Below are 113,543 nucleotides of genomic sequence, written 5' to 3'. Positions count from 1 at the left end.
TCCCGACGTGTCTGGCGTTGTAGTCAGACCCTAGTGGTCGCGCCGCTGTTCCAGCAGCGCCAGCGCGACCCTGTGGAGGGCCCACACGCCAACCCCCGTCAGGCCGACGACGGGCATCCCGAGCACCGCCAGTGCGATCCCGGTGCCGACGAACAGCACAGCCTCGAGTGCCAGCCTGCCCCAGGCGGGAAGCACGACCTTGGCCTTGGGCGAGAGCAGCAGGCCCCACAGCGTCGCGACGGCGACCACCGAGACGGCGGCGGCGACCCAGCCCCAGGCGCCGGGTAGCAGCCTCGTCACGACCGTGGCGACGCCCGCCAGCATCGCGAGTTCCAGGACGAAGCGCACCGTGAGGACCACGCCGCGAAGCACCGTGCGGGCGTCCAGGCCATCAGGTTTGCCGTCGGGTCGCGCGCTCATGGTCGCATTCTGGCCGACGGTGCGCTCACCCCTCCCGGGACAGGTAGAGAGGCAGCAGGACGTCGTCGACGATCTCGCCGACCAGTTCGGGCGGCAGCGGCCCGCCATCGAACAGGAACCGGTGCCGCAGCAGGGCCACCCCGACCTCGAGCCGCAACGGCGCCAGGGCCTCAGGTGGTGCCTCCCCGCGCGAGACGGCCCGGCCGACCACCTCCCGCATCAGCGCCGCGTGCCGGCCGCTGGTGGTGGCGCGCAGTTGGCGCAACCGGTCGACGTCGGGGAGCGCCTCGGCCAGCAGCCCGCGCATGGCCTCCCCAGCGACGCCGTCGAGCGCCCGTGCGACCAGGGTGAGCGCGGAAACCAGGTCGCCCCGCAGTTCGCCGGTGTCTGGCAGATCGGCGGGCGCGGGCGCGATGTGGCGCACGCAGTCGATCACGAGGTCGGCCCGACTCGGCCACCTGCGGTACAGCGACGCTTTGCTCGCGCCCGCCCGGCGGGCGACGGCCTCCATGGTCAGGGCCGCGTAGCCGTGCTCGCCCAACTCGTCGAGCGTCGCGGCGCGGATCGCCGCGAGCAGGGCCTCGCCGCGCCTCCGCTGCGGGGCCGCGTCAAGCATGGCCGCCCACGCTCGTGACGACGCCCTGCGACCCGTCGACGGTGACGAGTTGCCCGTCACGGATGGTCGCGGTGCCGTTGCCGGTGCCCATGATCGCGGGCACCCCGTACTCGCGGGCGACGATCGCCGCGTGCGAGGCCATCGATCCGGTGTCGACGACGACCGCGGCGGCCCGCGCGAAAAGCGGGGTCCACGTCGGGTTCGTGTAGGGGCACACCAGGACCTCGCCCTCGCGTAGCCGGTCGAACTCGTCGGAACCCGTCACGATCCGGGCGACCGCGGTCACGGTGCCAGCTCCCGCCGGGGTGCCGCTGGCGATGGCGCCCTGAACCGCTGCGCGGAAGACGCGGCGGGTGTCGATCATCGGCACGCCCCTCAACTCCGCGCGACGGGCCGCCCGGCGCGCGACCGCGTCACGCAGTCCCTGCACCTCATCCGGGCCAAGACTCTCCGGGTCGCGGATCGCCGTGACCTCCTCCCACACCAAATGGAAGACCTCCGACGGATCGTCCAGCACCCCGACCGCCCGCAGTCGAGCGCCGATCTCCAGCAGCGACCGGCGAAGCGGCGGCAGCACGGCCGTGAAGTAGAAGTGGGTGTCCTCCCGGAACGCGACGGCCTCGCGTGCCGCGTCGATCCACCGGCCCACCGCCTCGGCGGCGGCGGTCAGCCGCAGCAGCGGGTGCCTGAGCAGCGCCGCGCGAGCAGCCTCCGACCTGGTCGGTGTGGCTGGCTCCGGTTCGTCCGCGAGGGAGAGCACCAGGCCAAGAACGGTGTCGCGGGACTCCCCCAGCGTCGGCTGGCTGATCAGCAAAGGCGAGACCGTCTCGCGGCGCCCGTACTCGCGCAGGTAGGCCTCGAAGCGTCCCCTCAGCCTTGCGAGGTCGTCGTCGCCGTCCAGGGCGGCCGCGAGGTCCGCCGGGTCGCAGATCCCCGCGAGTCGCGGTTCCTCGCGCACCTCCCTGGCCAGCGCGCGCAGGGCGTCGTTGGCGTCCTCGGTGCGCGTCTGGACGCCTCCCAGCAGGTCCGCAAGCCTGCGACGCTGCCCGAGCAACGTGACGACCACCCCCGCGCGGAGCAGCGAGACCCCCGCGCGAGGCAAATAGTCGATCCGAAGGTCCCGGCAGAAGTCCTGCGCGTGGAGGGCACGATTGGGCACCTCCAACAGTTCGACCCATGGCAGCGCCGCGAGGTCGAGCGCCTCCATCCGGTCGATCTCGGCCAGGAACGCCGCCTGACGCGGATCGTCGCGCCACCGTTGCGGCCGGAAGCGGCGCGCGTTGCGCAGCGCGCGGAAGGCGCCGGGCAGCACGCGAGGGGTCGGGCGCGGCATCGACGGGACGATGGCGACCGCCACGCCGTCCTCGTCGCGCACCACGTCGCGGAAGATCCCCTCGATGCCGTAGCGATGCCCGATCTCCGACATCATGCGCGCGGCCCCGCGGGCGACGCTGGTGGTCACGTCCATCGGATAGGGCCGGATCGGCAGATACTCGGTGAGGGTCGCCGCCTGGACGCGTTGGATCGGGTTCAGCGCGACCGACGGCGGAGGCAACGCCGTCATGGGGCGCGCCTGCAGGATCCAGGGGCGATCACCCTCGAGTGCCCACTCGATGTCCTGCGGACGGCCGAAGAGATCGGCGATCAGCCTGCCGTGCAGGGCAAGGTTGGCGAGGTTGGCCTCGCCGAGCAGCGCCTCACCCGTCGGGCCATCGACGGGCCTTCCGGAGACGTCGAGGATGTGGTGCTCCGGGTCCACCTCACCGGAAACGAGGGCCTCTCCGAGGCCTGCCACGGCGTCGATGACCGTAGTGCCCCGATCTCCGGTGACGGGGTCCGCGGTGAACATCACCCCCGCAACATCCGCCTCGACCATCGACTGCACCACGACGGCCATCCGCACATCGGCCGCGGAGATGCGCCTCTCGCGCCGGTACGCGACCGCGCGGTCGGTGAACAGCGAGGCCCAGCACCGCACGACCGCGTCAAGCACGGCGTCCTCGCCCTCGACGCCGAGGAACGTGTCCTGCTGCCCAGCGAAGGCGGCGCCAGGCAGGTCCTCGGCCGTCGCGCTGGAACGCACCGCGACCCGCCCCGAGCCGAGCCCTCGGTACGCGTCGACGATCGCGGCGCCCACCTCCGATGGCATCCCGGCCGTCAGGACGGCCTCCCGCAGCGTCGCCGGGCTGGCGTCGTCGCGGCTCAGCAGCACGGGGAGTCCGGCCCGCTCGGTGGCCCGCTGGAAGGCGTCGGTGGTGATCGCAAACCCGGGCGGAACTGGCAGTCCGGCGGCGAGCAGTTCGCCGAGGTTGGCCGCCTTGCCGCCGACGCTCGTCAGGTCGGCTGCGGTGAGGTCCCCGAGGGGCGAGACGAGGCGCATGTGATTCCTCCCGGCCGGGCGGCCACGGCGCCACCCTTACGAAACGCAGCGTATCTTAATTCGCACCGGTCGCTTCACACCGAAGCGGCAAACTTGAGTGCCCAACGGCGTGTGGCAAGCTTGGCTCGGTCGCCGAAATCGCAGGAGGTGGGTCCATGGCCGACAACGTCGGGCGCCGAGGCACACCCTCCGATGACGGCGACACGAACGCCGAGTTGCCGCCCTTCGCCGGTCGACGGGGATCCACCGGCCGCGGCTACGTCGCCGACAATCAGCCCGACGCGCCGCCGTCGCGACGCGCCGGACGCTTCGCCGACGATGAGCCCGAACCCGCCTCCTCATCTGCCGGTCGCTTTGCCCGACCCGCCGGCCGCTTCGCCGAGCGCCAGGACAACGGTCCCGACGACGAGCAGGACGAGGCCCCGACGCGCGGTGGCCGGTTCGCCGTCCCGGATGAGCCGACCGGACGCTTCGCCCGGTTCGATGAAGACGACGCTGAGGACGAACCGACCGGGCGCTTCGCGCTCAGCGACCCGGACGACGAGCCCACCGGCCGCTTCGCGCTCAGCGATCCGGACGACGAGCCCACCGGCCGCTTCGCCCGGTTCGACCCGGAGGATGACCCCGAGGACGAGCCGACCCGTCGAAGGGTCCGACACCACCACTCGACGCTCGGACGTCTCGACAAGCTCGACCAACCACCGATCCCCGAGCCCGTCCAGGGGTCCGAAACCACCACCACTCGGCACCCGGACGTCTCGACAGGCTCGACGAACGACGAACCGATCCCCGAGCCCGTCCAGGGGTCCGACACCACCACCACTCGGCGCACGGACGTCTCGACAACCTCGACGAACGACGAACCGATCCCCGAACCCGTCCAGGGATCCCAAACCACCACCCGGCGCACGGACGTCTCGACAAGCTCGACGAACGACGAACCGATCCCCGAGCCCGTCGAGGGGTCCGAAACCACCGGACGCTTCGCCTGGGACCCGGCTGACACCCCCGACACCGAACGCACCCTGGACGCCGAACGCACCAACGACGTCCACGACGTTGCCGACGAACCCACGGGTCGCTTCGCACCGCCGTTCCGACGTGAGAAGGAGCCCGGCGACCAGGAGCCCGGCGACGAGGCCAAGTCTCGCGACGAGGGCGTGGCCGGCGACGAGCCCACCGGGCGCTTCGCCCGCCTCGACGACTCCCCCGAGCCGCCGTCACCCGGACGCGGCGCCCGCTTCAGCGTCGACGACCTCCCCACGGCGCCAGAGCCGAAGGCCGAACCGCCCGCGGCCCGCCCGATGCCCTCGACGGTTACCCCACCTCCGCCGCCTGCCCACGAACCCGCGCTCCCCGTGTCGACGCGGCCCGACCCCCGGGTGCAGGCGCCGCTGAGCGGCCTGACGCCCCCCGAGGTGACCTTCACTCCGGAGCAGCCCGCGCCAGAGCCGACGCCATCCGAGTCGGTCGCGGCCGACGCGCAGGCCAGCCCCACCCTGTTCGACTGGGAGGACCTGCGCCCCCGCACGACCACCTCGACGGCGATGGCGAGCCCGGAGACGCCCAAGGGCCCGCCCGCCAGCCCTACGGACGCCACGGACGCCGCCGAGCCCGTCGAGGTGCCCTGGACGCCTGCACGGCAGGCCGTCGAACCGCCCGCAGCGGAGCCCACGCCACCTGGGAGCGGAGCCAGGCACAGCTCCCCGCTGCCTCCTGCCGACGACGATGACCCCCGTCGACGGTGGTACGCGCTGGGTGCGCTGGCGGTCGTGCTCGCCCTGATCGTCGGCGTGCTGTTCTTCGTGTTGCGCCCCGGCGCCGAGCAGGCCAACCCCGGCCCCACCTCCACCGCAGGCACAGGCGGCACCACCGCGTCTGAGGGCCCCTCTCCCGCCACCTCGACGACGCCGAGCGCCTCGACGCAGCCGTCGGCGACCCCCTCTCCCACGGTGACGCCCACGCCGACACCGACGGCCCCGACCCCGCTGATCCTCGATCTGGGGGACGCGAAGGTGACGGTCCTGCCGACTTGGCAGCTCTACGCGGACGAGAAGGTCCAGGACGACCGGCGCCTGGTCAGGCTCAAGCACCTCGAGACCGACACCCGCATCCAGATCGTGACGCTGACCTCCATCGACGGCGACCTGGACACCGCATGCACCGACCTGATGGCCGAGCAGCGCCAGACCTACAGCGACGTCGTGCTGTCGGAGACCGTCGCGGTCGCCGTCGGCGAGGGTGCCTCCGGCGTCGCGTGCGGGTTCACGGGGACGCGCACCAGCGATGACGTCGCCATGAGGGTGGACTTCACGATCGTGCGCCGAGACTCGGACCAGAAGTCGATCGTCTTCCGCGACACCGTGCCGCAGTCGGTTCCGGCCGACGCGCCGGCGCGCGCCGAACTGGCCACCATGGAGTGCGGTGCCGCCGACACGTTCGGCGTCGCCATCAAGCAGTGTGCCGGCTAGCGGCTACTCCTGGCCGGGGCGTCTGCTGAGCTGCTCGAACACGGGACGTAGCCGCATCCACCACTGCTGGCGGGGCCGCTGGTTGTCCCAGTCCATCGAGCCGGTCGCCTGCCGGAACGGGGCCATCAGGCCGGGCGAGCCGCTGGAGGCCGCCACGTAGTCGCTCGCTCCGCCGCGCAACTGCTCGTCGAGGTTGCAGATCGCCATGTAGGCCAGGCGCGTCGCGTTGATCCGGTCGAACGGCGACGGGCTGCCGCCCTGCTGGATGTGGCCGACGACGGCGTCGCGCACGGAGTACATGCCGTGGCCCTCCGCCTCGAACATCTTCGAGATGACGTCGCCCGTGTAGTACTGGCTTGCCTCCTCGCCCATCACCGTGAGGTAGAACGAGCGGCCCGTCTCGAACGCGTCAACCAGCGCGATCACGTCGGTGGTGAGTTGCTCGAGCGTGATGCCCGTCTCCGGCAGATAGGCCTTCTCGGCGCCGCCTGCGATGGCGCCGAGCAGCGGAAGGAAGCCGCAGGTGCGGCCCATCGTCTCGACGACGAAGGCCCGCTTGCTCGCCGACGCGGACATCCGCACCATGTCGATGGAACTGACGATGGTGTTGAGCGCGGTGTCGGAGCCGACGGCCATCGGCCAGTCGGGCAGGTTGTTGTCGATGCTGGCGGGCAGCACTGCGATGGGGATGTTGAACGCGGGGTACCTGCGCCTCTCGGTCTCCATCAGGTCGACCGTCGCGTAGGCGTGGAAGCCGCCCATCACGAGCAGCGCGTCGATGCCGTTGTCCTCGAGGGTGCGCGCCATCTTGTACAGGTCGGCGTCGACGGGGACGTAGCGGCGGGTGCCGAAGTTGGCGCCTCCGGTGTTGGCCATGCCCTCGACGTCGGACCACGCGACCTCTCGGAGGTCGCCCTCGATCAGGCCGGGCACGCCGCCCTGGACGGCGAACAGGTCGTAGCCGCGGTCGAGACCGGCGCGCACGGCGACGCGAGCCAACTGGTTCATGCCAGGGGCCAGCGCGCCCGCGTGCATCACGGCGATCCGCTTGGCGTCTGCGGACGGTGCGACCGTTGGCGTCGCCTCGGAGAGCATCCGGTAGATCTCGACCATCGTGGTGAAGCCGACGCCGCGAGCCTCGATCGCCGCGGTGTAGTCGCCCTCCGCGACGTAGTCGGCGATCCGGTGGGTGGCCGCGACGGCCTCGATGAGCGGCGTGGCGTACACCTCGTCGCGGCGCACCCCCACCAGCATCGGTTCGGACAGGTCACCCGCCTGCAGGACCTGTCTGACGGCCTCAACGCCGCAGACGGTGGCCATCCAGCGGTCGTAGGCCGACGGTGTGCCGCCGCGCTGCACGTGCCCAAGGATGGTGATGCGGGCGTCCTCCCCCGCCAGGTCCTTCAGCGCCCCTGGATCCGTTCGGCGGTGATCGCCGTGCCGTCACGGTCGGCGGCGCCCTCGGCCACGAGGATGATCGAGTCGCGTCGGCCGGCGGCGCGCCCGCGGGCGAGCACCTCGACCATCCGCTCCTCCCAGCCCGGCCGAGGCGGCGACTCGGGGAGGAAGGTGTAGTCGGCACCGCCCGCGATCGCCGTCATCAGCGCGAGGTAGCCGCAGTGCCTGCCCATCACCTCGACGATGAAGGTGCGGCGGTGCGACTCCGCGGTCGAACTGATCGCGTCGATGGCCTCGGTGATCCGGTGCATCGCGGAGTCGGTGCCGATCGTCATGTCGGTGCCGACCATGTCGTTGTCGATGGAGCCGACCAGGCCGGCGATGTTCAGGTGCGGGTGGGCCGCGGCCTGCTCGGCGGTGATCCGGCCCTCCGCAGCCAACTCGGCCACGTACTCAGGCCACGCCAGGCACAGTGCCCTGCTGCCCGTCAGCGAGCCGTCCCCGCCGATTACGATCAGGCGGTCGATTCCGTGCTTGACCAGGTTCTCCACGGCCCGCAGTTGGCCCTCACGGGTGCGGAACTCGGTGGAACGGGCGGTACCGATCACGGTGCCGCCCTTGTTCAGGATGCCGGAGACGTCGCTCCAGCCGAGATGGGTGATGTGGTGGCCGCCCTCGATGGCGCCCTGCCATCCCTCGTAGATGGCAAACACCTCGGCGCCTTGATGGATGCCGGAGCGCACGATGGCACGCACCGCGGCATTCATGCCTTGCGCGTCCCCGCCCGACGTCATGACGCCGATGCGGGCCGTCATCGACGAGAGCCCTTGGGGCGAAGCACCTTGGTGGCCTGCCAGTCCGGCGCCACGCTCGCGGTCTTCGTCAGGGTGAGTCCTGCGACGGTGACGCCCTCGGCCAGGTTCGCCGCGGTGATGAATCCTGGGCGGCCCACCTTCGGGGTCAGCAACCAGATGCAGCCCGCGTCGGCGAGGTCGGTCATCGCGTCGACCAGACCGTCGGCGACGTCGCCGTCCTCGTCGCGCCACCACAACACCACCGCGTCGACCGCCTCTAGCGGGTCATCGATCATCTCCGAGTCGATGCAGTCCATGATCTCGTCACGGAGCTCCGCATCCACGTCGTCATCCCACCCGAGTTCCTGAACGACGAGCCCAGGGGTGAGGCCCAGCAGGTCTGCGCCCGCGAGATTCTCCTTGGTCGACTTGCTATCTGCCATGTCCACGGGGTCAAGCCTGCCAGATGCCGGGGGTTATTTCACGGCCACCCCGACAAGCGAGAAGCGGGGCCGCTCCACAATGGAGCGACCCCGCCTCTTTTGCGTCGCGATCAGGCGTCGCCACCAGCGTTGCCGGAGGCACCAGCGGTGACGTCGTCGAGCTTGTACTTCGCGGCAGCCTCGGCCGCCCACTCGGCGGGAACCTCACCGTTGGCGGCCAGGCGCTGCAGCACAGCGACGGCCACCGAGGGGCCGTCAATGTTGAAGTAGCGACGGGCCGCGGCGCGCGTGTCGGAGAACCCGAAGCCGTCGGCGCCGAGCGTCGTGTAGTCGCCGGGCACCCACTGACGGATCTGGTCGGGCACGGCGCGCATGTAGTCCGACACGGCCACGATCGGGCCGGGCGCGTCCTTCAGCTTCTGCTCGACCCACGTCGCCTCGAAGTCGCCGTTTGGATCGTGGAACAGCTTCGAGTCCAGCTCGAGGCCCTCGCGGCGCAGCTCGCCCCACGAGGTGACGGACCACACGTCGGCGACCACGCCGTAGTCGTCCTTGAGCAGTTCCTGCGCCTCGATCGCCCACGGGAGTCCGACGCCGGAGGCGAGGATCTGCGCGCGTCGCGCATCCTCCCCGACGCCCTCCATGGAGCCCGGCTTGACCAGGTACATGCCGCGCAGGATGCCCTCGACCTCGATGCCCTCGGGCTCGGCGGGCTGCACGATCGGCTCGTTGTAGACGGTCAGGTAGTAGATGACGTTCTCGGGATCCTCGCCGTACATCCGGCGCAGGCCGTCGCGCATGATGTGGGCGATCTCGTAGCCGTAGGCCGGGTCGTAGCTGACGACCGCGGTGTTGGTCGACGCCAGGATCGGCGAGTGGCCGTCCATGTGCTGCAGGCCCTCACCGGTCAGGGTGGTGCGACCCGCGGTCGCACCGATCAGGAAGCCGCGGGCCAACTGGTCGGCGGCGGCCCAGATCGCGTCAGCGGTGCGCTGGAAGCCGAACATCGAGTAGAACACGTAGATCGGCACCATGGGCTCGCCGTGCGTCGCGTACGAGCTACCAGCGGCGGTGAACGAGGCGACCGAGCCTGCCTCGTTGATGCCGGTGTGGATGATCTGGCCCGACTTCGACTCGCGGTAGCTGAGGAACAGTTCGTTGTCGACGGGGGTGTAGTTCTGCCCGTGCGGGTTGTAGATCTTGATCGTCGGGAAGAACGCGTCCATGCCGAACGTGCGGGCCTCGTCCGGGATGATCGGGACGACGCGCGGCGCGAAGCTCTTGTCGCGCATCAGGTCCTTCAACAGGCGCACGAACGCCATGGTCGTGGCGACCTGCTGGTTGCCCGAGCCCTTCTTCGACGACTCGTACGCCTTGTCACCCGGCAGCGAGATGAACTTGCGGTCGGCCCGACGCTCCGGCAGGTAGCCGCCGAGCTCGCGGCGACGCTCCTGCAGGTACTGGATGCGCGGGTCGTCCTGGCCGGGGTGGATGTAGGGCGGCTGGTACGGGTTCTCCTCCAGCTGCGCGTCGGTGACGGGTACGTCGACGCGGTCGCGGAAGCCCTTGAGGTCGTCGAGGGCCAGCTTCTTCATCTGGTGGGTCGCGTTGCGGCCCGCGAAGTGCTTGCCCAGGAAGTAGCCCTTGATGGTGTGGGCGAGGATGACCGTGGGCGCACCGGTGAACTCGGTGGCCGCCTTGTAGGCCGAGTAGACCTTCGCGAAGTCGTGGCCGCCGCGGGTGAGGCGCCAGATCTCGTCGTCGCTCCAGTCCTTGACCATCGCGGCGGTGCGCGGGTCGCGCTCGAAGAAGAACTTGCGCACGTATGCGCCGTCGTTGGCCTTGAAGGTCTGGAAGTCGCCGTCCGTGGTGGAGTTCATCAGGTTGACGAGCGCACCGTCGGTGTCGTTTGCCAACAGTGGATCCCAGCCGCGGCCCCAGACCAGCTTGATGACGTTCCAGCCCGCGCCGCGGAAGAACGCCTCGAGTTCCTGGACGATCTTGCCGTTGCCGCGGACCGGGCCGTCGAGGCGCTGCAGGTTGCAGTTGACGACGAAGGTCAGGTTGTCGAGTTCCTCGTTGGCGGCCAACTGGAGCGCGCCACGCGACTCGACCTCGTCCATCTCGCCGTCGCCGAGGAAGGCCCAGACGTGCTGCTGCGAGGTGTCCTTGATGCCGCGGTTGTGCAGGTAGCGGTTGAACTGCGCCTGCCAGATCGCGTTGATGGGGCCGAGGCCCATCGAAACGGTCGGGAACTCCCAGAAGTTGGGCATCTGGTGGGGGTGCGGGTAGCTGGGCAGCGCCCGAAGCTTTCCGTCGACGTAGTGCGAGTGCTCCTGGCGGAAGCCGTCCATGTCGTCCTCGTCGAGGCGACCCTCGAGGAAGGCGCGGGCGTACATGCCGGGCGAAGCGTGGCCCTGGAAGTAGATCTGGTCGCCGCCGCCGGGGTGGTCCTTGCCGCGGAAGAAGTGGTTCATGCCCACCTCGTACAGCGTCGCCGACGACGCGTAGGAGGCGATGTGGCCGCCGACGCCGACGCCGGGGCGCTGCGCGCGGTGCACCATGATGGCCGCGTTCCAGCGAAGCAGTCGGCGGATGCCACGCTCCAGGGTCTCGTCGCCGGGGAACGCCGGCTCCTTCGCCGCGGGGATCGTGTTGACGTAATCGGTGCCTGTCAGCGACGGCACACCGATGTGACGTTCACGGGCACGTTCGAGGAGCTTCAGCATCACGTAGCGGGCACGGTTGCGCCCGCCTGCGTCGATCACTCCATCGAGCGATTCAAGCCATTCCGCGGTCTCCGAAGGATCGATGTCCGGAAGATTGGTGGGCAGACCGTTGAGAATCGGTCCAACCTCGTTCTGACTCACGAAGGTTCCTCTCGATGTCGGGCTTTATGGCCTCGGCGCAAGCCGGTACCAGAGTTCCACCCTACCGCGCTTCCGGGGTGTGGCCGGTACGTCCGAACAGCCACCCTCATCCCCGGTTCGGCTACCCGAAACGGTGAGGTGCGACCCCCGCCAGTGCCTGGGCCTCAGCGGCGCCGTTTCGCGTGTTCCAGCAGGCGCCCCAGCGGCCACGTCGTGATGATGCGCTCCGGGTCGATGCCCGCCTCGACGGCCCGTGCGGCGCCGTAGGTGAGGAAGTCGAGTTGGCCGGGGGCATGCGCATCGGAATCGATGCTGAACAGACAGCCGGCTTCCTTTGCGACAAGCAACAGGTCGAGCGGCGGATCCTTGCGTTCAGGGCGGGAGTTGATCTCGACGGCGACCCCGAACATCGCGCAGGCCGCGAACACGAGTTCTGCGTCGAAGGAGGACTGGGCGCGCCAGGAGCCGTCAGGGCGCAATTTGCGGCCGGTCGGGTGCCCGAGGACGGTGGTGTGGGGGTTCGAGACGGCGCCGACCATACGCCTCGTCATGGTGGCGGCGTCCGCGTTGAGGTCGGAGTGCACCGAGGCGGTGACGATGTCGAGACGATCCAGCAGGTCGTCGGCCTGGTCGAGGGCCCCCTCGGCGAGGATGTCGACCTCGATGCCCTTGAGGATCCGCATCCCGCGGCCCTGCTGCACCTGGTCGATCTCCTCCCATTGCGCGACCAGGCGCTCGCGGCTGAGCCCCCGGGCGACCTTCAGGCGCGGCGAATGATCGGTGATGGCGAGGTACTCGTGCCCAAGCGCCTCTGCGACGTCGGCCATCTCGGCGAGCGGCGATCCGCCGTCGGACCAGATGGTGTGGGAGTGCAGGTCGCCACGCAACAACGCGCGCAGGTCGTCGCCAGCCGGGTCGAGCGAGACCGCACCCTCGGCCCTGCGCTTGGCAAGCGACTCGTGCAGGCGCCCTTCTGCGGCCGCGGCGGCGATGGCGGCGGTCTTGGGGCCGAAGCCCTTCAGCGCCTTCCATTCCGCCTCGTTCTTCGGCGTCTCGGTCAGCGCGTCGGCGACGGCCGCGGCCTCCCGGAAGGCGCGGACCCGGTAGGTGTCGGCCAGTTGGCGTTCGAGCCAGAACGCGTACTCGCGCAGCGCAGCCGACGGGGTGAGCCCGCTCATCGCAGACCGAGCCCTGCGACGGCACCGATGACGCACACCGCGGGCGGCTCGATCCCGGCGGCGGCCGCCTCCTCGGCGATGCCCGCGGTGGTGCCGACGATCGTGCGCATGGTGGGCAGCGCCGCGTCGGCGATCACGGCGGCGGGCGTCGACGGGGCGAGGCCCGCGTCGATCAGTTCCGCCGTGATCGCGGGGAGGTTCTTCACGCCCATCAGGATCACGATGGTGGTCCCAGCGGTCGCCAGCCCGCGCCAGTCGATGTCGTTGCGCTCGTCGTCGGGCGCGACGTGCCCGGAGACGACCGTGAATCCGGTTGCCACGCCCCGGTGCGTGACGGGGATGCCCGCGAGTTCGGCCGCGGCGATCGAGGAGGAGATGCCAGGGATGGTCGACACCTCGATGCCCGCCTCCCGGCAGGCGATCCACTCCTCTCCCCCGCGCCCGAACACGAACGGGTCGCCGCCCTTGAACCGGACGACGTCGAGCCCCTCGGACGCCTTCTCGACGAGGATCTGGTTGATGCGTTCCTGCGGCGTGAACGCTCCGCGCGGCACCTTGCCGACCTCGATCAGTTCGGCACCGGGGCGCGCCTCGTCCAGCAGCGGCAGCGGCACGAGGCGGTCGTAGACGATGACGTCGGCGTTGCGCAGCGCCCGAAGACCCGCGACGGTGATCAGATCGGGGTCGCCCGGACCGCCGCCGAGCAGCGTGACGCGCCCCTTGCCTGGCTGGTCGCCGGTCACCGGGCCGAGTCGCGCCGCTTGGCGACGCCCGCGTCGAAGCGGTCCCGAAGGATCACTGCCCTCTTGTGCGAGCCCTGACCGATCGGCCCCGCCTCGTCCTCAAGGCTGACGCGGAAGGACAGCACCTTGCCGTCGACCTCGAGCAGTTCGGCGTGCGCGGTGACCGTCATGCCGACGGCGGTCGCGGCCGTGTGGGAGATGTTGACGTCGATGCCGACGGACGACTCGCCCTCGTCGAGGTGCTCTGCGATGACTGCCATCGCCGCGCATTCTGCGAACGCGACCATGTAGCCGGTGGCGAACACCCGCGGCATGTCGGCGAAGCCCGGGTAGGCGTCGCTGACGGCCGGAACGGTCAACGAGTCGTCAACCGTGACACTGACCTGGGCCGTCAGGCCGGGCACGAGGCTGCTTTTCATGGGGTAGAGACTATGCCGTCCGCGCCTCAGGACGGCTGGTCGGCCATGAACTCGTCCACCTCCGCGCTGTTGGCCCGCAACTTCGGATCGTGCTTGAGGTAGTGGGCCGTCTCCCGGGCGATCAGGCCGGAGAGCACCAGCAGGCCGATCAGGTTCGGCAGCGCCATCAGGCCGTTCATGATGTCGGCGAAGGACCACACGATGCCGAGCGGGATGGTCGCACCGATGTAGACAACCAGGGTGAACACGATGCGGTACCAGATGGTCGCACGGGCGCCGAAGAGTCGCTCGATGCAGCGGTCGCCGTAGTAGGACCAGCCGAGGATCGTCGAGAAGGCGAACAGCACGACGCCGATGGAGACGATGTAGCCGCCCCATGCGCCTGGCAGGCCGTGGCTGAACGCCATCGACGTCAGGACCGCCGGGCTCTCCCCCGAGTCCCACACCCCGGTCGTGACGAGCACGAGGCCGGTGCATGACACCACGATGATGGTGTCGATGAAGGTCTGCGTCATCGACACGAGGCCTTGGCGGACGGGGTGGGTGGTCTGCGCGGCTGCGGCGGCGATGGCGGCAGATCCCATGCCCGACTCGTTGGAGAAGATGCCTCGCGCCACACCCATCTGCAGCGCGATCAGGAAGCCGCCGATCGCACCGCCGACGGCGGCCTTGCCGGTGAACGCCTGCCCGAAGATCAGGCCGAGCGCGCCGGGCACGTCTGCGATGTTGACGATCAGGATGTAGAGCGCGCCCGCCACGTAGAACACGATCATGATCGGGACGAGCGCCGAGGTGACGGTGCCGATCGACTTGATGCCGCCGAGGATGACCAGGCCGACGAAGACGACCATCACGATGGCCGAGATGGTCTGCGGAACGCCGAACGCGTCGTGCACGTTCTCGGCGACGGCGTTGGCCTGCGTCATGTTGCCGATCCCGAAGCTGGCGAGCACAGCGAAGACCGCGAAGACCAGGCTGAGCGCCACGCCCCACTTCCCCGGCAGCGCCTTCTTCAGGTAGTACTGCGGGCCGCCTGAGGACTGCCCCTTTGCGTCGACGGTGCGGAACCGGACGGCGAGGAAGGCCTCGGAGTACTTCGACGCCATGCCGACGAGGCCGGTGACCCACATCCAGAACAGCGCGCCGGGCCCGCCGACCGAGATGGCGGTGGCGACACCAACGATGTTGCCGACGCCGACGGTCGCGGCGAGGGCGGTGGTCAGCGCCTGGAACTGCGAGATGTCGCCCTCCTTGGCGTCCTCGTCCTTGCGCTCCCACAGGGCGAGCCGCAGGGCGGAGCCGAGGGTTCGGAACTGGATGCCACGCAGCCGGATCGTCAGCCACAGGCCGGTGAGAAGCAGGAGGGGGATGAGCAGCCACGGGCCCCACACGAAGGATGAGATGGCGTCGAGGGTCTTCTGGAGGGTTTCCATGAGTTCAGCAGTCCCGTCGTTGGTTGCAGATTCGCGTCAACCTAGCAACCGACACGGGTACCGGGGGCCGATCCCACTCGATCGGGTGCATCCTGGTGGGTGTCAGGGGGCGGGGCGCAGCAGGTAGATGTCCTGGATCCAGCCGTGATGATCGATCAGCTTTGCTCGCAGCCGTTCGAGTTCGGGGACCACGGTGCGCAGCGGGCCGTTCGCGAGGACCTGGTCGGCGGTGCCGAGGTAGGCGCCCCAGTACAACTCGGTGTCGGGGAACTCGTCGACGAGCGCCCGGCAGGTGAAGTCGGCGTCGTTGAGGACGACGACGTCGCCGAGGTCGGGGCGGTACTCGCCGAGCAGTCGTCGGCCGGTGGTCAGGTGGACGCTCTGCCCGGCCCGGTTCAGGGCGATCTCGTGCGCGGCGGCCAGCACCTGCGGAGCGGAGACTCCTGGGATGACGGTGACGTCGAGGGTCATCGTGGCGCGCAGCGCGTCGACGACGCGCAGGATCGAGTCGTAGAGGGCGGGGTCGCCCCAGGCGAGGAACCCGACGCTCGCCTCCTCCGGCAGCCCGCTCATGATCTGCGAGTAGGTGGCAAGCCGCGCCGCGTCGAGGTCGCCGTCCTCCGGGTGGATGTGGGCGGGGTCGAGGACGGTGATGATGCGGTGCGCGCGCTGCACGTTGCGTCGGATCAGTTCGCTGCGTCGCCAGACAAGGTCGGGTTGGTCGTCGGCAGCGTCGGCGACCAGAAACGCGTCGACGCTGTTCATCGCGTCGACGGCGTCGAGGGTGAGTTGCCCGAACCCGCCGGGCCCCATTCCGATCACAAAAACCTTGCGTGCCATCGCAGGTAAGCCTAGCGGCGACGCCGTGCGCGATCGGGTCGGCCAGCCGGGTCCGCGCAACGGCGTTGGGCGATTGGGGTCGGCCCGTTGGTTGAGCCAGCCGCGGCGACGCGCTGGTTGAGCCAGCCGCGGCGACGCAGTCGCCCGCCGCTGCGTCGAAACCCAATGAAGCGCGATCACAAAGCCCACCCAGGATCCCTGCCCGAAGTCACGAGATTTCGACCGATGAAGCCCGCTTCGCGTCCTTCATGGCTCAATCAGCGCCGCTGGTTGAGCCAGCCGCGGCGACGAAGTCGCCCGCCGCTGCGTCGAAACCCACTGAAGCGCGATCACAAGAGCCCACCCAGGGTCCCTGCCCGAGGTCACGAGAGATTTCGACCGATGAAGCCCGCTTCGCGTCCTTCATGGCTCAATCAGCGCCGCTGGTTGAGCCAGCCGCGGCGACGCAGTCGCCCGCCGCTGCGTCGAGACCCACCGAAGCGCGATCACAAGAGCCCACCCAGGGTCCCTGCCCGAGGCCACGAGGTTTCGACCGACGCGTCCGATGGGCGGACATCGAATCGGACGTCTCGACAAGCTCGACGAACGGCGCGCTGGTTGAGCCAGCCGCGGCGACGAAGTCGCCCGCCGCTGCGTCGAAACCCACCGAAGCGCGATCAAAGGAGCCCACCCAGGGTCCCTGCCCGAAGTCACTAGATTTCGACCGATGAAGCCCGCTTCGCGTCCTTCATGGCTCAATCAGCGCCGCTGGTTGAGCCAGCCGCGGCGACGAAGTCGCCCGCCGCTGCGTCGAAACCCACCGAAGCGCGATCACAAGAGCCCACCCAGGGTCCCTGCCCGAGCTCGCGAGGTTTCGACCGACGCGTCCGATGGCGGCCATGGAATCGGACGTCTCGACAAGCTCGACGAACGACGCGCTGGTTGAGCCAGCCGCGGCGACGAAGTCGCCCGCCGCTGCGTCGAAACCCACCGAAGCGCGATCACAAGAGCCCACCCAGGGTCCCTGCCCGAGCTCGCGAGGTTTCGACCGAGGCGTCCGATGGCGGCCATGGAATCGGACGTCTCGACAAGCTCGACGAACGGCGCCGGTCGATCAAGCAACGTCCGACAGCGGAAGCCCACCCAGAGCCCCACCCTGCCGGAGGGTCGGGCGAACGTGGGCGGTGCTCCCACGCGCCGACGGCTAGGCTGGCGGGATGGAACCACGCCCAGGTACGGCCCCAGCGCTGATCTCCTCGACCAGGGCGAGGGCGGCCCTCGTGAAGCGGCTGACGGCGGCCTCGTCGGAGATGAACACCGCGACCCTCACGGCCCTCACCGCCAGGCACGCGTGGTTCGGGCAACTCGACGCCGAGTCGCGGTCCTGGATCGGCGTGCTCGCTCGCTCCGGCATCGACGGCTTCGTCACCTGGTTCTCCGGCGAGGACTTCGAACCCGAGTCGATCTTTGACGCTGCGCCCCGGGCGATGGCCCGGCGGATCACGCTGCAGCAGACGGTCGACCTGGTGCGCACCACCACCGACGTCGTCGAGGAGCAGATCCAGCACCTTCTCCCCCGCGGCGACCGGCAGCCGCTCCAACTGGGCATCGTGCACTACTCGCGCGAGGTCGCCTTCGCGGCCGCCGCCATCTACGCAAGAGCGGCCGAGGCCCGCGGCGCCTGGGACTCCCGCATCGAGGCGACCGTCGTGGACGCCGTGGTGCGCGCAGAGACCGACGAGTCCGTCATCTCCCGAGCCTCGACGCTGGGCTGGAACACCGAGTCCCAGGTCGTCGTCGCCATCGGAGGGGCGCCCGACACCACCAACAGCGATGGCGTCCGCCAACTCGACGGGCTGCGCAGGGCGGCGGCCAAGCTCAAGCTCGACGTCCTCGCCGCACCCCAGGGCGACCGGTTGATCTGCATCGTCGGCGGCGCCGGCGTCGGGGAACCGGTCGACACCTGCGAACGCGTCGCGAAGCTGCAGGAGTTCTTCGCGCCGGGTCCCGTCGTGATCGGCCCCACCGTCGACGGCCTCTCCGGCGCACCACGCTCGGCGCGGGCCGCCGCGTCCGGCTACCGGGCGGCGAAGGCCTGGCCCGAAGGCCCGCCGACCATGCTCGCGATCGACCTGCTCCCTGAGCGGGCGCTCGCGGGCGACGGGCACGCCAGGCGGACGCTCGCGGGTGACATCTACCCAGCTCTCGCCGCCAACAAGGAACTGCTCGACACCTGCGTCGGATTCCTCGACGCAGGCTCCTCCATGGAGGCGACCGCGCGTGCCCTCTTCGTGCACCCGAACACCGTGCGCTACCGCTTGAAGCGGATCCAGGACGTGACGGGCTACAACCCCGCCGACGCCCGGGAGGCCTACGTGCTGAGGATGGCCATCACCCTGGGCCGACTACAGGACTGATCCGAATCACACGGCTGTAATTCACCGCACCTGACAAAGCCTCACTCCAGTCAGCGGCGATTTGTCCGTCGCCCCATTGTTGGATTCCCACAACGGGCCGCCCGGCAATTTCGTGCGATTCGCTTCGCCCCGTGGGGCACCGACCGGGCAAGGTTGGATCGTGCTTGCAATCGTCGCGCCCGGACAGGGCGCTCAGACTCCCGGCTTCCTCGCCCCGTGGCTGGAGGACAGCGCCCTCGCCGAGCAGTTGGCCGCGCTCTCGGCCGTCAGCGAGCTTGACCTGGCCCACTACGGCACGGCCGCCGATGCCGACACCATCCGCGACACCGCCATCGCTCAGCCGCTGCTGGTGGCCTCGGCCCTGCTGACGGCGCGCGCGCTGCTCGGCGACGACACCTCCCCCGTCGGTGTCACGGCGGGCCACTCGGTCGGCGAACTCGCCGCGATGGCGATCGCCGGGGCGATCTCCGACGACGACGCCCTCATCCTCGTGCGTGAGCGCGGCCGGGCGATGGCGGAGGCCTCCGCGGCCCGTCCGACGTCGATGACGGCGATCGTCGCGGGCGACCGTGACGAGGTCCTCGCCGCGATCGAGGCGGCAGGCCTCACCCCCGCCAACAACAACGGCACCGGCCAGATCGTGGCAGCGGGCACCGTCGAGCAACTCGCCGCCCTGGCCGAGAACCCGCCGCGCCGCGCCCGCCTGGTGCCGCTCAGCGTCGCGGGGGCCTTCCATACGATCCACATGCAGCCCGCCGTCGCCCACCTGGAGCGCGTCGCGGCCGGGGTCGCCACCGCCGACCCGAGGATCCCGCTGCTCACCAACGCCGACGGCAGCGTCGTCACCTCCGGCGAAGAAGCGCTGGCCCGGATGATCAACCAGGTCGCCAACCCCGTCCGCTGGGACCTTTGCATGGAGACGATGGCCGCGATGGGCGTCACCGGGCTGCTGGAACTGGCTCCCGCGGGCACGTTGACCAAGATCGCTCAGCGCAACCTCAAACCCGTGGCATTGTTCAACCTGAACACCCCCGACCAGCTCGACGAGGCCCGCGCCTTCGTCGCAGAGCACGCATCCACCGCTGCGCAGCAGCCCGAGAACGAGTGAGTTCCACTGTGGCCTTGAAGTCCTCCACCGGCGCCGAGTACGCCCGCATCCTGTCCGTCGCCGGTGCCCGCGGCAGCCGCGTCGTCACCAACGACGAGATGTGCACCATGATCGACTCCACCCCTGAGTGGATCCAGCAGCGCACGGGGATCACCGAGCGGCACTGGGTCGCCGAGGGAGAAGACGCGGAGACGCTCGGCGTCGACGCCGCCACCAAGGCCATCGAGCGCGCCGGGCTGCAGGCCTCCGACATCGACGCGATCCTCGTCTCGACGGTGTCGCACTACCAGCAGACCCCCTCGCTGGCCTGCATCATGGCGGAGAAGCTCGGCCTCAACGCCCCGGCCGCGTTCGACATCTCCGCGGCCTGCGCCGGGTTCTGCTACGGCGTCGGCATCGCCGAGTCGATGGTGCGCGCAGGATCGGCCACGAACGTGTTGGTGCTGGGCGTCGAGACGCTCTCGAACTACACCGACCTCACCGACCGCTCCACCGCCTTCCTGTTCTCCGACGGCGCGGGCGCCGTGGTGATCGGTGCCTCCGACGCGCCCGCGATCGGCCCGACGGTGTGGGGCTCAAAGCCCGAGGCGTCGCGCGTCATCGAGATCGACGACTGGCGCACGGTCAACCCGAGCGTCGAGGGCCCTCACATCCACATGGAGGGCCGCGAGGTGTTCAAGTGGGCAACCACCGCCATCGTCGAGAAGGCCGTCGAGACCCTCGCCGCGTCGGGGCTGACGCCCGAGGAACTCGACTGCTTCATCCCCCACCAGGCCAACAACCGGATCACCGATTCGATGTTGCGCCACCTCAAGCTGCCCGAGGACGTCGTGGTCGGCCGCGACATCATCCAGATGGGCAATTCGTCGGCGGCTTCGATCCCGCTGGCGATGGAGGCTCTGCTCGAATCCGGGCAGGCCAAGAGCGGTGACAGTGCACTGATCATCGGATTTGGTGCGGGCCTCGTGTTCGCGGGCCAGACCGTGATCCTGCCCTGATCGCAAACCACCTCACAAGAAGGAGCCAACCATGGCAAGCACTGAAGAGATCCGCGCAGACCTCGCCGAGATCGTCAACGACATCGCCGGTGTCGCCGCCGAGGACGTCCAGCTCGACAAGTCCTTCGTGGACGACCTGGGTGTCGACTCGCTGTCGATGGTCGAGATCATCTACGCCTGCGAGGACAAGTTCGGCGTCTCGATCCCCGACGAGGATGCCAAGAACCTCAAGACCGTCGGCGACGCCGTCGCCTACATCGAGCGCGCCCAGAACTGACGCGTCGGGCGGCCACGCCCGCCGTGGCCGCCCACCACACCCCCTCATCTCCCCGTCGCCTAGGAGCCCACGCATGACCCGCACCGTCGTCATCACCGGATTTGGCGCGTTCACCCCGCTCGGAAACGACGCCCCCAGCACCTGGGAGGCAATGCTCGCAGGGCGCTCCGGCGTCCACACGCTGCAGCAGTCCTGGGCGGCCGACCTGCCCGTCACCTTCGCGGCCGAGACGGCCGATCCGGTCGAGCGTCTCGACCGCGTCGCCGCGCGCCGCCTCGACCGCTCCTCGCAACTCGCGATGGTCGCAGGCCTCGAGGCGTGGGCCGACGCGGGCTACGGCCTCGGCGAGGACAACCCCGTCGACCCCGATCGCCTGCTCGTCTCCGTCGGCACCGGCATCGGTGGCCTCCACTCCCTTCTCGGCAACTGGGACACCCAGAAGGAGAAGGGCCTGCGTCGCGTCTCCCCGCTGACGATCCCGATGCTGATGGCCAACGCCCCGGCCGCCAACCTCGGCCTCACGGTCGGCGCTGCCGCCGCCGTGCACGCCCCGGTCAGCGCGTGCGCGTCCTCCAACGAGGCCATCTCGCTCGCCTACGACCAGATCCAGCTCGACAGGTGCGACATTGCGGTGGTCGGCGGCACCGAGGGCGTCGTGCATCCGCTCCCCCTCAACGCCTTCGCCCAGATGCAGGCCCTCAGCCGCCGCAACGACGACCCGGAGCACGCATCCCGCCCGTGGGACGTCGACCGTGACGGCTTCGTGCTCGGTGAGGGCGCCGCGATCATGGTCCTTGAGACCCTGGAGAGCGCCCTGGCGCGCGGCGCGAAGATCTACGGCACCCTCGTCGGCGCAGGGATCAGCAACGACAACCACGACATCGTGCAGCCCGAGCCGAGCGGCCGCGGCCAGTCGCAGGCCATGATCAAGGCGATGCGCGCAGCGGGCCTCGAGGCCCGCGACATCGTCCACGTCAACGCGCACGGCACCTCGACCCCTCAGGGCGACGTGACCGAGGCCAACTCGATCGCCGCGGCTCTCGGGTCCGCTGTCGATGGGGTCGTGGTGACCTCCACGAAGTCGATGACCGGGCACCTCCTGGGCGGCGCGGGTGCGCTCGAGACGTTCGCAACCGTGATGGCGCTGAAGGACCGGGTCGTGCCGCCGACGATCAACATCGAGAACCTCGAGCCGGGGCTCCCGATCGACATCGCCGCCAACCAGACCCGCGCGCTGCCCGACGGTCAGCTCGCGGCCATCAACAACTCGTTCGGCTTCGGCGGCTCCAACGTCGCGGTCGCGGTCACCAACCAGAACGTGACCGCCTGAGCCAGACAAGCAAACTCACCGCCACCCGGATCAAAGGTGGCGGTGAGTTGTTGTTTCGGCGCCAGGGAGGAGCGCCTGTCTAGGGGGCCGGGTCAGCCGACCTGGTGCAGCCAGCGCACCGGGGCGTCCTCGGAGGCATAGCGGAACACGTCGAGTTCGTCGTCCCAGGGCACGCCGAGAAGCCGCTCGAGCGCCTTGAAGATCGGCTCGCCGCCCAGCGCGTCGGTGGCGACGGCATGCTTGAGCCGGTCCTCCGCCACCAGGATGTCGCCGTGCACGCCCACGATCGCCGAGAACGAGCCGAGCGTCGGGGTGTAGCAGTAGCGCTGACCGTCGGAGGCGGGCGTCGGCTCCTCGGTCACCTCGAAGCGCACCTGGCTGATCCGCGCGAGCGCCGTCGACAGCGCCGCTCCCTGGCCAGGGGTGCCCGTCCAGGAGTATTCGGCGCGCTGGGTGCCCGGCTGGGCCGGCTGGTTTGTCCATTCGAGGTCGACGCGGGACCCGAGTGCGGTCCCGATGGCCCACTCAACATGAGGGCACAGCGCCGCCGACGCCGAGTGGATGAAGATCATGCCTCGCGTCGGGTGACTCGTCTCGAAACGAGTAGTCATCGCTTGTACCTCCTGGTTGGGCCCAATTGCCTTCCCCTGCGATTTGGCTGCGCCAGGTGGTGTTGCCCATTGTGCATGAGCCTGACTGAGTTGGCAACGGGCGTTGTCCACGGGCTTGATCAACCGGGCGCCGATCGGATATACAGCCAGACATGCGTGAACCCATGCCGATCGACTCCGTGCTGCACTACCCCGACGCCGTCTCACAGGTCCAGGCCAGTGACGAGGCCATCTACTGGCTGGCGACCATCGCCGCGGAGGACGGCCGCACGACGGTGCGACGCCTGATGGGCGGAGAGGTCACCGACCTGACCCCTGACGCGAACGTCCGCTCTCGAGCCATGGAGTACGGCGGCGGCGCCTACACCGTCGACGCGCTGAGCATCGCGTACTGCGACGACCGCACCGGGCAGGTGTGGCTGCTCGACCGCGACGGCGCCCGGCCTCTCACCCGAGCCGGCACCTCCTACGTCTACGGCGGCCTGCGGCTGAGCCTCCCCGACGGGATCGTGGTGGCCGTCCGCGAGGACCACTCCGCCGAACCGGAGGCCCGAACCGAGATTGTCGCCCTCGCCGTCGACGGCGACAACGCCGACGGCGGCCGGGTGCTGGTGACGGGGGCGGACTTCTACGCCTCTGTCGCGGTGCGCGACGGTCGCCTGGCCTGGCAGCAGTGGGACCACCCGAACATGAGTTGGGACACCTGCTCCGTGTGGGTCGCCTCCCTCGCCGACCCGTCCGACGCCTCCCCCGTCAGCGCCGCCGACGGGGTCGCCGCGGGCTACCCGCTGTGGCTGCCCTCCGGCCGCCTCGCCTACGTCGACGACCGCTCCGGGTTCTGGAACTGGCGGATCGACGGCGGCGCCGAGTGGGCCGTCGAGCGCGACTGCTCCCGCCCGCTGTGGGTGCTGAACCCCGCCACCGCCGCCGCCTTCGGCGATGACCGGATCGCGACCCTGAGCTACGCCAACGGGATCGGCTCGCTCGCCGTCTGGCCCTCCAAGGGCGGTGACGTGGCGTGGCCGCTTCCCGGCTCCACGGACATCGAATCCGTGGCTGTGGCAGGCGACGTGATCTGCGTGGTCGCCGAATGGGCCAACCGGGCCTCGTCCCTGGTCGCGATCCACCCCGACGGCTCCGTCGAGACGCTCGCGGGCGCGTCCAAGAAGGAACCCGACGTCGCGGCCGCCGAGTCCATCTGGGCCGACGGTGAGGCTGGCCCGGTGCAGGCCTGGCTGTACCGCCCCGAGGTCGACCGGCCGCCGCTTCTCGTGATGACCCACGGCGGCCCCACCAGCATGGCGACCTCCGGCTACGACGCCACCATCCAGTTCTGGGTCTCGCGCGGCTTCGCGGTCCTCGACGTCAACTACTCGGGCTCGACGGGCTTCGGTCGCGCCTACCGCGACCGCCTCCGCGGGAACTGGGGCCTGCTCGACGTGAGCGACACCGTCGCCGCGGTCCGCGCCGTCACGGACGCAGGCCTTGCCGATCCGGAGCGGGTCGCGATCACCGGCGGCAGCGCGGGCGGGTACACCACGCTCAACGCGCTCGTCTCGACCGACGTGTTCGCCGCCGGGATCAGCCGCTACGGCATCGGGGACCTCACCACGCTTGTCACCGACACCCACAAGGCGGAGTCGCGCTACCCCGAGGGCCTGGTCGCGCCGTGGCCCTCCGGTCGCGACGTGTACGAGGAGCGCTCCCCGATCAACCACCTCGACCGACTGTCGACGCCGATGCTGATCCTGCAGGGCACCGAGGACAAGGTGGTGCCGCCGAATCAGGCGGTGCAGATGGCCGACGCGGTCCGAGCGGCAGGGCAACCCGTCGCGCTGCTGATGCTGGAGGGCGAGGGTCACGGCTTCCGCGCCATGGCAACAAGGCGCCTCGCGCTGGAGGCGCAGGTGTCGTTCCTGGAGCAGGTCTTCGGCATGGCGGCGAGCCCCGACGTGCCCGTCCTGGAGATCGAGAACCTGTAGCGCGGAGAACTCGACGCAACCAAACGCCCCCTGGCCTGCGTAGTTACAAGTGAGGTACCCCGAAGGGTGCCCACCGACTGCGAAAGGGAAGACCATGTTGCGCACGACCCTCTTGTCCACCGTCATCCTCGGCGGACTCATCTCGCTTGGCACCATCACTGCGGCCCACGCCGACATCACCCCCGACCTGTCCCGCGACAGCGCGAAGGTGGGCGACACGATCACCCTCACCGGCACCGACTGCGACCCCGCCAACACCGTTCACGTGTTCTTGGGCGACTCCCGGGTCAAGGTCCGGCCTGCCGCCGACGGGACGTGGAAGGCCTCCATGTACGTCCCCAAGATGAAGCCTGGCGTCGCCGACGTCCTCGCGGTGTGCGCAACGGGAACCTCCGAGAGCCACTACCCGACGGTGCAGTTGAAGGTCGAGGCCGGCGAGGAGCCTGACGGCGGCGATCCGTGGATCAAGGTCGGCGGCACGAGCAAGGCATCGACGCCAGGGTCGAAGCACTCGGTCGAGGGCGGAATGTTCCCGGCCGGGAAGCGGATCGAGATCTACCTCGCCATCGCCAACTCCGACGACCCTGGCACCCGGGTCGCGACGACCAAGGCCGACAGCGACGGCGACTTCTCGGTGTCGTTCACGATCCCGAAGCACTTCGACCGCGGCACCTACGTGGTGTGGGCTCAGGGCCCCGACGACAAGCGCCACGGCATGATCGAACTGAAGGTCAAGGACGCCCCGACGCAGAAGCCGGACCGCCCGAAGCCCCCGAAGACCGGGAACTGAGTGGATGCCGCGGCTGGTTCGGCCAGCCGCGGCAGTCGTTGGTTGAGCCAGCCGCGGCAGTCGTTGGTTGAGCCAGCCGCGGCGACGAAGTCGCCCGCCGCTGCGTCGAAACCCTCTGCCACCCTGTGCAGGGACTAGGTGGGCTCGCCGCCACACGAGGTTTCGACCGATGAAGTCCGCTTCGCGTCCTTCATGGCTCAACCAGCGGCCCCGCTGGTTGAGCCAGCCGCGGCGACGAAGTCGCCCGCCGCTGCGTCGAAACCCTCTGCCACCCTGTGCAGGGACTGGGTGGGCTCGCCGCCAGAGGAGGTTTCGACCGATGAAGTCCGCTTCGCGTCCTTCATGGCTCAACCAGCGGCCCCGCTGGTTGAGCCAGCCGCGGCGACGAAGTCGCCCGCCGCTGCGTCGAAACCCTCTGGCGCCCGGTGCTGGAGCTTGCATTGCCCCTCGGCCGCGGGAAGGTTTCGACCGATGAGGTCCGCTCCGCGCACCTCATGGCTCAACCAGCGGCGCTTCGCGTCCTTCACGGCTCAACCAGCGATTCTCAGGCGGCCGGGCGGGGGCCGAAGATCGCGGTGCCGATCCGCACGCACGTCGAGCCCTCGCGGATGGCGACCCGGAAGTCGCCCGACATCCCCATGCTCAACTCGTCCCAACCGCCACCGACGGCGTCGCGGATCCGGGCCTGAGCGTCGACCAAGAGGCGGAAGCACGCGGCGACCTCGCCCTCGTCGGGGCTGTTGACCGCCATCGTCATCAGCCCCCTGGCGTCTAGCCGGTCGAACGACGACAGCGCCCGGGCGACCTCGACCGCCTCGTCCGGCCTGATGCCCGACTTGGCCGACTCCCCCGACGTGTTCACCTGGACCAACACCGGCAGCCTCCGGTCGGCTGCTTCAAGGCGCCGCTGCAGAGCCTCCGCCAACCGCAGCGAGTCCAGCGACTGGACCTCCGTCGCCACCCTCGCCACGTCGCGGGCCTTGTTGGTCTGGACGTGCCCGATGACGGCGAAACCGATGCCCTCGGGGCCCAGTTCGTCGGCCTTGGCGACCAGTTCCTGCACCTTGTTCTCGCCGAACAGCACGTACCCGGCCGCGTGGGCCTCACGGATCGCCGCGGCGTCGTGGTACTTGCTGACGGGCAGCAGCCTGACCTCGCCCGGGTCGCGGCCCGCGCTCAGGCACGCGTCGTCGATGTCGGCCCTGACGCGGGCCAGGTTCTGGGTGACGGTCACGGCCAGCGCGCCCCGAGCGAGATGACGCCCAGCGCTGAGAGGACCGCGAAGATGATGGCGAGGCCGGCGTAGCGGTCGGTGATCTCCGCGGGGACCTTCTCGGTGCCGACCGACTCGCGGATCGCGTCGTAGACCTCGGTCAACTGCCCGCTCGACTCGGCCGAGTACTTCTTGCCGCCACTGATTCGGGCGATCTCGCTCATCTCGTAGTGGTCGACCGAGACCCGCTGCCGCTGCCCGTCCTGCACCACGTAGCCGTCGTCGGTGCCGTAGGCGATCGTGTAGATCGGCACGCCGTCGTCCTTGGCCTTCTGCGCCGCGCCTGCCGAACTGCGGCCGATGTTGGTGGCGCCGTCGGAGAGCAGCACGATCGCGGCCGGTGCGACGGCCTCAGGGTCGTTCGGATCCGGGGGCACCAGTTTCAGGGAGTCGATGCTCTTGTAGATGCCCTCGCCGACGGCCGTCGACGGTGCCAACTCCAGCGCGCCGATCGCCCGATCGACCGCTCCCCTGTCGACGGTGGGAGGCACGGCGATGTCCGCCGTTCCCGCGAAGGTCACCAGCGCCACGTTGAAGCGTTCGGGCAGCGAGTTCACGAACTCCTTGGCGGAGGCCTGCGCGGCCTTGAGCCTGCTGGGGTTGACGTCCTCGGCCTCCATCGACCAGGACACGTCGATGGCGACCACGACCGTCGCGCGGTCGCGAGGCTTGTCCGTGTAGTCCTTCGGGATCGCCCAGGCGACGATCAGCGCCCCCAGGCTGAGCAGCGCGAGCAGCACGGCTCCGTGCCGCTTCCAGGCGGCGTCCTTAGGGACGACCAGTTGCAGTCGCGAACTCATGGGGCGCTTCTTGGTGCCGCCCTTGCCCGCGAGGAACACGTACAGCAGCGCGATCACGGGGATGATCGCCAACGCCCACAACCGCTGCGGGGCGATGAACTCCATGGCGAGCAGCGTCATCGTGGCCACCTCGCCGCCATGAACACCGCGCCGAGCGCCGCGACGATCGCGAAGCCGAGCGCGACCGCCGCGTAGGTGGCGGTGATGGGCTTCTTGACGTCCTCGTAGCCGATGACCGACCCGATCTGCTTGTAGGCGTCCTTGAGCGCCGCCGAATTGTCGGCGCCGACCGACTTCCCGCCGCTCGCGTCGGCGATCGCCTTGAGCGTCGCGGTGTCGGGGGCCACGTTCTCGCGACGCCCGTCGACGTCGACGAAGCCGTTCTCGGTGCCGTAGGCGATGGTGAAGATTGGGATCTCGCGGCCCTTCGCCTCCCGTGCGGCGTCCGCAGGGGCTGGGCCCTCGGTGTTGGTGCCGTCGGAGAGCATCACGATCATGGCGGGCGCCGCCTTGTCGTCGTCGCCCTTTGGCGCCTGGTCGACCGCCTTCAACGCCGAGGTGATCGAGTCGCCGATGGCGGTGCCGTCGGCCAGTTCGAGCGCGTTGATGGCGCGCTCCGTGGCGCCGCGGTCGGTGGTCGGTGGGATCGCGATGGACGGGCTGCCGGACATCGACACGACGGCGACGTTGTAGGTGTCTGGGAGGTCGTGCATGAACTGCGTCGCGGCCTTCTTGGCGGCGTCGAGGCGGTTGGGGCTGACGTCCTCCGCCGACATCGACAGGGACGTGTCGACGACCATCACGACGGTCGCACGCTCACGGGGTTGCTTCTCGACGCCGAGCGGGTTGGCGTAGGCGAGGCCGAGGACGACGAGAGAGGCGAGCGACATGGCCACGAACAGGTGTCGTGTCCAGCGCTTCTGTGAGCCGACGACCCGGCCGAGGACCCCTGTGTTGGTGAAGCGAAGCGCGACCCGGCCCCTGAGCCGCAGCACGATCAGGTAGGCGATGATCAGGACCGGAAGCAGCGCGAGGGTCCAGAGGCGTTCGGGGTTGGCGAAGTCGGGAACCCAGCTCACTTGCTCACCCCCTGCGGCGGCTGATGCAGCACGCTGGCCGTCTTGCGGTAGTTCAGGACGAAGCGAGCGATGTCGGCGACCCAGTCGCGGTCGGTGCGCAACTGGATGTGCCCGACGCCGGCCCGGCGCAGCGAGACCTTGATACGTTCGCGCTGGGCGCTGGTGGCGGCGTCCATGCGTCGCCTCGCCGCGTCGTCTGAGGTGTTGATGTAGCGGGAGAAGTCGGTCTCGGGGTCGCGGATCAGCATCTCGCCGACGTCGGGGAACTCGACCTCGTGACGGTCGATGATCTCGACGGCGAGCACCTGGTTCCGCACGGCCAGGCGGCGCAGCGCGCGCTCCCACGACGGGGGCTCGTTCACGTCGAGTTCAGAGTCGCCCGGGGTGAGGAAGTCGGAGACGACCACACGCATGCCTCGGCGGCGCTCCGCGCGGGTCAACTGCTCGATGCCGTCGGCAAGTTGCAGGTCGCCGGTGGCGTGGTCTGGCACGATCGGCTCGGTCAGCATCTTGCGCAGCAGGCCGTAGAGGGCCGTGCGACCGGAACGGGCCTGGAAGCGCTTGACCTTGTCGGGCAGCATCACCATGCCGCCGAACCGGTCGCCCATCTTCTGGCTGAGGAAGCCGATGGTGGCGATCGCGGCGATCCCGAGGTCGCGCTTGGTTATGCCGTCGGTGCCCCAGTTCATCGACGGGGTGGCGTCGAGCAGCGCCCACACCTCGAGTTCGCGGTCGGCCATGGTGTCGCGCACGTGCGGGACGGTGGTGCGGGCGGTGACCGCCCAGTCCATCTTGCGGACGTCGTCCTGGCCCGGCTGGTAGACGCGGGCGTCGTTGGTGTCGGAGCCAGGGCCCGGCAGCAGGCCGAGGTGGTCGCCGTGCAGGAACCCCTCGAGGCGCCGGACGATGGTCAACTCGAGGCGGCGAAGAGCGGCCTCAGGCGCCAGTTTGCTGAGCGGGATGGTCGGGCCGGTGGGCGGACGCAGCACCGACATCGCGGCGCCGCGCCGATCGTCGGGCGCGAGCATGGGCGGCCCCTGCGGAGGGGGGCCGTTGAAGGTGAACTCCGGCTGGGCCACAGCTTCCTAGGCGCGACCGGGCTGGTGCGCGTGCTGCTCGTGGCTGGCCTGACGCTGCTCCTGGTTCCAGACCGGCGTGGGCGCCGGCACCATGGCGAGGATCCGGTCGACCACGTCAAGGGTGCTGACATCGTCTGCGATCGCGTCGAAGCCGAGCACGATGCGGTGCGCCATCACGTCCCTCGCGACGGCCTGCACATCGGTCGGCAGGACGTAGTCGCGGCCGTTGATCAGCGCGAGGGCACGCGCAGCGGCGACAAGACCGAGGGTGGCGCGCGGAGAGCAGCCGATCTGGATCACGTTCTCCAGGTCGGGCATGTTGAAGTCCTTCGGCGCACGGCTGGCGAGGACGAGCCGCACGATGTACTCGGCGACCAGGTTGTGCACGAAGACGTTGGAGGCCATGTCCTGCAGGTGCAGCACCAACTGGGTGTCGAGGACCTGCTCTGCCTCCGGCGGTCGCACCGACATGCGGCGCAGGATCTCGAGTTCCTCGTTGCCGCGGGGGTAGGGAACGTCGACCTTCATCAGGAAGCGGTCGCGCTGCGCCTCGGGCAGCGGGTAGACGCCCTCGGACTCGACGGGGTTCTGCGTCGCGATCACGATGAACGGCTTCGGCGCCGGGTAGGTCTTGCCGCCGATGGAGACCTGCTTCTCCGCCATCAACTCGAGCATCGCCGACTGGACCTTCGCTGGCGCACGGTTGATCTCGTCGGCAAGGACGAAGTTGACGAACACGGGGCCGAGTTCGATCTGGAACGACTCGGAGTTGGCCGAGTAGATGCGCGTTCCGACGATGTCCGATGGCACCAGGTCGGGGGTGAACTGAATACGGGCGAAGTCGCCGCCGACGACGGTCGCGAACGAGCGAACGGCAAGCGTCTTCGCGACGCCAGGGACGCCCTCGAGCAGGCAGTGGCCCTTCGCGAGCAGAGCCACCATGAGCTGTTGCACCATGTGCTCCTGCCCGACGATGACTCGCTGAACCTGACTGATGGCCTGTCCGAGGACCTTGGCCGCGTCGGCGACGTTGCTCGGCAACTGCGCTTGTTCGGTCGGCGGTGTGCTCACGCGGGGCTCCTTCTGGATAGTGATCCGCGTCTACGATAGCGCCCCCGTCAGACCATCCAACCTGTTCGACGGCGCGCGGGATGTTGCGCACCTGCTTGGGGTGATGTGGTTCGATGGTTCACGATGAGCACCGAGGATCGGCCCGGGACGGGCCCCGACCAGCCTGACGACGCGGCCGCGGGCGCCGCGTCTGCCGGGGAGTTTGACGACACCCCGACCGTCACGCGCGCCGACCTCCCCACCTCGAGCACCGCACCTGTCCCCCCTGTCGACATGGCAGAGCAGTTTCCCCTCACCGACGAGGACCCCGTCAAGGTCGGCGACTTCTGGCTCGACGCGCGGCTCACCGCGACCCCCGCTGGCATGGCGTTCGTCGGTCACGAGGACGGCGGAGACTCCGCCATGCTGCTGCTCCTGTCGGAGGGCGCCGCGCAGGACGCCGCGGCGCGCGCCAGGTTCTCCGGCGAGATCAACGCCATGCACATCGACACCGTGGTCGCCCGGGGCGGGCAGGACCAGGAGGACGGCCGGATGGGCGGCCGCTTCCGTAGCGAGGACGACGACCCGCAACTCGACTCGAAGGCCCCGTTGGCGCCTTGGGTCGCGCTCGCGTTCGACGGTTCCAGGCGGGCGGTCACGGAGGCGCGACGGATCCTGCTCGCGATCGACCTGACGGCGACTCCCCCGCTCAGCAAGCCTGCCGGACCCGACTACCGGCTGCACTGGATCGACAAGACGGGCCACGGCACCACCCGCGTGTGGCCGCTCCCCTGGCCGGGCAAGAAGGACCGCGCGGGCTGGGTCACGATGCTGGTCAGCTTCCTGCTGATGGCGCTGATCGCCGCCCTCGCCCTGCTGCTGGCGATCCTGCTTTTCCAGAACCAGCCCCTCGTCGACGCGCCCCAGCCGATCCCCTCCCCCGCGTCCGGGTCGGGCGGGTCCGGCTCGCCCGACCCGAGTCAGAGCGGCAGCGGCGGCACCCCTTCGTCCCCATCGTCGGGCGACAACGGCGGCAAATACTCCGAGACCCCGTCGATGCTGCAGCCGAGCGGGGACCAGTCCGGCCCCGGCGATCCGTCGCCGAATCCGAAGCTGTAAGCCCGATCCGGGAAGCCGGTCCGCGCCGCTATGCTCGTGGCGTGGTTGGGGGCGTTAGCTCAGCCGGTTAGAGCAGCGGACTCATAATCCGCCCGTCGCGGGTTCGAGCCCCGCACGCCCCACCGCTGCGGCCAAGGCCCGATCCGCGCTCCTGTTCAGTTGCCGCCAACCTGCCGCTCGCGCCACCGGAGTTGCTTGTTCCGGTTTCCGCAGATCTCCATCGAGCACCACTGCCCGGTGCGGGAGCGGGAGTGGTCGTAGAAGGCCCAGTGGCAGGCGTCGTCGCGACAGGCCTTGAGCCTCGACCAGGTGCCGTCGCCAAGGGCGGCGGCGACCGCTGCGGCCACGGCGCCCGCCAGCCACCTCGGCCCGCCTCCGACCGGCTCGAGCGCAAGGCCCGCCTCCGTGACTGTTGTGCGTGCACCCGACCAGTCGATCGCGTCGGCGACCGCCACCCTGGCCTCTTCCGGCAGCGGGGCGCGGTCGTGGTTGGCGAGCAGAGCGACCCGGAGCGTCTCGCGCAACTCCCGGAGCCGAGCGAGGTCGGCGTCCGTGGCCGCGCCCTGACAGCCGACCTCCGTGGACCAGCGCCCCCAGCCGTCGGCGTCGAGTAGCGAATCGACGCCGTCCTCGATGTCGAGGCTGTTCACGAAGGCTCGCACCAACTCGAGCGCGCCGGGGGCCCGCGGTGCAACGACCGTATCTGCCATCCACCCAGTGTAACCATCAATTTTGCGTTGATGGTTGCCATGCCCCACCCGTCGGCGTAACCTGCGAATGCATGAAGACGGTTAGCGCCTGGTCGAGCCCCGACTACCGCAAGGTGTGGGGGGCCGGGGCGGTCGCCGGCCTGGGCGCCGAGATCGGGGACCTCGCCCTCCCCGTCCTGGCCCTGGTGACACTGGGGGCGAGCGCCCAGGAGATGTCCTGGGTCAGGGCCGCGATGTATCTGCCCTATCTCCTCCTGACGCTGTGGCTGGGCGTGGTCGTCGACCGGTACCGCAGGCGGCGCATGATGATCGGCGCCGAACTGGTCAGCGCACTTCTCGTGATCTCGATGGCCGTGCTGGCCATGGCCGGACTGCTCGGCATCCCGACGCTCGTGGCGTTCACGTTCCTGCTCGGTTCGCTCGCCGTGCTTCACTCACTCGCCGACTTCTCCTTCCTGCCGCACGTCGTGACGGCCGAGCAGTTGCCGGATGCCAACGCGCGGGTGACGGCGACCGAGTCGGCCATCGACATCGGAGGCAGCGGCTTGGGCGGCGCGCTGGTTCAGGCTGTGACGGCTCCCATTGCGCTGCTGATCAACGGGGTCGCCAGCGTCACGTCCGCACTCCTGCTCTGGCGGGTGCGGACTGCCGAACCCGCCCCGGAGCACCCCGAGGCAAACGCCGTCACGCAGGCGGGTCAGGGGTTGGCCGCGCTGTGGCGAAACCGTTCGGTGCGCGGCCTCGCCGTCGAGGCGACGACATGGAACCTGGGCAACGAGGTGTTCATGCTCGCGCTCACGGTGGCGATCCTCACCTCACGGCCCGACGGGCCAATCGCGCTCGGCCTGGTGCTGATGGCGGGCGGCGTCGGTGCCTTCATCGGGGCCGCGTTCAGTGCGCGCCTCACCGCCAGGTTCGGCTACGGACCGTCGCTGATCGGGGCCCTGATCGTCGGGAACACCGCGCCACTGCTCGGCATGTTGGCCGCCCGCGACACGACCCTCGCCTCGCTGGTCATCCTGGCGGTCGCCTTCCTCGCCTCCGGGCTGGGCGTCGGGGTCGCCAACTCACAGGCCGTGACCGTCCGCCAACTGGCGGTCGACGAGGCCATCCGAGGGAGGGTCAACGCCGCCTACCGACTGCTCTCCTGGGGAGCGCTGTCGGTGGGTGCTCTGGTGGCTGGACTCACCGTCGACCTCGCGGGCCTGTGGCTTGCCGGGGTCATCGGCGCGTCGGTGATGGCCCTGTCATCGCTCGCGGTGATCCTCTCCCCCGTGAGGCGGATGCGCGACCTGGTTGACTCCCGAACCGCCTGAACCCCGAAAGACAGGCGTTGACTGCAGTCGGGCTCACCTCATCCGGGTAGGAGCGGTTTGCGGCCTCCACGGCGCCCGACCCCCTCCACTCGCTGCGTGCACGCCAAGATTCGGTGACAAGGTAACGGGGCAACACCGGGTGTTCGGGTCCGATCGGGTCACGGGACCCGGGCGCGGAGTGGACGATGCGTTGTGTGAGGATCGTGGGATGACTGCATACGGGTATGTACGCACCGCCTGCACCGATTCCCCGACCCAACGCGAGCTCCACACCTTGTCACAGGAGTTGAGCGAGTCCAATCTCCAGGTCTACGTCGACAGCGAGGTGTGCGGGCACACAGATGCTCTGACCCGCAGGGGCTTCTCCAACCTCCTGGAGACCCTCGATCCGGGCGACCAGGTCATCGTCTGGGACGTCAACCGGTTCGCCCGGGAACTGGACGGCATCCTGGCCGCCGTCAACGCGATCCAGGAGCGCGACGCGACGATCCGACTCGTCTCGAACGACCTGGTGCTGGAGTAAGCCCCCAGCCCTGTGCCTGCAGCCCCCTCAGGGGTGATGGTCCGTGCGGATGTGGGCGCGGTGCAACGTGGCGGCGGTATCGTCGGCGACGTAGGACCACCCGTCGAGGCTGCCGGGAGCGCGTCAGCGCGACCCGCCCGGCGCCACGGCCAACTCGAAGGAGCGCACATGTCCTCTCCCACCCAGCAACTCTCCGCCGCGGGCGTCAGCATCTGGCTCGACGACCTCTCCCGCTCCCGCATCACCTCCGGCAACCTGCAGGAACTGATCGACACCCGCAACGTGGTGGGCGTCACGACCAACCCGACGATCTTCCAGGGTGCGATCTCGCACGGCGAGGGATATGCCGAGTCGATCGCGGAGCAGGCGGCGGCGGGGGCATCGGTCGACGAGGCCATCTTCACCCTGACCACCAGCGACGTGCGCGACGCGTGCGACATCTTCCGCCCGATCTACGACGCCACCACTGGCCGGGACGGCCGCGTCTCCATCGAGGTTTCCCCCGACCTCGCGCACGACACCGACGCGACAATCGCGCAGGCGCGCTCCCTGTACGACGCCGTCGACCGGCCCAACGTGCTCATCAAGATCCCGGCCACGAAGGCCGGGCTGCCCGCGATCACCGAGACGATCGGGTCGGGTATCTCCGTGAACGTGACGCTGATCTTCAGCCTCGAGCGCTACTCCGAGGTGATCGACGCGTTCCTCGCCGGCCTCGAGAAGGCCAGGGACGCCGGCCTCGACCTTTCCCAGATCCACTCCGTCGCGTCGTTCTTCGTCTCCCGGGTCGACACCGAGGTCGACAAGCGACTCGCGGCGATCGGCGGCGAGGCGGCGGCAGCCCTGAAGTCCAAGGCGGGCGTCGCCAACGCGCGCCTCGCCTACGAGTTGCTCGAACGGCGCTTCGCCGAGGACGGGGCCACGGCGCTCGTCGCGGCGGGAGCCACCGTCCAGCGGCCGCTCTGGGCGTCGACCGGGGTGAAGGACCCGTCCCTCCCCGACACGCTCTACGTCACCGAACTGGTCGCAGCACACACCGTCAACACGATGCCCGAGAAGACACTCCAGGCGACCTTCGACCATGGCGTCGTCACGGGTGACACCATCACCGACCACTACGCGGAGGCGCACGAGGTGATGGACGCGCTCGCCGAGGTCGGGGTCGACTTCGCGGACGTCACGCAGCGGTTGGAGGACGAGGGCGTCGAGAAGTTCATCGCCTCCTGGCACGACCTCCAGGCGACGGTGAAGCAGGCCCTCGCGGACGGCTGACCGGGGCTCAGCGTTCGGGGACCACCACGAGCAGTTCGCCCACAGTGCAGCCGAGCACATCGCAGATCGCGGTGAGCGTCCCGAACCGGATCGCCCGGGCACGGTCGTTCTTCAGCACCGAAAGGTTCACGAGGCTGACGCCGACTCTGCGCGACAACTCGGTCAGCGTCATGCCGCGCTCCTCCAGGAGTTCATCGAGGCGGCAGTGCACGCGCCCCTCGTCGGTGGGCACTCAGACCATCCCCTCAGAGTCGGCCTGCAGCAGCGCGCCGTAGCGGAAGACGGCGGCGAGCAGCAGGAGCACGACGGCGGCCCCCACCGGCCAGAACGGAAGCGTCACCTGGAGACCCGCCGGTTCGGGCCAGCCGAGGGCCGTCAGTGAGTCGACAGGCGGCCCGGTGGTGGTCGATCCCCAGGCCTTCACCTCGAACAGTTCCCGGGACGCGAGGAAGTTGCCGATGTCGGAGGCGATGGATGCCGCGGTGCCGCCGATCAGGACGATGAGCGCGGTGGTGCGAAGCGCCCGGGAACCGAGCCGGAAGGGATCGCTGTCGCCCATCGAGCCTGCGAGCCGCCAGGTCGTCCAGGCGACGCCGATCAACGTCGCTCCTCCGAGGAGGACCGCAAGCGCGAGTACCGCCCGGGTCGCGAAGGACAGCCCGCTCGCCTGCACGGTGGCCTGGTCGAGGACCCCGTTGACGAATGTCGCCGAGGGGCCGTCCTGGAACGTCACACCGTCGGCCAGGTGGATGGGCAGGTGGACCGGAACGGTGACGTCGAGTTGACCGCCCGCCAGCGCCGCGATGGCACCCAGCAGGGCGCTGAGACCTGTCAGCCCCATGGCGATCAGGCTGGCGACCTTTGCCACGGTGGCGATGTTGGCTCGGCCCGCGCTGCCGAGGACTGCGGCCAGCACCCCGAACATCAGCAGGGCGAGAACCAGGAAGACAAGAGCGAAGGCTGCCATGGTCGGCTCCTCACGAAAGTTATCGAATAGCGATAAGCATAACGATATTCGATAACCTCTGGCAAGAGGGGCGGTCGGTCAGGTTCAGGGCAGTTGCGCCTCGATCTCCCGCATCAACCGGGTGCCGACCTTCCACAGCCCGCGCCGGTTGCGCACCGAGACGGGGTGGCGCAGCGCGACCGGGTCAGAAAGCACGAGGTGCTGGTGCGAGCGCAGCGACCAGGGCGAGCACATCTCGATGGCGCGTCCGTACTGATCCTCGCCGCACCACGACGCGTCGTGGCAGTCGACTAGTTGCGCGAGGCCGATGATCGCGCCAAGCTCAAACTGACGGGGGGCGTCGACCCAGGCGGGGGCGACTCGGGGAAGCCGTTGGAGGGCCGTGACATCCGGGGAGAAGGGCGCGAAGATCGCCACCTGTCCGCGGTAGGTCGTCGGGAGGATCCGGTTCTCGACATCCTTGTCTTCGTGGACGATCTGCCACGCCCATGGTTGCCTGACGCTCAACACGCGAAGCTCGGAGCACAACTGCCTCGATACGCTCGGCGTGGTCGCGGGACTTGTCACTTCTGCTGCCTTTCTTGCATGGGTCGGACCGTCGTCAGGACGTGCGGCGGCCATGCCCGGGGTGGTTGGTGAGTCGACCGACTCAGGTGCGCGACGGGACCGATCCAGCGGAGCGGTCCGGCCTCCGGACGAGTTCGTCCTGCACATGGAACAAGTGTAGAAAAGACCTCGTTGGGCGCCTTGGGCGGGGTCGCCGTGTCGCATCGCCGGTGGCAAACCACCCGTCACGGGTAGTTCGGGCTCAGACGAGGGGCCGGTCGCCGGCCGTTCCCTGGGCCTGTCGAAGGGGTCCGCAACCACCACGACAGCGGCCAGGGACTGCGCACCGGGTGCCAGAGGTTCGGCGCGCGCTGCGGCGCTTCGCGCCCGTGCTCGGCTCAACCAACGGGCCGTTCCCTGAGCCTGTCGAAGGGTCCGCAACCACCACCACAGCGGCGAGGGACTGCGTACCGGGTGCCAGAGGTTTCGACGCGCGCTGCGGCGCTTCGCTCCTTGCACGGCTCAACCAACGGGGTTTCGACGCGCGCTGCGGCGCTTCGCTCCTTTGCACGGCTCAACCAACGGGGTTTCGACGCGCGCTGCGGCGCTTCGCGCCTCTGCCCGGCTCAACCAGCCGCGGCTACGACGTGGCGTCGGCAAGCGCCTCCAGCCAGTCGGCGATGCCGTCGGTCCCCTCGGCCAGGATGTCTGCGTAGGCGCCCAGCCCGCTCTGCTCCAGCGAGGCGCTCACCACGCGGCAGGTCGTGAGGCCCGCGGCGCGCAGGTCGACCAGGGCGTCGAAGGCAGGCAGGTCACCCAGGTCGTCGCCACACATCGCCACGACCGTCGCACCGGTCTCCTCGATCAGCGCTCGGATCGCGTCCCCCTTCGTCACCGTCGAGGCGCGCAGTTCGATGACACTTCGGCCCGGCTCGATCGTGAGGCCATGCGCCGAGGCGATGCCCTCCAGCCGCGGCAGCAGCGACCCGTAGGCGCGATCCGGGTCGTCGCTGCGTCGGGTATGGACGCCAAGCGCGATCCCCTTGTCCTCGACCGCCACCCCGTCGACGCCGCATGCCTCGATCGCCTCGCGGATCGCCTCGAGCGCCTCCCCGATGCCGGCGGGGCGCGCGCCTGCGTCGTCGACCGCCTCGCCGACCACCCAACGTTGCGCGCCGTAGCCGCCCGCCACGATCAGGCCGTTGACGCCGCGCTCCTCCAACCGGGCCAGCTTGCTCACCGTCTGGGTGCCCCTGCCGGTGATGATCGCCAGCGCGCCGAGGCGTCCCCTCAGGCGTGCGAGGGCTTCGGCGGCACGGGGGTCAAGCCGCGAGTCGTCGGGGTCGGGCACGATGGGCGCGAGCGTCCCGTCGAAGTCGAGCGCGAGCAGCACCCGTTCCGGATGCGCGCCAGCCGCCCGCATGAAGTCGTCTCCGGCCTGGTCCTGCACTGTCCACCTGGTCATGGCACCCACCTTGCCAGGTTCATCCGACGCGGACCTCGGTAGGGTGGGACCGACGCAAGGAGGAAACCCCATGTCTGAGCGCGCGCACTTCGTCGTCGTCGCCAACCGGTTGCCCGTCGACCGGGTGGTGGCCGACGACGGAACGGTCGACTGGAACACCTCGCCGGGCGGTCTCGTGACCGCCCTCGAGCCCGTGATGCGCAGGGAGGGCGGAGCCTGGGTCGGCTGGCACGGCGCACCGGATGAGGAGGTGCAGCCCTTCACCCACGACGGATACGCGATCGTGCCGGTGCCGCTGAGCTCCTCCGAGTTCGAGGAGTACTACGAGGGGTTCTCCAACGCCACCCTCTGGCCCCTGTTCCACGACACCGTGGCCTTCCCGGAGTTCCACCGCGAGTGGTGGGACGCCTACCTGATCGTGAACCGGCGCTTCGCCGAGGCCGCCGCCGAGGTGGCGGCCGAGGGCGCGACGGTGTGGGTGCAGGACTATCAGCTTCAGCTCGTGCCGCGACTGCTGCGCGAACTGCGCCCCGACCTCAAGATCGGTTTCTTCCTGCACATTCCCTTCCCGCCGGTGGAACTGTTCCTGCAACTGCCGTGGCGGCGCCAGATCCTGGAGGGCCTGCTTGGTGCCGACCTCGTGGGCTTCCAGGTCGCGGGGGCGGCGTCGAACTTCCTCCGGCTGGTGCGGCTCAGGACCGAGCACAAGGTGGAGCGGCACCACGTTCAGGTCGGCGATCACGTCTGCCGCGCGAAGTCCTACCCGATCTCGATCGACACCGAGGGATTCCGGGAGTTGGCGGAGTCGCCCGCGGCGATCGCGGAGGCCGAGGCGCTGCTCAGCGATCTGGGTCACCCGAAGGTGGTACTGCTCGGGGTCGACCGGCTCGACTACACCAAGGGCCTGCGGCAGCGGATCCGCGCGGTGGGCGAACTGTTTGCCGAGGGCAGGCTCGACCCAGCCGAGGTGGTGTTCATGCAGGTGGCAACGCCGTCGCGCGAGCGCGTCGAGGAGTACCGGAGGCTGCGCGACGACATCGACCTGCTGGTGGGCAGGATCAACTCGGAGTTCGGGGGTGTCGGCCGGCCCCCGATCGTGTACCGCCACGCAGGGTTCCCCCGCCAGACCATGGCCGCCATGTACCGGATCGCCGACGTCGCGCTGGTCACCCCGCTGCGCGACGGCATGAACCTGGTCGCCAAGGAGTACGTCGCGTGCCATCCAGGCCTTGACGGCGCGCTGGTGCTGAGCGAGTTCGCGGGCGCCGCACGCGAACTGAAGCAGGCGTACCTGGTCAACCCCTACGACATCAACGGCATGAAGGACGTCGTGATGCGCGCCGTCGAGGACCCACCGGAGGAGCGCCGCAAGCGGATGCGCGCGCTGCAGAAGCAGGTCGGCACCCACACGATCGACGCGTGGGCAGACAACTTCCTCGGCGACCTGAAGCACTACGCGCGCTGAGGTCCCGGCACCGGGAAAGGAAGAAGGCCACCATCGAGACGATGGTGGCCTTCTGCTGGCTCCCCGGACTGGACTCGAACCAGTAACCCTTCGATTAACAGTCGAATGCTCTGCCAATTGAGCTACCAGGGATTAGCGTTCCCACGCGAGGAGAAACGTTATCAGACTCGACGAGGCGAATGCGAATCGGCTAGACCCCCGGGAAGTACTCCTCCCTCAACCGGTCGGTCTCGGCCACGACGGCCGCGGCGGTCGCCGGATCCGCAAGGTCGGCACCCCCTGATGGCACGGCATACCAGCGCAGGGGTTGGTCCGCTCCGAGCCCGCGGCGGCAGATGATCTGCACCTCACCACGCACGGGCGAGTCGATCAGGCACTGGACGACGGTCGATGCCTCGACCCGCTCTCGGAACAGCCCGGGAAGCTGGTTCGGCTCGCTCAACTGCACGCTGAACTTCTCGCCCTCGATGCTCTTCCAGCGGAACGACCCCGACTCGGACTTCCACCCTCCGCCGCTGACGTCCTCCCACGGCCACACCTGCCACGCCCCGTCCCGGCGCAGCGCGAGCGCCTCGCGGGTTCCGACGAGCACGACGCCGTCTCCCGTGGCCTGCGCCAGCACCTCGCCGCGCCCTCCAAGGGCGGCGTCGAGGCCCTCGTTGAGGCTGGAGTCGATGCGGGTCCGCTTGAACAAGGCCATGCCTCCATTGTGCCCCGGTTGTGGAGAAGTTGTGTTGTCCGTCGCCGGGCATCCACAGGTCCAGCAGACGTCGCCGAGGATTGCTCCACCCCGGCCAATGCTGAGGCATGAAGACACCGAATCTCGCCCTGGTCTGGCTCGCCGAAGGCGAAGACCTCGCGGCCGCAAAGGCCATCGAGGCGGGGCTGTATGCCCACCACCTGATCGCTCAGGGCGCCACCGACTCGCGATTGGAGGGAGTGGTCGACGCCGGGCGGCGGGCCATGGACGTGCTCTGGGGCGTCGGGATCCGAGTCGCACGCAAGATCGCCTATCGGGTCGCCCTGGCCGCGAAACTCACGCCGGATGACCTGTTCCAGGAGGCGTGCCTCTCGGTCGCGCAGGCGATCCGTGCCTTCGACCACACCCTCGGTGTGAGGTTCACGACCTTCGTCTACCACGTCATCCGGCGGGCGCTTTCCGACTCGCCGCTCTCCGCCACGAGCGCGGTGGGGTCGCGCGCGGACCGGCGGGCCACCCGGAAGGCGCTGTTGGCCCAGGGACAGAGCCCAGGGGCGAGCCTCAGCGCGGCGGCCGCGGCCATCGGGGTCAGCGTCTCAGCGGTCGCACGGGGGACGCTTCGGCGGGTGCCGCTGGAGGGTGTCGTGGCCGAGGACGTCGACGCCCAGCACCGGATGACGCGGGCGGTGGAGACCTCGGTGGACTTCCTGGCACTGCTTGCCCCGCGGCACCGCAGGATCCTCGAGTTGCGGCTGCGCGAGCCGCGCTACACGTTGGCGCTGCTGGCCGAGGCGCTCGGCGTGTCGGTGTCCACGGCCTATCGCTGGGACCGGGAGTCGTTGCTGGAGGCTCGCGCGGTGCTGGAGGCGGACCGGACGACGGCTCCCCCGCGGGCCGGGAGAGGAGGCTGACGGCGGACGACCCGTCGAGCCGGGCAAAGGGGCGCAGCGCCGCAGCCCACGTAGAAGCCCCTCGCACGCGGCGCATGATCTCGACCCCGGTCAGCGCCGGTTACGGACCCCTCGACAAGCTCGGGGAACGGCCCGCTGGTTGAGCCGGGCAAAGGCGCGCAGCGCCACAGCCCGCGTCGAAACCCCCCTCACCCGGCGCACGATCTCGACCCCGATAAGCGCCCGGGTTACGGACCCCTCGACAAGCTCGGGGAACGGGCCGCTGGTTGAGCCGGGCAAAGGCGCGTAGCGCCGCAGCCCGCGTCGAAACTCCTCGCACCCGGCGCAGGATCTCGACCCCGATCAGCGCCGGTTACGGACCCCTCGACAGGCTCGGGGAACGGCCCACACCACTCGACCGGCACCGGGTTGCGGACCCCTCGACAAGCTCGGGGAACGGCGCTCCACCCAAATCAGCGCAGGTTACGGACCCCTCGACAAGCTCGGGGAACGGCCCACACCACTCGACCGGCACCGGGTTGCGGACCCCTCGACAGCTCGGGGAACGGCACTCGGCAGGCTCGGGGAACGGCACTCGACAGGCTCGGGGAACGGCACTCGTCAGGCCCGGGGAACGGGAGACTACCCCAGCCCGACGGCCTGCAGGCGCTTTCGCCGCATCTCCAACTCGGTGAGCTGGGCGAACTGGGCGCGGTGGCCCGTGGGGTCCTTGACGGGGTCGGTGCGCTGCAGCTTCGACTTCACGTCGGCGATCTGGCGCGAAACCCGCGCCAACTGCAGCCGCGAGGTGTGGGTGAGCGAGTATGTCTCGTCCGGATCGCGAAGCAGCGGCTCGACGAGCAGCGCGACCAGCAACTGCTCGACCAACTCGTTGGGCGCCGCGGCCCGCAGCCGGTCGGTCCAGTTCTCGCCGAACTCCACCGCCGACAGCAGCCGGAACACGGCCTGGTAGCCGGGATGGTTGAAGTCGGTCGGCTCGACCGAGTTCCAGGCGGCGTCGAACGTCAGCGGGTACTGCAGCATCAACTTGAGGCTGTCGCGCTCCAACCGCAGCGCGGGGTCGTTCGCCTCTGGCCACGCCGGGTCGACCTCGCGCTCCGGCTCCGTGGGGTCAGGCTCCGGGCCGGCCTGCCGCCGTCCGACGCGCGCGGCCTCGCGACGCACGTCGTCGAGGTCCATGCCGAGCACCCCGGCCAGTTCCCGTAGGTACTGGTTGACCAGCGACTGGTCCCGGATGGAGCCGACCAACTCGGCGCCCTCGCGGGCGGCCGCGAGCCTGCCGTCCGCACGGTCCAGGTCGTAGCTCTTGGCGATGTTGGCCATCACGAAGCGGTACAGCGGGATCCGACGGGCCACCAGTTCCCGCACCGCGGCCTCGCCCTGTTGCAGGCGCAGGTCGCACGGGTCAAGGCCCGTCGGCTCGACCGCCACATAGGTCTGCGCGATGAAGTTCTGGTCCCCTTGAACACCTTGAGCGCCGCCGCTTGGCCGGCCTTGTCGCCGTCGAAGGTGAAGATCACCTCGCCGTGCAGGCCGTCGGAGGTGCCCATCAGCCGCTGCAGCAGCCGACCGTGGTCCTCGCCGAACGCGGTCCCGCACGAGGCGACCGCCGTTTCGACGCCGGCCAGGTGCGCGGCCATCACGTCGGTGTATCCCTCGACCACCACCGCCTGGGACTTCTTGCCGATCTCCCGGCGCGCCAGGTCGAGGCCGTACAGCACGTGCGACTTCTTGTAGACGGGCGACTCGGGGGTGTTGATGTACTTGGCGGGCAGCCGATCGTCCTCGTAGATGCGGCGCGCTCCGAAGCCGAGGACGGCCTGCGCCGAGTCGCGGATCGGCCACAGCACCCGGCCGGTGAAGAAGTCGCGGCCCGAGTCGCGCACCAGGCCAGCGGCCTTCAGCACGTCGTCGGTGAAGCCCTGCGCCTTCAGGGTCTGCCGGAGCGCCGCACCGTGCCGCGGGGCGTACCCGACGCGGAAGTGCAGCGCGATCTCGCGGTCGAAGCCGCGGCCGTCCAGGAACTGGCGTCCGGCGATGCCCTCGGGCGAGTCGAGTTGCTTCGAGTAGAAGTCCTCGGCCGCCTGGTTTGCCTCGAGGACGCGCTTGCGCAGCCCAGGCGTCTGCCCCGGACCCGAGCCGTCGTCCTCAATGCGCAGCACGATGCCCGCCCGGTCGGCGAGCACCTGCACAGCCTCCACGAAGGACAGGTTCTGCTGCCGCTGCAGGAAGGTGATGACGTCGCCGCCCTCGCCGCAGCCGAAGCAGTAGTAGAACCCTCGGGCTGGCGTCACGGTGAAACTGGGGGTCTTCTCGTCGTGGAACGGGCACAGCCCCTTCAACGACCCGCCGCCCGCGTTGCGTAGGGCGACGTATCCGCCGACGACATCCTCGATCCGGCTGCGCTCACGGACGGTCGCGATGTCCTCGTCGTTGATGCGGCCTGCCATGGTTGATGAGTCTACTGGCACTATCGTGACGACCGTGACGGTGGAGATCGGCTGGCAACTCGCGCTCGCTCTCTCGCTGCTGGTCGCGCTTGGAACCGGCGTGGCGCTGTGGGGCAGGGTGCCCGTCGCGCGCACCATTCCCTGGGCCGCCCTCCGGGCCGGAGTGCAACTCCTGGTCGTCTCGCTCGTGGTCGGCGTCGCCCTCAGCCAGGCGGGCCTCGCCGTGGCCTTCGTCTGCCTGATGTTCCTGATCGGCGTCTACACCACGTCGAAGCGATCCGGGCTGCGCTCGTGGCGAGCCGTGGGCTCGGCCGGGCTGGCGATGCTGGCAGGCGCGCTGCCCGTCCTGGTGATCATCTTCGCGACGGGAACCGCGCCCTTCACGGGGCCGGCGATCGTTCCGATCGCGGGCATCCTGGTGGGCAACATGATGACTGCGCACACCCTGGTGGCGCGGCGCGCCTTCGCGGATCTGCGCTCGGGCATCAACCAGTACGAGGCCTACCTGTCGATCGGCTTCGAGCGCTCCTTCGCGATCCGCGAGGTGATCTCCCCGACGCTCCACGAGGCGCTGATCCCCGCGCTCGACCAGACGCGCACCGTCGGCCTCGTCGCGCTCCCCGGCGCCTACATCGGCGTCCTGCTCGGCGGCGGCAGCCCGTGGGCGGCCGCGGCGGCGCAGGTGCTGGTGCTGGTCGGCGTCAACGCGGGTCAGGTGTGCACCGCCGTCACGGCCCGCTGGCTGATGGCCGGCGCCCGACTGCTCCCGCCGGACCTCGCCGAGCGGCTTCGCCCCTAGCTCAGGCCCCGCGCCCGATGCCGCGGGGAAGTCGCTTAGGGTCCCAGCCGAGCAGCGCGGCGGCCTGCTCGAAGGCGAACCGGTCAGTCATGCCCCCCACATAGGCCACCGCTCCGCGGATCAGGTCGTCGCCGCGGTACTCAAGCGGCAGCGCCTCCGGGTTCTCGAGGTAGTAGTCGACCAGATCGGTGAGGACGCGCACCACCGTCACGGACTGGGCGACGGACTCGGGGCGCGTGTAGATCCGCTCGTAGTTGAACCGCCTGAGTTCGCCGAGCGCCTCGGCGGTCAGTTCGTCCATCCCGACCACACCCGTCTCGGCCGTGGTGGCGATCACAGCGTTGATGAAGGTGGCCAGTTGGGTGCGGCGACTGACGCCCGCCACGTCACGCACCACCGACGGGAGATCCTCGACGGTGACGATGCCTGCGTGGACGGCGTCCTCCAGGTCGTGGGCGCAGTAGGCGATCCGGTCGGCCCACGAGACGATCTCCCCCTCGATCGTCGAGGGCGCCGGCCGCGACCAGGAGTGGTTGCGGATGCCGTCGAGGGTCTGGGTCGTCAGGTTCAGGTCGGCGAGCACCACGTCGGCTCCCCAAGGGCCGTGGTCGTAGCCGCCAGCGATGAACTGGTCGAAGGCGTCCTCGGAGGCGTGCCCGCCGGGCCCGTGGCCGCAGTCGTGGCCGAGCGCGATCGCGTCGGCGAGCGTCACGTTGACGCCGATGCCGCGCGCCATGGCGACGGCGGCCTGGGCGACCTCGATGGCGTGGGTGAGGCGGGTGCGCTGATGGTCGGTCGGGTAGACGACGACCTGGGTCTTGCCCGCAAGCCGCCGGAACGCGGCCGAGTGGACGATCCGGTCGCGGTCCCGCTCGAAGCAGGTGCGGAACTCGTCCGGTTCCTCCTGTCGCGCGCGCTCGCCTGCGCCGTCGGAGAAGGAGGACTCCTCGACGTAGAGCAGGCGCTCCAACTCCTCGCGCTGCGCCCTGGTGCGCGCCCCGCGTGGGGCGAGCCGGGCCGTCGAGGTCGCGTGGGCCGAGATCACGCCGTCGCCGTGACCGTGCATGGTGGCGGCCCACAGCTTGGTGCGGGGCAGGAGGGAGTCGTTCATGTCGAGGCCAACCTACCCGAGGTCGTCAGCGGTCTTCGCGCGCCTTCCACTCGCGTTGCGGCTCGCCGACATAGACCTGACGCGGGCGGTAGATCCGCTGGCCCGGGTTGTCGGTGACCTCCTTCCACTGCGCGATCCAGCCGGGCGTCCGGCCGATCGCGAACATCACCGTGAACATGTCCATCGGGATGCCGATGGCGCGCAGGATGATGCCGGAGTAGAAGTCGACGTTGGGGTACAGCCTGCGCGAGGCGAAGTAGTCGTCCGCAAGCGCCGCCTGTTCGACCTCGCGGGCGATGTCGAGCAGCGGGTCGGTGATGTGCATGGAGTCGAGCATCGAGTCGGCGGCCGACTTCAGGATCGTGGCGCGCGGGTCGAAGTTGCGGTAGACGCGGTGCCCGAAGCCCATCAGCTTGGCGCCGGACTTCTTGTCCTTGACGCGGTCGATGTACTGCTGCGCGCTCAGCGATCCGTCGCGGATCTGCTCGAGCATCTCGATGACGGCCATGTTGGCGCCGCCGTGCAGCGGACCCCACAGCGCGTTGACGCCTGCCGAGACTGAGGCGTACATGTTGGCGCCGCCGGAGGCGACCATCCGGACGGTGGAGGTCGAGCAGTTCTGCTCGTGGTCGGCGTGCAGCACCAGGAACATGTTGAGCGCGTGCGCCACCTCCGGCGTCGTCTCGTAGTCGCGGTAGGGCTGCGTGAACATCATGTGCAGGAAGTTCTCCGCGTACGGCAGGTCGTAGCGGGGATAGACGATCGGCTGGCCGATGTGCGACTTGTACGAGGCCGCCGCGATGGTGCGCGTCTTGGCGATCAGGTTCGCGGCCGCCTCCCTGAATCCCATCGCGTCGGTGAAGTGGTGCTCCGGGAGGTCGTGGCTCTGCAGCGCGGAGATCATCGCGGACAGGATGCTCATCGGGTGCGCGTTCTTGGGGAACGCGTCGAAGTGCTTGCGCATGTCGCGGTGCAGCCACGAGTTCTCCGTCAGCAGGCTGCGGAACTCGGCGCGCTCCTCGTCGTCCGGCAGTTGGCCGAAGATCAGCAACTCGGCCGTCTCGATGAAGCTCGACCGGGCTGCGAGGTCCTCGATGGGGACGCCCCGGTAGCGCAGGATGCCTCGCTCGCCGTCGATGAAGGTGATGGCGGAGCGGCATGAGCCGGTGTTGGCGTAGCCGTCGTCCAGGGTGATGAGCCCTGTCGCGCCGCGCAGCCGACTGATGTCGATTGCCCTCTCCCCCTCCGTCCCTGTGACGATCGGCAGTTCATAGCTCTGCCCGTCGAAGATGAGGTTTGCAGTTTCGGACATGGATATTTCCTCCGATTCCGGCCAAGGGGCCCCTTGGAATCTAGCGAACCGGTACTGGTGGGCTTCGCCCGGGTCGGGCTTGGTCAGCCGGTAGGTTGGCTGACAACGGCAAAGGAGCGCTTCCATGGACAGCAACCACCCCGGTTCCAACTGGGCGGGCAACATCGCATACCGGGCGGCGGAACTGCTGCGCCCCGGCACGCTCGAGGAGCTGGCGCACGAGGTCGCCTCGCGCCCAAAGGTGCGCGTACTCGGCAGCCGTCACTCGTTCAACGACCTGGCAGATACCGACGGAGTCCTGATCAGCCTGGAGGCGATCCGGCGGGCCCCCGTCGAACTGGTCGCCGAGGGCGTCGTGAGGGTGCCTGCGGGGGCTCGGCACGGCGACCTGGTGCCAGAACTGGACCGGCTCGGGGTCGCCATGTCGAACCTGGCCTCCCTTCCCCACATCTCGGTGGCGGGGGCCGTCGCGACGGGCACCCACGGCTCCGGGGACGCGATCGGGACGCTGTCGACCCAGGTCGAGGCCATCGACTTCATCGCGGCCGACGGGTCCCGCAGGCGCGTTTCCCGCGGCGACGAGGACTTCGAGGGCCACGTCGTCCACCTCGGCGCGCTCGGGGTGCTGATCAGCCTCGACCTCAACGTGTCGCCGACCTACGAGGTCGCACAGACGGTGTTCGAGGGCCTGACGTGGGAGGCCGCGCTCGGCGACTACGAGGCGCTGACGGCCAGCGGCGACAGCGTCAGCCTGTTCACCACCTGGGCCGATGCCGCCAGCGTCGACCAGGTGTGGGTGAAGACCAGGCACCCGCGCACGGCGCCCGACCTGTCGCGCCTGGGCGCCCATCCGGCGGACGGGCCTCGGCATCCGATCCCGGGCGCGGACGCGTCGCCCGCGACCGAGCAGGGCGGCGTCTTCGGCCCGTGGCATGCCCGGCTTCCGCACTTCCGGCTCGACTTCACCCCGTCGGCGGGCGCCGAGATCCAGGCCGAGTACCTGGTGCCGCGCGCCGACCTGCCCGCGGCGATCGCGGCGATCCAGTCGCTGGCGCACCTGATCGCCCCGTTGCTGCACGTCTCGGAGATCCGCACGATGCGAGCCGACGACCTGTGGCTCTCGCCCGCCTACGGCCGCGACACCGTCGGGCTGCACTTCACGTGGAAGGACGACCAGGAGGCCCTGTTCAACTTCCTGCCGACGCTGGAGGCGGCGCTGCCGAACTCGGCGCGACCGCACTGGGGCAAGGTGACCACGCTGCCCGCGGAGGAGATCCGCGCCCGCTACGAGCGCTGGCCCGACTTCGCGGCGCTCGCCGCGCGGCTGGACCCGGACCGCAAGTTCGTCGGCCCGTTCCTGGAGCGCCTCGGCCTGTAACGTCCGGAGGGTGAGTTTCGACGTCTTTCTGTTCAGCTTCTGGCCACAGTCACACGAGCGTGCGCTTCAGGTGACCGCCCTCATTCGCCCCCTGCTCAGCTCGAGCGCGATGTCGATCGTCCTGCCCGACGGTGAAGCGGACATTTACGGCTGGGAACCGAACGGGGACGGGCTGGTGACGGGCATGATGCTCAACCACATCGGTGGTCGGGTCGCCTGGGACCTTCTCGTCGAGATCGCCAAGGTGGGGCGTTTCGCGATCCATCCAATTGGTTGTGCCATGTGCTTCGTCGATGAGGCCGACCTGCAGCACGCACCCGCGGAGTTCCCGACTCGCATCATCTCCAGCGGCGCAGAGCTTCTGGAGGAGATCCTTGCGAACTAGCCTCCCGAGACGCCGATCTCGGCGTCGGCGAGGTCGAGGTCGCAGCCCGAGGTGTCGTCGTACCAGCCGTAGGGAAGCACGACCTTGCCCCGCGGCGAGCCCTGCCTGCCGCGGGGGTGCCAAGTTCGTTGACGGGGAACTCGGCGTCGGCGTCCAACTGGTCGACAAGGCCGCGCAGTTCCTCGAGCGTCGAGACCATCGCGAAGCGGCGGCGCAGTTCGCCGACCGGGTAGCCCTTGAAGTACCACGCCATGTGCTTGCGCAGGTCGGTGAGGCCGTGCCGCTCGCCCTGGTAGCCGGCCAGCAGTTCGGCGTGCCGCAGGATCATCCGGCCGACCTCGCCGAGCGTCGGCCGGAGCCGCAGTTCCTCGCCCTCGAAGGCCGCCGCGAGGTCGCCGAAGAGCCAGGGCCGCCCGAGGCAGCCGCGCCCGATCACGACGCCCGCGCAACCGGTCTGGTCCATCATCTTCAGGGCGTCCTCGGCCTCCCAGATGTCGCCGTTGCCGAGCACCGGGATGTCGACCTCGTCGACCAGTTCCCTGATCCGGGCCCAGTCGGCCTCTCCTGAGTAGGCCTGCTGGACGGTGCGGCCGTGCAGGGCGATCGCGGCGGCGCCCTCCTCCTGCGCGATGCGTCCCGCGTCGAGGAAGGTCTCGTGGTCCTTGTCGATGCCGATGCGCGTCTTGATGGTGACGGGCACGCCGTGCTCGTCGGCGGCGCGGACCGTCTCGCGCACGATCGCGCGCAGCCGGTCCCGCTTGTACGGCAGCACCCCTCCGCCGCCCTTGCGGGTCACCTTGGGGACGGGGCAGCCGAAGTTGAGGTCGATGTGGTCGACGGCGAAGTCGCGGATCAGGATCCGGGCCGCGTCGGCCATCACGTCCGCGTCGACCCCGTACAACTGCACCGAGCGGGTCTTCTCCCCAGGGTCGAACGCGAGCATGTCGTGGGTCTTGTGGTCGCCGACCACGAGTCCGCGCGAGGTGATCATCTCGCACACGTACAGCCCGGCACCCTGCTCGCGGCACAACTGCCGGTAGGCGGCGTTGGTGACGCCTGCCATCGGCGCGAGCACGACGGGCAGGTCGACGACGACGGCGTCGGGTCGGCTCGGCGCGTGCAGGCGCAGCGGGGCAACGGCGGGCATGTCTCTCCTGGGGTCGGGGTAACCCCAGGAGTTTACGTCCGAACCGGGTGAGCCCGGAAACCGGCTACTGGCGCTCGAGCTCGATCAGGACGGCGGTCTCGGGCAAGAGTTGCGGCGCTCGGAGGCCGACGCCGCTGAGCAGCCGACCGGGGAGCACGACGTCCCCGACCTCCCAGGACGGGCGACCCTCTGCGGGCACCTGCTGCCGGTCGATCACCTTCACGCTGTAGCGCGCGTCGGGATCGAGGCCGGGGAAGCGCAGCACGCCGAGGCTGCACACGGGCGAGGCGGCCAGTTGCGACACGGAGAAGATCGCCTTGGCGTCGGTGACGACGCCCTTGAAGTAGACGCTCGGGTCGGGCATGTCGACGCGCACCAGTTCGCCGCCGAGCAGCACGTCGCGGTTGGCCTTGTACCAGTCGATCCACCAGCGGAGCTCGCCCAACTCGTCCTTGGTGGCCTGGGCGAGGTCCCACTCGATGCCGAAGTGTCCGAAGACGGCGGTGGCGGCGCGGAAGGACAGGTCGTGCCAGCGGCCGGTGGTGTGCGAGCGCCCGGACGCGACGTGGCTGCCCTGGAACTCGGCGGGGATCAGTTGGCTCGTCCACCACAGCATCCGCTGCCGCTCGGCCGGGTCGATCACGTCCGAGACCCAGACCCGCTCGGCGCGCTTGAGCACCTCGAGGTCGACGCGGGCGCCGCCGGAACTGCACGACTCGAACTCGACGTCGGGATGGCGCTCGCGCAGCGCGTCGAGCAATCGGTAGAAGGCGAGCGTCTGGGCGTGCACGGCCGCGCGACCCTCCGGAGCGGTGCCGGTGTCGACCAGGTCGCGGTTGTGGTCCCACTTGACGTAGTCGATGGCGTTGTCTCGAAGCACCGCATCCATCTGCGAGAACACGTGCTGCCAGGCCCCCTCGATGCTCAGGTTGAGCACCTGCTGGAACCGAGACGGCAGCGGCAGCCTGCCCTTCGGCTGGGCGATCCATTCGGGGTGCTCGCGGGCGACGTCGGAGTCCTCGTTGACCATCTCGGGCTCGAACCACAGCCCGAACTCCATGCCGAGCGCGTGCACCTTCTCGATCAAGGGCGTGAGGCCGTCGGGCCACGCGTCGGCCGACACGACCCAGTCTCCGAGGCCCGCCTTGTCGTCGCGTCGGTCGCCGAACCAGCCGTCGTCGAGCACGTAGCGCTCGACGCCGAGTGCCGCGGCGCGTTCCGCAAGGTCGGTGAGCCTGGCCAGGTCGTGGTCGAAGTAGACGGCCTCCCACACGTTGAGCGTGACGGGTCGGTCGGTCGCCGGGGCGTGCGGCAGGGCGCGCAGGAAGCGCTGGTACCGGTGGGCGACGGCGTCGAGGCCCTCGCCGTAGGAGTAGTACAGCCAGGGGCTCTGATAGCTCGCGCCCTCGGCGAGGCGCCCCTCCCCCGGCAGAAGGAGTTCGCCGCCGGAGAGCACCTGCGTGCCTGCGAGGTCGAGTTCGGCCTGGTGCACGTGGTTCCCGCTCCATGCGGTGTGCAGGGCCCACACCTCGCCGTCGGCGTATCCGAAGCCGGGCACGCCGAGGTGCATCACGTATGCCGAGTCGGCGCCGGTGCGACCGTGGCGACCCTCGCGGCGCCGCTGGCCGACGGACATCCGGGTGCGCTGCGGGAAGCGTTCGACGCCCCAGCGGCCCGCGAAGTCCAGCACCTCTGCGGCGCGGCTCGGCACGGGGAGGCTGAGGGTCAGTTCGTCGAGTTGGTAGCCGCCCTCGCCGGTGTTGGTGAGGGTGCCGCGGGCCGCCACCAGGCCCTGCTCGGTGAGGCCGATCTCGAGGCTCAGAGCCAGGCCCGCCTCCGCGGCGGTCGCCTCGAAGGTCAGCGACGCGGCACCGGCGGCGACTGGGCCAGCGATGGGGCACCGTCGAGGAGCACCCGCTCCACCCGGAAGTCGGGGGTCCAGTCGGCACCGTCGCGCGAGCCGATCAGGCCGGGTCGCATCATGATCCCGTCGCGGGCCTCCAGCAGGACGCCGTAGTTCAGCGAGCCGTCGACCTGGTTGGGAAGGATCGGCAGTCGCTCAGCGGCGGCGAGCGTTTCGAGGTCTGCGGCGTCGGCGTCCCCCAGGTCGCGGCCCCAGTGGAGCACGCAGGGCAGGCGGTCGTCTTCCGTGACGAGGGCGAGGCTGACGCCCGCGGCGGTGAGCAGGTAGGTGGTCATGATGCGGCTCCGTCAGAGGGTGCGTGGCTGGTTGTCGCCGAGTTCGGTCGGTGGGAGGTAGGCGCTCGGTTCGTCGATGGCTCTCGACAGCAGGGGGGTCAACAGCATTTTCGCCTCGTAGCCGTTGAAGGAGCGCCGATAGGCGCCCACGTTGTCCCAGCGGCCGACCATAGCCCAGAGGGCCGGATCGTCGAGATTGCGAACCAGATCGATGCCCAGGCAGCCCGGCCTGGCCGCCCACCAGTCGACGACGGGCCGCGCCATGTCCTCGAATCCGGGGTCGTCGGTGCGGAAACGGCTGATCGCGAGCATGATGCCGAGACTATCGAACAGGCCCCCGACAATGGGCCCGCCTTGACTTGATCGGCCCGCCTATTGATAATGGTTATCATCATGACTATTCGAACTGTGCTCGGAGCCGCCGCCGCGGCCACCCTCGTCCTCAGCGCCTGCGGCGCACCCGCCGCCCAGGAATCCGACTCGCCCCGCGTCATCGCGGCCTTCTACCCGCTCGAGTGGGCCTCCAGCCAGGTGCTCGACGGGCACGGCTCGGTGACCAGCCTGACGATGCCCGGCTCCGAGGCGCACGACCTCGAACTGACGCCCAAGCAGATCGCATCGCTCGCCGACGCCGACCTGGTCGTCTACCTCAAGGGCTTCCAGCCCGCGGTCGACCAGGCGATCGAACAGTCCGGCGCGGAGCACGTCTTCGACGTCAGCACCGTGGTCGACCTGCAACCGCCTGCGGAGGGCCACACCCACGACCACGCCGACGACGAGGGCCACAGCGAAGACGACGGGCACGACCACGGCGAAGAGGACGGCCACGACCACGACCACGGCGACTTCGACCCGCACTTCTGGCAGGACCCCGAGCGCATGCAGACCCTCGTGACGGCGCTCGGAGACCGACTGGCGGAGGTCGACCCGGCGAACAAGGCCGACTTCACCGCCAACGCCGCGGCCGCCGTCACCGAACTTACGACGTTGGACGAGGAGTTCACGCAGGGCCTGGCGCAGTGCGAACGCAGCGAGTTCATCACCACGCACGCCGCCTTCAACTACCTCGCTGAGCGCTACGGCCTGACCGAGATCGGCATCTCCGGCATCAACCCCGACGACGAGCCATCGCCCGCCCGGATCGCCGAGATCCACGCCGAGGCGAAGGCCCACTCCGTGACCACCATCTTCTTCGAGACCCTGACCTCCAACGCGGTCGCCAAGGCCATCGCAGGAGACCTCGGCCTGAAGACCGCAGTGCTCGACCCGCTCGAGGGAGTGACGAAGAACTCCCCCGGTCAGGACTACCCTTCGATCATGCGGGCAAATCTCGAAGCACTCCGGAGCGCCAATGGATGTTCCTGACCTGATCAGGGCGCAGGGCGTCTACGTCTCGATCGGCGGCATGCCGATCCTGCGTGACGTCTCGCTCACCGTCGCCGCCGGGGAGGCCGTCGCCCTGCTCGGCGGCAACGGCTCCGGCAAGTCGACCCTGGTGCGCACGCTGCTCGGCATCCTTCCCCACCAGGAGGGCGAGATCACGCTGTTCGACCAGCAGGTGCCCGGCTTCCGCGACTGGTGGAAGGTCGGCTACGTGCCGCAGCACAGCGTCATCTCCGTGCCGAACGCCACCGTCCGCGAGATCGCCTCCGCCGGCCGACTGGCGCACCTGAAGCCTTTCCAGTGGCTGAGCCGCTCGGATCGCCGCATCGTCGACGATTGCCTTGAGCAGGTCGACCTGGCCTCCAGGGCGGACTGGCCCTTCCGATCGCTGTCCGGCGGCCAGAAGCAGCGGGTCCTGATCGCCCGCGCCCTCACCTCGGAGCCGCGACTACTGGTGATGGACGAGCCGCTCGCGGGCGTCGACCTGCACAGCCAGGCTGGGCTCGCCCAACTGCTCGGCAGGCTTCGCGACGACGGCCTCGGCCTGCTCGTCGTGCTGCACGAGCGCGGCCCGATGGCCGCGATCCTCAACCGCAGCGTGACGCTGTGCGACGGGCGGATCGTCGAGGGCGACCCGGTCCTCGGCTCAACCTGCGCCGACGAGGAATCCCACCACGACCCCATCGGCCTGTCCGACCCGATCGCCGGGAGCCTCACATGATCGAGATCTTCTCGCTTCCGTTCATGCAGCGGGCAATGATCGCCGCCGTTCTCAGCGGTCTCATCGCCCCGGCGATCGGCACCTTCATCGTCCAGAAGCGCATGTCGCTGCTCGGCGACGGGCTCGGCCACGTCGCGATCATGGGCGTCGGCCTCGCGATGCTGACCGGTTGGGCCCCGCTGCCCGTCGCCGTCGTGGTGTGTGTCACCGGCGCCGTGATCGTCGAACTGCTGCGCCAGAACGGCAAGGCCTCCGGCGACCTCGGCCTCGCGATCCTGTTCTACGGCGGCCTCGCCTCCGGCGTGCTGATGGCTGGCATGGCGGGCCAGGGCGCGGGCGGACTGTCGTCATACCTGTTCGGCTCGCTGACCTCCGTCAGCCAGGCCGACGTGTGGGTCATTGTCGCGCTCGCCGTGGTGATCCTGGTGTGCACCGTCGGGCTCGCCCCCCGGCTGTTCTCCGTCTCGGTGGACGAGGACTACTCCGAGGTGCTCGGCATCCGGGTGCGATGGCTGAACCTGCTCGTCGTGGTGCTCGCCGCCGTCACCGTCACGCTGTCGATGCGCACCGTCGGGCTGCTGCTGGTCAGCGCGCTGATGGTGATCCCGGTCGCCACCGCGCAACAGGCCTTCGTCGGCTTCTTCTCCTCCTTCTTCGGCGCCATGGGCATCGGCGTGCTCGCGGCGCTCGGTGGCACCGTCGGCTCGTTCTACCTCGACACCGCCACCGGCGCCACGATCGTCGTGACGGCGATCGCGCTGCTCGGCCTCTCCTGGCTGGTCGGCAAGAGGCTGCGCCGGGAAGAGCGGTTCATCCCGTTCATCGCCGACCACGGCGACCACCCGCACGAGCCGGCCGAGCGGGAATACACCCGCGCGCCGGCCGCGGTCGGTGGCAGGGAGATCCAGCACGGCGACCACATCGACTACGTGCACGACGGCCATCGGCACGCCTGGCATGGAGACCACTATGACGAGCACTAAGCCGGCCGCCACGCGTCAGACGTGGCAGAAGGCCGCGGTTCGAGACCTGCTGCTGGGTGGTGAGGAGTTCCGCACCGCCCAGCAGATCCACGACCAGTTACGCGAGGGCGGCGCCAAGGTGGGGCTGGCGACCGTCTACCGCGCGCTTCAGGCGATGGCCGAGGCCGACGAGGTCGACGTGCTGCGCACCCCCGACGGCGAGTCGGCCTTCCGGGCCTGCTCGGAGGGGCACCACCACCACCTGGTGTGCCGCTCGTGCGGGTTCTCGATCGAGATCGCGGCGCACGAGGTCGAGGAGTGGGCCTCCAAGGTCGCCAGCGCGCACGGCTTCACCGACACCGGCCACGAGTTGGAGATCTTCGGGCTCTGCCAGGAGTGCTCTCAGCGCTCGAAGTAGGCAGGCCGCTGGCGCATTGACGGGGTGACAGCCTCAGCGCTCGAAGTAGGGAAGCGACCTGAGCGCCCGGTCGAGGTGCCACGTCGAGTAGGCGACCACCATGCCGTCGACCCGCGTCGCGACGTTGCGCTGCGCCGTCAGCGCCGCCGCCCAGTCCCCCGCGAGCAGCGCGCCGAGGTGCGCCACGTCGTCACCGTCGAGGGTCGCAGAGCCTGGCGTGCGGCACCCGGTGCACACCGCGCCGCCGCCCTGGGGCGAGAACCATCGGACCTCTTCGTTGCCGCACTCGGCGCACGACGCCGTCGCCACGGCGTACCCGGCGATCGCCAGGGCGCGCAGCAGGAACGAGTCGACGATCAGTGGGGCGGGGAGATCGCCGCGCTCCAGCGCGAGGATCGCACCGAGCAGCAGTCGGTACTGCTGCAGCGACGGCGTCCCCTCCTCTGCGATCAGGCGGTCGGTCGTCTCGACGAGCACCTGCGCCGCGGTGAAGCGCGAGTAGTCGGCGGCCAGCCTGCTGGAGTGCAGCGCCTCGACCTGCGTGACGACCTCAAGCGAGCCTCGGCCCTCCGCGAACTGGATGTCGACGTGCTGGAACGGCTCGAGGCGGCCGCCGAACTTGCTTGACGTGCGGCGCACCCCCTTCGCGACGGCGCGGACCTTCCCGTGGGTGCGCGTCAGCAGCGTGATGATGCGGTCGGCCTCACCGAGTTGGTGGGTCCGCAGCACCACTGCTTCGTCACGGTAGGTGGGCACGACCCCGAGTGTAGGCGGCTAGGCTTCAGAGGTGCCTCAGCCTCGCCGTCGACCCACGCCCCACCCCAGCGGAGCCGTCGCCCCCAAACTGCCCGCGAAGGCGTTGCCCCAGCACGTCGCCGTCGTGATGGACGGCAATGGGCGCTGGGCGAAGCAGCGGGGCCTCAAGCGCACCGAGGGACACGCGATGGGTGAGGCGTCCCTGCTCGACGTCATTCACGGCGCGATCGAACTCGGCATCCCCTACCTGTCGGCCTACGCGTTCTCCACGGAGAACTGGAAGCGCTCGCCCGACGAGGTGCGCTGGTTGATGGGCTTCAACCGCGACGTCATCCACCGGCGCCGCGACGAACTCAACGACCTGGGCGTGAGGATCCGCTGGGCCGGTCGCCGTCCGCGGCTGTGGGGCTCGGTGATCAAGGAACTCGAGGTCGCCGAGGAGATGAGCAGGGACAACGACACGTTGACGCTGCAGTTCTGCGTCAACTACGGCGGCCGCGCAGAGATCGTCGACGCCGCCCGCGAGATCGCCAGGCAGGCCGCGGCGGGGAAACTGGACCCGGAGCGGCTGACGGAGGCGCGGTTCGCGAAGTTCCTCGACGAGCCGGAGATCCCCGACGTCGACCTGTTCGTGCGTTCCTCCGGTGAGCAGCGCACGTCGAACTTCCTGCTGTGGCAATCGGCCTATGCCGAACTGATCTTCCTGGACCGGCTGTGGCCCGACTTCGACCGCCGCGACCTCTGGGCCGCCGTCGAACAGTACGTGAGCCGCGACCGTCGCTTCGGCTCGGCGTAGGTCACTGACTTGAGCATGTTTGGTTGCTCGTTGTAGTTGGAACGTGCAAAAAGCCCTGGCGGTTTCAAGTGGTCGACGCAACGTTGAGTATTTGTTGGAGTGTTTCAGCGGGGGTGGCGAAGTTCAAGACCTTGCGGGGTCTGTTGTTGAGGCTGGTCTCCATGTCGGCGATCTCTTGATCGGTCACGGTGGTGAAATCAGTGCCCTTCGGGAAGAAATCTCTGATGAGTCCGTTCCCGTTCTCGTTGGTGGGCCGCTGCCAGGGCGAGTGAGGATCACAGAAGAACACCCGGATACCGCTCGCGATCGTGAACTGAGCATGCCGGGCCATCTCGACTCCTTGGTCCCAGGTCAACGTCTTGAACGCCGCGGCGGGGAGCCGGTGGATCATCTCCTGCAGCCGGTCAGTGACGGTGACCGAGTCATGGGTATCGAGCCTGGAGATCAGCGTGAACCGTGAAGCGCGTTCGTTCAGGGTGATCAACGCCGAACGCGAGTCGCGGCCGATCACGAGGTCACCTTCCCAATGGCCAGGTACTGCCCGATCGAGGGCTTCGACTGGTCGGGCAGTGATGATCGTGTCAGGCCCGATCCAGGACCTGGACGACACCGGCGCGCCGACCAGTTTCGACTGCGGTTTGCGGCTCTTCCGGCCTGACCGGAGTGCCTTCTCCACGGTCAGTTCATGCCGGAGCGCGCCAGCCCCTTGAACGTAGAGCGCCTGATAGATCGTTTCGTGGCTCACCCACATATCCTGCCGGTCAGGGAACTGTCGTTTCAGTCGTCCAGCGATCTGTTCGGGAGAGTACCGCCCGCTCAAACCGGTGATCACCTCCCGGCGCAGTGGTGTCCCGGGACCAAGCTTCGAGGGTCGTGGTCGTCGAGCGGCAGCCTGCCTGGCGCGCTGGGCGGGTCTGGCCCGATACCGGCCAGGAACCCGTCGAACCTCACGCGACACCGTTGACCGATGCACCCCGAGCACGGCAGCAATCTTCGATTGGGACCAGCCGTCCCGGAGTCGGACCTCGATCACGACCCGAGCTTCCCGGGTCAAACACCCTCGCGGGTCGACCCAGTCAGCCTCCTCGATCTGAGGCTCGATCCGTTGCAGGGGACGTTTACGTCGATGCTCCGCCGCTCCTGGGACACCACCTAAACGGCCAACTTGGAAACTCATACCAGCGAGCTTGGCCCACCTCCGCACACTCGCGTGACCAATCCCGGTCTCCCGCGCTACCGCGAACCCAGACTCACCCCCAGCGATCCTGGCTAACACCATCTCCCGAACCACACCCGGATACGACACAACAACCCTCCAACCAAGTTGTTGCACCCACCACCTGAGCCCGCCCCTCCAGCGCGAACGACGTACTAAACATGCTCAAATCTCACCCGGCCCGACCGTCCCCGACTCTGTTCCGGCAGGGCCTTGACCAGGCTCGGCTTAGGTCACCGACTTGAGCATGTTTGGTTGCTCGTTGCGATTGGAACGTGCAAAAGGCTCTCCAGCGCAAACGACTTACCAAACATGCTCAAGGACGCGCCCTAGTCCAGCCTTGTGAACTCCAAGGTTCGGACGATCGCGGCGCCCGCGGCGTCGCTGGCCGGGAGGTCGACGTCGGCGACGATGCGCCAGTCGTGGTTGCCCGCCGGGTCGTCGATGATCTGCGTGACGCGCCAGTGGTCCTTGCCCTTGTCGATGTCCAGCAGGTGCGGGCCGTGCGCGGCACCGCCCGTGCCGATGTCCTCGTGCTCGTCCCAATACCCCGCGAGGGCCTCGTCCCAGGCCTCGGCGTCCATCGCCACCTCGAGCGGCGGGTCCGCCAACCCTGCCGCGGATGCCTCGAGCTTGCCGAGTTCCTCCCACCTGTCGAGCGCCGCCAGTTCGACGCGGCGGAACATGGCGGTGCGGATCATCGCGGTGAAGGCGCGCTCGTTGCCGGTGACGGGGCGCGGCGGCGGGGGCGGCGCGCCCTGGGCCGCCAACTCGGCGGCCGCTGCGACCTTGTCCGGATCGGTGAGCGCCTCCCACTCGTCGAGCAGCGACGAGTCGGTCTGCCGAACCGCCTCCCCCAGCCACTCGACGAGGTCGTCGAAGCTCTCGGTGCGGAAGTCCTCGGGGACGGTGTGGCGAAGTGCCCGGTACGCGTCGGACAGGTACCGCAGCACGGTCCCCTCGCTGCGCTGCAACTTGTAGAAGGAGATCAACTGCGTGAAGTTCATGGCGCGCTCCCACATGTCGCGCACCACCGACTTCGGCGACAGCGCCGACGCGTCGACCCACGGGTGCGACTGCGCGTAGATGCCGATCGCGTGCTCCAGCAGTTCGGCAAGCGGCTTGGGCCAGGTGACCTCCTCGAGCAGTTCCATCCGCTCGTCGTACTCGATCCCGTCGGCCTTCATCTGCGCGACCGCCTCGCCGCGCGCGACGAACTGCTGGCCGAGCAGCACCTGGAACGGATCCTCCAGCACCGCCTCCATGACGGAGACGACGTCGAGGTGGTAGGTCGGTGACTCCTTGTCGAGGAGTTCGAGCGAGGCGACGGCGAACGGCGCGAGTGGTTGGTTGAGCGCAAAGTCCTCGCCGACCGAGTCGGCCATCACGCACCACCCACCGTGCGAGTCGGGCTCCTTCAGCTTGACGAGCACGCCGGAGCTCAGCAGCCCGCGGGTCAGCGAGAGGGCGCGGCGCTTGAGGGTCCGCCGCCGGTCAGGCGTCTCATGGCTCGAGTCGATCAGCGCCTTCATGGCCTCGTAACTGTTGCCCGGCCGCTGGGCGACGTTGAGCAGCATGCCGTGGGTGACCTGCATCCGGCTGGTCAGGTTCTCAGGCTCGGCCACGATGATCTTGTCGTAGGCCTCCTCGTTCCAGCCGACGAAACCGTCGGGGGCCTTCTTCCGGACGACCTTCTTGCGCTTCTTCGGGTCGTCGCCTGCCTTGGCGAGGGCCTTCTCGTTCTCGATGACGTGTTCGGGGGCCTGCACGACGACGAAGCCGACGGTGTCGAATCCGGCGCGCCCCGCGCGTCCCGCGATCTGATGGAACTCGCGGGAGCGAAGCTTCCTGACCCGGTTGCCGTCGTACTTGGAGAGGCCCGTGAACAGCACGGTGCGGATCGGGACGTTGATGCCGACGCCGAGGGTGTCGGTGCCGCAGATCACCCTGAGCAGGCCGGTCTGGGCCAACTGCTCGACGAGGCGCCGGTACTTGGGGAGCATGCCCGCGTGGTGCACGCCGATGCCGCGCCTGACCAGGCCCGACAGGATCTTGCCGAAGCCGGGGCCGAACCGGAACGCGCCGATCTCCTCAGCGATCTGGTCGGCGTCGTGGCGGGTGATGAGGTTGACGCTGAGCAGCCCCTGCGCCCGCTCGAGCGCCTCCGCCTGCGTGAAGTGGACGATGTAGACGGGCGCCTTCATCTCCTGGATCAGGTCGACGACCTTCTCCTGGATCGGCGTCATCGAGTATTCGAACACCAGCGGAACGGGCCGCTCGGCGTCGTCGATGAGGCTGGTGGAGCGTCCGGTGCGCTCGCTCAACTGCTCGGCGAGCGCGCTGACGTCTCCGAGGGTGGCGCTCATCAGCAGGAACTGCGCCTGCGGCAGTTCGAGCAGCGGGACCTGCCACGCCCAGCCGCGGTCGGGCTCGGAGTAGAAGTGGAACTCGTCGGCGATTACCATCCCGACGTCGGCGCCCTCGCCCTCGCGCAGGGCGATGTTGGCGAGCACCTCCGCCGTGCAGCAGATGATGGGGGCGTCGGAGTTCACCGACGCGTCGCCGGTGACCATACCGACGTTGTCGGCGCCGAAGACCTGGCACAGCGCGAAGAACTTCTCCGAGACCAGCGCCTTGATGGGCGCGGTGTAGAACGAGACCCGGTCCGTGGCGAGCGCCGCGAAGTGGGCCGCGAGCGCGACCATCGACTTGCCGGACCCGGTGGGCGTGGCGAGGATCAGGTTGTTGCCGGAGAACAGTTCGATGGAGGCCTCGTCCTGGTGGGGGTAGAGGCTGATGCCCTGCTCGGTCGCCCAGGCCTGGAAGTGGTCGTAGAGGGTGTCCGCGTCACCGGGAACGCGGTCGGTGAGCTTGGGCATGGTGCTCACCCTACCCCGCTACGCTTGCCGACCATGGGTACCAAGTGCGCGCTGCTGGCGCTGTCCCCCGGCATCCCCCGCGAGGACATCGCGCGTCACCAGGAGGGCGGCGCGGACGCCGCTCAGGCGCAGGTGCAGCGGCTCTTTCCGGACGCCTGGCGCTACGCCGAGACCGGCACCCTCGACGACGCCCTGCTCCCGGACGAGGGCGTGCTCTGGGTCGGCACCTGGGGCCCGACGACGCTGATCGCCTTCCTTGACGTCGACTCCGCCTTCCAGCAGGCCTCGCGACGCGACGGCAGGGGCGCCTGGCTGGTGGCCGTGCACAGCGTCGTCGACTTCTGCGGTTACGTGACTCCCTCGCACTACAAGGGCCGCAAGGTCGAGGTGACCTTCGACTCGGGGCCGGAGGGTCTGACGGCCGCGCTGGCTGGCCCGCTGCTGCCGTTCGAGGAGCCCTACGCCGAGGGCGAGCACGCGATGGACGGCTTCCCGTACCACCCGCTGGAGTTGGGAGAGAGCGCGCTGCTGTGGATCCTTGGCACCTGTGGCGAGTCGGCACCCGTGGACGAGGTCTCCGCCGAGATCGAGCCCATCGATCCGTGGGACATGCCGATGCACCGCTTCGAGGCCGGCGCCCCCGCCAGGAAGTCCTGGCTGGCAAGGCTGCTGGGGCGCTGACTCAGACGTCCGGGCCGATGCGGTGCAGCGTGACCTGGGACTGGTTGAACAGCCTCAGCTTCGGCCCTGTGACGCCGAGACCCGAGTCGACGAAGAGCGTCGCGCCGCCGTCGACGTAGGCGCCCTTGCTGACCTTCGGGAACCAGTTGCCGCCCGGTTGGTAGATGGCGCCGATCAGCGGAAGCCGGATCTGACCGCCGTGGGTGTGGCCGCACATGGCGTAGTCGATGTTGGTGCGGTCCAACTCGCCGAAGATCTCCGGCGAGTGCGTCAGCACCAGCCGGAACCCCTTCTCCGGGAGGCCCGCGACCGCCGCGTCGATGTCCCCGTTGCCGGAGAAGTAGTCGTCGACGCCGATCAGCGACAGCCGCCCGAAGTCGCCGCTCACCTGGGTGTTCGCGTCGGTCAGGATCGTGACGCCGAAGCGTTCGAGGAGTTCGTGCAGCTTGGCGTGGTCGGCGGACCAGTGGTCGTGATTGCCGTCGACGTAGTAGCGCGGCGCGTCGATCCCCGACAGGCCATCGAGCAGTCGCCTGACCGGGTCGAGCGTGCGGTTGTTGGTGTTGATGAGGTCGCCGGTGATCGCGATCAGGTCGGGGTCGGCGCCGCGCACCAACTCGACGATGTCGCGCACCTGCGCCGGCCTCGGGATGTTGTGGAAGTCGGTCAACTGCACCACGCGCAGTTCGGAGGAGAGCTCGTCTGTCCGGTGAGACGTGGTGTTGAGGAAGGTGTTGTGGACCTCCCAGTCGGCCCGGACAAGGGTCGCGGCCCCGAGCGCGAAGGCGATCACCAGCGTCAGCGCCAGGCGCCTTGGCCAACGCCGGGGCGTCGGCCTTCGCCGGTGCCGCGTCGCCGTCGGCTTGGCCGGCGGCCGCCTGGTGCCGACCGCGACGCCCGAGACGCGGCCCGTCCGCGGCTTCGCCTGGGAGGCCTTGGCCGATGACTGCGACGCACGGGGCTTGGCCTGCGAGGACTTGGCCGCCGACTGCGTCGTACGCAGCTTGGCCCCGGACGACACTCGGGCCTTACCGCCGGAGGATGGCCGGGGCGCGCCGCCCGCGCGCCCCTTGCCAGCCGGTCGAGAACTCATGCCCCGACCCTATTGCCTGCCGCAGACAGCACCGACCCGGCACGCCCGACCACACGTCGGAGGGCCTGCCGGGTCGGTCGCCGTCAGCGGGCGGAGCGGTTCAGCGCGGAGAGGATCGCCTTCATGGAGGCGCTGGTGATCGACGGGTCGATCCCGACGCCCCACAGCACCACCGCGTCGTCGCCCTCACCGATCTCGCACTCGACGTAGGCGGCCGCCTTCGCGTCGCCGCCGGCGTCCAGAGCGTGCTCGGTGTAGTCCAGCACCCGGACGTGGGCGCCCTCGTTGGTCAGCGCGTCCACGAAGGCCGACACGGGGCCGTTGCCCTCGCCCTCGACCTCGACGTCATGGCGCGTCGGGCCGTCGACCGTCGCGGTGACGTGGAACTGGCCGTTGCTCGACGTGGAGCCAGCGGCCTTCAGCGCCCACGGCTTCTCCGACAGGTACTCGGCGTCGAAGATCTGGTAGATCTGCTGCGAGGTGACCTCGCCGCCCTCCTGGTCGGTGTGGCTCTGCACGACCCGGCTGAACTCGATCTGCAGCCTGCGGGGCAGGTCCATCTTGAACTCGTTCTTCATCAGGTAGGCCATGCCGCCCTTGCCCGACTGCGAGTTCACGCGGATCACGGCCTCGTAGGTGCGACCGACATCGTGCGGGTCGATCGGCAGGTACGGCGCCTCCCACGGCATCTCGCCGACGGCGCGACCCGCCTCCTCGGCGACCCGCTCCAGGTGCTCCAGGCCCTTCTTGATGGCGTCCTGGTGCGAGCCGGAGAAGGCCGTGTAGACCAGGTCACCCGCGTACGGGTGGCGCGGGTGCACGGGCAGGCCGGTGCAGTACTCGACGGTGCGGCGCACGTGGTCGATGTCGCTCAGGTCGATCTGCGGGTCGACGCCCTGCGTGTACAGGTTCAGTGCCAGCGTCACCAGGTCGACGTTGCCGGTCCGCTCGCCGTGCCCGAACAGGCAGCCCTCGACGCGGTCCGCGCCCGCCATCTGGCCCAGTTCCGCGGCGGCGACCGCGGTGCCGCGGTCGTTGTGCGGGTGCAGCGAGACGGCAACGTGCTGCCGGTTGCGCACGTTGCGGATGAAGTACTCGATCTGGTCGGCGTAGGTGTTGGGGGTGGAGCGCTCGACGGTGGCGGGCAGGTTGAAGATGATCTCGCGGCCCTCGCCCGGCTGCCACACGTCGGCGACCCGGTTGCATACCTCGACGGCGAACTCGGTCGGGGTCTGCGTGAAGATCTCGGGCGAGTACTCGTAGCCGAAGGCGACGTCGCGCAGGTGCTGGTCCGCGTACTTCATCACCAGTTCGGTGCCGCGGGTCGCCAGGTCGACGCACTCGGCCTCCGAGATGCGGAACACGACGTTGCGGAACAGTTCCGCGGTGGCGTTGTACATGTGGATGGTGGCGCGGTTCGCGCCGATCAGCGACTCGGCGGTGCGCGAGATCAGGTCCTCGCGGGCCTGCGTCAGCACCGAGATGGTGACGTCGTCGGGGATCTTGTCGCCCTCGATCAGTTGCCGGACGAAGTCGAAGTCGGTCTGCGAGGCCGACGGGAAGCCGACCTCGATCTCCTTGTAGCCCATCCCGACCAGCAGCTCGAACATCCGCATCTTGCGGGTCGGTGTCATGGGGTCGATCAGGGCCTGGTTGCCGTCGCGCAGGTCGGTCGACAGCCAACGTGGGGCCTTGTCGATCCGCTTGGTCGGCCACGTGCGGTCGGGCACGTCGACGGGGATGAAGGGGGTGTAGCGACCCACCGGCATCGGCGTCGGCTGCTGAACCGGGATGGGCTGGGGGCGGGTAGTGAACTGAGTCATCGGGGTATCTCCTGGGCTGAGGTTGTTTCGCCAGACACGAAAAGGCACCGCAGCGAGGAGTTCCGGCTCAAGTTATCGAGCCTCGCTGCGGCAGCGGAGGAGGAGGTTCTGCCATGCCACGAGCGTCACCCTAGCATCCGATTCCCAGCACAGACAGGGTCTCACTTCGCATCGTGGACAAGCGGCGAGGGGAGGAACCTGCGCTCCTCCCCTCGTCGCTCGCGCGTCCAGCCTTACGGCCTCACTTCACGGAGCCCGCGGTCAGGCCGCCGATCAGTCGCCTCTCGATGATGGAGAACAAGATGATCACCGGCACGATCGCGATGAGCGCGACGGTGAACAGATACTGCCAGTCCTGGATGTAGAGGCCCAGGAAGCGCGGCATCGACACCGTCAGCGGCTGCAACTCGGTCTGCTGGACCAGGATCAGCGCCGCGGCGTACTCGTTCCACGAGTTGACGAAGACGAACACGATGGCGGTCACGATGCCGGGCCACACCAGGGGAAGGGAGATCCGGAACATCGTCTGCATCCGCCCGAGGCCGTCGATGAGGGCCGCCTCGTCGATCTCCTTCGGCACGGAGGCGAAGAACGCCTGCATGATCCAGATCGCGAAGCTGAGGTTGAAGGCCGCGTTGATCAGGATCAGCGCCCCCCAGACCGCGTAGCCCTGCCAGCCCTTGAACTCCTGGAACAGGCCGACGGCGAGCACCGTCGGCTGCAGCATCTGCGTGATGAGCACAAGCAGCAGGAAGACCATTCGGCCGGGGAAACGGAAGCGGGCCACGTAGTAGGCGGCGGGGGTCGCGACGAGCAACACCAGCAGCGTTGCGCCCCCCGCGATCACCACCGTCGACAGCAGCGAGGCGGCCGGGTTCACCTCGGAGGACCACACGTTGACGTAGTTCTCGAAGTGAGGCCTCGACGGGAAGTACGCGGGCGGGATGTCTGTGACCTCGAGCCGGGACTTCAGCGACGTGACAAACATCAGCGCGTAGGGGAACCCGAAGAAGGCGACGATCACCAGCGACCCGAGCGCGATCACCCACGGGCTGGGACGCTTGTTCAGGACGCTCTGGACCGGTATGCGGGCCATGTCAGTCCACCTCCTTCGTCGGCTGGACGACGCTCAGGTAGATCGCGATGATCACCAGGCAGAACAGGAAGTTCAGCACCGAGAGCGCCGACGAGACGCCTGGGCCGAGCGACTTCTGGTACTCGAACATCAGCGTCGTGGTGATGTGCCCGGTGTGGTAGCCGGGGGTCTCCTGCAACAACCTCAGGATGGGCAGCGAGTTGAACACGTTGATGATGTTGATCAGCGCGGCCGTGGCGATCGCCGGACGCAGCAGCGGAAGCACGATCTGCCAGTAGCGCTGCACCGAGTTGGCGCCGTCGACGTGTGCGGCCTCCAGCACGTCGCCGGGGACGGCCTGCAGGCCCGCGAGGATCGTGTAGGTCGTGAACGGGAGGGAGACGTAGACCGCGACGAAGACCGCGATCCAGAACGCGCTTGTCGGGTCCTTCGTCCACGCGCGGGCCGTCTCGATGATCCCGGTGTCGACCATCAACCGGTTGAAGAGCCCGACGTTCTCCTGCAGTCCGTACCTGAAGACGGTGGCCGTCATCACGACGGAACAGGCCCACGGGAGGATGATGAAGAGGCGAAGCAGCTTGCGGCCCCGGAACGGCTTGTTCAGGAACTGGGCCAGCAGGAGCGACAGCGCGACGGTGACGATCACCACGACGACGACCCAGACGATCGTGTTGAGGATGATCCGGCCGACCGGGACGCCAGGGAAGGTTAACGCGCCTGCCGGGCCGATGTAGTTGTCGAGCCCGACGGGCGCGTCGCCCTTCTGGATGCCCTTGTTGTTGAACTTGAAGAATGAGGTGTAGATCATCAGGACGGTCGGGTAGAGCACGACGCCCGCGATCAGGATCAGGGTGGGCAGCAGCCACGGCAGGGCCGTGATCGTCTCCCGTAGACGCGAGGACTGCTTCCGCTCGACGCCCGTCTCGATGGTGGTGGTTGACACTGGATTGTGGCCTTCCTCTGTGAGCCCGCCGAAGCGGGAGGCGCGTCCTCGCGCCCCCCGCCCGGTACCGGCTCGGTCGTCAGCTCTGGGCGTCGACCTGGGCCTGGATCTCCTTCAGGAGAGCCGACGGTTCCTCGGAACCGACCTTGTACGCCGAACCCTGCAGCGCTGCCTGGAGGGCATCCCAGCCGGGGTCGCCCACGGGCAGGAACTTGACGATCGACAGGGCCTCGAGGAACGCCTTGTCGTTGTCGTTTGCCGCCTCGGTCTTGGCCTTCTCGATCATCGAGGTGGTCACCGGGAGCAGCTTGGTGCCCTTGTACCAGCCCTCGTACATCGCGTCGGAGTACATCAGGTCGAGGTAGGCGGCGGTGGCCTGCTTGCGCTTCGCGTCGTCGTTGTTGAACGCGACGATGAAGTCGGTCACGCCAGTGGCGACGCCCTCCCCGCCGTCCTTGTCCGGGACCGGAGCCAGGGCGACCTTGATGCCCTTTGCCTCGGCGTCGGTCACGATCGGCGAGTGCGCGACGAGCATGCCGAGCTTGCCAGCCTGGAACAGGTTGGCGACATCCTGGCGGTTGTCCTCCAGGTTGGCCTGCGTGAGGCCGTCGGCGTGCATCTTCTTCATCTGCGCGAAGCCGGCCTCGGCCTCGGGCGTGTCGGCCTTGAGCGCACCGTCGACGACCCAGTTGCCACCGGCGCCCCACAGCCACAGCGAGGCCTCAACCTGCGCCTCTTCCTTGCCGAGCGGCATGCCGTAGCCGCGGGTGTCGTTGCCGAGCGCGACGATCTTCTTGGCCGCGTCATCCATCTCGGCCCACGTCTTCGGCGGCGCCGCGATGCCTGCCTTCTCAAACAGGTCGGTGTTGTAGGCGAGCATCCGGGAGCTTGCGATGTCGGGGGCAGCCCACTGCTTGCCGTCGGTGCCCTGGCCGTTCTTCAGGAGCGACGGCTCGATGGCGGCGAGGGTCTCCTTGCTGAGCACCTCGTCGATCGGGTAGAGGATGCCCGCGTCGGCCGACGCCGCGAACGCGTTGTCGTTGAGGATGTCCGGGTAGTCCTTGGCCTGGATGCGCGCCGAGACCTTGTCGGAGAAGCCGTCCCAGCCCTCGATCTGCAGTTCGACCTTCACCTTGGGGTAGGTCTTGTTGAACTCTGCCGTGATCTTGTCCCAGTCGGCCTTGGACGAGTCGGCATACGAGGGGGCGAGGATCTTGATGGTGGTCTCGAGCGACGCCGGATCGGCCGTGGACGCTGGCGTCGTGCCTTCGCCCTTGTCGCCACCACCGCCCCCACAGGCGGACAGCGCGAACGCGCCGATGAGAGCCACGGTTCCGAACTTGAGGACACGCTTGTTCACGTGTGCTTCCTTTCCTTACGGGTCAAGGCAGCCATGAAACTGGCTGATGCCGTGATACTAGAAAGGAAGCGACCGGTTTGTGAACATGACCAATTCGGTCGTGACCCAACCGTTATGGTGACCGTTCACTCGCGCATAACTTTCGCTCATTTGAGCACAGTGGACATGACCGGCGGGTCAGAACCCCAACCGGTTGAGGTACTTGGCGTCGCGCTGCCATTCCTTCATCACCTTGACGTGCAGGTTCAGGTGGACGCGCGTCCCGAGTAGCCTGTTGATCTGCTCGCGTGCGGTCGCGCCGATCTCGCGGAGCCGCTCCCCCTTGTGCCCGATGATGATGCCCTTCTGCGAATCCCGCTCCACGACGATGGAGGCGAAGATGTCTGTCAGGGGCTTGTCCTCCGGCCGATCGGGGCGCGGCAGGATCTCGTCGATCATCACGGCGATCGAGTGCGGCAGCTCGTCGCGGACGCCCTCGAGCGCCGCCTCACGGATCAGCTCCGCGATCAGCGTCTCGGTCGGCTCGTCGGTGATCTCACCGTCGGGGTAGTACATCGGCCCCTCGGGCAGCAGCGCGATGAGCTGCTCCTTGACGACCTCGACGTTGTCGCCGCCGGTCGCCGAGCACGGGATGACCTGCGCCCATTCGATGCCGAGCTCCTCGGCGACGCCTGCGACGTCGACGAGGTGCGAGAGCTGCCGCTCCTTGCTGACCAGGTCGGTCTTCGTGGCGAGCGCCACGAACAGTGGGCGCCGCTCGAGCTTCGCGAGCTGACCGATGATGAACTTGTCGCCGGGCCCGATGCGCTGATCGCACGGCAGGCAGACGCCGACCACGTCGACCTCCGCCCACGTCTCGAAGACGAGGTCGTTGAGTCGCTGGCCGAGGAGGGTGCGGGGGCGGTGCAGCCCCGGGGTGTCGATCAGGATCAGTTGGCCGTCGGGCTCCGTGACGATGCCGCGCACCACGTGGCGCGTGGTCTGCGGCTTGGAGGACGCGATCGCGATCTTCTGGCCGACCAGCGCGTTGGTGAGCGTCGACTTGCCCGCGTTGGGTCGACCAACGAAGCACGCGAAGCCCGAATGGAATCCCTGGTCAGTCATCGTCATCTTCACCTTCGTGGTTGGACTCATCGGCGAGTTCTTCGTCGGTGAGTTGGCGGGCGAGCACCGTGCCGATCTGGTGGCGACGCCCGATGGCCCGGTCCGCGATCAGCTCGATGTTACCGACGATGGTGCGGGAACCGGGGATGGGAACGAGATTGAGCTGCTTGGCCATCAGCCCGCCGACGGTCTCGACGTCATCGTCGTCCAGGTCGAGGTTGAACAAGGCCCCCAACTCGTCGAGCGGCAGCCGGGATGAGACCCGGTAGCGGCCTCCGCCGAGATCCGCGACGGCGGGCGCGTCCTGGTCGTACTCGTCGACGATCTCGCCGACGATCTCCTCGAGGATGTCCTCGATGGTGGCGAGCCCCGCGGTGCCGCCGAACTCGTCGACGACCATCACCAGGTGCGAATGGCTCAACTGCATGTCGTGCAGCAACTCGCTGACCGGCTTGGAGTCGGGGCAGAACACCGCCGGGCGCATCAAGGAGGCGACGCTCTCGCGGCGCTCTGCGTCGGGATAGTCGTAGATCCGCTTCGTGACGTCCTTGAGGTAGATGACGCCGAGCACGTCATCGAGGTTCTCCCCCACGACCGGGATGCGCGAGAAGCCGGACCTCAGCGCCAGCGACAGCAGTTGCCGCAGGGTGCGGTCCTTGGGGATGTAGACCATGTCGGTGCGCGGGACCATCACCTCCTTGACGATGGTGTCGCCCAACTCGAAGACCGAGTGGATCATCTTCGACTCGCCGGCCTCGATCAGCTCGTTCGCCTCGGCCATGTCGACGAGGTCGCGCAGTTCGGCCTCGGTGGCGAACGGTCCGTCCGTGTAGCCGCGGCCAGGGGTCAGCGCGTTGCCGAGCAGGATCATCAACTGCGCGATCGGGCCGAAGACGGTGGTCAGGCCGCTGATCAGCGGCCCGAAGAACGTCAGCGTCTTCTCCGGGTTCTGCCTGCCGAGCGTGCGGGGCGCGACGCCCCACAGGATGAACGACACGACGAGCATGATGGCGATGGTGACGAGCGCGCGGGTCCAGTCGGCCCGGAACTGCGTGAACATCACGATGGAGGCCACCACGATCGAGGTGGTCTCCAGCGCCATCCGGGTGAACATGACGGCGTTGATGGACGGCGCTGGGTCCTGGGCGATCAACCGGATGCGCTCGGCGCCCCGCTCCCCATGTTCGACCATGCGCTCGGCGCGGGATTTGGTGATGACGCTGAGGGCCGTCTCGACGGCCGCCATCAGAGAGGCTCCGATGGCGCACAGCAGCGCGATGCCAAGCTCAATCCACTCGGACTGGGACACGGGGCGTGATCAACTCGCTTTACTCGACTACAGGTGCGCTGCGAGATTCTACCGCAGCGCGCGCGGACGCAGGAGTCTCCACAGCGCGCCGACGGCGAGCAGCAGCACCCCGCCGAGCACCGAGGTCCACGGCAGCGTCGCGGCGAGCACCACACACAGCACGGCGCCCACGACCTGCAGCGCCCGCGGGTAGCGCCGGTGCTCGGCGTCCTGGGTGTAGGCGGCGACGTTGGCGACGAGGTAGTACAGCAGCACCGCGAACGACGAGAAGCCGATGGCGCCGCGCAGGTCGGCGACCAGCAGCACCGCGGTGAGCACCACGGCGAGGACGATCTCGATGCGGTGCGGAACCTTTGTCCTCGGGTGGGTGACCGCGAACCAGCGGGGCAGATCCCCCTCGCGGGACATCGCGAGCCAGGTGCGGCCGATGCCGGTGGTCAGCCCGAGCAGGGCGCCAGCGATCGCCGCGGCGGCCCCGACGGTCAGCACGATCCGGGCGACCGGATGCCCCGCTACGAGCGCCGTCAGCGGCGCGGCCTGCTGCGCGAGCAGGTCGGGGCCGAGCAGGTACAGGAGGCTGACGGCGACCACCGCGTAGATGGCAAGCACCAGCACCAGCGCCCCCAGGATCGCCCGTGGGATGGTGCGGGCCGGGTCGCGGACCTCCTCGCCCATCGTGGCGATCCGGGCGTAGCCGGCGAACGCGAAGAACAGCAACCCGGCGGCCTGCAGCGTGCCGTAGGCGCCGCCCATCTCACCCGGCGCCCAGCCGAACGACGCCGTCGGACCGTCCGACCAGCCGACGGCGAGCGCGGTGGCGAGCCCGACGAGGGCCGCGAACGCCAGGATCCGCGCGGCGAGGGCCGTGCGGGTCACCCCGAGGCAGTTGATCCCCACCAGCACCCACACGATGCCGATCGCGACCGGCCGCTGCCAGGCCTCTGGCACGACATAGGCGGAGAAGGCCATCGCCATCGCCGCGCACGAGGCGGTCTTGCCGACGACGAAACTCCAGCCCGCGAGATACCCCGGCCACGGCCCAAGCCGCTCGCGACCGAACACATAGGTGCCGCCGGCCGACGGATACTGGGCCGCCAACTGGGCCGAACTTGATGCATTGCACCAGGCGACGACGCCCGCGATGACGAGGGCGACCAGCAGCAACCCGCCCGCGGAGGACGCGGCGGGGCCCCACACGACGAACACCCCCGCGCCCACCATGGAGGCGACGCCGATGGCGATGGCGTCGCCGAGGCCGAGACTGCGGTTCAGCGACGAGTCGGCCATCTCAGGCGGTGCCTGTGCGGGCCAGTTCCCAGCCAGCGATGATCCGGTCGTTCAGCGCGAACATGACCGCCTTCTCCTCCGGCTCCGCATGGTCGTGGCCGAGCAGATGCAGCAGGCCGTGGATGAGCAGATACTCGATCTCGGCTGCTGGCTCCCGCCCGTTTTCGGCCGCCTGCTGGCTGGTGATCTGCGGGCAGATCACGATGTCGCCGAGCAGCCCGAGCGGGGGCTCCTCATCCTCGTCGGGTGCGCGGAGCTCGTCCATCGGGAAGCTCATCACGTCTGTCGGGCCCGGAAGGTCCATGAAACGCTCGTGGTACTGCGTCATGGTCTCCTCGTCGACGAGCACGATCGACAGGTCGGCCTGGGGGTGGATCCGCAACTGGTCGAGCGCATAGCGCGAAAGGGCCACGAGCCCCAGCTCGTCTGCCTCGACGCCGGACTCGTTGTTGATGTCGATCACTTGGGGGCTCTCCGGTCCTTGTTCAGGCTCTCGAACTGGTCGTACGCCGCAACGATACGGCCGACCAGCTTGTGCCGCACCACATCCCTGGCGGTGAGCGTGCAGAACGCGATGTCGTCGATGCCGTCGAGGACCTGCTGCACCCCGCGCAGGCCGCTCTTGACGCCTCCGGGCAGGTCGATCTGGGTCACGTCGCCGGTCACCACGACCCTCGAGCCGAACCCGAGCCGGGTGAGGAACATCTTCATCTGCTCCATCGAGGTGTTCTGCGCCTCGTCGAGGATGATGAACGCGTCGTTGAGCGTGCGTCCGCGCATGTAGGCGAGCGGGGCGACCTCCACGGTGCCGGAGGTGAGCAGCTTCGGGACCGAATCCGCGTCGACCATGTCGTGCAGCGCGTCGTACAGCGGCCGCAGATACGGGTCGATCTTGTCGTTGAGCGTTCCGGGCAGGAAGCCGAGCCGCTCCCCCGCCTCGATGGCGGGCCGGGTCAGGATGATGCGGCTGACCTCCTTGGCCTGCAGCGCCTGCACTGCCTTCGCCATCGCGAGGTAGGTCTTGCCGGTGCCTGCCGGGCCGATGCCGAACACGACGGTGTGGCTGTCGATGGCGTCGACGTAGCGCTTCTGGTTCAGCGTCTTGGGGCGGACGGTGCGACCACGGGAGGAGACGATGTTGTGCGTCAGGATCTCGGAGGCGGTCGACGCGGGGTCGTCGCTCATCTGGATGACGCGCTCAACGGTCTCGCCGGTCAGGCCCTGGCCGGTGCGCAGGATGGTGATGAGTTCGGTGAGCACCTCGGCCGCCTTCGCAACGCCCGCTGCCTCACCTGACAAGGTGATGCGTCCGCCCCTGACGTGGAGGTCGGCGTCGAGGTGGTCCTCGAGGATGCGGAGGAAGTCGTCGCGGGGGCCGAGCAGGTTGATCATGTCGATCGACGTGGGCACCGCCACGGTGCGGCTCGCGGGCTGCTGGTCCAACGAATGGCTGGTCAGGGCTAGGTCCTTGGTGGTCGGGGCCGCCCGGTCGCGGCCGTGAACCCCGACAGTGTACTGCGGCCGGAGCACCACCCGAAGCGTCAGTCCTCGAGGATGGGGTCGTCGTCCTCGTCGTCGGTGATGATGTGCATCGCGGCCTCCTCGGCGCTCGCGGCGCCGCCGCTGATGCCGACGTCGACGCCGAGGGTGTCCTCGCGCCCGCTGCCCTGCACCGACATCAGCCGCCCGGCACGCTCGGTGCCGACCTGTCGGGTCTCGCCGTGCGGGTTCCAGTTGGCCTGCGAGTCCTTGGGTTCGGGCTCCTCCTGCTTGACGCGCATGTCGATGGTCTCACCCTGCCGCATCTCGGCGGGGGTGTTCCCGTAGCCCTGGGCGACCGACCAGCCGTCAGGGGCGATGTAGCCCTCGTCCAGGACATCCTTGACGCCGCGGTTGATCAGGGAGTCGCCCGGCTGCAGCTGATCGAGCTGCTCCGAGTCCTCCGGTACAACCTCATTCTCCAGTTCGTCCATAACCAAATCTTGCCACCGCCCGCTCACCGGGGCGGGAACAACGCGCAGGTCACCCCCGGTGGGGGCACCGTAGACTGCCCCGGTGCCCCCAGTTTCAGACGAGCAGCAGCGGCCGCGCTTCGCCACCCGCCCGGCGGGTGTCTACGACGTGGTCGTTGCGCTGTTCTGCGCCCTGCTGCTGATCTCGAACGTGGCCGCGGTGAAGCTGATCCAGTTCGGCCCCGACGTCGACCTGCTCGGTTTTCCGCTGCTTCCGATCATCACCGACGGCGGGGCGCTGCTGTTTCCGCTGACCTACGTGCTCGGCGACGTGCTCGCCGAGGTGTACGGCTGGGCGGGCGCCCGCAGGGCCATCGCGATCGGGTTCGCCACCTCGGTGGTGGCCTCGGTGACGTTCCTGATCGTCGGGGCGGCGCCGCCCGCGGCCGACTGGGGCAACCAGGAGGCCTTCGTGTCGATCCTCGGGTTCGTGCCGCGGATCGTGGTCGCGTCGCTGCTCGGCTACGCCGTCGGGCAGTTGCTCAACGCGTGGGTGCTGGTGCGGCTCAAGCGCCGCACCCGCGAGGGGTCGCTCTGGGCCCGGCTGCTCGGCTCGACGGTGGTCGGAGAGGCCGCCGACACCACCATCTTCTGCATCGTCGCGTTCGCTGGCATCATCACCGGCGGAACGCTGATCAACTACATCCTGGTCGGCTACCTGTACAAGGTCGCCATCGAGGCGCTGTTCCTGCCGATCACCTATCAGGTGATCAAGCTCGTCAAGCGCCGCGAGCCGAGCTACGCGGGCTCGGTGGAGTAGAACCTGCCGAGGAACTCGTCGCGGTAGGCGTAGAAGTCGCCCGCCCGCATGGCTGCCCGGATCGCGTCGACCAGTCGGACGGTGAAGCGCTCGTTGTGGATGGTCGCCAGCGTGGAGGCGAGCATTTCCTTCGCCTTGAACAGGTGGTGCAGGTAGGCCCGCGTGTAGTGCTGGCACGTGTAGCAGTCGCAGCCCTCCTCCAGCGGCACGAAGGAGCGCCGGTGGCGGGCGGTGTTGACGTTGTAGCGCCCGTCCGCGGTGTAGATGGCCGCGTTGCGGGCCACGCGCGACGGGTTGACGCAGTCGAACGTGTCGGCGCCCATTTCGATGGCCGCGAAGAAGTCGTCGGGCTCCGAGATGCCGAGCAGGTGCCGTGGCTTGTCGTCGGGCAGTTCGTCGACCATCCAGCCGATGATGGTGCCGAGGTTCTCCTTCTCGAGCGCGCCGCCGAGGCCGAAGCCGTCGAACGACTGCCCGTCGACCTCCAGTTCTGCAAGTCCGCGGGCCGCCGAGCGGCGCAGGTCCTCGTACTGGGCGCCCTGGATGACGCCGAACAGCGCCTGGTACGGCTTGTCTGCGCGCTCCCTGGTGAGCTGGGCGTGCGCAGCGAGGCAGCGTTCCGCCCAGCGGTGGGTGCGCTCGACGGAGGCCTCCTGGTAGCCGCGGGTGTTCATCAGCGTGGTCAACTCGTCGAAGGCGAACATGATGTCGGCGCCCAGTTCGTGCTGGATGCGCATCGAGATCTCGGGGGTGAAGCGGTGCCTGGTTCCGTCGAGGTGCGACTTGAAGGTGACGCCATCCTCGTCGACGTGGGCCATCCTGGTCTTGCCCTCGGCGATCACGTCGTCGTTCTGCAGGCCCGCGGTGTCCATGGCGAGGACCTTCTTGAACCCTGCGCCGAGGCTCATCACCTGGAAGCCGCCGGAGTCGGTGAAGGTGGGGCCGGGCCAGTTCATGAACGCGCCGAGCCCGCCCGCCTCGTCGATCAGGTCGGAGCCGGGCTGCAGGTACAGGTGGTAGGCGTTGGCGAGCACCGCCTGGGCACCGAGGTCGGCGACGGTCTCAGGCAGCACGGCCTTTACGGTGGCCTTGGTGCCGACGACCACGAAGGCCGGGGTCTCGATGTCGCCGTGCGGGGTGTGGATGACGCCGACCCGGCCGGGTGCGTCGTCCAGCCGGTGCGTGACGTCGAAGGAGAAGCTCACGAGCGTCTCGCGAGCACGTCGAGTTGGCCGAGCGCCACGGCGGCGGCCGTCGAGGTGCGCAGCACGCCGTCGCTGATGCTGACGGCGCGGGCCCCCGCCTCGAGGAAGCGGTCCAGTTCGTCAGGGGTGATGCCGCCCTCTGGTCCGACGATCAGCAGCCCCGTCCCCTCGGAGGGGAGGTCGATGTCGGCGATGTGGTCCACCGCGTCCTCGTGCAGGACGAGCGCGACGTCGGCCAGCGCGATGGCCTCGGCCACGTCTGCGGTCGTGGCGAAGCTGACGTCGGGGACGAAGAAGCGACGCGCCTGCTTGGTGGCCTCCCTGCACGTGGCACGCCACTTCTCCAACGACTTGTCGCCGCGGTCGCCCTGCCAGCGCACGATGCTGCGGGCGGCCTGCCAGGCCAGGATCCTGCGGGTGCCGAGCTCGGTGGCGGTCTGCACGGCGAGGTCGCTGCGGTCGCCCTTCGCGAGCGCCTGGGCGACGCCCCACGTCAGGGCGGGCTGATCCGGGTGGAGCACCTCGACGACGCGGACGGTGAGTTCGCGGCGTCCGGTCTCCTCGACCACCGCGGTCACGGCCGATCCCCGTCCGTCGGCGACGAGCACCGTCTCCCCCACCTCGATGCGCTTGACGGCGACGGCGTGGTGGGCCTCGTCGCCGGTGATGGTGATCAGCGCCTCGGGGGCGATGTCACCGAACTCGGCGAGGAAGAGGGCACTCGTCACGAGAACCACTCGGAGATCTTGCCGAAGACTCCCCTATGACCCTTCGCCGCGATGGCCTCGGCGCGGGTCTCGTCGCGCTCCTCGGCGAGTTGGCGCAGCAGTTCGCGCTGCTTGTCGTCGAGCTTGGTCGGGGTCTGCACGAGCAGGGTGACGCCGAGGTCGCCCCGTCCGCCGCCGCGCAACCGCGGCACGCCCTTGCCCTTGATCGCGATCCGGGTGCCCGACTGGGTGCCTGCTGGCACCTCGACGGCGACGCTGCGGTCCTCGACCGGGGAGTCGGGCCATTCGGCCTCCAGCGTCGCCACCTGGACGGTGGTGCCGAGCGCCGCCGCCGTCATGGGCAGCTTGACGACCATCTCGAGGTTGTCGCCGTCGCGGCGGAACGTGTCGTGCTCGTCGACGACCAGTTCGACGTACAGGTCGCCCGCTGGCCCGCCGCCGGGGCCGACCTCTCCCTGCGCCTCGAGGTGGATGCGGATGCCGGTCGAGACGCCTGCCGGCACCTTGACCTGAAGCGTGCGGGTGGTGCGGACGCGTCCCTCACCGGAGCACTCGGTGCACGGGTTGGGGATGATGGTGCCGTAGCCGCGGCAGGTCGGGCAGGCCTGCGTGGTGCGCACGTCGCCGAAGAAGCTGCGCTGGATCTGCGAGACCTCGCCGCTGCCGTCGCAGGTGCCGCAGGTGACGGGCTCGGAGCCTGGCTCGCCGCCCTTGCCCGAGCACTTGGGGCAGACAACGGCGGTCTGCACCTTGACGGGCTTCGTGGCGCCGAAGACGGCCTCGAACAGCTCAAGCCTGAGCCGCACGAGCGCGTCCTGGCCCTGGCGCACGCGCGAACGCGGGCCGCGGGAGGAGGCGGTGCCGAACATCGCGTCGACCAGGTTGGTGAAGTCGAACCCGCCCGGGAAGCCGCCGCCGAAGCCGGAGAACCCGGCGCCGCCCTGGGACATCGGGTCGCCGCCGCGGTCGAACACGGCGCGCTTGTTGGGGTCGCTCAGGACCTCGTAGGCCTCGCTGAGTTCCTTGAACTTCTCCGCCGCCTCCGCGTCGTCTGGTGCGACGTCCGGGTGCACCTTCATGGCGCGGCGACGGTAGGCCTTCTTGATGGCCTCGGGGGGCGCGTCGCGCTCCACCCCGAGGATGTCGTAGTAGTCCTTGCTCATATCTGTGTTGGTCTTCAGCCTTCGTTGAGGAATCTGCTCACATAGCGCGCCACGGCACGGACCGCGGCGATGGTCGAGGGATAGTCCATCCGGGTGGGGCCGACGACGCCGAGGCTCGCCTGCAGGTCGGAACCGTAGCCGGTGGCGATGAGGCTCGTCGAGTGGAAGCCCTGCGTGGTGTTCTCCTGCCCGATCCGGATCGTCACGTCGTCGCCCGCGGCCTCGCCGAGCAGGCGCATCAGGATGACCTGCTCCTCGAGGGCCTCGAGGAGCGGCCGGAGGTTCTGTTCGAACTCGGCGCCCGCCAGGTTGGGCACGCCCGCGACGAGGACCTGGGTGGCGGGCTTCGCGGCGATCGCCTCGAGAACGGCCGCGACCGTGGGCGCCGCGACGGCGCGGTCGGCGGGGGCGACGCCCTCCAGGAAGCCTGCCAGCGCTGCCGCGGCGTCGACCGTCGACTTGCCGACCACCGCCGCCGCGAGCCTGAGCCGCAGCGACCCGAGTTGCGGCTCGGCGAGGACGGGGCCGTCGACGATGGTCTGGTCGACCCGACCGGACGAGGACACGACGATCACGAGGAGTCGCTCGGTGGTCAGCGGCACCAGGTCGAGGTGGCGGATCTCGTCGCGCTGCACCACGGGGTACTGCACGATGGCGACCTGCCTGGTGAGCTGCGCGAGCAGCCGGACGGTGCGACCGATGAGGTCGTCGATGTCGGCGGTGCCGTTCATGAAACTGGTGATCGCGACCCGCTCAGCCGAGGACAACGGCTTGATCTGCGCGAGCCGGTCGACGAAGAGCCGGTAGCCCTTGTCTGTCGGGATCCGTCCGGCGCTGGTGTGGGGCTGCGTGATGTAGCCCTCCTCCTCCAGTGCCGCCATGTCGTTGCGAACGGTGGCCGCGGAGACGTTCAACTGGTGGCGCTCCACCAGGGCCTTCGAGCCGACGGGCTCCCTGCTGGCGACGTAGTCGGTGACGATCGCCTTGAGCACGTTGAGCTTGCGGTCGTCGAGCATGGTCACCTCCTGAATCTGCGGCTGGCACTCGCGTATGCCGAGTGCCAGTGTAGCTCCCTCTACGATGGAGACATGACGCCTGTTTGGACCCAAGTCACCGATCGAGTCTTCGTCACCACCGTCGAGCCGCATGCGGTCAACGTCGGCCTGATCGTGGGAGACACCGCCGCGATGCTGGTCGACTCGGGCAACACCGCGGAGCAGGGGGCCGAGCTGCTGGCCTCCGCCACCGAGCGCGCGGGCGTGCCCGTGACGCACGTGATCGTCACGCACGACCACGGCGACCACAGCGGCGGCGTGGCAGGAATGGACGGCGTCACGAGCATCGCGCACGAGAACCTGACCGCGTTCGAACCGACCCGCGGCTTCTCGATGGCCGTGGCCGTCGACCTGGGCGACCAGCGCGTCGAGATGGTCAACTTCGGCGACGCGCACACCCGCAGCGACGTGATCGTGTTCGTGCCGGGCGAGCGCGTCATCTTCGCGGGCGACCTTCTCGAGCAGGGCGGCGACCCGCAGGTCGACGAGACGACCTCGCTCAGCAACTGGCCGACCGTGCTTGACGGCGTGCTCGGGCAAGCCAGGACGAGACCCGGTTCGTCCCCGGCCACGGCACCGTCGTCGACCGCGACTTCGCCTTCATCCAGCGCGCCGAGATCGCGATGCTCTACAGCCAGACCGAGATGATGATCCAGCAGGGCACCAAGCTCGAGGACGCGGCCACCGCGACCGAATGGCCATTCACGGCCAAGACGCTCGCGGTGGCACTGCCCAAGGCCTACGCCGAGCTCGCCGCCAAGGGCATCGAGCCGAAGCGTCAGTTGCCGATCCTGGGCCTCTGAGTCACGCCTCCAGGGTCAGCTCCGCGACGACGTAGCTGGTGGCTGGCATCCGCAGCTTCAGCACGCCGCCCTCAAGGCTCGCGCCGCCGAACGCGGTGACGGAGACCTCCTCGTCGTGCAGGTCGGAGGCGGTCAGCAGTCGGGCGCCGTCGAGGCTGACCGAGCCGCCGCGCAGTTCCAGGTCGACCTCCTGAGGCTCAAGCGCCAGGTTGGTGGCGGAGACCAGCACCCGGCCGTCCTTGACGGTGACCGAGGCGTGCAGCAGCGGCAGGTCGACGTCGGGTCGCGGCCCCTCCTGCGGGACGGACCGGGTCGGGCGCTCGTTCCACTGCACTGGCAGCAGGCTCCCGTCGCCGTGGCCCTGGTTCATCTCGAAGACGTGCCAGGTCGGGGTGCGGGTCAGCGTCGCGCCGTCGGTGACGAGCACGGCCTGCAGCACGTTGACGGCCTGTGCGAGGTTGGCCATCTCGACCCGCTCGGCGTGTGCGTGGAAGATGTCGAGCGTGACGCTCGCCACCAGCGCGTCGCGCAGGGTCTGGCGCTGCACCAGGAAGCCCGGGTTGCTGCCCGGCTCCGGCTCCCACCAGGTGCCCCACTCGTCGACGATCAGGCCGATCCTGCGCGTCGGGTCGTAGACGTCCATGATCGTGGAGTGCCGGGCGATCAGTTCGTCCATCCGCCAGGCGTTTGCCACCGTGGTGAAGTAGTCGTCGGTGTCGAAGTCGGTCGCCGAGCCCTTCTCCTCCCAGCTCTTGCCGAAGGTGTAGTGGTGCAGGCTGAGGCCCTGGAAGTGGTCGGCGGGGCGGCAGCCGCAGCCGAGGTCGCCGACGGTCGACATCAGCGTCTGGGTCCAGGCGTAGTCGTCGACGTTTGCGCCGCAGGCGATCCGGTACAGCCGGTTGTCCCCGTGGTCGCGGCAGTAGGTGCCGTACTGGCGGGCAAGGTCGGCGTAGTGCTCGGGGCGCATGTTGCCCCCGCAGCCCCACGACTCGTTGCCCACGCCCCAGAACTTGACGGTCCACGGCTCGTCGCGGCCGTTGGAGCGCCGCAGCCGCGCCATCGGGGAGTCGTCGCCGCGGGTCAGGTACTCGACCCACTGGCTCATCTCCTGCACGGTGCCGGAGCCGACGTTGCCGCAGATGTACGGCTCGGTCTCCAGCAGGTCGATGAGGTGCATGAACTCGTGGGTTCCGAAGCTGTTGTCCTCGACGACATCACCCCACAGCGAGTTGACGACGGTGGGCCGGTCGGTGCCGATCCCGTCGCGCCAGTGGTAGTCGTCTGCGAAGCAGCCGCCTGGCCAGCGCAGGTTCGGGATCCCGATCTCCTTGAGGGCCTCAACGACGTCGAGGCGGATGCCCTTGTCGTTGGGGATCTCGGAGTCGGCTCCGACGAAGATGCCCTCGTAGATGCAGTGCCCGAGGTGTTCGGCGAAGTGCCCGTGCTGGTGGCGCGAGACGAGCGGGCCGGGCAGGTCGAGGTTGACGATTGCCTTGGTCATGGATGGTCCCTTCACGAGATGGCGAGGATGGTGGCGCCGTGCGGGTCGAGCGGGACGCTCAACCACCCGTCGGCAGCGGTCTGGGTGGCGCCGCTCCACAGGTCGAGGACCCGTCGAGGCTCGGTGACGCCGAGGTCGTCGCGGTGCAACCGCACTGTGGTGGGTTCGTCGCCCAGCCAGAACACGGCCCGCACCTGGGTGCCGTCGAGTTCCGCGGCCCACACCACGAGCGACTGGTCGCGGATGATCTCGCGGTTGTGGCTGGAGCGCTGCTGGATGGCGATCACGTCGTCGTTGGTCAGCAGGTCGACGGTGCCGGGATCGGAGGCGGGAAGATGGCCGCCGAACATCATGGGCGAGCGGGCGATCGCCCACAGCGTCATCATGGTGCGCTGCTCGGCGAGGCTCAGCCGGGAGTCGCGCTCGGTTCCGACGTGCGCGCGGATCCCGAGCCGGCCGAGCGGCAGCATGTCGAGGTCGGCGTAGCCGGCGGCCGACTGGTGCGGGCCCAGCGGGCGGCGCGCTGGAACTGCTCCAGCAGCCCCGGCCAGGTGTCCCACAGGTCGTCGGAGACGCGCCACATGGCGGCGACGCCGCGCAGGAAGTCGAGTTGTTCGAGGGAGAGTTCGCGGCCCGGGGAAAGGCTGAGCGCGATGTCGCGCCCGCTCCGGTCGATCGCGGCGGCGATCAGCGCGATCTCGGCGCGCTGCACCGGCGGATACAGCACGTCATCGAGCTTGATGAAGTCGACGCCCCAGCCGGCCAGTTGCCCGATCAGCGCGTCGTACCAGTGCGCCGCGCCGGGGTGTGTCGCGTCGACGCCGTCGTTGTCCGGGTTCCAGGGGCAGCGGTTGCCCGGGTCGGCGATCTGCGCCGCGGTGTAGGGGCTGTCGGCGATCGGCAGGTCGGCCTCGACGGCGGGGCGCGGGATGCCGCGCATCAGGTGGACGCCGAACCTCAACCCGAGCGCGTGGACCGCGTCGGCGAGCGGCGCGAATCCCCTACCTTCTGCGGCGCTCGGGAAGCGTCCGACGGCGGGCTGGGGCCGGCCGAAGCCGTCGAGGACGGCCTCCGAGACGGCCGCGTAGTCGTGGTCCCCCGGCGTCGGCTCGTACCACTGGATGTCGACCACGACGGTGTCCCAGCCGTGCGGCAGCAGGCGCTGCGCCATGAAGGAGGCGTTCTCGAGCACCTCGGCCTCTGTCACCGAGCCGCCGAAGCAGTCCCAGGAGTTCCAGCCGAGCGGCGGTGAGGACGCCATCTCAGAGGTCCACGGTGGGCAGCCAGACGCGCATGGCGACGCGTCCGCGCCTGCCCCATTCGCGGTACGGGATCAGCGTCACGGGGGTGGCCTCCGGGTCGCCGGCCGGCTCGCCGAAGCGGCGGTACAGCGCCTCACCGGTGGCGAGCACCGCCCCGCTTCCGGTGGCGCCGGTCGGGTCGCCGGTCAGGGGCCGGTTCGGGTCGATCGCGAGCGCGTCGACTTCGCGGTTGTCGTGGGCCTCGGCGCACAGCACCGTCGGGCCCGCCTGGACCGCGACGGAGCCGCGCACGGCGTCGACGCGCGCGTCGGCGACCATCGCGGTCGGCGTGACGTCCAGGGTGACGGTGCTGCGGGCGGCGGTGTCGAGGCTCAGCCAGCCGTTCTCGACGGGGGCGGGTGCGCCGTCGACCTGGGGGGAGGTAGCCCACTCGGGGACGCGGATCCGCAGCCCCATGCCGGGCAGGAAGTCGGCCTCGGGGGTAACGGTGAGGCTGCCCGCCTCGAGGTCGCCGGTGATGACGACGCGTCCGGTGCCGACCTGGGGCGGCAGTTCGAGGGTCGCGGCGGCGGGCAGCGCGATGGCGAGGCCCTCGTCGTCGGCGAAGGCGAGGTAGGCGGCGAGGCTGGCCCTCAGCCGCGCCACGTTGGGCGGGCAGCAGGCGCAGGAGAACCAGGGCTGTCGGCCGGAGTTGTACTCGACGACGCGCCCGCCGGTGCGCACCTGCAGGGGGTTGGCGTAGGTGAAGGAGGTGCCGTCCTCAGACACGGCGGCCGGGATGGCGTTGTAGAGCACCCGCTCCATGGCCTGCCCGTAGCGGGCCTCGCCGGTGGCGAGCAGCAGTCGCCACGACAGGTGCAGGTCGGCGATCGCGGCGCAGGTCTCGGCGTAGGAGCGCTCGGAGGCGAGTTCGTGGTCGTCGCCGAAGGACTCGTCCTGGAAGTGCGATCCCATGCCGCCGGTGATGAACATCCGGCGCCGGTGGGCGCTGTCCCACCGCCGCTGCACCGCCGCGAGCAGGTCGGCGTCGCCGGTCTCGACGGCCACGTCGACGCAGCCCGCGTCGAGGTACAACTGGCGCACGGCGTGCCCGGTGGCGTCCTCGGCGTCGCGGACCGGCGCGTGGTCCTGGAAGTAGGCAGGGCCGAACGGCTTGGTGTGCTGAACCGGGTTGCCCCGCCGCTCCACGAAGCCCTTCGCGGAGGTCAGGTAGCCGGGCTCCCCCGTCTCGCGGTACAACTCGACGAGCGCGGTCTCGATCTCGGGGTGCCCGCAGGTGCCCTCGTGGGCGAAGCGCCGAACGATCAGGTCAGCGACCGGCCGGGCGATCGCCATCAGTTCGCCGCGACCCGCCCGGTTCAGCGCGACGGCGGCCTGGATCAGGTGGCCCGCGCTGTACAACTCGTGGCCCCACTGCAGGTCGACCCAGCGGCCGGGGCTGTCGGCCGACAGCCCCCACGAGTTGAGGTAGCCGTCTGGCTGCTGGGCGGCGCGCAGCAGCCGGTAGGACGAGTCGAGGAAGCCGTCGAACGCGGTGGTCCCGGTGCGGGCGATCTCCCAGCCGACCGCCTCGAGCGTCTTGTACAGGTCGGAGTCGGAGAATCCGAACCCCCGGTGGGCCTCGCCGCCGGGCGAGGCCAGGTTGGCGATGACACCGCTCTCGTCAAGCTTGCCGATGGCGTGCGGCAGGGTGGCGGACGCGTTGAGGTCCTGCAGGTCGCCGAGGTAGGACCCCGGCGTCAGGGTCACCTCCGTGATCCCCAGGGGCGCTCGCCCATGCTGCAGCCTGACGGGAGCGGTCATGTCAATCGTTCCTTACCGGTTGTCTTTTCAGCGCAGGCCGTCGGTGAACTTGTGCACGACGGCGTTGTAGCGAAGCTCGTTGACGAAGCCACGGGTGGTGGTGGCGTCGTCGATCAGCGCGAGTTCGATGTCGGCGATGTCGGCGAAGTCCTGGAACTCCTCCAGGCCCGCGCCGGTCGACATCACGGTGTGATGCGCCGCGCCCGCGGCGATCCAGCACTCGGCGGACGTCGGCAGGTCGGGCTGCGGCACCCAGACGGCCCGGGCGACCGGCAGGTTCGGCAGCGGCGCGTCGGGCTCGACGATGTCGACGAGGTTCGCGGTCATCCGGAACCGGTCGCGCAGGTCGGAGAGCGCCACGACGATGCCCGCGCCCGTGTCGGTGTTGAACACCAAGCGGACGGGGTCCTCGCGGTCCCCGATGCCGAGCGCGTGGATCTCGAGCGTCGGCTTGGAGGTGGTCAGCGAGGGGCAGACCTCGAGCATGTGGGCGCCGAGGATCTTCTCCTTGCCGGGCGTCAACTCGTAGGTGTAGTCCTCCATCAGCGAGGCGCCGCCCGGCAGGCCGAAGCCCATCACCTTGGCGAGGCGCACCAGCACGGCGGTCTTCCAGTCGCCCTCGGCGCCGAAGCCGTAGCCGTCGGCCATCAGGCGCTGCACCGCGAGGCCGGGGAGCTGCTTCAGCCCACCCAGGTCCTCGAAGGTGGTGGTGAACGCCTTCGCGCCCACCCCGTCGAGGAACGCGCGCAGGGCGAGCTCCTGGCGGGCGCCGTAGCGCAGCGACTCGTGGCGCTCGCCGCCGGGCAGCAGCTCCGCGGCGACGTCGTAGCTGTCGGCGTACTCGGCCACCAGGGCGTCGATGTCGGCGTCGGTGACGGCGTCAACGGCCGCGACCAACTCGTTGACGCCCCAGGTGTTGACGCTGACGCCGAGCTTGAACTCGGCCTCGGTCTTGTCGCCCTCGGTGACGGCGACGTTGCGCATGTTGTCGCCGAAGCGGGTCAGTCGGAGCGTCCGCAGTTCGGCGTAGCCGGTGGCCGCGCGCGACCAGACGGCGACCTTGTGCTGCACGTCGGGGTTGGAGGCGTGGCCGACCACGATCTTGCGCTGCTTGCCGAGCCTGCTGACGATGTAGCCGAACTCACGGTCGCCGTGGGCGGCCTGGTTCAGGTTCATGAAGTCCATGTCGATGGTGTCCCACGGCAGGGCCTGGTTGGCCTGCGTGTGGAGGTGCAGCATCGGCTTGGCGAGCGCGTCGAGGCCGAGGATCCACATCTTGGCGGGCGAGAAGGTGTGCATCCAGGTGATCACACCGACCACCGACTCGTCGGCGTTGGCCTCCAGCATGGCCCGCTCGATCGAGACGCGGTCCTTGAGGATGGGGCGCCACTGGATCTCGACGGGGATCTCGTCGGCGGAGTTGAGGTCGGCGACGACCTGCTTCGACTGTTCCTCGACCTGGGCGAGCACCTCGGGGCCGTACAGGTCCTGGGATCCGGTGAGGAACCAGATCGTGCGCTTGGCGAATGGGGATTCCATGGGTTCCACTCCTACTTCTTGGGTTGTCCGTAGACGTTCTGGTAGCGGTCGAAGAGGGAGTCGACCAACTCCTGCGCGATGGGGATGGGCTCGCCCAACTGGCGGGCGATGTGGACGGTGCGGGCGACCTCTTCGCACATCACGGCGGCCTTGACCGCGTCGCGGCCGTCGCGGCCGATGGTGAACGGCCCGTGGTTCTGCATCAGGACGGCGCGGCTGCGCGAGTTCTCGAGGGTCTCGACGATGCCGCGGCCGATCGAGTCGTCGCCGATCAGCGCGAAGGGGCCCACGGGGATCGAGCCGCCGAACTCGTCGCCCATCATCGTCAGCACGCAGGGGATCTCCTCGCCGCGCGCGGCCCAGGCGGTGGCGTAGGTCGAGTGCGTGTGCACGACCCCTCCCACCCAGTCGAGGTGGCTGTAGACATAGGCGTGCGCCGCGGTGTCGCTGGAGGGCTGCAGGCGCTCCGGGGTCCCGTCATCGATCTTGGCGCCGTCGAGGGTGCACACCACCATCTGATTCGGGCCGAGGTCGTCGTAGGAGACGCCCGAGGGCTTGATCACGAACAGGTCCTCGCCGATCTGGTCGGCGCAGCGGATCCGCTGTGAGACGTTGCCAGCGGTCCACACCACGAGTTGCCACCGTGGCAACTCCGCGTGCAGATCGGCGACGATCCGGCGGGTGGCGGCCACCTCGTCCTGGACGTCGGCTGGCAGTTCGGTAAGGGTCAGCGTCATCGCATCCTCCTCGTTGTCGAGGTGCTCCCCTGCGCAGGGGCTGCACCACAATGTGACCGGTCACAGATCAGCCTACTGATTGACCCGACGAGTGTCAATGGAGACGGCGTGATCGGTGGCCCGGAAATGCCCGGTTGAGATAGCCTGACTGACTGAGGATCGACGAAGGGAAAACCTTGGCCACAACGATGCAGGACGTGGCGCGCCTGGCTGGGGTCTCTGTCAAGACCGTTTCCAACGTGATCAACGACTACCCGCACATCAGCCCGACGACGCGCTCGAAGGTCGAGAAGGCCATCGGCCAGCTCGGCTACGAGCCGAACCTGACGGCCCGCAACCTGCGCCGAGGTCGCACCGGGCTGATCGGGCTGGCGCTGCCTGAGCTGAAACTCCCCTACTTCGCCGAGTTGGCCGACTCGGTCATCGTCGCCGCCGAGAAGCGCGGCCTGCGGGTCCTTATCGAGCAGACCAACTCGGAGCGGGCCCGCGAGATCGACGTGCTGCACGGCTCCGTGCGACACCTGCTCGACGGGCTGATCTTCTCGCCGCTGGCCCTCGGACAGGAGGACGTCAGGCAGTTGCGCGTCGACTACCCCCTGGTGGTGCTCGGCGAGCGCGTCTTCGACCACGGCAACGACCACGTCACGATGAGCAATGTGGAGGCGGCACGGGCGGCCACCACGCACCTGATCGACCTCGGTCGCACCAGGATCGCGCTGATCGGCAGCCACGCGGGCGAGGTCGTCGGCTCTGCGGCGCTGCGCGAGCGCGGCTATGTGGAGGCCATGATCCGCGCCGGGCTTGCGCTCGACAGGGACCTGATCCGCGAGACGGGGCTGTGGCACCGGGAGACCGGCGCGGACGCGATGCGGGAACTGATCAGTTCCGGCGTCGCCTTCGACGCGGTGTTCGCCATGAACGACGCGATGGCCATCGGCTGCCTGCACGCGCTGCACGAGGCGGGCCTGCGGATCCCCGAGGATGTCGCGGTGATCGGCTTCGACGACATCGAGGACGCCGCGTTCACCTCCCCCACGCTCTCCACGATCTCGCCTGGAAGGCAGCAGATCGCCGACGAGTCCGTCGAACTGCTGCACCGCCGCATCGAGGCGAAGGTGAAGGGCGGGGGCGAACCGGAGCAGTTCGTGCGCATCGACGCCGACTTCGAGTTGATCGCCCGCGAGTCGACGCTCGGGCGCGGTCAGCGCCCGGCCTGACGCGCGGCAAGCGCCGCCACGTCGCGCCGACCGAGCCAGGTCGCGGCGAGCAGCGCGAGCCCCGGCCCGAAGATCAGCCCGGGCGCCGGGTAGGCGAGGCCCGCGATCAGCAGGGCGGCGCCGACCAGCACGAACACCGCAGTCGACCCGGGGCGGATGGCGGGCAGCACCAGCGCGGTGCGCCAGGTGCCTGCTCCGAGGATCGCCCCGATGACGGCGGAGCGCACCAGGTAGCAGGCGACCACGAACAGCGGCACCAGCACGGCGAGGCCGCCGGGCAGCATCCCGACGGCGGCGAGCACCGCCTCCACGGCGATCAGCGCGAGCGCTGCGCCCCACGGCGCGAGGGCGCGCTGCGAGGCCCAGAAGTCTGAGCGCCAGGCGGCGACAGCGTCGCGCCACGGCGTGGCGTCCTCGTCGTCGGAAAGGGTCGCCTCGGACACCGCGACGGCGGCGCGCAGGCCCGGGGCGAAGCCGAGCACGACCCCGCCGGCGAGCAGGCCCGCCACGAACGCGAGCCCGATCTCGGCGGGCGCGGTGAGCCGGCCGAGCCAGCGCATCGCGGTGCCCGCCCAACCACCCTCAACGCGCACGACGCTCACGGTGCCCCCTGCAGCCAGACGGCCTGCCCCGCGCGGTCGAGCGCCGAGACGCTGAACCTGGGGCCTGCCTCGGACAGGTCGCGGAACACCACGCCCGCCATCTCCTCGCCGTCGACGCTCACGGTGACGCGGTCGTCGGCGCCGACCGGCCCGAGGGCGACCTCGGCTGGCCGTGGCGCGACGGGATCGGTGACGTCGTCGACGAACCGGGTCGCGACCCAGGCGTCGGGGGCCTCGAGGGCGCCGTCGACGGTGCCTCCGAATGGCACAGGGGAGACCACCGGCCAACCGGTAGCCGTCCAGGCCAGTTGCCTGATCTGCGTCGTGGGGCGCTCGCGGTCCTGGCCGTAGCGCACGTGGTGCACCAGGTAGACGTTGTCGCCGTCGATCAGGTGGGAACTGTGGCCGGGCGCGACCCAGGTGCGTCCCTCGACGTCGACGTGGCTGCCGAGCAGGAGGTTGCCCGCCCGCGTCGGCGGCTCGCGGTCGTCGATCATGGAGCGGACCTGGGCGTCCTGGTAGTCGCCGGTGATGGCGCGACTCCGGGCGACCCGCACGTGGTAGGTGTCGAACAGCGAGTCGAACGACGTGAACAGGTAGTAGTGCCCGTGCTCGACGCTCCACAGGGCGTGCGAACCCTCGATGGCCCCGTTGATGCTCGCGGCGCGGCGCGCGACGCTTTGCCCGAGGTCGCCGTCACGCACCGGCCTGCCGTCGACGCCGAGGGGAAGCACCCGCAGCCCGCCGAAGAAGGAACCGAAGAACAGCCAGTCGCGGCCCTCGGAGTCGATCGTGACGGCCGCGTCGATGGCATTGACGCTCGACGCGTCGTGCTCGGTCCGCACGACCACACCCCGGTCGCGCCACGGGCCGCGCGCGGTGGGCGCGGTCGCGAGCGAGATCGCCGAGGTGCGCGACCCGAAGGTCGAGGCGGAGTGGTACATCCGGAACTCGTCGCCGCGGCGCACCACCTCCGGCGCCCAGAGTCCCTGCGCGCCCGACCAGGCACGGGCGGGCTCCGGGACGCCGTCGAACGCGTGGCCGCCCCAGCGCCAGGTGACCAGGTCGTCGGAGAGACGAACCTGGACGCCGGCGCCGGGGGCACCGATCGCGGTGTCGGTGGAGACCATCACGTAGCCGCCGTCGACATCGCGGACCACCGTCGGGTCGTGCGCGCCGTCGAGGCCGGGGTCGACGAAGACTCCCTGCTCCCCCGGCGCGACGTCCAGGTAGGCGGGCTCCATGCTCATCCCTTCGTTCCCGTCAGCGCGACGGACTCGATGATCTGGTTCTGGAAGGCCACGAAGATCGCGAAGATCGGCACCAGCGCGATGACGGATGCGGTCATGATCAGCGGGTAGTCGGTCTGGATCGCGTAGGCGGCGTTGAAGTTGGCGATGACCAACTGCAGCGTCTGCTTCTCGGGGCTGTTGAGGTAGATGACCGGCCCGATGTAGTCGTTCCACACGGCCATGAACCACAGGATGAACTGCGCGGCGATGGCGGGGCGGATCAGCGGCAGCACGAGCGTCGAGAAGATCCGCCAGTAGCCGGCGCCGTCGATCTTGGCCGCCTCGATCACCGAGTCGGGAACCGACGTCAGGTACTGGCGCAGGAAGAAGATCATCATGATGTTGCCGAACAGGCCCGGCACGATCAGCGGGAGGAGGGTGTCGACCCAGCCCCAGCCGGAGAACATGATGAACTGCGGGATCAGCAGCGTCGGCATCGGGATCATGATGCCCGCGAGCAGCCCGAGGAACAGGGCGTTCTTGCCTGGCATCCGGAGCTTGGCGAACGCGAACGCCGCAAGCGTGGAGGCGATGGTGCCGATGATCGTCACCGTGAAGGACACGATCAGCGAGTTGGTGATGCCCGAGAGCACCGGACCCGCCTCCCACACGCGCAGGTAGTTGCCCCACTGCGGGTCCTTGGGAATCCATTCGGGGGGCAGCGCGAAGACCGAGTCCCGGGTCTTGAGCGAGGTGGAGAGCATCCAGGCCAGCGGGGCGATCATCACGATGCCTCCGATGCCGAGCAGGATCGCGACGACGATGTTGCCCGCCGCGTACTTGGACTTGCGCGTCATCGCCATGTCAGTCCACCTCGATCTGGTTGCGCTTGTTGATCTGGAACTGGATCAGGGTGACGACGAAGATGATGATGCCGAGCACGACCGCCATCGACGAGGCGTAGCCCATCTGGAGGTTCTTGAATGCCTTCTGCCAGATGTACCAGACGATGGAGGCGGTGCTCCATTCCGGGCCACCGGTCGGGGTCATGATGTTGATCTCGGTGAAGATCTGGGCCCCGCCGATGATGTTGGTGACCACCAGGAAGAACGTGACGGGCCGCACCATGGGAAGCGTGATCGACCAGAACTGGCGCCAGTTGCTCGCGCCGTCGATGGAGGCCGCCTCGTAGAGCGAGCGGGGCACGGACTGGATCGCGGCGAGGTAGAGCAGCATCGAGTAGCCGAGGCCCTTCCAGACGGCCATGATGATGATGGCGGGCTTGGACCAGACGGGGTCCTGCAGCCAGTTGGGGCCGTCGATGCCGACGTAGGCGAGCATCTGGTTCACGAGCCCGAAGTCGCCGTTGTATGCCCACTGCCACAGGATCGCGATGGCGGCGAGCGACGAGACGACGGGCACGTAGTAGATGGCGCGGAACAGGCCGCGGCCCGGCATCTTCCTGTTCATCGCGATCGCGAGGATCAGCGAGAGGATCAGCCCGATGGGGATGCCGATCATCAGGAAGAAGGTGTTGCCGAGCGCCTTCCAGAAGTACGGGTCGTTGAAGGCCTGGACGTAGTTCTCCAGGCCGATGAACTCCTGGTAGCCGAGGCCGTTCATGCTGTGCAGTGATGCGTAGAGCGAGTACCCGAGCGGGAACAGCGTGAAGACGGCGAAGCCGATCACCGGCAGGGCGACAAACAGCGCCGCGACCTTGTGTTCCCGGGAGTAAAGGCGCGACCTGCGTCGCGGCGGTGGCGTCTCGGCGCTGGCTTGAGCCTGCGCCGGCGAAATGAGCGTTTCGGTGGACATGTGAGACTCCCTCGATGGGGGGCGGGGGCGCTGCTAGGCGCCCCCACCCGGTCCGTCATCGATTCTGTTCTGCCTGCTGGTTGGCGGCGTCCAACTTCTGCTGCATGCGGGGCTGGACCTCCTTGCAGTAGTCGGCGGCGCTCTTCTTGCCGTCGAGGACCGGCTGGATGCCCGTCCAGAATTCGTCGTACCACTCGCCGTTCCAGGTGGTGGCGGCGGGAAGCGGGCGACCGTAGTCCTGCACGATGTCGAGGAACTCGGCCTTGTTCTCGGGCTTGCCCGCGCTCGTGGCGTAGTCCTTCTCGGCCATGTCGATCAGGTTGGGGACCTGCACTCCGGCCTCCCATAGCGAGGTCTGCGCCTCCTTGTTGGTGGAGAGGTAGACGGCGAGCTTTGCGGCGAGGTCGGGGTGCTTGGTGCTCTGCGACACCGCGATGCCGAGCGATCCGATCCAGGTGGCAGTCTTGCCGGTGCTCATCACCGGGTACGGGATCAGGTCCCAGTCGAAGTCGAGCTTGGTGTACGTGGACACGTCCCAGGGGCCGACGGGGAAGAAGCCAATCTCGCCCTTCATCCAGCGCTGGTAGGTGTCGAGCGTCTGGGCCTCGGAGATCGAGGGGGTGGACTTGTCGACGTTCTGGATGTCGGCGAAGGTCTGCAGGGCCTCGGCGAACTCGGGGTGTCGACGGTGACCGTCTTGCGCTCGGCGTCGGCCCAGTCGGCACCGTTGGACCAGGCAAAGGCCTGCAGGTTCCAGGTGACGTTGAGGCCCGTGCCCCACTGGTCGAGCTTTCCGTCGCCGTCGGCGTCGAGCGTGAGCTTCTTGGCGATCTCACGGAACTCGTCCATCGCGAGCGGGGTGTCCTTGTCGGGAACGCGATGCCTGCCTTCTCGAACATGGTCTTGTTGTAGCCGAACGAGAACGGGCCGACATCCTTGGGCAGGCCGTAGATGGCGCCCTGGCCGACCAACTGGCCGTCGTAGCGGTACGAGTCGACGCCGTACTTCCACACGTTGTCCAGGTTGACGCCGGAGGCCTCGACCTCCTTGGTGATGTCGCGCACGACGTGGTTGGTCGCGAACGCCATGACGGAACCCTGCTCGAGGTAGAACACGTCCGGGACCTGCTTGCCGGTGATCGCGGCCTGGAGCTTGGTCGAGTACTGGTCGGCGTCGGTGACGATGATCTTGACGGAGCAGTTGTTCTCCGACTCGAACGCCTTGATCGCCAGTTCGTACGCCTTCTTCTCGTCGGCCCCGCCCCGGTACATGTAGGTGAGCTCGGGACGACCGTCGGAGGTCGTGCCGCTGCTGTTGCCGCCAGAGCCGCAGGCCGACAGCCCCGCCGTCAGGGCGACACCTCCGGTCCCCAGGAGGAAGCTGCGTCGACGCATATTCATGTCCATCTCCTTCTCGGAGGTCCGTCGAGCATCCTTGCTCTGCTGCCGGCCATCCCTTTTTCGATTATTACAACGATGAAGGGGTGAGTCAACACCACAAGGGAAGATTATCTATCGAAGCTTGTCACAAGCGTATTGACGATGACCGTTTCGTGGGTCATGATGGATCTACATCGTTGTAGGCATTGCGGCCAGCAGGAGAAAACATGCGCACAGCTTCACTCGTCATCGACCCCGCCTTCGCGGTCGGGCCGGTGCGTCGACGTACCTTCGGATCGTTCGTGGAACACCTCGGACGATGCGTCTACACGGGCATCCACGAACCCGATCACCCCACCGCTGACGCCGACGGGTTCCGCGGCGACGTGCTCGACCTGACGCGGGAACTCGGGGTCTCGACGGTGCGCTACCCGGGCGGAAACTTCGTCTCCGGCTACCGCTGGGAGGACGGGGTCGGACCCGTCGAGCAGCGGCCCCGCCGCCTCGACCTCGCCTGGCACTCCATGGACCCGAACACCGTCGGAACCGACGAGTTCATGCGCTGGGCCGACAAGGCGGGCATCGAGCCGATGATGGCCGTCAACCTCGGCACCCGCGGCACCGCGGAGGCGCTCGACCTGCTCGAGTACTGCAACGTCGCCGCGGACTCGGCGATCGCGGAGCAGCGCAGGGCGAACGGGGTCGACGAGCCCTACCGCGTCAAGATGTGGTGCCTCGGCAACGAGATGGACGGCCCGTGGCAGATCGGCCACAAGACCGCGCACGAGTACGGCAGGCTGGCCGCCGAGACCGCCCGCGCCATGCGGATGATGGACCCATCGCTCGAACTGGTGGCGTGTGGCTCCTCGCAGCGCTCGATGCCGACCTTCGGCGAGTGGGAGCGCGTGGTGCTGACCGAGACGTGGGACTTCGTCGACATGATCTCGGCGCACGCCTACTACTGGGAGCGCGACGAGGACCTGCAGAGCTTCCTCGGAAGCGCCGTCGACATGGACCGCTTCATCGACCAGGTCGCCGCGACCGCTGACGCCGTCGGCGCCGCGAACAAGTCGGACAAGGTGATCGGGATCAGCTTCGACGAGTGGAACGTCTGGTACCAGGATCGCGCCGAGTCGCGCCCCCCGTCGGGCGACGACTGGCCCGTCGCACCGGTCCTGCTCGAGGACAACTACTCGGTCGCCGACGCCGTGGTGGTCGGCAACCTGCTGATCAGCCTGCTGCGCCACACCGACCGCGTCTGGTCGGCGAACCTGGCCCAGCTCGTCAACGTGATCGCTCCGATCATGACCGTGCCGGGCGGCAAGGCCTGGAAGCAGACGATCTTCCACCCCTTCGCGTTGACGGCCCGCCACGCCAAGGGCGAGGTGCTGCGCGTCGTGCTCGACTCCCCCACGATCGAGACCGCTCAGTTCGGCACCATCGACGCGGTCGACGCCGTCGCGACGGCCGAGGGCGACGAGATGACCGTCTTCCTGATCAACCGTGACGTCGACTCCCCCGTCGACGTGTCCGTCGCGCTGCGCGGCGGTTCCGACACGCTGGTCGAGGCGCTGACGCTGAGCAGCGACGACCCGCGCTACCAGGCCAGCGCCGAGGACGATGCCTCGGTGGTCCCGGTCGCCAACGACACCGCGAGTGTGCAGGACGGGAAGCTCAGCATCACGCTGCCTCCCATCTCCTGGACCATGGTGCGCCTGGCCCGATGAGACGGCTCGCCGCGCTGCTGACGGCCGCGCTCGTCGCCCTGACGGGCTGCGCGCCGGAGGCCTGGGGCCGGGACGTCCCCGTCACCGGTGACGTCCTGGTGCACGACCCGGGGCTGCTCCTCGACGAGGACGGCAGGCCGTGGGTCGTCGCGTCCACCGGCGACGAGCGGGTCGGCCTCGGCGCCATCCAGATCCGCGTCTCGGACGACGGTGGCTCCACCTGGACCCACACGGGCGAGGCGTGGACACCGGGCACCGAGCCCGAGTGGGTGCGCGAGAAGGTACAGGGGGTGACCAACTTCTGGGCCCCGGAACTGGTCCGCCGCGACGACACCACCTACCTGTTCTACGCCGCCTCGACGTTCGCGTCGAACACCTCCGTGATCGGCCTGATGACCAACGACGACTTCGACCCGCACCGGCCATCCGAGGGATGGCAGGACCGCGGCGAGGTCGTGGCGAGCACGGGCGACGACAACTTCAACGCGATCGACCCGTCGGTGCTGACCGATGCGGACGGCCGAGGATGGCTGGCGTTCGGATCCTTCTGGGGCGGCCTGCAACTCGTGCCGCTCGACTGGGAGACCGGCAAGCCCCCAGCAGGCGCGGTCCCCGTGACCATTGCGAGCCGAGGCACCGCCACCAACGCGATCGAGGCGCCTGCGCTGCTTCGGCACGGCGACTACTACTACCTCTTCGCGTCGTTCGACAGTTGCTGCAAGGGCACCGGAAGCAGTTACAACCTCAACGTCGGCCGGGCGAGTTCCCCGGAGGGCCCCTACCTCGACAAGGCGGGCAACGACCTCGCCGCAGGCGGCGGAACGCTGCTGCTCGAGACGGTCGGCGACCGGATCGGACCAGGCGGAGGTTCCGTGGCGGGTGACTGGACGGCGTTCCACTACTACGACGGCGCCGAGGGAGGCGCCCCGACGCTCGCGCTGCGCGAGATCGCCTGGCGCGACGGTTGGCCCGTCATCGCCACGGCCGAGGAGGCCGAGGAGATGCCCTTCTACGTGGAGTGACGCGGCCCCGCCGAGTCCCGCCAGATGAAGGTGGAGGCGAGCACCCGCTCGCTCGGCGCGGCGCCGCCCATCACCTCGAACAGCAGGTCGATGGCCGCGGAGCCCACCTCCGTGAACGGCTGACGGACCGAGGCGAGGGCGACCCCGAGGTAGGGCGCGATGTCGGAGTCGTCGTAGCCGACCAGCGCCACGTCGTCGGGCACCACCCTGCCGAGTTCCCCCAGCCGCTTCAGGGCGCCGACGGCGACCTGGTCGTTTGCGGCGAACACCGCGTCGATGCGCGGCTCCGCCTCGAGCGCCTCCGCCATCGCCCGGTAGCCGCCGGCGGGGTCCCAGCCCGCCACGATCGCCGGCCCTGCCGCGTCACCGGCGGCCGCGGCCCATCCCGCCCGGCGCGCCTGCGCCTCCAGCCAGTCGTCGGGGCCGGCCAGGTGGGCGATGCACGTCCTTCCGCTGTCGACCAGCGCCGAGACCGCGTCCCTGGCTCCCCCGCGATGATCGCTGCGTGCCCGGGCGACGCCGGGCGAGACCGGCCCCTCCACGACCACCGAGGTGGGCAGGTCGGAGGCGAAGCTGTCGGCCAGTTCAAGCGAGGCCTCGGACCAGGCCACCACGACCACGCCGTCGACGCCGAGCCCGAGCAGGTGCTCGCGCGCGGCGGTCAGCGACTCGGGGCGGTCGTCGCGGACCGTGACGGCCGCCGTCGAGTAGCCGCGCTCGCGGGCCCCTTCGTCGATAGCGAGCGCCGTCAGGTTCGGGCCGACAAGCGCCGCGTGCACCGAGACGACCCCGATGGTCATGGAGTCATTTCTGGCGAGCGAGCGGGCGGCGCGGCTGGGCCGGTAGCCGAGTTCCTCGATGGCGCCCTGGACGCGCTGCAGCGTCTCGGCCCGCACCAGCGACGGCTCGTTCAGGACGCGCGAGACCGTCTGGTAGGACACCCCGGCGAGGGCCGCGACGTCGCGGATCGACGGCTTGTCGTGCGCGCGTGGCATGTCAGGCCGCTGGCCAGAGGTGCTGGGCCGTCATCCAACTGAGCGTGTCGCCCGCGATGAGCAGACCCTTCGTCCGGGTGAGGGCCGAGTAGTTGAGGCCGTCGAGGGTGCGGCTGACGCCGCCGTTCTCGGTGAGCATCAGCCCTCCCGCGAGGTGGTCCCACGGGTTGGTCGACTCATACGTCATGAAGTCGAACTCGCCCTCCAGCACCGCCGGGTAGTCGAAGGCGCAGCAGTAGTGGCTGGGCACCGCCGGGCTCAGCCTGCCGTCCGCGTCGAAACCGACGAGCCTGCGCTTGGAGGTGCCGCCGAGCGGGAGCCGGTCGGTCCTCGGCCGCGCGATGGGCTCGCCGTTGACGCGCACTCCTGCGCCACGCTCGGCGACGTAGCCGCGCCCGGTCATCGGCTGCCAGATCCAGCCGCGGGTCGTCACGCCTCCCCGCACCTCGGCGAGGATCACGCCGTGCTGGTCGCGGCCCTCCACGAAGTTGCGGGTGCCGTCGATGGGGTCGATCACGAACGCGTGGTCGGCGTTGGCGAGGCCCTTGAGCAGCGACGGGTCGAGGAAAACGGCCTCCTCACCCACGATCAACGCCGACGGGAACGCCGCGTGCAGCAGGTCGCCCAGGTACTGCTCGGCCTGGCGGTCGGCGACGGTGACGTAGTCGCCCGGCCGCTTCTCGTCGATGTCGCCCGCAGAGAGGGCCCGGAACTTCGGCGTGATGACCTCGGTCGCGGTCTGGCGCAGCAGGCCGAGGATGTCGTCGGTATCCATGTGACTCACCTTAGTGGGAACGGTCACGGCGACCTCATCCCTCGAGATGGTCCTGCGTGACGAAGTCGATCAGCGTCTCGACCTTGGTGTTGAGTTGCGGGTCAAGGTCGCGCCAGGTGGACACCCTTGCCAGGATCGCCTGCCAGCCGCGCGCGATGTCGGCCTGGTCGTGGTGGGGCAGGTTCAGCGCCTTGAGCGTGCCGAGCTTGAAGTCGACGTCGCGGGGCACCTGCGGCCAGGCCTTGCGGCCGATCCGCTCCGGTCGCACGGCCTGCCAGATGTCGATGAACTCGTGCCCCTCGATCAGGACGGTGTCGCGGTAGCCGGCCTGGTAGACCTGCTTCGCGATCCTGGACTCCTTGCTTCCAGGCACCAGGTGGTCAACCAGGACGCCGAGGCGGCGGCCCGGCTCGGGCGCGAACTCGGCGACGATCGCGGGCAGGTCGTCGATGCCGCCGAGGAACTCGACCACGACGCCGGTGTGGCGCAGGTCGTCGCCCCACACCTTCTCGATCAGTTCCGCGTCGTGGCGGCCCTCGACGTAGATGCGACTCGGCAGGGCGACCTTCGCCTTGGCAGGTTCCTCCGAGGCACGCGACCCGGAGGCGGTGTACCTGGGCTTCGCGGCGGTCCCGCGCAGCGGGGGCCTCAGCGCTACCGGCTCGCCCTCGAGCAGGAAGCCGGGGCCGAGCGGCGCGCCTCGGCGCTTGCCCTTGCGGTCCTCGAGGAGCACGATGCCGTTCTCCCAGCCGACGACGGCCCCACAGAAGTCGTCGAACTCGACCACGAGGTCGAGTTCGACGGGGACGTCTCGCGTCTTCTTCAGATGGGCCTTCTGCCAGCCGGGTGCAAGTACGTCTCGTGAGTAGCGGTCCACGGTCAGCGACCGTATCAGCGCAACTCGAGCTTCCTGCTGTACGACACCTTCGCCCACCACATTCCGACCACACCGATCAGCAGCATCCAGGCGAAAATGCCGAGCGGCAGGTACTGCGCGTCGTTGCCCGCGGTCGCAAGGGCGACCGGGTCGAACATCAGCGAGACCTCCGGCAGGTGGTTCAGGTCGAGGGCGGGCGCCAGGAAGACGGCCGCGACGCCGAGGATCTGGTTGGCGACGTAGAACAGGAACCAGACGAGCACCACGCCGCCGAAGCCGTTGCGGTTGATCCAGGACTCGCTGCCGACCGTCGCCGCGAAGAAGAACGGCGTGATGCCCACGAGCGGGAGGAAGGCGACGATCACGAAGAACGCGACAACCAGCCACGCGGGAAGCTGCCAGAAGACGTCGAGCCCGGCGGAGATCGTCCGCATGGTCTCTGCGGGGCCGGTACCGACGGTCATCCCGAACCCGATCGCCGCGAGCAGCAGCAGCCCGAGGTCGAGGACGATCGCCAACAGCGACACGAGGTAGGCGTAGAGCGCCTTCACGCCGAAGATCGTCGAGCCCTTCTCAGGGATCGCGGCGGTGAAGTAGCCGGTCTTGGAGTAGCTCGAGCGGTAGAAGTCGAGCGAGATCAGCAGTTGGACGGCGAACGGGTAGACCGCCGCGACCACGATGGCGATGACGGCGAAGGTGCTGCTCAGGAAGGTGGGCAGCGTTGCGGCCATCAGCACCGCGGCGCCGACGACGAGCACCGCCGCGAGGGCGAGCAGGGCCAGCCAGCGCCAGGTGCGCAGGATCTCGTGCTTGAACAGGGTCGCGTTCATCGGTAGACCTCCCGGAAGAGTGCATCAATGGAGAGCCCGCGCTCGGAGCGGAGGTCGTCGACCTCGCCGGTGAGCAGGACCTTGCCGTGCCGCATGAAGGCGACGGCGTCGAGGATGGGCTCAAGGTCGTGGATCAGGTGGGTGGAAATCAGGATGAGCGCCTCGGGGTCGAGGTCGCGGATGATCGCCTGCAGCAGCACATCGCGGGCCGCGGGGTCGACGCCGGAGATCGGCTCGTCGAGCAGGTAGACCTTCGCCTTGCGGGACATGGCGAGCGCGATCTGCGCCTTCTCGCGCATGCCCTTGGAGAGGGTGGTCAGCTTGCGGCCGCTCTCGAGGCCGAAGAAGCCGATCAGGTCGCGGGCGTGGTCCTCACTGAAGTCGGTGAAGAAGTCGCGGTACATCGAGATGCACGCGTCGAGCGTCGCCGAGTCGGGCAGGAAGCTGGCGTCCGGCAGGAACGAGACGATCGCCTTGGACTCCGGCCCGGGTCGGTGCCCGTGGATGGCGACCTCTCCCTCGTACTGGGTCAGAGCTCCCGCGAGGACCTTGAGCAGCGTTGTCTTGCCGCAGCCGTTCTCGCCGAGCAGGCCGACGATCTGCCCGGAGCGGAGCTCAAGGTCGAGGCCGTCGATGGCCCTGAAATTTCCGTAGTTCTTGACGAGGCCGTGAATCGAGATGGCTGTCATGAGTTGCCTCTTTCATCGGTATCGGGCCAGATGCGGCCCAGGAGTTCGCGGGCGGCAGTCAGGCTCATGCCGAGCCCCTGCGCTCCCCGTGCGTAGGTGGTTGCCGCCTCCGCGGCGAGGCCCTCTCGGGCGCGATCGATGGCTGGGGTCTCGTCAGTGACGAAACGCCCTGCGGTGCGCTCGGGACGGCTCAGCCCCTCACGGTCGAGCTCGGCCAGGGCTCGTTGCACCGTGTTGGGGTTGACCTTCAGTTCGAGGGCGAGCTCACGGACGCCGGGGATCTTCTCCCCCGGTGCCCACACGCCGGTGACGATGCGCCGGGTGAACTCGCTGACGAGCTGCAGCCAGATCGGTGTGCTGGGATCAAACTCCACGTCCCACCGCCCTTCTCTGTATCGCTGTACTAAGTGCTTAATACAGTAGGACAGATCGGGGGTCGTCGTCAAGCGCTTCGTAGGAGCATGCACCAGTGCGGCGGGTCAGCCTCGAGGCGAAGGAACTCACGACGCTCGACGGCGCGACCGCGACCCGCTCGACGACGGGGCGCGCGGCGACCGGGCGGTGCTGGAATGCTTCGCCCGTCGGGCTAGCGACCGGCGCCGGCTATCCGGCGGGCCCTGCTATCGCCGACGCCTACCTGTTCGAGACGGTACGCACCGCTACCGAGGCGGTGTGCACCCGTCCGAGGACGTCCCTGCCGTGGCGCTGCCCGCGCTCGGCCTCTGACTCAGAACCCGTTGTTCCTGGCGACGTCGCCCAGCCACAGCGCGGACCACTTCGGGGTGCGGATCTGGGTGTCGTAGTCGACGCGCACGATCCCGAAACGGCGCTCGTAGCCGAACGCCCATTCGAAGTTGTCGAGCAGCGACCACGCGAAGTAGCCGCGCACGTCCGCTCCCGCCTCGATGGCCCCAGCGACCGCCGTCAGGTGGTCGCGGTAGTACTGGCCGCGGTCGGCGGAGTCGTCGACGTAGCCCTCCTTGCCCGCGACATCGTCGTAGGCGGCGCCGTTCTCCGTGATGACGAGCGGGATCCCCGCCGGGCCGGTGTAGTCGTTCTGCAGCCTGAGCAGCAGATCCATCAGGTCGTCCCCCTCGACCTCCCAGCCCATCGCGGTGCGAGGCTTGCCGCGCGAGACGACCGTCACCCCTTCGGATCCCACCCAGGAACTGCGCGACGGCCGGCCGCGATCGGTCGTGCCGGTGTGGCCGTCCTCGGGCGAGGAACCGTCGCCCCAGGTCGCGCCGTCCGCTGGGCCTGCAACGCAGATCGCGTTGTAGAAGTTGACGCCGAGGAAGTCCAAGGGCTGAGAGATCAGCGCCAGGTCGCCGTCGACGATGTTGGCGCCCAGCCCGGCCGCCGACATGTCGTCGAGAACGTCTGCCGGGTACTCCCCGCGGAACAGGGGATCGAGGAACACCCTGGCAGTGGCGCCGTCGACGCGGCGGGCGGCCTCCTGGCAGTCGGGGCCCTCGGGGTCCTCCGGGATCGGCGGGTTGAAGTTGAGCGTGATACCCAGGTTCAGTTCCCAGCCCTTCTCGGCGGCGACGGCGCGCAGCCTCTCGACGGCCATGCCGTGCGCGAGCAGGATCGTGTGCACCGCGGCGACCGCCTCGCGGGGGTCCGTGTGGCCGGGCGCGTGCTCGCCGCCCGCGTAGGACAGGAAGGTGGAGCACTAGGGCTCGTTGAGCGTGCTCCAGTTGACGACTCGGTCGCCGAGCGCCCGGTAGGTCGCCTCCGCGTAGTCGGCGAACAGTTCAGCGGTGCGCCGGTTGGTCCAGCCGCCCTCGTCCTGCAGAGCCTGCGGCAGGTCCCAGTGGTACAGCGTCAGCCAGGGGGTGACGCCCTTGGAGGACAGTTCGTCGACGAGCCGGGAGTAGAACTCGAGGCCCGCCTGATTGACGGGCCCGCCGTCGGGGCAGACCCGCGACCACGAGGTGGAGAACCGGTACGCCGCGAAGCCGAGGTCGGCGATCAGGGAGACGTCCTGCGGCATCCGGTGGTAGTGGTCGCAGGCCACCGCGCCGGTGTCGCCGCCGAGCACGGCTCCGGGCTGGCGACAGTAGGCATCCCAGATGGAGTCGGTGCGGCCGTCTTCGCGGCTCGCGCCCTCGATCTGGAAAGCCGCGGTCGCGACCCCCCAGGTGAAATCTGTCGGGAACGTGGTCATGTGCTGCCGCTTCCTTGTCCGGGGTTGGTCACCTCACAGGCTAATCGATCCCCACCGCGCCTCGACAAGGCAGGTCGCTAATCGAGAAGGTCCCGGATCACGCCGTCGGCGAGCAGCCTGGCGCCGCGCGCGACCCGGACCCGGTCGCCGAAGAGTTCGACGAGGTCCCCCATCGACGCGAGCCGGGCGCGCTCCGTCGGCGTCAGGACGGCGAGCGGGAGCCCGTCGCGCAACCGCAACTCGAGCAGCACGCGCTCGATCCTGCGCTGATCGTCGTCGAGGACCTCGCGGGCCAGCGCAGGCGAGTGCCCCTCGGAGAGCGCCTGCGCGTAGCTGCGCGGATGCTTGCGATTCCAGAACCGGACCCCTCCGACGTGCGAGTGCGCGCCCGGCCCGATCCCCCACCAGTCGTCACCCTTCCAATACGCGAGGTTGTGACGGCACTCGCCGCCAGGGCGTGCCCAGTTGGACACCTCGTAGTTGTCGAACCCGAGCCCCGCGAGGGCCTCCTCCGCCGCCAGGTACTTGTCGGCCAGGTCGTCGTCGTCTGGCATCGGCACCGTGCCGCGGCGCACCTGCATTGCGAGCCGGGTGCCCTCCTCGACGATCAGTGAGTAGGCGCTGACGTGGTCGACAGGGGTCCGGGTGACGGCGTCGAGGCTTGCGCGCCAGTCGTCGAGGCTCTCCCCCGGCGTGCCGTAGATCAGGTCGAGGCTGACGTGCTCAAAGCCGGCCTCGCTTGCCCACCGCGCGGCATCGAGGCCACGCTGCGGGCTGTGTTCGCGCTCCAGGACGCGCAGCACGTGAGGCACCACCGACTGCAGCCCGAGCGAGATCCGGGTGAACCCGTTGCCGCGCAGCGCCGCGAGGTACTCGGGCGTGAGGGTCTCCGGGTTCGCCTCGGTGGTGATCTCGGCATCGGGGGTCAGGTCGAAGCGCTCGCCGATGGCGGTCAGGATGCCGGACAGGTCGGGCTCGGGGAGCCAGGTCGGGGTGCCGCCGCCGAAGAAGACGCTCTGCACGCTGCGGCCGCCCACCTCGCGGGCCGCGAGGTCGAGTTCGGAGCGCACCGCCGTCAGGTACGAGGATGAGGCGCCGTCGCCCGCCTCGCCCGGCGTGTAGGTGTTGAAGTCGCAGTATCCGCAGCGGACCCGGCAGAACGGCACGTGGACGTAGATCGACAGCGGCGCGCTCGACGCCCTCGCCTCGTCAGGGAGGGAGCCATCGAGGGGGCGGGATCGCCGTCGGGGAGCTGGGCCACCGGTTCAGCTTAGGGCCCAAAATGATGACCACCGCCCCCACACGGGTGGTATCCATGCCAATGTGTGCCCATGAACATCTCCCGACGATCCCTGTTGCTTGCAGGGGGCAGCCTGGCGGCCGCGGCGACCCTCGCGGCCTGCGGCTCCAACAACCCGCTCGCCTCCGGCACCCCGAGCGAGGCCAAGCCTTCCGGCGCGACCTCCCCCAATGCGTCAGCCCCCGCAGGTGGCGGCGACGTGACGCTCCAGCAGTGGTACCACGAGTACGGCGAGGCGGGCGTCAAGGAGGCCGTCGAGAAGTACGCCGCCGCTTACACCGCGGCCAAGGTCGAGGTGAAGTGGACCCCCGGCGACTACGGCTCGATCCTCGCGGCCCAACTGCTGACCACCGACGTCCCCGACGTGTTCGAGGTCGAGCAGGGCGGCTCGCTCGACATGATCCGCTCGGGCCAGTTGGCCGACCTGACCGACATCATGGCGCCGGTCAAGGACCAGTTCAACCCCGCCGTCATGAAGCGGTTCACGTTCGAGGACAAGGTCCACGGCATCCCGCAGACCATCGACATGCAGTTGCTGTACTACCGGCCCTCGCTGCTGCAGAAGGCGGGCGTCGAGCCGCCGAAGACCTTCGCAGACCTCGTCAAGGTGGCAGACGCGGTCAAGTCCGCCGACATCGGCGGGTTCTTCGCCGGAAACGACGGTGGCCTCGGCGTGCTCGGCACCATCCTGATCTGGGCCTCCGGCAACGAGCAGTTGACCGAGGACCGCAGCGCGGTCGCCTTCCTCAACGACAACTTCTACAACGCGCTCACGGCCTACCGGGACTTCTACAAGTCGGCCGGCCTGCTGCAGGCGGCGTCGGCCGAATGGTACGACGGCGCGGCCTTCGTCAACGGCGAGACGGCGATGCAGTGGGGCGGCCTGTGGTCGCTTCCCGACATCCAGAAGGCGTGGGGCGACGACGTCGGCGTGCTGCCCTTCCCCGCCATCGGTGCGGGCGGCCGTCCAGCGGTGCCGTTCGGCGCGTTCGGCGCCTGCGTCGCCGCCAAGGGCAAGAACGTCGACGCCTCCAAGGAGTTCGTCAAGTGGCTGTGGATCGACCAGGACGAGGACCAGGTCGACTTCTCCAACTCGTACGGAACCCACATCCCCGCCAAGACGGCGCTGGTCGCCAAGGCCGACAAGTTGGCGGCTGGCCCGGGTAAGGACGCGGCCGACTTCGTGTCGAACCACGGCTTCGCCAACGACATCATGTGGTCGGGCGCGATGGGCGACGCCTACAACGCCGCCGTCAGCAACGTGATCAAGGACGGCAAGGACCCGAAGGCCGAGTTCGCCGCCTTCGAGGCGACCGCCAAGACCGAACTGGCCAAGCTGGCTGGCTGATGAGCGACGCCGCAGCCCCCGCGCAGCCCCCGGACCGCCGGGGGCTGTGGCGTCGTATCCGCGGGACGCAGGGCCGCAACCTGTGGTTCGCGGCCTTCGTGGCACCGTTCTTCCTCGGGTTGGTGGTCTTCGTCTACGTCCCGATCCTGTGGAGCGCCGTGCTCTCCTTCTTCGAGGCCCGCAACACCGTCACGCCCACCAAGTTCGTCGGGTTCGGCAACTACGCCTACCTGCTGCAGGACCGGCTGTTCCTGAACTCGCTCGTGGTGTTCATCGCGTTCGCGGTGTTCATCGTGCCGCTCACCTACGTCTGCTCGCTCGGGCTGGCGCTGCTGCTGGACAAGATCACCATCGGGCGGGCGTTCTTCCGGTCGGTGTTCTTCATCCCGACGGCGGTCAGTTACGTGATCGCCGCGATCATCTGGCGCTTCGGCTTCTTCAACGGCGCCCGCTTCGGCCTGCTCAACTCGTTCCTGCGCTCGCTCGGCCTCGAGCAGCCGATCAACTGGCTCGGCGGTGGCAACAACCTGTACTGGGTCGCGCTGGTCTCCGCGAGGCTGTGGCTGCAGGTCGGCTTCTACATGATCTTGTTCATCGCTGGCCTGAACAAGATCCCCGTCGAGACCTACGAGGCGGCCGCCCTCGACGGCGCGTCGGGGTGGCGACTGCTGCGCTGGATCACGCTTCCGCAACTCAAGGCCACCAGCGTCGCCGTCATCATGCTGCTGCTGATCAACGCGTTCCAGGCGTTCGACGAGTTCTACAACATGCTCGGCTCGATCGGCCAGTACCCGCCATACGGTCGGCCGCCTCTGGTGCACCTGTACCTGATCGCGCTCGGCGGGGGCCAGCAGGACCTCGGCGTCGGCGGCGCGGGCACCATGATCCTGACCTCGATCATCGTGGTGTTCGGCGTCGCCCAGAACTGGATCCTGAACCGGGGCGGGAAGGCATGAGGACCTCACGGGTCGCGCAGGGACTGCGCTACGTCATCGCGATCGCGCTCGCGCTGTTCTTCCTGCTACCGCTGTACGTGATCGTGCGCAACGCGTTCTCCACCAACGCCAACATCACCTCAGCGAAGTGGAACTGGCTGCCCGACCAGGTCAACCTGACCAACCTCACCTCGCTGCTGGCCAACGACTCGATCGGCATCGGCCGGGCGATGGCCAACTCGGCCATCATGGCGGGCCTGCAGACGCTCGGCACCGTTGTCGTCAGCCTGCTCGCCGGGTACGCGCTGGCCCGCTACGACAACCGGGTCTCGCGCGCGCTACTTGCGCTGACGATCTTCACGCTGATGGTGCCCGCCGCGACGACCTTCGTGCCGATGTTCATCATCACCGCCCAACTCGGCTGGATCGACACCTTCCGCGGCCTGGTGATCCCCGGCATGTTCTCGGCCTTCGCGACCTACCTGTTCCGGCAGTTCTTCCTGGACTTCCCGACCGAGTTGGAGGACGCGTCGCTGATCGACGGGTGCAACCCGTGGACGAGTTTTTGGCGCATCGTGGTGCCCAACTCGCGGGGCATCATCGCGGCGGTCGGCACCATCATCCTGATCGGCTCCTGGAACGCGTTCCTGTGGCCGACCCTGGTCGGCAGGGACGCGACCCGCACCGTCCAGGTGGCGCTCAGCCAGTTCATGACCAGCCAGGGCGTGCGCTACCCCGAACTGTTCATGGGGACCCTCGTGGCGGTGCTTCCGATGCTGTTCGTGTTCCTCTTCCTGCAGCGCTACCTCGTACAGGGCCTCACCACCTCCGGCCTGCGCTGAGTTCGCTCGCGAGCGGGCAGACTAGGCGGGTGCGTTCCCTCTCCGATCTGGTGGCCGACGGCTGCGGCCTGCCGTTCGCCGCGGCCTCCGACGCCCTGCGCGATGCGGTCGCGGGCCGTGGGCTCGCCGTCGTCGAGGCCCCTCCTGGCACCGGGAAGACCACCCTCGCGCCGCCGGTGCTGGCGGGCGTCGTCGAGGGCAGGGTGCTCGTGACGCAGCCACGCAGGGTCGCGGCGCGGGCCGCCGCGCGCCGGTTGGCATCCCTGACAGGGACGCAGGTCGGCGACCTGGCCGGTTTCACGGTGCGCGGCGAGCGGCGGGTCGGGCGCGGCACCCGGATCGAGATGCTGACCCCAGGGGTGCTGCTGCGGAGGCTGCTGCGCGACCCGGCGCTGGAGGGCGTCGGGGCCGTGATCCTCGACGAGGTGCACGAGCGCGGGCTCGACACCGACCTGCTGGTGGGCCTGCTTGGGGAGGTCCGCGAACTCCGCGACGACCTGGCCGTCGTGGCGATGTCGGCCACCGCCGACGCCGCCGGCTTCGCGGCGTTGCTGGGCGGCGACGGTGGGCCCGCGCCGATCGTCGGGGTGCCGGCCGTCACGCACCCGCTGGAGGCGCGCTACGCGCCGGGGCCGCTGCCACTCGACGCCAGAGGCGTGTCGCGCGACTTCCTGGCCCACGTCGCCGCCGTGGCGACCCGGGCGTTCGCGGAGCGCCCCGATGACGGCGACCTGCTGGTCTTCCTGCCAGGGGTGCGCGAGGTGCGCACCGTCGCGGAGCGCCTGCGTGCCGACCTCGACGCCGAGGTGCTCGAACTGCACGGCCAGGTCCCTCCGAGGGAGCAGGACCGGGCGATCGCCGAGCGCGCGCCGTCGGGCAGGCCCCGCGTGGTCGTCACGACAAACCTCGCCGAGTCGTCCCTGACGGTTGCCGGGGTGCGGGTCGTGGTGGACGCGGGCCTCTCCCGGGAACCGCGCCGCGACGCATCGCGTGGGATGGCAGGGCTGGTGACGGTGCGCGAGGCGCGCTCGTCGGCCGATCAGCGGGCCGGCCGCGCCGCGCGCCAGGGCCCGGGTGTGGTGTGGCGCTGCTTCGACGAGCAGACCTACCTCGGTCTGCGCCCGCAGGTCACCCCCGAGGCACAGACGGCTGACCTGACTGGCGCGCTCCTGACGCTGGCCGCCTGGGGCGCGCCCCGCGGCGAGGGCCTGCGCCTCCCCTCCGCGCTGCCCGCCGGTTCGGTGGCCGACGACGAGGCCGTGCTCGGCTGGCTGGGCGCCGTCGATGCGGACGGCAGGATCACCGCCACCGGCCGTCGGCTGGCCGAGATCCCCGCCGCCCCGCGCTGGGCGAGGGCGCTGCTCGACAGCGGGCCGCTGACCGGCACGCGCGCCGCGGCAGAGGTGGTCGCCGCCGTCGAACTGGACGTCTCGGGCGACCTGCAGCGCGAGGTCGCCCGGCTGCGCAGGGGCGGCTCGCCCGAGTCGCGGCGCTGGTCCTCGGAGGTGGAGCGACTCGAGCGCCTGGTTCCCGCGCACGCCGGGATCGGCGCGGTCCCCGGGGTCGCCGTCGTGCTCGCCTACCCCGAGCGCGTCGCGCGGCGGGTGGGAGATGCCTACCTGCTCGCGTCCGGGACACGCGCGGCGGCGCCCGCCGATCTCGCGGGCCACGAGTGGCTGGCCGTCGCCGAGGTGACCCGGGCGGCGGGCGCGTCGGCCGCGGGCACAGGGGCCGTGATCCGCTCAGGGGCGCCGATCGACGAGGCGACCGCGCGGCTCGCGGGTCTGTTGGTGGACGAGGTGCGAGGCGACCTGGTCGACGGTCGGCTGCGGGCCCGCAGGGTGAGCGCGTTGGGGGCCATCGAGCTGTCGTCGACGCCGGTGCCCGCCTCCGAACTCGGCCCCGACACTGTGCGGCGCTACGTGGAGGACCACGGGCTCGGCCTGATCGGCTTCTCCCCCGCCGCCGATGCGCTGCGGCGCCGACTCGCGCTGCTGCACCGCGTCCTGGGCGACCCGTGGCCCGACGTCTCGGAGGAGGCGTTGCTCGCCCGCCTCGACGAGTGGCTCGGCCCCGAACTGGCCTCGGCTGCGCGCTCGGGTCGGCTAGCGGGCATCGACCTGGCCGCGCCGCTGCGCAGGCTGCTGCCCTGGCCTCAGGCCGGTCGACTGGACGAGTTGGCACCGGAGCGGTTGCTGGTGCCGAGCGGCTCCCGGATCCGGCTCGACTACCCGCCGCACGACGAGTCGGGGCCGGTCGTGGTGGCGGTGAAGCTTCAGGAGATGTTCGGCCTCGCGGACTCCCCCAGGCTGGTCGACGGCCGCGTCGACGTCGTCTTCCACCTGCTCTCGCCCGCCGGGAGGCCGTTGGCGATCACGGGCGACCTCGCGTCGTTCTGGTCGGGGCCCTACCAGCAGGTGCGCTCCGAGATGCGCGGCCGGTACCCGAAGCATCCCTGGCCCGAGGACCCGTGGACGGCCCCCGCGACAGCCCGGACGAAGCGGCGCTCGTGAGGGTGGTTCGACCATCAGGCAGCAACAGGGCTGCCCGACGACGCGTCGGGTCAGGGCTTCTTGGTCGGCTCGGACGTCGACAGGGCTGCGACGAAGGCCTCCTGGGGCACCTCGACGCGGCCGACCATCTTCATCCGCTTCTTGCCTTCCTTCTGCTTCTCCAGCAGCTTGCGCTTACGCGAGATGTCGCCGCCGTAGCACTTGGCAAGCACGTCCTTGCGGATCGCGCGGATGGTCTCGCGGGCGATGACGCGCGAGCCGATGGCCGCCTGGATCGGCACCTCGAACTGCTGCCTCGGGATCAGTTCCTTCAGCTTCGACGCCATCAGCAGGCCGTAGCTGTAGGCCTTGTCCTTGTGCACGATCGCCGAGAAGGCGTCGACCGGGTCGCCATGCAGGAGGATGTCGACCTTGACGAGGTCTGAGGCCTGCTCGCCGTCGGGCTCGTAGTCGAGCGACGCGTAGCCCTTGGTGCGCGACTTCAGCGCGTCGAAGAAGTCGAAGACGATCTCCGCAAGCGGCAGCGTGTAGCGGATCTCGACGCGGTCCTCGCTGAGGTAGTCAAGGCCGCGCTGGACGCCGCGGCGGGTCTGGCACAGCTCGAGGATGGTGCCGATGTACTCGGAGGGCGCCAGGATCGTGCCGCGCACCACCGGCTCGAACACCTCGGCGATCTTGCCCTCCGGGTACTCGGAGGGGTTGGTCACGACGTGCTCGGTGCCGTCCTCCATGATGACGCGGTAGACGACGTTGGGCGCCGTCGAGATGAGGTCGAGGTTGAACTCGCGCTCCAGGCGCTCGCGCACGATCTCCATGTGCAGCAGGCCGAGGAAGCCGATCCGGAAGCCGAAGCCGAGCGCTGCCGAGCTTTCGGGCTCGTAGGTCAGCGCCGCGTCGTTGAGTTGGAGCTTCTCGAGCGCCTCGCGCAGTTCGTTGAAGTCGTCGCCGTCGATCGGGTACAGGCCCGCGTAGACCATCGGGTTGGGGTGCCGGTAGCCGCCGAGGTCGGTCTCGGCCGCGCGATGTTCGAGCGTGACGGTGTCGCCGACGCGGGACTGGCGAACGTCCTTCACGCCGGTGATCAGGTAGCCGACCTCGCCGACGCCGAGGGCGTCCGCCTTGACGGGCTCGGGCGAGATGACGCCGACCTCGAGCAGCTCGTGGGTCGCCTTGGTCGACATCATCCGGATGCGCTCGCGGTGGTTGAGTTCGCCGTCCACGACTCGGACGTAGGTGACGACGCCACGGTAGGTGTCGTAGACGGAGTCGAAGATCAAAGCGCGGGCGGGGGCCGACGGGTCGCCGACCGGTGCGGGGATCTGTTCGACAACCGTGTCGAGAAGTTCGGCGACGCCCTGACCTGTCTTGCCGGAGACCCGCAGCACCTCGTCGGCGTCGCAGCCGATGATGCCGGCGAGTTCCTCGGCGTACTTCTCGGGGTTGGCGCCGGGCAGGTCGATCTTGTTCAGCACCGGGATGATCTGCAGGTCGGCCTCGAGCGCGAGGTACAGGTTCGCGAGGGTCTGCGCCTCGATGCCTTGCGCGGCGTCGACGAGCAGCACGGCGCCCTCGCACGCCTGCAGCGAGCGGGAGACCTCGTAGGTGAAGTCCACGTGGCCGGGGGTGTCGATCATGTTCAGGATGTGCACGACGCCGTCCTTTGTCCACGGCATCCGCACGGCCTGCGACTTGATGGTGATGCCGCGCTCACGCTCGATCTCCATCCGGTCCAGGTACTGGGCGCGCATCTGCCGCGCGTCGACCACCTCGGTCAACTGCAGCATGCGGTCGGCAAGGGTCGACTTGCCATGATCGATGTGGGCGATGATGCAGAAGTTGCGGATGATCGCCGGATCGGTCTTACCTGGGCGCGGTGCTGGCATCGATTTCCTCATGGGACGACTGTGACGACCACCAAGTCTCTCACGTATTGCCCGGGCGGGCTAACCAGCAGATTTGGAGCGTCAGCACCGTCTCAGGTAAGGTGGATCGTCGCGTGCAAACGCATGACCGAGTCAACCAACTTGAGATAAAAAGAGGCTTGCCCAGTGGCGAACATCAAGTCCCAGAAGAAGCGCAACAAGACCAACGAGATCGCGCGCCAGCGCAACAAGGCCGTGAAGTCGGGCCTGCGCACCCACGTCCGCGCCGTGCGCGACGCCGTCGCCGCTGGCGACTCCGCCAAGGCCACCGAGGCTGCCCAGGTCGCCAACCGCGCGCTGGACAAGGCCGTGAGCAAGGGCGTCATCCACAAGAACCAGGCCGCCAACCGCAAGTCGGCCATCTCCACCTCCGTCGCGGCTCTCTGAGCCTGACGCGGTAGCGCTTTTCACGCAGCGCCTTGGCCCTCGGTCGTCAAGGCGCTGTTTTGCGTACCCTCGACCGGGATTGACACTCAGGGTCGGGCCAGCGCGAGGACCCCGAGCACCATCCGCTCCAGCGCGAAGGCCGGGTCGGTCGCCGCACCCTTGACCTCCGCGTCGCCGACGGCGATCAACTGGATCGCCCCAGCCACCGAGCCGGGGCCCCAGAGGCGCGACGTGCGGGCGTAGTCCTTCATCTTCCACGGCGGAAGACCCAACTGCCGCGCGAGGTCGTTGCTGTTCATCCGCGAGCCCTGCGCGTCGATGTACTTGCCCATCCCCCGGAACGCGCCCGCCATCGCGCTGGTCACCAACACCGGGGCGGCCCCCGTCGACAGCGCCCACCTGAGCCGCTCCATCGCGACGTTCGCGTTGCCCGCAAGCACGGCGTCGGCCACCGCGAAGGACGTCACCTCTGCCCGTCCCGCGAAGTAGCGCTTGATCAGTCCAGCGTCGATCTCTCCGCCGTCGGAGTCGGAGGCGAGTTGCGCCACCGCCGAGGCGAGCGCCCGCAGGTCGTTGCCGACGGCCGAGACGAGTTCGCCCGCCGCGTCCTGCGAGATCCGGATCTTGTTGCGCTTGGCCTCCTCAGCCACGAACTTCGGCAACTCCCACGCCTTGAACGCAGCGACCGGCTCGGTCGGCACCTTGGCCTTCTTGAGCTTGTCGATCAGCCCCTTGCCCTTGTTGCCGCCGTGGTGGACGAGGATCAGGCAGAGTTCATCGCCCGGGTTCTTCGCGACCGCGACCAACTGGTCGACGACGCCCGGCGGGCAGGCGCCGACGTCGTCGATGACGGCGACGATGTCGCTGGAGAACAGGGAGCCGCCGACGACCTCGGACAGCATGGTGTCCTCGAGTTCGGCGGCGGTGATCTCGTTGACGTCGGCCTCGGGGCGCTCCTTGAGCGCGGCCGCCCTGGTCCGGGCGACCGCACGCTGCGCGAGGAAGGCCTCAGGACCGGTGACCAGGAGCGTGCTGCCGAACGATGACATGGGCCAAGCTTGCCAGTGCCCACCGACGCTCAGCCAGCCGGGAATAATCCCCACCAGGAGATAGTTGAACATTTCACCAGACGGACGAGACGAAAGGAGCCGCTGGTGACCACCCTGCTGACCTACAACATGGGCATTCAGGCCTTCGACGAGCGCGACTACAAGACCGCGATCGAGCGGTTCTCGGCAGTCCTCGAGGAGGACCCCCGCAACCTGAACGTGCGCGAGTACCTGGCGCGGGCGCACTACCACCGCGCATCCCTGCGGCCTGCAGAGGCAGAGGCCCGCACGATCCTCGAGCAGGACCCGACCAACGAGTTCGTCACGCTGCTGCTCGTCCGCTCGCTCGAGCGCCAGAACAGGGCAGACGAGGCCGTCGGGCTGCGTCGCAGGCTCGCCGCGCTGACGGGCGACGACTCGCACCTGACGCCGCAGTCGCTGTAGCCAGTCGCTGTAGCCACTAGAGGGCCGATCTCCGGGCACCCGCCCCGAGGTCGGCCCTTTCGCGCGCCCGCAGGAAAGACGTCTGTAACCTTTTGCGCACCCGCAGGGAGTTACAGGTGAAGAGACACCGACGTCGATGCGGACAGGGGGCGATCGTGGGCTCAGCGGCACACCCCGCCGACGGCGGGCACCGGGACTCGGATGCCCTGCTGCCCGGCGGCACGCACGAGGTCGTGCAGCGCTACGAGTCGCTCGTCTACGGCATCGCCGTCACCCACACCGAGTGCAGGGGTGACGCGGACGACGCCTACCAGGAGGTCTTCCTGACCTACCACCGGCGTCAGGTCGAGTTCAACGGCGAGCAGCACCGCAAGGCCTGGCTGATCACGACGGCGCTGAACTGCGCCCGCCGGATCCGGCTCAGCTCGTGGCGGACCCGCGTCGTGCCGCTGACCCCTGAGCACGTCGATGCCGAGCCGGACGGCTTCACGCTGGCCACCGACGAGCAGAACGTGCTGTTCCGGG

102 protein-coding genes, 2 tRNA genes and 5 pseudogenes (1 of these 109 running past the window's edge) are annotated in these 113,543 nt (G+C 69.2%); 37 read left to right on the top strand and 72 right to left on the bottom strand.

From position 1 onward, the window contains the following. Positions 1 to 30: 30 nt before the first annotated feature. From BW730_RS04790 to BW730_RS04780, 3 genes are read right to left on the bottom strand one after another with little or no spacing between them, the layout of a single operon-like run. The gene (locus BW730_RS04790) at positions 31 to 420 is read right to left on the bottom strand and encodes a YrdB family protein (protein ID WP_226997074.1); all 390 of its coding nucleotides are present in this window, start codon (positions 418 to 420) and stop codon (positions 31 to 33) included. Between the two features lie 25 nt (positions 421 to 445). Beyond that, positions 446 to 1,036, bottom strand: coding sequence for a TetR/AcrR family transcriptional regulator (locus BW730_RS04785; RefSeq protein WP_077685259.1), 591 nt, complete (start codon positions 1,034 to 1,036; stop codon positions 446 to 448). Beyond that, on the bottom strand, positions 1,029 to 3,416 hold the full coding sequence (locus tag BW730_RS04780) for a PEP/pyruvate-binding domain-containing protein (RefSeq protein ID WP_077685258.1): 2,388 nt from the start codon (positions 3,414 to 3,416) through the stop codon (positions 1,029 to 1,031). The genes BW730_RS04785 and BW730_RS04780 overlap by 8 nt, the downstream gene beginning before the upstream one ends. Before the next feature lie 155 nt (positions 3,417 to 3,571). Here BW730_RS04780 and BW730_RS04775 point away from each other — a divergent pair, with 155 nt between their 5' ends. Next, positions 3,572 to 5,887 carry a hypothetical protein gene (locus BW730_RS04775; protein ID WP_077685257.1) on the top strand — a complete coding sequence of 772 codons (2,316 nt, stop codon included), beginning with the start codon at positions 3,572 to 3,574 and terminating at the stop codon, positions 5,885 to 5,887. A gap of 3 nt (positions 5,888 to 5,890) precedes the next feature. Here BW730_RS04775 and BW730_RS04770 read toward each other — a convergent pair. The 8 genes and pseudogenes from BW730_RS04770 to cobF form a co-directional block, all read right to left on the bottom strand. Then, positions 5,891 to 8,100 (bottom strand): annotated as a pseudogene (locus BW730_RS04770) (6-phosphofructokinase). Beyond that, complete coding sequence (locus tag BW730_RS04765; protein WP_077685256.1) at positions 8,097 to 8,522, bottom strand: DUF3052 domain-containing protein; 426 nt, start codon at positions 8,520 to 8,522, stop codon at positions 8,097 to 8,099. The pseudogene BW730_RS04770 and the gene BW730_RS04765 overlap by 4 nt, the downstream one beginning before the upstream one ends. 110 nt (positions 8,523 to 8,632) lie before the next feature. Next, entirely contained in the window at positions 8,633 to 11,392 is a 2,760-nt protein-coding gene (gene aceE / locus BW730_RS04760; RefSeq protein ID WP_077685255.1) for a pyruvate dehydrogenase (acetyl-transferring), homodimeric type, read from the bottom strand. Positions 11,393 to 11,556: 164 nt separating this feature from the next. Beyond that, positions 11,557 to 12,570, bottom strand: coding sequence for a PHP domain-containing protein (locus BW730_RS04755; RefSeq protein WP_077685254.1), 1,014 nt, complete (start codon positions 12,568 to 12,570; stop codon positions 11,557 to 11,559). Further along, positions 12,567 to 13,313 carry a uroporphyrinogen-III C-methyltransferase gene (gene cobA / locus BW730_RS04750; RefSeq protein ID WP_077685253.1) on the bottom strand — a complete coding sequence of 249 codons (747 nt, stop codon included), beginning with the start codon at positions 13,311 to 13,313 and terminating at the stop codon, positions 12,567 to 12,569. Before cobA ends, BW730_RS04755 begins: the two co-directional genes overlap by 4 nt. Continuing rightward, complete coding sequence (locus BW730_RS04745; protein ID WP_077685252.1) at positions 13,310 to 13,732, bottom strand: thioesterase family protein; 423 nt, start codon at positions 13,730 to 13,732, stop codon at positions 13,310 to 13,312. The genes cobA and BW730_RS04745 overlap by 4 nt, the downstream gene beginning before the upstream one ends. A 26-nt stretch (positions 13,733 to 13,758) precedes the next feature. Continuing rightward, positions 13,759 to 15,165: an alanine/glycine:cation symporter family protein gene (locus tag BW730_RS04740; RefSeq protein ID WP_077685251.1), complete on the bottom strand. Its 1,407-nt coding sequence runs from the start codon at positions 15,163 to 15,165 to the stop codon at positions 13,759 to 13,761. Between the two features lie 102 nt (positions 15,166 to 15,267). After that, positions 15,268 to 16,005 (bottom strand): precorrin-6A synthase (deacetylating), encoded by a 738-nt coding sequence (gene cobF / locus BW730_RS04735; RefSeq protein ID WP_077685250.1) that lies wholly within the window; start codon positions 16,003 to 16,005, stop codon positions 15,268 to 15,270. Between the two features lie 1,289 nt (positions 16,006 to 17,294). Between cobF and BW730_RS04730 the strand changes: the two genes are divergently transcribed. The 5 genes from BW730_RS04730 (at position 17,295) to BW730_RS04710 (ending at position 22,114) form a co-directional block, all read left to right on the top strand. Further along, a complete protein-coding gene (locus tag BW730_RS04730) occupies positions 17,295 to 18,401 on the top strand; it encodes a PucR family transcriptional regulator (protein WP_226997191.1) in 1,107 nt (368 codons plus the stop codon). Positions 18,402 to 18,561: 160 nt separating this feature from the next. Beyond that, a complete protein-coding gene (locus BW730_RS04725) occupies positions 18,562 to 19,509 on the top strand; it encodes an ACP S-malonyltransferase (protein WP_077685248.1) in 948 nt (315 codons plus the stop codon). Positions 19,510 to 19,517: 8 nt separating this feature from the next. Beyond that, positions 19,518 to 20,507, top strand: a complete 990-nt coding sequence (locus BW730_RS04720) for a beta-ketoacyl-ACP synthase III (RefSeq protein ID WP_077685247.1) — start codon at positions 19,518 to 19,520, stop codon at positions 20,505 to 20,507. A 31-nt stretch (positions 20,508 to 20,538) separates the two neighbouring features. Next, positions 20,539 to 20,784 (top strand): acyl carrier protein, encoded by a 246-nt coding sequence (locus BW730_RS04715; RefSeq protein ID WP_077685246.1) that lies wholly within the window; start codon positions 20,539 to 20,541, stop codon positions 20,782 to 20,784. A gap of 73 nt (positions 20,785 to 20,857) precedes the next feature. Then, positions 20,858 to 22,114, top strand: coding sequence for a beta-ketoacyl-[acyl-carrier-protein] synthase family protein (locus tag BW730_RS04710; RefSeq protein ID WP_077685245.1), 1,257 nt, complete (start codon positions 20,858 to 20,860; stop codon positions 22,112 to 22,114). A 92-nt stretch (positions 22,115 to 22,206) separates the two neighbouring features. Here the strand turns inward: BW730_RS04710 and BW730_RS04705 are convergent, their stop codons facing one another. Beyond that, entirely contained in the window at positions 22,207 to 22,725 is a 519-nt protein-coding gene (locus BW730_RS04705; RefSeq protein WP_077685244.1) for a DUF3145 domain-containing protein, read from the bottom strand. 152 nt (positions 22,726 to 22,877) lie between these two features. Between BW730_RS04705 and BW730_RS04700 the strand changes: the two genes are divergently transcribed. Both BW730_RS04700 and BW730_RS04695 read left to right on the top strand, forming a co-directional pair. Next, entirely contained in the window at positions 22,878 to 24,707 is a 1,830-nt protein-coding gene (locus BW730_RS04700; RefSeq protein ID WP_145952726.1) for an alpha/beta hydrolase family protein, read from the top strand. A 94-nt stretch (positions 24,708 to 24,801) separates the two neighbouring features. Continuing rightward, positions 24,802 to 25,497: a hypothetical protein gene (locus BW730_RS04695; RefSeq protein WP_077685242.1), complete on the top strand. Its 696-nt coding sequence runs from the start codon at positions 24,802 to 24,804 to the stop codon at positions 25,495 to 25,497. Positions 25,498 to 26,041: 544 nt separating this feature from the next. Here the strand turns inward: BW730_RS04695 and BW730_RS04690 are convergent. Genes BW730_RS04690 through BW730_RS04670 form a run of 5 tightly spaced genes read right to left on the bottom strand, consistent with a single transcriptional unit; the run spans position 26,042 to position 30,799 of the window. Further along, positions 26,042 to 26,731 carry a YggS family pyridoxal phosphate-dependent enzyme gene (locus BW730_RS04690; protein WP_077685241.1) on the bottom strand — a complete coding sequence of 230 codons (690 nt, stop codon included), beginning with the start codon at positions 26,729 to 26,731 and terminating at the stop codon, positions 26,042 to 26,044. Next, positions 26,728 to 27,699, bottom strand: coding sequence for a VWA domain-containing protein (locus tag BW730_RS04685; RefSeq protein ID WP_077685240.1), 972 nt, complete (start codon positions 27,697 to 27,699; stop codon positions 26,728 to 26,730). Before BW730_RS04685 ends, BW730_RS04690 begins: the two co-directional genes overlap by 4 nt. Further along, complete coding sequence (locus BW730_RS04680; protein ID WP_077685239.1) at positions 27,687 to 28,649, bottom strand: VWA domain-containing protein; 963 nt, start codon at positions 28,647 to 28,649, stop codon at positions 27,687 to 27,689. The genes BW730_RS04685 and BW730_RS04680 overlap by 13 nt, the downstream gene beginning before the upstream one ends. Then, on the bottom strand, positions 28,646 to 29,677 hold the full coding sequence (locus tag BW730_RS04675; protein ID WP_077687523.1) for a DUF58 domain-containing protein: 1,032 nt from the start codon (positions 29,675 to 29,677) through the stop codon (positions 28,646 to 28,648). The genes BW730_RS04680 and BW730_RS04675 overlap by 4 nt, the downstream gene beginning before the upstream one ends. Before the next feature lie 57 nt (positions 29,678 to 29,734). Further along, positions 29,735 to 30,799, bottom strand: coding sequence for an AAA family ATPase (locus BW730_RS04670; protein ID WP_226997073.1), 1,065 nt, complete (start codon positions 30,797 to 30,799; stop codon positions 29,735 to 29,737). Between the two features lie 123 nt (positions 30,800 to 30,922). On the opposite strand from BW730_RS04670, the gene BW730_RS04665 reads away from it, so the two are divergent. Continuing rightward, entirely contained in the window at positions 30,923 to 31,897 is a 975-nt protein-coding gene (locus tag BW730_RS04665; protein WP_226997072.1) for a hypothetical protein, read from the top strand. A 48-nt stretch (positions 31,898 to 31,945) separates the two neighbouring features. Further along, a tRNA-Ile gene (locus tag BW730_RS04660) sits at positions 31,946 to 32,019 on the top strand. A gap of 33 nt (positions 32,020 to 32,052) precedes the next feature. Here BW730_RS04660 and BW730_RS04655 read toward each other — a convergent pair. Continuing rightward, positions 32,053 to 32,607: a CGNR zinc finger domain-containing protein gene (locus BW730_RS04655; RefSeq protein WP_077685237.1), complete on the bottom strand. Its 555-nt coding sequence runs from the start codon at positions 32,605 to 32,607 to the stop codon at positions 32,053 to 32,055. A gap of 71 nt (positions 32,608 to 32,678) precedes the next feature. Between BW730_RS04655 and BW730_RS04650 the strand changes: the two genes are divergently transcribed. The 3 genes from BW730_RS04650 (at position 32,679) to tal (ending at position 35,718) form a co-directional block, all read left to right on the top strand. Next, positions 32,679 to 33,923: an MFS transporter gene (locus BW730_RS04650; protein WP_077685236.1), complete on the top strand. Its 1,245-nt coding sequence runs from the start codon at positions 32,679 to 32,681 to the stop codon at positions 33,921 to 33,923. A gap of 208 nt (positions 33,924 to 34,131) precedes the next feature. Continuing rightward, a complete protein-coding gene (locus BW730_RS04645) occupies positions 34,132 to 34,446 on the top strand; it encodes a recombinase family protein (RefSeq protein WP_077685235.1) in 315 nt (104 codons plus the stop codon). 168 nt (positions 34,447 to 34,614) lie between these two features. Next, the gene (tal, locus tag BW730_RS04640; protein ID WP_077685234.1) at positions 34,615 to 35,718 is read left to right on the top strand and encodes a transaldolase; all 1,104 of its coding nucleotides are present in this window, start codon (positions 34,615 to 34,617) and stop codon (positions 35,716 to 35,718) included. A 7-nt stretch (positions 35,719 to 35,725) separates the two neighbouring features. Here tal and BW730_RS04635 read toward each other — a convergent pair whose 3' ends face one another. The 4 genes from BW730_RS04635 to otsB all read right to left on the bottom strand — a co-directional run bounded on the left by BW730_RS04635 (position 35,726) and on the right by otsB (position 38,696). Then, positions 35,726 to 35,950, bottom strand: a complete 225-nt coding sequence (locus tag BW730_RS04635) for a helix-turn-helix domain-containing protein (protein ID WP_077685233.1) — start codon at positions 35,948 to 35,950, stop codon at positions 35,726 to 35,728. Further along, complete coding sequence (locus tag BW730_RS04630) at positions 35,951 to 36,685, bottom strand: hypothetical protein (protein ID WP_077685232.1); 735 nt, start codon at positions 36,683 to 36,685, stop codon at positions 35,951 to 35,953. Between the two features lie 84 nt (positions 36,686 to 36,769). Continuing rightward, the gene (locus tag BW730_RS04625; RefSeq protein WP_145952725.1) at positions 36,770 to 37,192 is read right to left on the bottom strand and encodes an ASCH domain-containing protein; all 423 of its coding nucleotides are present in this window, start codon (positions 37,190 to 37,192) and stop codon (positions 36,770 to 36,772) included. 679 nt (positions 37,193 to 37,871) lie between these two features. Further along, positions 37,872 to 38,696, bottom strand: a complete 825-nt coding sequence (gene otsB, locus BW730_RS04620) for a trehalose-phosphatase (RefSeq protein ID WP_158522472.1) — start codon at positions 38,694 to 38,696, stop codon at positions 37,872 to 37,874. A 70-nt stretch (positions 38,697 to 38,766) separates the two neighbouring features. Between otsB and BW730_RS04615 the strand changes: the two genes are divergently transcribed. Further along, positions 38,767 to 40,161 (top strand): alpha,alpha-trehalose-phosphate synthase (UDP-forming), encoded by a 1,395-nt coding sequence (locus BW730_RS04615; RefSeq protein ID WP_077685229.1) that lies wholly within the window; start codon positions 38,767 to 38,769, stop codon positions 40,159 to 40,161. Between the two features lie 56 nt (positions 40,162 to 40,217). Here the strand turns inward: BW730_RS04615 and BW730_RS04610 are convergent. Both BW730_RS04610 and BW730_RS04605 read right to left on the bottom strand, forming a co-directional pair. After that, positions 40,218 to 40,293: transfer RNA gene (locus tag BW730_RS04610), tRNA-Asn, on the bottom strand. Between the two features lie 58 nt (positions 40,294 to 40,351). Next, positions 40,352 to 40,861, bottom strand: a complete 510-nt coding sequence (locus tag BW730_RS04605; RefSeq protein WP_077685228.1) for a hypothetical protein — start codon at positions 40,859 to 40,861, stop codon at positions 40,352 to 40,354. 107 nt (positions 40,862 to 40,968) lie between these two features. Between BW730_RS04605 and BW730_RS04600 the strand changes: the two genes are divergently transcribed. Beyond that, positions 40,969 to 41,772, top strand: a complete 804-nt coding sequence (locus BW730_RS04600) for a sigma-70 family RNA polymerase sigma factor (protein WP_077685227.1) — start codon at positions 40,969 to 40,971, stop codon at positions 41,770 to 41,772. A gap of 621 nt (positions 41,773 to 42,393) precedes the next feature. On the opposite strand, the pseudogene dnaG reads toward BW730_RS04600, so the two are convergent. After that, a pseudogene (dnaG, locus tag BW730_RS04595) lies at positions 42,394 to 44,222 on the bottom strand (DNA primase). A 34-nt stretch (positions 44,223 to 44,256) separates the two neighbouring features. On the opposite strand from dnaG, the gene BW730_RS04590 reads away from it, so the two are divergent. Next, entirely contained in the window at positions 44,257 to 45,021 is a 765-nt protein-coding gene (locus BW730_RS04590) for an ABC transporter permease (protein ID WP_226997071.1), read from the top strand. Between the two features lies 1 nt (position 45,022). On the opposite strand, the gene BW730_RS04585 is transcribed toward BW730_RS04590, so the two are convergent. Both BW730_RS04585 and BW730_RS04580 read right to left on the bottom strand, forming a co-directional pair. After that, positions 45,023 to 46,087, bottom strand: coding sequence for an HD domain-containing protein (locus BW730_RS04585; RefSeq protein ID WP_077687521.1), 1,065 nt, complete (start codon positions 46,085 to 46,087; stop codon positions 45,023 to 45,025). Between the two features lie 70 nt (positions 46,088 to 46,157). Beyond that, entirely contained in the window at positions 46,158 to 47,444 is a 1,287-nt protein-coding gene (locus BW730_RS04580; RefSeq protein WP_077685225.1) for a citrate synthase, read from the bottom strand. 124 nt (positions 47,445 to 47,568) lie between these two features. Here BW730_RS04580 and BW730_RS04575 point away from each other — a divergent pair, with 124 nt between their 5' ends. Together BW730_RS04575 and BW730_RS04570 are read left to right on the top strand one after the other, a co-directional pair. Continuing rightward, entirely contained in the window at positions 47,569 to 48,822 is a 1,254-nt protein-coding gene (locus BW730_RS04575; protein WP_077685224.1) for a D-arabinono-1,4-lactone oxidase, read from the top strand. 10 nt (positions 48,823 to 48,832) lie between these two features. Beyond that, positions 48,833 to 49,207, top strand: a complete 375-nt coding sequence (locus tag BW730_RS04570) for a hypothetical protein (protein WP_077685223.1) — start codon at positions 48,833 to 48,835, stop codon at positions 49,205 to 49,207. On the opposite strand, the pseudogene dusB reads toward BW730_RS04570, so the two are convergent. The 4 genes and pseudogenes from dusB to BW730_RS04555 all read right to left on the bottom strand — a co-directional run bounded on the left by dusB (position 49,204) and on the right by BW730_RS04555 (position 52,865). Further along, positions 49,204 to 50,354, bottom strand: a pseudogene (gene dusB, locus BW730_RS04565) (tRNA dihydrouridine synthase DusB). The gene BW730_RS04570 and the pseudogene dusB sit on opposite strands and share 4 nt — an antisense overlap. A 64-nt stretch (positions 50,355 to 50,418) precedes the next feature. Beyond that, positions 50,419 to 52,176, bottom strand: coding sequence for an alpha-galactosidase (locus tag BW730_RS04560; RefSeq protein ID WP_335340894.1), 1,758 nt, complete (start codon positions 52,174 to 52,176; stop codon positions 50,419 to 50,421). Positions 52,177 to 52,211: 35 nt separating this feature from the next. Next, positions 52,212 to 52,553 carry a hypothetical protein gene (locus BW730_RS19080; RefSeq protein ID WP_226997070.1) on the bottom strand — a complete coding sequence of 114 codons (342 nt, stop codon included), beginning with the start codon at positions 52,551 to 52,553 and terminating at the stop codon, positions 52,212 to 52,214. A 12-nt stretch (positions 52,554 to 52,565) separates the two neighbouring features. Further along, positions 52,566 to 52,865: an antibiotic biosynthesis monooxygenase family protein gene (locus BW730_RS04555; protein ID WP_077685222.1), complete on the bottom strand. Its 300-nt coding sequence runs from the start codon at positions 52,863 to 52,865 to the stop codon at positions 52,566 to 52,568. Between the two features lie 81 nt (positions 52,866 to 52,946). Here BW730_RS04555 and BW730_RS04550 point away from each other — a divergent pair, with 81 nt between their 5' ends. The 4 genes from BW730_RS04550 to BW730_RS04535 are packed head-to-tail and all read left to right on the top strand — an operon-like array spanning position 52,947 to position 56,037. Further along, positions 52,947 to 53,918, top strand: a complete 972-nt coding sequence (locus BW730_RS04550) for a metal ABC transporter substrate-binding protein (protein WP_077685221.1) — start codon at positions 52,947 to 52,949, stop codon at positions 53,916 to 53,918. Next, complete coding sequence (locus tag BW730_RS04545; protein WP_077685220.1) at positions 53,905 to 54,657, top strand: metal ABC transporter ATP-binding protein; 753 nt, start codon at positions 53,905 to 53,907, stop codon at positions 54,655 to 54,657. Before BW730_RS04550 ends, BW730_RS04545 begins: the two co-directional genes overlap by 14 nt. Next, positions 54,654 to 55,640 (top strand): metal ABC transporter permease, encoded by a 987-nt coding sequence (locus BW730_RS04540; RefSeq protein WP_335340882.1) that lies wholly within the window; start codon positions 54,654 to 54,656, stop codon positions 55,638 to 55,640. Before BW730_RS04545 ends, BW730_RS04540 begins: the two co-directional genes overlap by 4 nt. Further along, the gene (locus tag BW730_RS04535; protein ID WP_077685219.1) at positions 55,627 to 56,037 is read left to right on the top strand and encodes a Fur family transcriptional regulator; all 411 of its coding nucleotides are present in this window, start codon (positions 55,627 to 55,629) and stop codon (positions 56,035 to 56,037) included. Before BW730_RS04540 ends, BW730_RS04535 begins: the two co-directional genes overlap by 14 nt. 33 nt (positions 56,038 to 56,070) lie before the next feature. Here the strand turns inward: BW730_RS04535 and recO are convergent, their stop codons facing one another. Beyond that, positions 56,071 to 56,793 (bottom strand): DNA repair protein RecO, encoded by a 723-nt coding sequence (recO, locus tag BW730_RS04530; protein ID WP_077685218.1) that lies wholly within the window; start codon positions 56,791 to 56,793, stop codon positions 56,071 to 56,073. Positions 56,794 to 56,824: 31 nt separating this feature from the next. On the opposite strand from recO, the gene BW730_RS04525 reads away from it, so the two are divergent. Continuing rightward, on the top strand, positions 56,825 to 57,589 hold the full coding sequence (locus tag BW730_RS04525) for an isoprenyl transferase (RefSeq protein ID WP_077685217.1): 765 nt from the start codon (positions 56,825 to 56,827) through the stop codon (positions 57,587 to 57,589). Between the two features lie 64 nt (positions 57,590 to 57,653). On the opposite strand, the gene BW730_RS04520 is transcribed toward BW730_RS04525, so the two are convergent. Together BW730_RS04520 and BW730_RS04515 are read right to left on the bottom strand one after the other, a co-directional pair. Continuing rightward, entirely contained in the window at positions 57,654 to 58,766 is a 1,113-nt protein-coding gene (locus BW730_RS04520) for an IS30 family transposase (RefSeq protein WP_226996699.1), read from the bottom strand. Positions 58,767 to 59,134: 368 nt separating this feature from the next. Continuing rightward, positions 59,135 to 61,684 (bottom strand): DEAD/DEAH box helicase, encoded by a 2,550-nt coding sequence (locus tag BW730_RS04515; RefSeq protein ID WP_077685216.1) that lies wholly within the window; start codon positions 61,682 to 61,684, stop codon positions 59,135 to 59,137. A 33-nt stretch (positions 61,685 to 61,717) separates the two neighbouring features. Here BW730_RS04515 and BW730_RS04510 point away from each other — a divergent pair, with 33 nt between their 5' ends. After that, complete coding sequence (locus BW730_RS04510) at positions 61,718 to 62,365, top strand: DUF6928 family protein (RefSeq protein WP_077685215.1); 648 nt, start codon at positions 61,718 to 61,720, stop codon at positions 62,363 to 62,365. Position 62,366: 1 nt separating this feature from the next. On the opposite strand, the gene BW730_RS04505 is transcribed toward BW730_RS04510, so the two are convergent. From BW730_RS04505 to BW730_RS04455, 11 genes are all read right to left on the bottom strand, one after another. Further along, a complete protein-coding gene (locus tag BW730_RS04505) occupies positions 62,367 to 63,458 on the bottom strand; it encodes a metallophosphoesterase (RefSeq protein ID WP_077685214.1) in 1,092 nt (363 codons plus the stop codon). Between the two features lie 83 nt (positions 63,459 to 63,541). Continuing rightward, complete coding sequence (gene leuA, locus BW730_RS04500) at positions 63,542 to 65,281, bottom strand: 2-isopropylmalate synthase (RefSeq protein WP_077685213.1); 1,740 nt, start codon at positions 65,279 to 65,281, stop codon at positions 63,542 to 63,544. A 241-nt stretch (positions 65,282 to 65,522) separates the two neighbouring features. After that, positions 65,523 to 66,377 carry a carbohydrate ABC transporter permease gene (locus tag BW730_RS04495; RefSeq protein ID WP_077685212.1) on the bottom strand — a complete coding sequence of 285 codons (855 nt, stop codon included), beginning with the start codon at positions 66,375 to 66,377 and terminating at the stop codon, positions 65,523 to 65,525. Position 66,378: 1 nt separating this feature from the next. Continuing rightward, positions 66,379 to 67,320: a carbohydrate ABC transporter permease gene (locus tag BW730_RS04490; RefSeq protein WP_077685211.1), complete on the bottom strand. Its 942-nt coding sequence runs from the start codon at positions 67,318 to 67,320 to the stop codon at positions 66,379 to 66,381. A gap of 79 nt (positions 67,321 to 67,399) precedes the next feature. After that, complete coding sequence (locus BW730_RS04485) at positions 67,400 to 68,680, bottom strand: ABC transporter substrate-binding protein (protein WP_077685210.1); 1,281 nt, start codon at positions 68,678 to 68,680, stop codon at positions 67,400 to 67,402. A 177-nt stretch (positions 68,681 to 68,857) separates the two neighbouring features. Beyond that, positions 68,858 to 69,784, bottom strand: coding sequence for a GTPase Era (gene era, locus BW730_RS04480; protein ID WP_145952723.1), 927 nt, complete (start codon positions 69,782 to 69,784; stop codon positions 68,858 to 68,860). Continuing rightward, a complete protein-coding gene (locus BW730_RS04475; protein WP_077685208.1) occupies positions 69,777 to 71,093 on the bottom strand; it encodes a hemolysin family protein in 1,317 nt (438 codons plus the stop codon). The genes era and BW730_RS04475 overlap by 8 nt, the downstream gene beginning before the upstream one ends. Before the next feature lie 48 nt (positions 71,094 to 71,141). Further along, positions 71,142 to 72,380, bottom strand: coding sequence for an APC family permease (locus BW730_RS04470; protein WP_077685207.1), 1,239 nt, complete (start codon positions 72,378 to 72,380; stop codon positions 71,142 to 71,144). A 1-nt stretch (position 72,381) separates the two neighbouring features. Then, a complete protein-coding gene (gene ybeY, locus BW730_RS04465; RefSeq protein WP_077685206.1) occupies positions 72,382 to 72,843 on the bottom strand; it encodes an rRNA maturation RNase YbeY in 462 nt (153 codons plus the stop codon). Further along, a complete protein-coding gene (locus BW730_RS04460; RefSeq protein ID WP_418082045.1) occupies positions 72,840 to 73,838 on the bottom strand; it encodes a PhoH family protein in 999 nt (332 codons plus the stop codon). The genes ybeY and BW730_RS04460 overlap by 4 nt, the downstream gene beginning before the upstream one ends. A gap of 83 nt (positions 73,839 to 73,921) precedes the next feature. Beyond that, the gene (locus tag BW730_RS04455; protein ID WP_077685205.1) at positions 73,922 to 74,353 is read right to left on the bottom strand and encodes a DUF5709 domain-containing protein; all 432 of its coding nucleotides are present in this window, start codon (positions 74,351 to 74,353) and stop codon (positions 73,922 to 73,924) included. An 82-nt stretch (positions 74,354 to 74,435) separates the two neighbouring features. On the opposite strand from BW730_RS04455, the gene BW730_RS04450 reads away from it, so the two are divergent. Beyond that, positions 74,436 to 75,152, top strand: coding sequence for a queuosine precursor transporter (locus tag BW730_RS04450; RefSeq protein ID WP_077685204.1), 717 nt, complete (start codon positions 74,436 to 74,438; stop codon positions 75,150 to 75,152). Here BW730_RS04450 and tgt read toward each other — a convergent pair. From tgt to hrcA, 4 genes are read right to left on the bottom strand one after another with little or no spacing between them, the layout of a single operon-like run. After that, positions 75,131 to 76,357, bottom strand: a complete 1,227-nt coding sequence (tgt, locus tag BW730_RS04445; protein ID WP_077685203.1) for a tRNA guanosine(34) transglycosylase Tgt — start codon at positions 76,355 to 76,357, stop codon at positions 75,131 to 75,133. The genes BW730_RS04450 and tgt overlap by 22 nt on opposite strands. After that, a complete protein-coding gene (locus tag BW730_RS04440) occupies positions 76,354 to 77,085 on the bottom strand; it encodes a 16S rRNA (uracil(1498)-N(3))-methyltransferase (RefSeq protein ID WP_077685202.1) in 732 nt (243 codons plus the stop codon). The genes tgt and BW730_RS04440 overlap by 4 nt, the downstream gene beginning before the upstream one ends. After that, a complete protein-coding gene (dnaJ, locus tag BW730_RS04435; protein ID WP_077685201.1) occupies positions 77,082 to 78,248 on the bottom strand; it encodes a molecular chaperone DnaJ in 1,167 nt (388 codons plus the stop codon). The genes BW730_RS04440 and dnaJ overlap by 4 nt, the downstream gene beginning before the upstream one ends. Before the next feature lie 14 nt (positions 78,249 to 78,262). Further along, positions 78,263 to 79,264 (bottom strand): heat-inducible transcriptional repressor HrcA, encoded by a 1,002-nt coding sequence (gene hrcA / locus BW730_RS04430; RefSeq protein WP_077685200.1) that lies wholly within the window; start codon positions 79,262 to 79,264, stop codon positions 78,263 to 78,265. Between the two features lie 72 nt (positions 79,265 to 79,336). On the opposite strand from hrcA, the gene BW730_RS04425 reads away from it, so the two are divergent. Both BW730_RS04425 and BW730_RS04420 read left to right on the top strand, forming a co-directional pair. Then, the gene (locus tag BW730_RS04425) at positions 79,337 to 79,951 is read left to right on the top strand and encodes an MBL fold metallo-hydrolase (RefSeq protein WP_077685199.1); all 615 of its coding nucleotides are present in this window, start codon (positions 79,337 to 79,339) and stop codon (positions 79,949 to 79,951) included. Beyond that, positions 79,927 to 80,106, top strand: coding sequence for a hypothetical protein (locus BW730_RS04420; RefSeq protein WP_077685198.1), 180 nt, complete (start codon positions 79,927 to 79,929; stop codon positions 80,104 to 80,106). Before BW730_RS04425 ends, BW730_RS04420 begins: the two co-directional genes overlap by 25 nt. A gap of 1 nt (position 80,107) precedes the next feature. Here BW730_RS04420 and BW730_RS04415 read toward each other — a convergent pair whose 3' ends face one another. The 6 genes from BW730_RS04415 to BW730_RS04395 are packed head-to-tail and all read right to left on the bottom strand — an operon-like array spanning position 80,108 to position 86,948. Next, positions 80,108 to 81,607 carry an alpha-N-arabinofuranosidase gene (locus BW730_RS04415; RefSeq protein ID WP_077685197.1) on the bottom strand — a complete coding sequence of 500 codons (1,500 nt, stop codon included), beginning with the start codon at positions 81,605 to 81,607 and terminating at the stop codon, positions 80,108 to 80,110. An 11-nt stretch (positions 81,608 to 81,618) separates the two neighbouring features. After that, the gene (locus BW730_RS19075; protein WP_250637758.1) at positions 81,619 to 82,077 is read right to left on the bottom strand and encodes a hypothetical protein; all 459 of its coding nucleotides are present in this window, start codon (positions 82,075 to 82,077) and stop codon (positions 81,619 to 81,621) included. After that, on the bottom strand, positions 82,014 to 82,868 hold the full coding sequence (locus tag BW730_RS19930) for a hypothetical protein (protein WP_226997069.1): 855 nt from the start codon (positions 82,866 to 82,868) through the stop codon (positions 82,014 to 82,016). The genes BW730_RS19075 and BW730_RS19930 overlap by 64 nt, the downstream gene beginning before the upstream one ends. Before the next feature lies 1 nt (position 82,869). Then, positions 82,870 to 84,672 carry a glycoside hydrolase family 127 protein gene (locus BW730_RS04405; protein WP_077685196.1) on the bottom strand — a complete coding sequence of 601 codons (1,803 nt, stop codon included), beginning with the start codon at positions 84,670 to 84,672 and terminating at the stop codon, positions 82,870 to 82,872. A gap of 27 nt (positions 84,673 to 84,699) precedes the next feature. Further along, on the bottom strand, positions 84,700 to 86,211 hold the full coding sequence (gene araA, locus BW730_RS04400) for an L-arabinose isomerase (protein WP_077685195.1): 1,512 nt from the start codon (positions 86,209 to 86,211) through the stop codon (positions 84,700 to 84,702). Between the two features lie 11 nt (positions 86,212 to 86,222). Then, entirely contained in the window at positions 86,223 to 86,948 is a 726-nt protein-coding gene (locus BW730_RS04395) for an L-ribulose-5-phosphate 4-epimerase (RefSeq protein ID WP_077685194.1), read from the bottom strand. 176 nt (positions 86,949 to 87,124) lie between these two features. Here BW730_RS04395 and BW730_RS04390 point away from each other — a divergent pair, with 176 nt between their 5' ends. Continuing rightward, positions 87,125 to 88,165, top strand: a complete 1,041-nt coding sequence (locus BW730_RS04390) for a LacI family DNA-binding transcriptional regulator (RefSeq protein WP_226997068.1) — start codon at positions 87,125 to 87,127, stop codon at positions 88,163 to 88,165. Here the strand turns inward: BW730_RS04390 and BW730_RS04385 are convergent. The 7 genes and pseudogenes from BW730_RS04385 to BW730_RS20260 all read right to left on the bottom strand — a co-directional run. Then, positions 88,150 to 88,767, bottom strand: coding sequence for a DUF624 domain-containing protein (locus BW730_RS04385; RefSeq protein ID WP_077685192.1), 618 nt, complete (start codon positions 88,765 to 88,767; stop codon positions 88,150 to 88,152). The two genes, BW730_RS04390 and BW730_RS04385, sit on opposite strands and share 16 nt — an antisense overlap. Beyond that, positions 88,764 to 90,011: an arabinan endo-1,5-alpha-L-arabinosidase gene (locus BW730_RS04380; RefSeq protein WP_158522470.1), complete on the bottom strand. Its 1,248-nt coding sequence runs from the start codon at positions 90,009 to 90,011 to the stop codon at positions 88,764 to 88,766. The genes BW730_RS04385 and BW730_RS04380 overlap by 4 nt, the downstream gene beginning before the upstream one ends. A 2-nt stretch (positions 90,012 to 90,013) precedes the next feature. After that, a complete protein-coding gene (locus BW730_RS04375) occupies positions 90,014 to 90,862 on the bottom strand; it encodes a carbohydrate ABC transporter permease (RefSeq protein ID WP_226997067.1) in 849 nt (282 codons plus the stop codon). Between the two features lies 1 nt (position 90,863). Continuing rightward, positions 90,864 to 91,814, bottom strand: a complete 951-nt coding sequence (locus tag BW730_RS04370; RefSeq protein ID WP_077685190.1) for a carbohydrate ABC transporter permease — start codon at positions 91,812 to 91,814, stop codon at positions 90,864 to 90,866. A gap of 55 nt (positions 91,815 to 91,869) precedes the next feature. Next, positions 91,870 to 92,457 carry an extracellular solute-binding protein gene (locus BW730_RS19070; RefSeq protein WP_335340893.1) on the bottom strand — a complete coding sequence of 196 codons (588 nt, stop codon included), beginning with the start codon at positions 92,455 to 92,457 and terminating at the stop codon, positions 91,870 to 91,872. Further along, a complete protein-coding gene (locus tag BW730_RS19065) occupies positions 92,385 to 92,663 on the bottom strand; it encodes a hypothetical protein (protein ID WP_226997257.1) in 279 nt (92 codons plus the stop codon). The genes BW730_RS19070 and BW730_RS19065 overlap by 73 nt, the downstream gene beginning before the upstream one ends. Positions 92,664 to 92,740: 77 nt before the next feature. Then, positions 92,741 to 93,085 (bottom strand): annotated as a pseudogene (locus BW730_RS20260) (extracellular solute-binding protein); the annotation flags it as partial. A 335-nt stretch (positions 93,086 to 93,420) separates the two neighbouring features. Between BW730_RS20260 and arfA the strand changes: the two are divergent. Then, complete coding sequence (arfA, locus tag BW730_RS04360) at positions 93,421 to 94,920, top strand: arabinosylfuranosidase ArfA (RefSeq protein ID WP_077685189.1); 1,500 nt, start codon at positions 93,421 to 93,423, stop codon at positions 94,918 to 94,920. Then, complete coding sequence (locus tag BW730_RS04355; RefSeq protein WP_077685188.1) at positions 94,917 to 95,942, top strand: arabinan endo-1,5-alpha-L-arabinosidase; 1,026 nt, start codon at positions 94,917 to 94,919, stop codon at positions 95,940 to 95,942. Before arfA ends, BW730_RS04355 begins: the two co-directional genes overlap by 4 nt. Here the strand turns inward: BW730_RS04355 and BW730_RS04350 are convergent. The 8 genes and pseudogenes from BW730_RS04350 to hemW form a co-directional block, all read right to left on the bottom strand. Then, positions 95,930 to 96,937: a LacI family DNA-binding transcriptional regulator gene (locus tag BW730_RS04350; protein ID WP_077685187.1), complete on the bottom strand. Its 1,008-nt coding sequence runs from the start codon at positions 96,935 to 96,937 to the stop codon at positions 95,930 to 95,932. The two genes, BW730_RS04355 and BW730_RS04350, sit on opposite strands and share 13 nt — an antisense overlap. Position 96,938: 1 nt before the next feature. After that, positions 96,939 to 97,712 (bottom strand): inositol monophosphatase family protein, encoded by a 774-nt coding sequence (locus BW730_RS04345; RefSeq protein WP_077685186.1) that lies wholly within the window; start codon positions 97,710 to 97,712, stop codon positions 96,939 to 96,941. 34 nt (positions 97,713 to 97,746) lie between these two features. Then, positions 97,747 to 98,589 (bottom strand): DUF3097 domain-containing protein, encoded by an 843-nt coding sequence (locus BW730_RS04340; RefSeq protein ID WP_145952722.1) that lies wholly within the window; start codon positions 98,587 to 98,589, stop codon positions 97,747 to 97,749. 14 nt (positions 98,590 to 98,603) lie between these two features. Continuing rightward, a complete protein-coding gene (locus BW730_RS04335; protein ID WP_077685185.1) occupies positions 98,604 to 99,419 on the bottom strand; it encodes a hypothetical protein in 816 nt (271 codons plus the stop codon). Next, on the bottom strand, positions 99,416 to 100,108 hold the full coding sequence (locus BW730_RS04330) for an ABC transporter ATP-binding protein (protein ID WP_077685184.1): 693 nt from the start codon (positions 100,106 to 100,108) through the stop codon (positions 99,416 to 99,418). Before BW730_RS04330 ends, BW730_RS04335 begins: the two co-directional genes overlap by 4 nt. After that, on the bottom strand, positions 100,105 to 100,482 hold the full coding sequence (locus tag BW730_RS04325) for a GntR family transcriptional regulator (protein WP_077685183.1): 378 nt from the start codon (positions 100,480 to 100,482) through the stop codon (positions 100,105 to 100,107). Before BW730_RS04325 ends, BW730_RS04330 begins: the two co-directional genes overlap by 4 nt. A gap of 353 nt (positions 100,483 to 100,835) precedes the next feature. Next, a pseudogene (locus tag BW730_RS04320) lies at positions 100,836 to 102,278 on the bottom strand (glycoside hydrolase family 1 protein). A 77-nt stretch (positions 102,279 to 102,355) separates the two neighbouring features. Then, entirely contained in the window at positions 102,356 to 103,444 is a 1,089-nt protein-coding gene (gene hemW, locus BW730_RS04315) for a radical SAM family heme chaperone HemW (RefSeq protein WP_226997066.1), read from the bottom strand. Between the two features lie 165 nt (positions 103,445 to 103,609). On the opposite strand from hemW, the gene BW730_RS04310 reads away from it, so the two are divergent. The 4 genes from BW730_RS04310 to hrpB are packed head-to-tail and all read left to right on the top strand — an operon-like array spanning position 103,610 to position 109,216. Beyond that, complete coding sequence (locus BW730_RS04310; RefSeq protein ID WP_077685181.1) at positions 103,610 to 104,926, top strand: ABC transporter substrate-binding protein; 1,317 nt, start codon at positions 103,610 to 103,612, stop codon at positions 104,924 to 104,926. Next, entirely contained in the window at positions 104,926 to 105,882 is a 957-nt protein-coding gene (locus tag BW730_RS04305) for a carbohydrate ABC transporter permease (protein WP_077685180.1), read from the top strand. The genes BW730_RS04310 and BW730_RS04305 overlap by 1 nt, the downstream gene beginning before the upstream one ends. Further along, positions 105,879 to 106,703: a carbohydrate ABC transporter permease gene (locus BW730_RS04300; protein WP_077685179.1), complete on the top strand. Its 825-nt coding sequence runs from the start codon at positions 105,879 to 105,881 to the stop codon at positions 106,701 to 106,703. Before BW730_RS04305 ends, BW730_RS04300 begins: the two co-directional genes overlap by 4 nt. Positions 106,704 to 106,732: 29 nt before the next feature. After that, a complete protein-coding gene (gene hrpB / locus BW730_RS04295) occupies positions 106,733 to 109,216 on the top strand; it encodes an ATP-dependent helicase HrpB (RefSeq protein ID WP_193432362.1) in 2,484 nt (827 codons plus the stop codon). Positions 109,217 to 109,266: 50 nt separating this feature from the next. On the opposite strand, the gene lepA is transcribed toward hrpB, so the two are convergent. Beyond that, positions 109,267 to 111,111: a translation elongation factor 4 gene (lepA, locus tag BW730_RS04290; protein ID WP_077685178.1), complete on the bottom strand. Its 1,845-nt coding sequence runs from the start codon at positions 111,109 to 111,111 to the stop codon at positions 109,267 to 109,269. 153 nt (positions 111,112 to 111,264) lie between these two features. Between lepA and rpsT the strand changes: the two genes are divergently transcribed. After that, positions 111,265 to 111,525: a 30S ribosomal protein S20 gene (gene rpsT, locus BW730_RS04285; RefSeq protein ID WP_077685177.1), complete on the top strand. Its 261-nt coding sequence runs from the start codon at positions 111,265 to 111,267 to the stop codon at positions 111,523 to 111,525. An 86-nt stretch (positions 111,526 to 111,611) separates the two neighbouring features. Here rpsT and holA read toward each other — a convergent pair whose 3' ends face one another. Further along, positions 111,612 to 112,646, bottom strand: coding sequence for a DNA polymerase III subunit delta (gene holA, locus BW730_RS04280; protein WP_226997065.1), 1,035 nt, complete (start codon positions 112,644 to 112,646; stop codon positions 111,612 to 111,614). Between the two features lie 33 nt (positions 112,647 to 112,679). On the opposite strand from holA, the gene BW730_RS04275 reads away from it, so the two are divergent. After that, positions 112,680 to 113,018 (top strand): tetratricopeptide repeat protein, encoded by a 339-nt coding sequence (locus BW730_RS04275; protein ID WP_145952721.1) that lies wholly within the window; start codon positions 112,680 to 112,682, stop codon positions 113,016 to 113,018. A 155-nt stretch (positions 113,019 to 113,173) separates the two neighbouring features. Beyond that, positions 113,174 to 113,543 carry the 5' portion of an RNA polymerase sigma factor gene (locus BW730_RS04270; protein WP_158522469.1) on the top strand. 179 nt of this gene lie beyond the right edge of the window, so 370 of the gene's 549 nt are visible here — the first part of the coding sequence; its start codon is at positions 113,174 to 113,176; the stop codon falls past the right edge of the window.

Source organism: Tessaracoccus aquimaris (assembly GCF_001997345.1).
Classification (GTDB): domain Bacteria; phylum Actinomycetota; class Actinomycetes; order Propionibacteriales; family Propionibacteriaceae; genus Arachnia; species Arachnia aquimaris.
The sequence above is the reverse complement of the archived record's forward strand: the minus strand, read 5'-3'. Positions and strand labels throughout refer to the sequence as shown.

Excerpts from the sequence above, each read along its gene's own strand:
- BW730_RS04790 (WP_226997074.1), bottom strand. The coding sequence starts at position 420 with ATGAGCGCGCGACCCGACGGCAAACCTGATGGCCTGGACGCCCGCACG.
- BW730_RS04785 (WP_077685259.1), bottom strand. The coding sequence starts at position 1,036 with ATGCTTGACGCGGCCCCGCAGCGGAGGCGCGGCGAGGCCCTGCTCGCG.
- BW730_RS04780 (WP_077685258.1), bottom strand. The coding sequence starts at position 3,416 with ATGCGCCTCGTCTCGCCCCTCGGGGACCTCACCGCAGCCGACCTGACG.
- BW730_RS04775 (WP_077685257.1), top strand. The coding sequence starts at position 3,572 with ATGGCCGACAACGTCGGGCGCCGAGGCACACCCTCCGATGACGGCGAC.
- BW730_RS04765 (WP_077685256.1), bottom strand. The coding sequence starts at position 8,522 with ATGGCAGATAGCAAGTCGACCAAGGAGAATCTCGCGGGCGCAGACCTG.
- BW730_RS04755 (WP_077685254.1), bottom strand. The coding sequence starts at position 12,570 with ATGAGCGGGCTCACCCCGTCGGCTGCGCTGCGCGAGTACGCGTTCTGG.
- BW730_RS04745 (WP_077685252.1), bottom strand. The coding sequence starts at position 13,732 with ATGAAAAGCAGCCTCGTGCCCGGCCTGACGGCCCAGGTCAGTGTCACG.
- BW730_RS04740 (WP_077685251.1), bottom strand. The coding sequence starts at position 15,165 with ATGGAAACCCTCCAGAAGACCCTCGACGCCATCTCATCCTTCGTGTGG.
- cobF (WP_077685250.1), bottom strand. The coding sequence starts at position 16,005 with ATGGCACGCAAGGTTTTTGTGATCGGAATGGGGCCCGGCGGGTTCGGG.
- BW730_RS04730 (WP_226997191.1), top strand. The coding sequence starts at position 17,295 with ATGAACACCGCGACCCTCACGGCCCTCACCGCCAGGCACGCGTGGTTC.
- BW730_RS04715 (WP_077685246.1), top strand. The coding sequence starts at position 20,539 with ATGGCAAGCACTGAAGAGATCCGCGCAGACCTCGCCGAGATCGTCAAC.
- BW730_RS04710 (WP_077685245.1), top strand. The coding sequence starts at position 20,858 with ATGACCCGCACCGTCGTCATCACCGGATTTGGCGCGTTCACCCCGCTC.
- BW730_RS04705 (WP_077685244.1), bottom strand. The coding sequence starts at position 22,725 with ATGACTACTCGTTTCGAGACGAGTCACCCGACGCGAGGCATGATCTTC.
- BW730_RS04700 (WP_145952726.1), top strand. The coding sequence starts at position 22,878 with ATGCGTGAACCCATGCCGATCGACTCCGTGCTGCACTACCCCGACGCC.
- BW730_RS04695 (WP_077685242.1), top strand. The coding sequence starts at position 24,802 with ATGTTGCGCACGACCCTCTTGTCCACCGTCATCCTCGGCGGACTCATC.
- BW730_RS04675 (WP_077687523.1), bottom strand. The coding sequence starts at position 29,677 with ATGCTCGCGCCCGACGATCGGCGCGGCGCCGCGATGTCGGTGCTGCGT.
- BW730_RS04665 (WP_226997072.1), top strand. The coding sequence starts at position 30,923 with ATGAGCACCGAGGATCGGCCCGGGACGGGCCCCGACCAGCCTGACGAC.
- BW730_RS04655 (WP_077685237.1), bottom strand. The coding sequence starts at position 32,607 with ATGGCAGATACGGTCGTTGCACCGCGGGCCCCCGGCGCGCTCGAGTTG.
- BW730_RS04650 (WP_077685236.1), top strand. The coding sequence starts at position 32,679 with ATGAAGACGGTTAGCGCCTGGTCGAGCCCCGACTACCGCAAGGTGTGG.
- BW730_RS04645 (WP_077685235.1), top strand. The coding sequence starts at position 34,132 with ATGACTGCATACGGGTATGTACGCACCGCCTGCACCGATTCCCCGACC.
- tal (WP_077685234.1), top strand. The coding sequence starts at position 34,615 with ATGTCCTCTCCCACCCAGCAACTCTCCGCCGCGGGCGTCAGCATCTGG.
- BW730_RS04630 (WP_077685232.1), bottom strand. The coding sequence starts at position 36,685 with ATGGCAGCCTTCGCTCTTGTCTTCCTGGTTCTCGCCCTGCTGATGTTC.
- otsB (WP_158522472.1), bottom strand. The coding sequence starts at position 38,696 with ATGACCAGGTGGACAGTGCAGGACCAGGCCGGAGACGACTTCATGCGG.
- BW730_RS04615 (WP_077685229.1), top strand. The coding sequence starts at position 38,767 with ATGTCTGAGCGCGCGCACTTCGTCGTCGTCGCCAACCGGTTGCCCGTC.
- BW730_RS04605 (WP_077685228.1), bottom strand. The coding sequence starts at position 40,861 with ATGGCCTTGTTCAAGCGGACCCGCATCGACTCCAGCCTCAACGAGGGC.
- BW730_RS04600 (WP_077685227.1), top strand. The coding sequence starts at position 40,969 with ATGAAGACACCGAATCTCGCCCTGGTCTGGCTCGCCGAAGGCGAAGAC.
- BW730_RS04585 (WP_077687521.1), bottom strand. The coding sequence starts at position 46,087 with ATGCACGGTCACGGCGACGGCGTGATCTCGGCCCACGCGACCTCGACG.
- BW730_RS04580 (WP_077685225.1), bottom strand. The coding sequence starts at position 47,444 with ATGTCCGAAACTGCAAACCTCATCTTCGACGGGCAGAGCTATGAACTG.
- BW730_RS04575 (WP_077685224.1), top strand. The coding sequence starts at position 47,569 with ATGGACAGCAACCACCCCGGTTCCAACTGGGCGGGCAACATCGCATAC.
- BW730_RS19080 (WP_226997070.1), bottom strand. The coding sequence starts at position 52,553 with ATGACCACCTACCTGCTCACCGCCGCGGGCGTCAGCCTCGCCCTCGTC.
- BW730_RS04555 (WP_077685222.1), bottom strand. The coding sequence starts at position 52,865 with ATGCTCGCGATCAGCCGTTTCCGCACCGACGACCCCGGATTCGAGGAC.
- BW730_RS04550 (WP_077685221.1), top strand. The coding sequence starts at position 52,947 with ATGACTATTCGAACTGTGCTCGGAGCCGCCGCCGCGGCCACCCTCGTC.
- BW730_RS04545 (WP_077685220.1), top strand. The coding sequence starts at position 53,905 with ATGGATGTTCCTGACCTGATCAGGGCGCAGGGCGTCTACGTCTCGATC.
- BW730_RS04540 (WP_335340882.1), top strand. The coding sequence starts at position 54,654 with ATGATCGAGATCTTCTCGCTTCCGTTCATGCAGCGGGCAATGATCGCC.
- BW730_RS04535 (WP_077685219.1), top strand. The coding sequence starts at position 55,627 with ATGACGAGCACTAAGCCGGCCGCCACGCGTCAGACGTGGCAGAAGGCC.
- BW730_RS04520 (WP_226996699.1), bottom strand. The coding sequence starts at position 58,766 with ATGAGTTTCCAAGTTGGCCGTTTAGGTGGTGTCCCAGGAGCGGCGGAG.
- BW730_RS04515 (WP_077685216.1), bottom strand. The coding sequence starts at position 61,684 with ATGCCCAAGCTCACCGACCGCGTTCCCGGTGACGCGGACACCCTCTAC.
- BW730_RS04510 (WP_077685215.1), top strand. The coding sequence starts at position 61,718 with ATGGGTACCAAGTGCGCGCTGCTGGCGCTGTCCCCCGGCATCCCCCGC.
- BW730_RS04505 (WP_077685214.1), bottom strand. The coding sequence starts at position 63,458 with ATGAGTTCTCGACCGGCTGGCAAGGGGCGCGCGGGCGGCGCGCCCCGG.
- leuA (WP_077685213.1), bottom strand. The coding sequence starts at position 65,281 with ATGACTCAGTTCACTACCCGCCCCCAGCCCATCCCGGTTCAGCAGCCG.
- BW730_RS04495 (WP_077685212.1), bottom strand. The coding sequence starts at position 66,377 with ATGGCCCGCATACCGGTCCAGAGCGTCCTGAACAAGCGTCCCAGCCCG.
- era (WP_145952723.1), bottom strand. The coding sequence starts at position 69,784 with ATGACTGACCAGGGATTCCATTCGGGCTTCGCGTGCTTCGTTGGTCGA.
- BW730_RS04470 (WP_077685207.1), bottom strand. The coding sequence starts at position 72,380 with ATGGCCGACTCGTCGCTGAACCGCAGTCTCGGCCTCGGCGACGCCATC.
- BW730_RS04455 (WP_077685205.1), bottom strand. The coding sequence starts at position 74,353 with ATGGACGAACTGGAGAATGAGGTTGTACCGGAGGACTCGGAGCAGCTC.
- dnaJ (WP_077685201.1), bottom strand. The coding sequence starts at position 78,248 with ATGAGCAAGGACTACTACGACATCCTCGGGGTGGAGCGCGACGCGCCC.
- hrcA (WP_077685200.1), bottom strand. The coding sequence starts at position 79,264 with ATGCTCGACGACCGCAAGCTCAACGTGCTCAAGGCGATCGTCACCGAC.
- BW730_RS04425 (WP_077685199.1), top strand. The coding sequence starts at position 79,337 with ATGACGCCTGTTTGGACCCAAGTCACCGATCGAGTCTTCGTCACCACC.
- BW730_RS04420 (WP_077685198.1), top strand. The coding sequence starts at position 79,927 with ATGCTCTACAGCCAGACCGAGATGATGATCCAGCAGGGCACCAAGCTC.
- BW730_RS04415 (WP_077685197.1), bottom strand. The coding sequence starts at position 81,607 with ATGACCAAGGCAATCGTCAACCTCGACCTGCCCGGCCCGCTCGTCTCG.
- BW730_RS19075 (WP_250637758.1), bottom strand. The coding sequence starts at position 82,077 with ATGCTGCCGCTCGGCCGGCTCGGGATCCGCGCGCACGTCGGAACCGAG.
- BW730_RS19930 (WP_226997069.1), bottom strand. The coding sequence starts at position 82,868 with ATGGCGTCCTCACCGCCGCTCGGCTGGAACTCCTGGGACTGCTTCGGC.
- BW730_RS04405 (WP_077685196.1), bottom strand. The coding sequence starts at position 84,672 with ATGACCGCTCCCGTCAGGCTGCAGCATGGGCGAGCGCCCCTGGGGATC.
- araA (WP_077685195.1), bottom strand. The coding sequence starts at position 86,211 with ATGGAATCCCCATTCGCCAAGCGCACGATCTGGTTCCTCACCGGATCC.
- BW730_RS04395 (WP_077685194.1), bottom strand. The coding sequence starts at position 86,948 with ATGACGCTGACCCTTACCGAACTGCCAGCCGACGTCCAGGACGAGGTG.
- BW730_RS04380 (WP_158522470.1), bottom strand. The coding sequence starts at position 90,011 with ATGGAGCCCGCCTACCTGGACGTCGCGCCGGGGGAGCAGGGAGTCTTC.
- BW730_RS04375 (WP_226997067.1), bottom strand. The coding sequence starts at position 90,862 with ATGGCGATGACGCGCAAGTCCAAGTACGCGGCGGGCAACATCGTCGTC.
- BW730_RS04370 (WP_077685190.1), bottom strand. The coding sequence starts at position 91,814 with ATGTCCACCGAAACGCTCATTTCGCCGGCGCAGGCTCAAGCCAGCGCC.
- BW730_RS19065 (WP_226997257.1), bottom strand. The coding sequence starts at position 92,663 with ATGGACGAGTTCCGTGAGATCGCCAAGAAGCTCACGCTCGACGCCGAC.
- arfA (WP_077685189.1), top strand. The coding sequence starts at position 93,421 with ATGCGCACAGCTTCACTCGTCATCGACCCCGCCTTCGCGGTCGGGCCG.
- BW730_RS04355 (WP_077685188.1), top strand. The coding sequence starts at position 94,917 with ATGAGACGGCTCGCCGCGCTGCTGACGGCCGCGCTCGTCGCCCTGACG.
- BW730_RS04350 (WP_077685187.1), bottom strand. The coding sequence starts at position 96,937 with ATGCCACGCGCGCACGACAAGCCGTCGATCCGCGACGTCGCGGCCCTC.
- BW730_RS04345 (WP_077685186.1), bottom strand. The coding sequence starts at position 97,712 with ATGGATACCGACGACATCCTCGGCCTGCTGCGCCAGACCGCGACCGAG.
- BW730_RS04335 (WP_077685185.1), bottom strand. The coding sequence starts at position 99,419 with ATGAACGCGACCCTGTTCAAGCACGAGATCCTGCGCACCTGGCGCTGG.
- BW730_RS04330 (WP_077685184.1), bottom strand. The coding sequence starts at position 100,108 with ATGACAGCCATCTCGATTCACGGCCTCGTCAAGAACTACGGAAATTTC.
- BW730_RS04310 (WP_077685181.1), top strand. The coding sequence starts at position 103,610 with ATGAACATCTCCCGACGATCCCTGTTGCTTGCAGGGGGCAGCCTGGCG.
- BW730_RS04305 (WP_077685180.1), top strand. The coding sequence starts at position 104,926 with ATGAGCGACGCCGCAGCCCCCGCGCAGCCCCCGGACCGCCGGGGGCTG.
- BW730_RS04300 (WP_077685179.1), top strand. The coding sequence starts at position 105,879 with ATGAGGACCTCACGGGTCGCGCAGGGACTGCGCTACGTCATCGCGATC.
- lepA (WP_077685178.1), bottom strand. The coding sequence starts at position 111,111 with ATGAGGAAATCGATGCCAGCACCGCGCCCAGGTAAGACCGATCCGGCG.
- holA (WP_226997065.1), bottom strand. The coding sequence starts at position 112,646 with ATGTTCAACTATCTCCTGGTGGGGATTATTCCCGGCTGGCTGAGCGTC.